The sequence below is a fragment of the Paenibacillus rhizoryzae genome (assembly GCF_059686995.1).
Map to the genome: position 1 here is coordinate 57,672 of NZ_JCAALT010000001.1, position 115,343 is coordinate 173,014.

Annotated in this window: 92 protein-coding genes (1 of these 92 only partly in view); 69 read left to right on the forward strand and 23 right to left on the reverse strand. The window is 50.4% G+C overall.

Annotation, left to right across the window (positions count from 1 at the left end; translation table 11 throughout):
* The first annotated feature begins 163 nt into the window (after positions 1–163).
* The 3 genes from AC6ESO_RS00250 (at position 164) to AC6ESO_RS00260 (ending at position 3,655) form a co-directional block, all read left to right on the forward strand.
* On the forward strand, positions 164–2,098 hold the full coding sequence (locus AC6ESO_RS00250; RefSeq protein WP_497089675.1) for a methyl-accepting chemotaxis protein: 1,935 nt from the start codon (positions 164–166) through the stop codon (positions 2,096–2,098).
* Between the two features lie 80 nt (positions 2,099–2,178).
* Entirely contained in the window at positions 2,179–2,493 is a 315-nt protein-coding gene (locus AC6ESO_RS00255; protein WP_497089676.1) for a hypothetical protein, read from the forward strand.
* Between the two features lie 175 nt (positions 2,494–2,668).
* Positions 2,669–3,655 (forward strand): cell wall hydrolase, encoded by a 987-nt coding sequence (locus AC6ESO_RS00260; RefSeq protein ID WP_497089677.1) that lies wholly within the window; start codon positions 2,669–2,671, stop codon positions 3,653–3,655.
* 61 nt (positions 3,656–3,716) lie between these two features.
* Here AC6ESO_RS00260 and AC6ESO_RS00265 read toward each other — a convergent pair whose 3' ends face one another.
* The 3 genes from AC6ESO_RS00265 to AC6ESO_RS00275 are packed head-to-tail and all read right to left on the reverse strand — an operon-like array spanning position 3,717 to position 7,506.
* Complete coding sequence (locus AC6ESO_RS00265; protein ID WP_497089678.1) at positions 3,717–4,871, reverse strand: Ger(x)C family spore germination protein; 1,155 nt, start codon at positions 4,869–4,871, stop codon at positions 3,717–3,719.
* The gene (locus AC6ESO_RS00270) at positions 4,868–5,962 is read right to left on the reverse strand and encodes a GerAB/ArcD/ProY family transporter (RefSeq protein ID WP_497089679.1); all 1,095 of its coding nucleotides are present in this window, start codon (positions 5,960–5,962) and stop codon (positions 4,868–4,870) included. The genes AC6ESO_RS00265 and AC6ESO_RS00270 overlap by 4 nt, the downstream gene beginning before the upstream one ends.
* Positions 5,959–7,506 carry a spore germination protein gene (locus AC6ESO_RS00275; RefSeq protein WP_497089680.1) on the reverse strand — a complete coding sequence of 516 codons (1,548 nt, stop codon included), beginning with the start codon at positions 7,504–7,506 and terminating at the stop codon, positions 5,959–5,961. The genes AC6ESO_RS00270 and AC6ESO_RS00275 overlap by 4 nt, the downstream gene beginning before the upstream one ends.
* A 215-nt stretch (positions 7,507–7,721) precedes the next feature.
* On the opposite strand from AC6ESO_RS00275, the gene AC6ESO_RS00280 reads away from it, so the two are divergent.
* A complete protein-coding gene (locus AC6ESO_RS00280; protein ID WP_494816850.1) occupies positions 7,722–7,973 on the forward strand; it encodes a YolD-like family protein in 252 nt (83 codons plus the stop codon).
* 67 nt (positions 7,974–8,040) lie between these two features.
* On the opposite strand, the gene AC6ESO_RS00285 is transcribed toward AC6ESO_RS00280, so the two are convergent.
* Positions 8,041–8,475 carry a hypothetical protein gene (locus AC6ESO_RS00285; protein WP_497089681.1) on the reverse strand — a complete coding sequence of 145 codons (435 nt, stop codon included), beginning with the start codon at positions 8,473–8,475 and terminating at the stop codon, positions 8,041–8,043.
* Between the two features lie 244 nt (positions 8,476–8,719).
* Here AC6ESO_RS00285 and AC6ESO_RS00290 point away from each other — a divergent pair, with 244 nt between their 5' ends.
* From AC6ESO_RS00290 to AC6ESO_RS00310, 5 genes are all read left to right on the forward strand, one after another.
* The gene (locus AC6ESO_RS00290; RefSeq protein ID WP_497089682.1) at positions 8,720–9,658 is read left to right on the forward strand and encodes a phytanoyl-CoA dioxygenase family protein; all 939 of its coding nucleotides are present in this window, start codon (positions 8,720–8,722) and stop codon (positions 9,656–9,658) included.
* Positions 9,659–10,057: 399 nt separating this feature from the next.
* Positions 10,058–12,691, forward strand: coding sequence for an SLC13 family permease (locus AC6ESO_RS00295; protein WP_497089683.1), 2,634 nt, complete (start codon positions 10,058–10,060; stop codon positions 12,689–12,691).
* Between the two features lie 310 nt (positions 12,692–13,001).
* A complete protein-coding gene (gene allB / locus AC6ESO_RS00300; protein ID WP_497089684.1) occupies positions 13,002–14,408 on the forward strand; it encodes an allantoinase AllB in 1,407 nt (468 codons plus the stop codon).
* Entirely contained in the window at positions 14,344–15,678 is a 1,335-nt protein-coding gene (locus AC6ESO_RS00305) for a Zn-dependent hydrolase (RefSeq protein ID WP_497089685.1), read from the forward strand. The genes allB and AC6ESO_RS00305 overlap by 65 nt, the downstream gene beginning before the upstream one ends.
* The gene (locus AC6ESO_RS00310; protein ID WP_497089686.1) at positions 15,665–16,909 is read left to right on the forward strand and encodes a pyridoxal-phosphate-dependent aminotransferase family protein; all 1,245 of its coding nucleotides are present in this window, start codon (positions 15,665–15,667) and stop codon (positions 16,907–16,909) included. The genes AC6ESO_RS00305 and AC6ESO_RS00310 overlap by 14 nt, the downstream gene beginning before the upstream one ends.
* Before the next feature lie 116 nt (positions 16,910–17,025).
* On the opposite strand, the gene AC6ESO_RS00315 is transcribed toward AC6ESO_RS00310, so the two are convergent.
* Together AC6ESO_RS00315 and AC6ESO_RS00320 are read right to left on the reverse strand one after the other, a co-directional pair.
* Positions 17,026–17,412 (reverse strand): VOC family protein, encoded by a 387-nt coding sequence (locus AC6ESO_RS00315; protein WP_497089687.1) that lies wholly within the window; start codon positions 17,410–17,412, stop codon positions 17,026–17,028.
* 29 nt (positions 17,413–17,441) lie between these two features.
* Complete coding sequence (locus AC6ESO_RS00320; RefSeq protein WP_497089688.1) at positions 17,442–17,633, reverse strand: hypothetical protein; 192 nt, start codon at positions 17,631–17,633, stop codon at positions 17,442–17,444.
* 411 nt (positions 17,634–18,044) lie between these two features.
* Here AC6ESO_RS00320 and AC6ESO_RS00325 point away from each other — a divergent pair, with 411 nt between their 5' ends.
* The 17 genes from AC6ESO_RS00325 (at position 18,045) to AC6ESO_RS00405 (ending at position 47,138) form a co-directional block, all read left to right on the forward strand.
* Entirely contained in the window at positions 18,045–18,611 is a 567-nt protein-coding gene (locus tag AC6ESO_RS00325; RefSeq protein WP_497089689.1) for a DUF1697 domain-containing protein, read from the forward strand.
* A gap of 51 nt (positions 18,612–18,662) precedes the next feature.
* Positions 18,663–20,273 (forward strand): gamma-glutamyltransferase family protein, encoded by a 1,611-nt coding sequence (locus AC6ESO_RS00330; protein ID WP_497089690.1) that lies wholly within the window; start codon positions 18,663–18,665, stop codon positions 20,271–20,273.
* A gap of 54 nt (positions 20,274–20,327) precedes the next feature.
* Positions 20,328–21,197, forward strand: coding sequence for a phosphotransferase (locus tag AC6ESO_RS00335; protein WP_497089691.1), 870 nt, complete (start codon positions 20,328–20,330; stop codon positions 21,195–21,197).
* Positions 21,198–21,258: 61 nt separating this feature from the next.
* Positions 21,259–21,651 (forward strand): VOC family protein, encoded by a 393-nt coding sequence (locus AC6ESO_RS00340; protein WP_497089692.1) that lies wholly within the window; start codon positions 21,259–21,261, stop codon positions 21,649–21,651.
* 309 nt (positions 21,652–21,960) lie between these two features.
* A complete protein-coding gene (locus AC6ESO_RS00345) occupies positions 21,961–23,574 on the forward strand; it encodes a response regulator transcription factor (protein WP_497089693.1) in 1,614 nt (537 codons plus the stop codon).
* Positions 23,571–25,304, forward strand: a complete 1,734-nt coding sequence (locus tag AC6ESO_RS00350) for a sensor histidine kinase (RefSeq protein WP_497089694.1) — start codon at positions 23,571–23,573, stop codon at positions 25,302–25,304. Before AC6ESO_RS00345 ends, AC6ESO_RS00350 begins: the two co-directional genes overlap by 4 nt.
* Before the next feature lie 168 nt (positions 25,305–25,472).
* The gene (locus AC6ESO_RS00355; protein ID WP_497089695.1) at positions 25,473–26,423 is read left to right on the forward strand and encodes an ABC transporter permease; all 951 of its coding nucleotides are present in this window, start codon (positions 25,473–25,475) and stop codon (positions 26,421–26,423) included.
* A 9-nt stretch (positions 26,424–26,432) separates the two neighbouring features.
* A complete protein-coding gene (locus AC6ESO_RS00360; RefSeq protein ID WP_497089696.1) occupies positions 26,433–27,335 on the forward strand; it encodes a carbohydrate ABC transporter permease in 903 nt (300 codons plus the stop codon).
* Between the two features lie 287 nt (positions 27,336–27,622).
* Complete coding sequence (locus AC6ESO_RS00365) at positions 27,623–29,623, forward strand: type 2 periplasmic-binding domain-containing protein (RefSeq protein ID WP_497089697.1); 2,001 nt, start codon at positions 27,623–27,625, stop codon at positions 29,621–29,623.
* 149 nt (positions 29,624–29,772) lie between these two features.
* Entirely contained in the window at positions 29,773–34,614 is a 4,842-nt protein-coding gene (locus tag AC6ESO_RS00370; RefSeq protein ID WP_497089698.1) for a CBM35 domain-containing protein, read from the forward strand.
* Between the two features lie 244 nt (positions 34,615–34,858).
* Positions 34,859–37,831, forward strand: a complete 2,973-nt coding sequence (locus AC6ESO_RS00375; protein WP_497089699.1) for a chitobiase/beta-hexosaminidase C-terminal domain-containing protein — start codon at positions 34,859–34,861, stop codon at positions 37,829–37,831.
* A 185-nt stretch (positions 37,832–38,016) separates the two neighbouring features.
* On the forward strand, positions 38,017–39,660 hold the full coding sequence (locus tag AC6ESO_RS00380) for a glycoside hydrolase family 140 protein (protein WP_497089700.1): 1,644 nt from the start codon (positions 38,017–38,019) through the stop codon (positions 39,658–39,660).
* 4 nt (positions 39,661–39,664) lie between these two features.
* Positions 39,665–42,118 carry a glucosidase family protein gene (locus tag AC6ESO_RS00385; protein ID WP_497089701.1) on the forward strand — a complete coding sequence of 818 codons (2,454 nt, stop codon included), beginning with the start codon at positions 39,665–39,667 and terminating at the stop codon, positions 42,116–42,118.
* 334 nt (positions 42,119–42,452) lie between these two features.
* On the forward strand, positions 42,453–43,757 hold the full coding sequence (locus AC6ESO_RS00390) for a glycoside hydrolase family 140 protein (protein ID WP_497089702.1): 1,305 nt from the start codon (positions 42,453–42,455) through the stop codon (positions 43,755–43,757).
* Positions 43,758–43,799: 42 nt separating this feature from the next.
* Positions 43,800–45,920 (forward strand): hypothetical protein, encoded by a 2,121-nt coding sequence (locus AC6ESO_RS00395; protein WP_497089703.1) that lies wholly within the window; start codon positions 43,800–43,802, stop codon positions 45,918–45,920.
* A gap of 151 nt (positions 45,921–46,071) precedes the next feature.
* Positions 46,072–46,668 carry a TetR/AcrR family transcriptional regulator gene (locus AC6ESO_RS00400; RefSeq protein WP_497089704.1) on the forward strand — a complete coding sequence of 199 codons (597 nt, stop codon included), beginning with the start codon at positions 46,072–46,074 and terminating at the stop codon, positions 46,666–46,668.
* 20 nt (positions 46,669–46,688) lie between these two features.
* A complete protein-coding gene (locus AC6ESO_RS00405; protein WP_497089705.1) occupies positions 46,689–47,138 on the forward strand; it encodes a DoxX family protein in 450 nt (149 codons plus the stop codon).
* A gap of 1 nt (position 47,139) precedes the next feature.
* Here AC6ESO_RS00405 and AC6ESO_RS00410 read toward each other — a convergent pair whose 3' ends face one another.
* The gene (locus AC6ESO_RS00410) at positions 47,140–47,793 is read right to left on the reverse strand and encodes a cupin domain-containing protein (RefSeq protein ID WP_497089706.1); all 654 of its coding nucleotides are present in this window, start codon (positions 47,791–47,793) and stop codon (positions 47,140–47,142) included.
* A gap of 198 nt (positions 47,794–47,991) precedes the next feature.
* On the opposite strand from AC6ESO_RS00410, the gene AC6ESO_RS00415 reads away from it, so the two are divergent.
* On the forward strand, positions 47,992–49,080 hold the full coding sequence (locus AC6ESO_RS00415) for an AbrB family transcriptional regulator (RefSeq protein ID WP_497089707.1): 1,089 nt from the start codon (positions 47,992–47,994) through the stop codon (positions 49,078–49,080).
* A 33-nt stretch (positions 49,081–49,113) separates the two neighbouring features.
* Here the strand turns inward: AC6ESO_RS00415 and AC6ESO_RS00420 are convergent, their stop codons facing one another.
* Together AC6ESO_RS00420 and AC6ESO_RS00425 are read right to left on the reverse strand one after the other, a co-directional pair.
* A complete protein-coding gene (locus AC6ESO_RS00420) occupies positions 49,114–50,307 on the reverse strand; it encodes an oxalate decarboxylase family bicupin (RefSeq protein ID WP_497089708.1) in 1,194 nt (397 codons plus the stop codon).
* A gap of 151 nt (positions 50,308–50,458) precedes the next feature.
* A complete protein-coding gene (locus AC6ESO_RS00425) occupies positions 50,459–51,445 on the reverse strand; it encodes a LacI family DNA-binding transcriptional regulator (protein WP_497089709.1) in 987 nt (328 codons plus the stop codon).
* Between the two features lie 269 nt (positions 51,446–51,714).
* On the opposite strand from AC6ESO_RS00425, the gene AC6ESO_RS00430 reads away from it, so the two are divergent.
* From AC6ESO_RS00430 to AC6ESO_RS00455, 6 genes are all read left to right on the forward strand, one after another.
* Entirely contained in the window at positions 51,715–54,165 is a 2,451-nt protein-coding gene (locus AC6ESO_RS00430) for a GH116 family glycosyl-hydrolase (RefSeq protein WP_497089710.1), read from the forward strand.
* Positions 54,166–54,318: 153 nt separating this feature from the next.
* Positions 54,319–55,584 carry a DUF5050 domain-containing protein gene (locus AC6ESO_RS00435; RefSeq protein WP_497089711.1) on the forward strand — a complete coding sequence of 422 codons (1,266 nt, stop codon included), beginning with the start codon at positions 54,319–54,321 and terminating at the stop codon, positions 55,582–55,584.
* Between the two features lie 80 nt (positions 55,585–55,664).
* Positions 55,665–56,081, forward strand: coding sequence for a DUF4037 domain-containing protein (locus tag AC6ESO_RS00440; protein ID WP_497090462.1), 417 nt, complete (start codon positions 55,665–55,667; stop codon positions 56,079–56,081).
* Positions 56,082–56,250: 169 nt separating this feature from the next.
* Positions 56,251–56,925: an NAD-dependent epimerase/dehydratase family protein gene (locus AC6ESO_RS00445; protein WP_497090463.1), complete on the forward strand. Its 675-nt coding sequence runs from the start codon at positions 56,251–56,253 to the stop codon at positions 56,923–56,925.
* A 16-nt stretch (positions 56,926–56,941) separates the two neighbouring features.
* The gene (locus AC6ESO_RS00450) at positions 56,942–57,703 is read left to right on the forward strand and encodes a hypothetical protein (protein WP_497089712.1); all 762 of its coding nucleotides are present in this window, start codon (positions 56,942–56,944) and stop codon (positions 57,701–57,703) included.
* A gap of 246 nt (positions 57,704–57,949) precedes the next feature.
* A complete protein-coding gene (locus AC6ESO_RS00455; protein ID WP_497089713.1) occupies positions 57,950–60,514 on the forward strand; it encodes a glycoside hydrolase family 2 protein in 2,565 nt (854 codons plus the stop codon).
* Here the strand turns inward: AC6ESO_RS00455 and AC6ESO_RS00460 are convergent.
* From AC6ESO_RS00460 to AC6ESO_RS00470, 3 genes are read right to left on the reverse strand one after another with little or no spacing between them, the layout of a single operon-like run.
* Positions 60,511–61,629 carry a Ger(x)C family spore germination protein gene (locus AC6ESO_RS00460; RefSeq protein WP_497089714.1) on the reverse strand — a complete coding sequence of 373 codons (1,119 nt, stop codon included), beginning with the start codon at positions 61,627–61,629 and terminating at the stop codon, positions 60,511–60,513. The genes AC6ESO_RS00455 and AC6ESO_RS00460 overlap by 4 nt on opposite strands.
* Positions 61,622–62,716, reverse strand: coding sequence for a GerAB/ArcD/ProY family transporter (locus tag AC6ESO_RS00465; protein ID WP_497089715.1), 1,095 nt, complete (start codon positions 62,714–62,716; stop codon positions 61,622–61,624). Before AC6ESO_RS00465 ends, AC6ESO_RS00460 begins: the two co-directional genes overlap by 8 nt.
* A gap of 9 nt (positions 62,717–62,725) precedes the next feature.
* Complete coding sequence (locus AC6ESO_RS00470) at positions 62,726–64,138, reverse strand: spore germination protein (protein WP_497089716.1); 1,413 nt, start codon at positions 64,136–64,138, stop codon at positions 62,726–62,728.
* A gap of 179 nt (positions 64,139–64,317) precedes the next feature.
* Between AC6ESO_RS00470 and AC6ESO_RS00475 the strand changes: the two genes are divergently transcribed.
* A complete protein-coding gene (locus AC6ESO_RS00475) occupies positions 64,318–65,103 on the forward strand; it encodes a phospholipase D-like domain-containing protein (protein ID WP_497089717.1) in 786 nt (261 codons plus the stop codon).
* A 165-nt stretch (positions 65,104–65,268) separates the two neighbouring features.
* Positions 65,269–68,415: a diguanylate cyclase domain-containing protein gene (locus tag AC6ESO_RS00480; protein WP_497089718.1), complete on the forward strand. Its 3,147-nt coding sequence runs from the start codon at positions 65,269–65,271 to the stop codon at positions 68,413–68,415.
* A gap of 346 nt (positions 68,416–68,761) precedes the next feature.
* Here the strand turns inward: AC6ESO_RS00480 and AC6ESO_RS00485 are convergent, their stop codons facing one another.
* Together AC6ESO_RS00485 and AC6ESO_RS00490 are read right to left on the reverse strand one after the other, a co-directional pair.
* Positions 68,762–69,430 carry a putative endonuclease domain-containing protein gene (locus tag AC6ESO_RS00485; protein ID WP_497089719.1) on the reverse strand — a complete coding sequence of 223 codons (669 nt, stop codon included), beginning with the start codon at positions 69,428–69,430 and terminating at the stop codon, positions 68,762–68,764.
* A 425-nt stretch (positions 69,431–69,855) separates the two neighbouring features.
* Positions 69,856–70,665 carry a helix-turn-helix domain-containing protein gene (locus AC6ESO_RS00490; RefSeq protein WP_497089720.1) on the reverse strand — a complete coding sequence of 270 codons (810 nt, stop codon included), beginning with the start codon at positions 70,663–70,665 and terminating at the stop codon, positions 69,856–69,858.
* A 146-nt stretch (positions 70,666–70,811) separates the two neighbouring features.
* Between AC6ESO_RS00490 and AC6ESO_RS00495 the strand changes: the two genes are divergently transcribed.
* The 3 genes from AC6ESO_RS00495 (at position 70,812) to AC6ESO_RS00505 (ending at position 73,428) form a co-directional block, all read left to right on the forward strand.
* Entirely contained in the window at positions 70,812–71,621 is an 810-nt protein-coding gene (locus AC6ESO_RS00495) for a phytanoyl-CoA dioxygenase family protein (protein ID WP_494816882.1), read from the forward strand.
* A gap of 151 nt (positions 71,622–71,772) precedes the next feature.
* Positions 71,773–72,519 carry a phytanoyl-CoA dioxygenase family protein gene (locus AC6ESO_RS00500; RefSeq protein ID WP_210654958.1) on the forward strand — a complete coding sequence of 249 codons (747 nt, stop codon included), beginning with the start codon at positions 71,773–71,775 and terminating at the stop codon, positions 72,517–72,519.
* A gap of 60 nt (positions 72,520–72,579) precedes the next feature.
* Positions 72,580–73,428, forward strand: coding sequence for a helix-turn-helix domain-containing protein (locus AC6ESO_RS00505; RefSeq protein WP_497089721.1), 849 nt, complete (start codon positions 72,580–72,582; stop codon positions 73,426–73,428).
* Positions 73,429–73,638: 210 nt separating this feature from the next.
* Here the strand turns inward: AC6ESO_RS00505 and AC6ESO_RS00510 are convergent, their stop codons facing one another.
* Positions 73,639–74,436, reverse strand: coding sequence for a class I SAM-dependent methyltransferase (locus AC6ESO_RS00510; RefSeq protein WP_497089722.1), 798 nt, complete (start codon positions 74,434–74,436; stop codon positions 73,639–73,641).
* A gap of 456 nt (positions 74,437–74,892) precedes the next feature.
* Here AC6ESO_RS00510 and AC6ESO_RS00515 point away from each other — a divergent pair, with 456 nt between their 5' ends.
* Together AC6ESO_RS00515 and AC6ESO_RS00520 are read left to right on the forward strand one after the other, a co-directional pair.
* The gene (locus tag AC6ESO_RS00515; protein ID WP_497089723.1) at positions 74,893–76,029 is read left to right on the forward strand and encodes a metallophosphoesterase; all 1,137 of its coding nucleotides are present in this window, start codon (positions 74,893–74,895) and stop codon (positions 76,027–76,029) included.
* Between the two features lie 65 nt (positions 76,030–76,094).
* Complete coding sequence (locus tag AC6ESO_RS00520; protein WP_497089724.1) at positions 76,095–78,401, forward strand: alpha/beta hydrolase; 2,307 nt, start codon at positions 76,095–76,097, stop codon at positions 78,399–78,401.
* Between the two features lie 55 nt (positions 78,402–78,456).
* Here the strand turns inward: AC6ESO_RS00520 and AC6ESO_RS00525 are convergent, their stop codons facing one another.
* Together AC6ESO_RS00525 and AC6ESO_RS00530 are read right to left on the reverse strand one after the other, a co-directional pair.
* Positions 78,457–81,135 carry a DUF5722 domain-containing protein gene (locus tag AC6ESO_RS00525; RefSeq protein WP_497089725.1) on the reverse strand — a complete coding sequence of 893 codons (2,679 nt, stop codon included), beginning with the start codon at positions 81,133–81,135 and terminating at the stop codon, positions 78,457–78,459.
* A gap of 276 nt (positions 81,136–81,411) precedes the next feature.
* A complete protein-coding gene (locus tag AC6ESO_RS00530) occupies positions 81,412–82,431 on the reverse strand; it encodes a LacI family DNA-binding transcriptional regulator (protein WP_497089726.1) in 1,020 nt (339 codons plus the stop codon).
* A gap of 118 nt (positions 82,432–82,549) precedes the next feature.
* Between AC6ESO_RS00530 and AC6ESO_RS00535 the strand changes: the two genes are divergently transcribed.
* The 9 genes from AC6ESO_RS00535 (at position 82,550) to AC6ESO_RS00575 (ending at position 92,476) form a co-directional block, all read left to right on the forward strand.
* Positions 82,550–84,355, forward strand: coding sequence for an L-fucose isomerase (locus tag AC6ESO_RS00535; RefSeq protein ID WP_497089727.1), 1,806 nt, complete (start codon positions 82,550–82,552; stop codon positions 84,353–84,355).
* A 27-nt stretch (positions 84,356–84,382) separates the two neighbouring features.
* A complete protein-coding gene (locus AC6ESO_RS00540) occupies positions 84,383–84,811 on the forward strand; it encodes an RbsD/FucU family protein (RefSeq protein ID WP_210654934.1) in 429 nt (142 codons plus the stop codon).
* Positions 84,812–84,917: 106 nt separating this feature from the next.
* The gene (locus AC6ESO_RS00545; RefSeq protein WP_497089728.1) at positions 84,918–86,054 is read left to right on the forward strand and encodes a GerAB/ArcD/ProY family transporter; all 1,137 of its coding nucleotides are present in this window, start codon (positions 84,918–84,920) and stop codon (positions 86,052–86,054) included.
* Positions 86,005–87,429 carry a spore germination protein gene (locus AC6ESO_RS00550; protein WP_497089729.1) on the forward strand — a complete coding sequence of 475 codons (1,425 nt, stop codon included), beginning with the start codon at positions 86,005–86,007 and terminating at the stop codon, positions 87,427–87,429. The genes AC6ESO_RS00545 and AC6ESO_RS00550 overlap by 50 nt, the downstream gene beginning before the upstream one ends.
* A complete protein-coding gene (locus tag AC6ESO_RS00555) occupies positions 87,426–88,568 on the forward strand; it encodes a Ger(x)C family spore germination protein (protein ID WP_497089730.1) in 1,143 nt (380 codons plus the stop codon). The genes AC6ESO_RS00550 and AC6ESO_RS00555 overlap by 4 nt, the downstream gene beginning before the upstream one ends.
* A gap of 165 nt (positions 88,569–88,733) precedes the next feature.
* Positions 88,734–90,923 carry an alpha-galactosidase gene (locus tag AC6ESO_RS00560; RefSeq protein ID WP_497089731.1) on the forward strand — a complete coding sequence of 730 codons (2,190 nt, stop codon included), beginning with the start codon at positions 88,734–88,736 and terminating at the stop codon, positions 90,921–90,923.
* A 135-nt stretch (positions 90,924–91,058) separates the two neighbouring features.
* The gene (locus tag AC6ESO_RS00565) at positions 91,059–91,448 is read left to right on the forward strand and encodes a phage holin family protein (protein ID WP_497089732.1); all 390 of its coding nucleotides are present in this window, start codon (positions 91,059–91,061) and stop codon (positions 91,446–91,448) included.
* A gap of 142 nt (positions 91,449–91,590) precedes the next feature.
* Positions 91,591–91,968 carry a YhjD family protein gene (locus AC6ESO_RS00570; protein ID WP_494816894.1) on the forward strand — a complete coding sequence of 126 codons (378 nt, stop codon included), beginning with the start codon at positions 91,591–91,593 and terminating at the stop codon, positions 91,966–91,968.
* A gap of 124 nt (positions 91,969–92,092) precedes the next feature.
* The gene (locus AC6ESO_RS00575; protein ID WP_497089733.1) at positions 92,093–92,476 is read left to right on the forward strand and encodes a cupredoxin domain-containing protein; all 384 of its coding nucleotides are present in this window, start codon (positions 92,093–92,095) and stop codon (positions 92,474–92,476) included.
* A 49-nt stretch (positions 92,477–92,525) separates the two neighbouring features.
* Here AC6ESO_RS00575 and AC6ESO_RS00580 read toward each other — a convergent pair whose 3' ends face one another.
* Entirely contained in the window at positions 92,526–92,786 is a 261-nt protein-coding gene (locus tag AC6ESO_RS00580; RefSeq protein ID WP_494816896.1) for a hypothetical protein, read from the reverse strand.
* Between the two features lie 108 nt (positions 92,787–92,894).
* On the opposite strand from AC6ESO_RS00580, the gene AC6ESO_RS00585 reads away from it, so the two are divergent.
* From AC6ESO_RS00585 to AC6ESO_RS00605, 5 genes are all read left to right on the forward strand, one after another.
* On the forward strand, positions 92,895–93,182 hold the full coding sequence (locus AC6ESO_RS00585) for a Dabb family protein (RefSeq protein WP_497089734.1): 288 nt from the start codon (positions 92,895–92,897) through the stop codon (positions 93,180–93,182).
* Between the two features lie 155 nt (positions 93,183–93,337).
* Positions 93,338–93,763, forward strand: coding sequence for a DUF86 domain-containing protein (locus AC6ESO_RS00590; protein ID WP_497089735.1), 426 nt, complete (start codon positions 93,338–93,340; stop codon positions 93,761–93,763).
* 91 nt (positions 93,764–93,854) lie between these two features.
* On the forward strand, positions 93,855–94,523 hold the full coding sequence (locus AC6ESO_RS00595; RefSeq protein WP_494816899.1) for an ArsR family transcriptional regulator: 669 nt from the start codon (positions 93,855–93,857) through the stop codon (positions 94,521–94,523).
* Between the two features lie 139 nt (positions 94,524–94,662).
* Positions 94,663–95,148: a hypothetical protein gene (locus tag AC6ESO_RS00600; protein WP_497089736.1), complete on the forward strand. Its 486-nt coding sequence runs from the start codon at positions 94,663–94,665 to the stop codon at positions 95,146–95,148.
* A gap of 70 nt (positions 95,149–95,218) precedes the next feature.
* Positions 95,219–95,635, forward strand: a complete 417-nt coding sequence (locus AC6ESO_RS00605) for a YtxH domain-containing protein (protein ID WP_497089737.1) — start codon at positions 95,219–95,221, stop codon at positions 95,633–95,635.
* Between the two features lie 80 nt (positions 95,636–95,715).
* Here AC6ESO_RS00605 and AC6ESO_RS00610 read toward each other — a convergent pair whose 3' ends face one another.
* Positions 95,716–96,621: an AraC family transcriptional regulator gene (locus tag AC6ESO_RS00610; protein WP_497089738.1), complete on the reverse strand. Its 906-nt coding sequence runs from the start codon at positions 96,619–96,621 to the stop codon at positions 95,716–95,718.
* Between the two features lie 175 nt (positions 96,622–96,796).
* Here AC6ESO_RS00610 and AC6ESO_RS00615 point away from each other — a divergent pair, with 175 nt between their 5' ends.
* The 6 genes from AC6ESO_RS00615 to AC6ESO_RS00640 all read left to right on the forward strand — a co-directional run bounded on the left by AC6ESO_RS00615 (position 96,797) and on the right by AC6ESO_RS00640 (position 101,401).
* Positions 96,797–98,095 (forward strand): alpha-glucosidase/alpha-galactosidase, encoded by a 1,299-nt coding sequence (locus AC6ESO_RS00615; protein WP_497089739.1) that lies wholly within the window; start codon positions 96,797–96,799, stop codon positions 98,093–98,095.
* A gap of 214 nt (positions 98,096–98,309) precedes the next feature.
* Positions 98,310–99,119 carry a glutamate racemase gene (racE, locus tag AC6ESO_RS00620; RefSeq protein ID WP_497089740.1) on the forward strand — a complete coding sequence of 270 codons (810 nt, stop codon included), beginning with the start codon at positions 98,310–98,312 and terminating at the stop codon, positions 99,117–99,119.
* A 131-nt stretch (positions 99,120–99,250) separates the two neighbouring features.
* Positions 99,251–100,474 (forward strand): M14 family zinc carboxypeptidase, encoded by a 1,224-nt coding sequence (locus tag AC6ESO_RS00625; RefSeq protein ID WP_497089741.1) that lies wholly within the window; start codon positions 99,251–99,253, stop codon positions 100,472–100,474.
* Positions 100,475–100,499: 25 nt separating this feature from the next.
* Entirely contained in the window at positions 100,500–100,739 is a 240-nt protein-coding gene (locus tag AC6ESO_RS00630; protein ID WP_494816906.1) for a hypothetical protein, read from the forward strand.
* A 109-nt stretch (positions 100,740–100,848) separates the two neighbouring features.
* Complete coding sequence (locus AC6ESO_RS00635) at positions 100,849–101,151, forward strand: iron-sulfur cluster assembly accessory protein (RefSeq protein ID WP_494816907.1); 303 nt, start codon at positions 100,849–100,851, stop codon at positions 101,149–101,151.
* 25 nt (positions 101,152–101,176) lie between these two features.
* Positions 101,177–101,401 (forward strand): DUF1450 domain-containing protein, encoded by a 225-nt coding sequence (locus tag AC6ESO_RS00640; protein WP_494816908.1) that lies wholly within the window; start codon positions 101,177–101,179, stop codon positions 101,399–101,401.
* A gap of 64 nt (positions 101,402–101,465) precedes the next feature.
* Here the strand turns inward: AC6ESO_RS00640 and AC6ESO_RS00645 are convergent, their stop codons facing one another.
* Both AC6ESO_RS00645 and AC6ESO_RS00650 read right to left on the reverse strand, forming a co-directional pair.
* Positions 101,466–103,478, reverse strand: a complete 2,013-nt coding sequence (locus AC6ESO_RS00645; protein WP_497089742.1) for an LTA synthase family protein — start codon at positions 103,476–103,478, stop codon at positions 101,466–101,468.
* A gap of 26 nt (positions 103,479–103,504) precedes the next feature.
* A complete protein-coding gene (locus tag AC6ESO_RS00650) occupies positions 103,505–104,668 on the reverse strand; it encodes a THUMP domain-containing protein (RefSeq protein ID WP_494816910.1) in 1,164 nt (387 codons plus the stop codon).
* 229 nt (positions 104,669–104,897) lie between these two features.
* Here AC6ESO_RS00650 and AC6ESO_RS00655 point away from each other — a divergent pair, with 229 nt between their 5' ends.
* Positions 104,898–105,524, forward strand: coding sequence for an O-methyltransferase (locus AC6ESO_RS00655; protein WP_497089743.1), 627 nt, complete (start codon positions 104,898–104,900; stop codon positions 105,522–105,524).
* Between the two features lie 586 nt (positions 105,525–106,110).
* On the opposite strand, the gene AC6ESO_RS00660 is transcribed toward AC6ESO_RS00655, so the two are convergent.
* On the reverse strand, positions 106,111–107,328 hold the full coding sequence (locus tag AC6ESO_RS00660; protein ID WP_497089744.1) for an MFS transporter: 1,218 nt from the start codon (positions 107,326–107,328) through the stop codon (positions 106,111–106,113).
* A 184-nt stretch (positions 107,329–107,512) separates the two neighbouring features.
* Between AC6ESO_RS00660 and hemE the strand changes: the two genes are divergently transcribed.
* The 3 genes from hemE to hemG are packed head-to-tail and all read left to right on the forward strand — an operon-like array spanning position 107,513 to position 111,019.
* Positions 107,513–108,589, forward strand: coding sequence for a uroporphyrinogen decarboxylase (gene hemE, locus AC6ESO_RS00665; protein ID WP_497089745.1), 1,077 nt, complete (start codon positions 107,513–107,515; stop codon positions 108,587–108,589).
* Positions 108,582–109,511, forward strand: coding sequence for a ferrochelatase (gene hemH / locus AC6ESO_RS00670; RefSeq protein WP_497089746.1), 930 nt, complete (start codon positions 108,582–108,584; stop codon positions 109,509–109,511). Before hemE ends, hemH begins: the two co-directional genes overlap by 8 nt.
* A 32-nt stretch (positions 109,512–109,543) precedes the next feature.
* Complete coding sequence (gene hemG / locus AC6ESO_RS00675) at positions 109,544–111,019, forward strand: protoporphyrinogen oxidase (protein ID WP_497089747.1); 1,476 nt, start codon at positions 109,544–109,546, stop codon at positions 111,017–111,019.
* 60 nt (positions 111,020–111,079) lie between these two features.
* Here the strand turns inward: hemG and AC6ESO_RS00680 are convergent, their stop codons facing one another.
* Positions 111,080–111,619 (reverse strand): phosphatidylglycerophosphatase A, encoded by a 540-nt coding sequence (locus AC6ESO_RS00680; protein ID WP_494816916.1) that lies wholly within the window; start codon positions 111,617–111,619, stop codon positions 111,080–111,082.
* A 132-nt stretch (positions 111,620–111,751) separates the two neighbouring features.
* On the opposite strand from AC6ESO_RS00680, the gene AC6ESO_RS00685 reads away from it, so the two are divergent.
* From AC6ESO_RS00685 to AC6ESO_RS00705, 5 genes are all read left to right on the forward strand, one after another.
* Positions 111,752–112,804 carry a GerMN domain-containing protein gene (locus AC6ESO_RS00685; protein ID WP_497089748.1) on the forward strand — a complete coding sequence of 351 codons (1,053 nt, stop codon included), beginning with the start codon at positions 111,752–111,754 and terminating at the stop codon, positions 112,802–112,804.
* A 527-nt stretch (positions 112,805–113,331) separates the two neighbouring features.
* Positions 113,332–113,661, forward strand: a complete 330-nt coding sequence (locus AC6ESO_RS00690) for a helix-turn-helix transcriptional regulator (protein ID WP_494816918.1) — start codon at positions 113,332–113,334, stop codon at positions 113,659–113,661.
* Between the two features lie 14 nt (positions 113,662–113,675).
* Positions 113,676–114,542: a pentapeptide repeat-containing protein gene (locus AC6ESO_RS00695; protein WP_497089749.1), complete on the forward strand. Its 867-nt coding sequence runs from the start codon at positions 113,676–113,678 to the stop codon at positions 114,540–114,542.
* A gap of 13 nt (positions 114,543–114,555) precedes the next feature.
* Positions 114,556–115,317, forward strand: a complete 762-nt coding sequence (locus tag AC6ESO_RS00700; protein WP_497089750.1) for an ABC transporter ATP-binding protein — start codon at positions 114,556–114,558, stop codon at positions 115,315–115,317.
* Positions 115,318–115,343 carry the beginning of an ABC transporter permease gene (locus tag AC6ESO_RS00705; protein WP_497089751.1) on the forward strand. Its footprint extends 742 nt past the window's final position, so 26 of the gene's 768 nt are visible here — the first part of the coding sequence; it begins with the start codon at positions 115,318–115,320; its stop codon lies beyond the right edge, outside the window.

The window sequence follows — 115,343 nt, forward strand, 5'->3', positions numbered from 1 at the left end:
CGTTTGGAAAATTAGGTAATATAGCGCTGGCACTGGATGCTTTTGGCAAGAAACTCTCGCGATTGTCTAACACATTTCATAGTAGTGTTCTAACAAATCTATGATTAGATAGAGTTGTTTTGAAATAATAACCAAACAACCCACTACTTATGAGGTGAATCAAATGCCAACCCGTCGTTTCAAAATGGCCAGTATTGCGAATACCCTTGCATTACTGGTAATGGTGATCAGTATTATTACATTCTCAATCCTAGGTACGGTCATTTATACGTATACCAAAGGCATGATCGTAAAGCAGCATGAAGAACTCATTCAATCCAAGACGAATGCAATCGTGGAGCAAATCGATGCTTTGTTTTATGAAAAAGGGATGCTAGTCCAACAAATGTCGACGAATCAAATATTTCGCAAATATTTGGAAACAACGCCTAACACCGCCACGGCGAAGACATCTCCATATGCGGCTGAAACCTTGCGTACAATGGCAGACATTAAAGACTCGGATCCGAGCTTACTCGATACATGGGTAGCAAGTAACGCTGCCAACAATGGCAAAGGGCTATGGTATGAGCACGACGATGTCGCCTCCAAGCCGGACTTTGATATTAAAGTACGACCTTATTATGAGCCGGCTTCCAAAGCAAACGGGGTGTACTTCTCAGATCCTTATGTGGATTCAGCATCCGGTAATCTTAATTTGGGTATCTTCTACCCGGTGAAGAATGAGGATCAGAAGCTGCTCGGATTTGTAGCGGCAGATATTGCGATGAAGGATTTGCCGTCGCTGATTCAGCGCTACTCTCTGGGAGAGACCGGGTATACGGTGCTGCTGTCCAAGACAGGCGACATACTCTATCACCCGGATCATACGAAAGTATTGAAGGAAAAGCTTACAGATGATAAAGGCGAATTCGGTCAAGTTGCTCGGAAAATGGTCGCCGGAGAATCCGGACTTGAGCTCATTGACGACGATAAAGGGGAGAAACGCTATGTTGCTTATGCGACAAGCAAGGTTACGGGGTGGTCGGTCGGACTTACGATTACGCAGAAAGAAGTATTGAAAGGCATTCAAACGTTCAATTACGTGATCATTACCGGTTTTGCGTTTAGCCTTATCTTCCTATCTCTTGTGACGTATTTGGCGCTTCGCTACATGCTCAGAAGTATTCCGCAGTTGTTGGCCAAGCTGAAGTTGATCGAGGATGGAGACTTAACCGTTCAATTCGATGCCAACTCAAGTAATGAGATCGGTCAAATCGCGCGAGGCATTCAAAGTATGGTGCAGCAAGTGTATGAAATGATTCGAACGATCGCGAACACCTCCCAAAGCTTAACCATGTCGGCTGCAGAGATTTCCATCACGACAGAAGAAGTCGCCAGAGGCAGCTCGACGCAAGCGGAATCGGCGCAAATTGCTTCGGAGCTGGTGAAGAACTTAACCGATGCCGTAAGTGCGGTATCGAATCGAGCTCAAGAAGCGATGGAATTGACGGAGAAAACGAACCAAGGCGCTGTAAAAGGCGGAGAGGCTGTCCGCAAAACGATCAACAGCATGGATCGCCTAACGGAGAAGATGGCTGACTTGGAGCGGGATTCCAATCAAATCAGTGCCATTATCCAAGTGATCAATGATATTGCGGAGCAAACGAATTTGCTTGCGCTCAATGCGGCCATCGAGGCTGCGCGCGCGGGAGAGCAAGGCAGAGGTTTTGCAGTTGTCGCAGATGAAGTACGCAAGCTGGCAGAACGAAGCGGAGATGCGACCAAGCAAATCGTAACGATCATCACCGGCATGCAGCGAAGTACGCAAGAGAGCGTTCATGCCGTATCCGAGACCGCGAACTTGTCCAGAGAAACCGGAAAAGAGCTCGAGTATATTGTGAACATGGCCGGTGAGGTTGCGCAGCAGTCTGAGGAAATCGCAAGAGACAGTCAGATGCAAGCCAAGCAAGCGATGGAGGTCATGAATGAAATCGAGTCCATTGCAGCGGTCAGCGAAGAGTCTGCGGCAGGTGCCGAACAGACGGCAAGCTTCTCCCAAACGTTAACGATGCTGGCCGAATCATTGAATAGTATGGTTAAGAAATTTCAAGTCTAATGCTTAACGCGAGCCCGGCCTTAGCAGGTCGGGTTTCTTTCTGATAAAATAAAACCATGACATGATACTGGAGGCCGATTATGAGTCAGCGTTACCGCATTACGAGATCGTTACAGCAAGCCAATGAGGATGCAGCCGCACAAACGATATCGCTGGAGGAGTGCAAGCAGTATTTTGCATCCAAACCTGAGTTCACCTATACGAATGTATTTACCGTTAAAGGAGCGACAACCATGTCCATCGAAGGCGATTTCTTCATGTGGAACTATGGTGATATCCAAATCCCGTTCCGCCATTATCAGGGAGATCTCTACGTTTCCGGTACGAATGAAGCAGTCATTCCTAAGATGGTGGAAGTGGCCAGCGACCTTGTGGCAGACATCGAAGAAGGGTGAATTTCATCCGCGGTGATTGGTTTGAACGGGCCCTTGGGTCGTTCATCATTCAGTGAAAGTTAAAGTTTTTATTAATTCTGTGAAAATGTTAATCTTTCAGGTGCAATTAGCTGTGTTATAATTTTGCCCAGAGCAACTTTGGCAGATTATACTACTGATGAGCTTGGAGGTATTCATGATCAGACCATTCAAGCCGCTAATCGTAACGATGGCTCTGGCATTACTTCTGATTGGAATTGGGCCAATGTCCATCGTTTCAGCAGCGGAAACTACGAATAAGACCCATATTGCGATTGAACTGAATGGCGAGACGGTGAAGCTGGCCGATCCTGCAATTATGGTAGACAACAGAACCTACATACCAGTGGCTCGTGCTGCACAGCTGCTTGGCGCGAAGACAAGCTGGAACAAAGTGAATGAAGAATTAACGATAAAGACGGCATTGGACGATACGATTGTGCTTGGCAATGAAGTTCCCGTCGTTTATTTCAACGGTGCGCGTTATCGGATGGAGGCACTTCCATTCTTGGCGGATGACAGACTCTATGTGCCGTTGCGTCAGCTCTCGGAACTGCTTCACACGGAATTGAAATGGAATGCCGACACCGACGTCATCGAACTGAAGACGGTTGAACCGGCAGAGATCACCGAGGAATTTGGGTTGGACGAAATCAGTCAGCAATTCGGCGTGACTAAGGAAGAACTCCTGAAGCGTAACGGTCTGTCAGGGGAGTCGAAGCTTGCCGATCACAAGAAGCTTAAAGTTGTTATTCCTTCGTTCTTCAACAAAGCGGCTAAACCTTTCACGGAAGCGGATCTCATCCTGCTTGCCAAGATCACGATGGTGGAAGCCGGTTATGAGTCGTATCAAGGTCAGCTCGCGTTAGCGAATGTGATCTTGAATCGTGTGAAGGATGCGAAGTTCCCGGATTCGATCCGCGATGTTATTTATTCCGGCAGACAATTTCCGCCGGCCCATAACGGGATGCTTGATAAGAGCCAGCCGCATGCAGGCGCGCTGCGGGCAGCCAAGGATGCATTAAACGGAAAGAACAACGTGAAGGATGCCGTTTACTTCTTCAATCCAGCCGTTTCCAAAGGACCCTTCTGGTCCAGTCTGGACGTCATTTCAACCATTGGCCATCATCGCTTTGCAAAATAATGCATGAAGCCCACGATAACTAATCGTGGGCTTTTCTAATTTTATAGGGACACAATCCGTATTACAGGGGACTGTATAAATCGACAACCCCTGTACTCATAATCGAAACATTTAGCTTAATATTCACATTCGCATCCTCGAATGCAGCTCCCCAGTCCTCCTGAACAGGCTTCCAGGCTTTATATTGATAAGCTCTGGCATATATGCCAAATCCAAAAGGATCTATCTGTTTATCCTGACATCTACGGATGATCTGCTTGAATTGCTGCTGAAGTTTAGCTGTAATCAATCGCTGTAATTTAGGTGTCGTTTCATTGGCGAATTCCGGATCATCGGTTTGCAGCGTCGAAACGACTACATTGAGCTGCATCGTTAAGTCAAATATAAACCTTCCATCTCGTACGTTCGTATCTAAGTCGTAGCTGCTTTTCAAGATCTCGAACGCTACTGCATTCTTGATGGCATGGTGGTCATCTTCACTCTCTTCTTGAACGCCATCCAATTCGAGAATGTAGGAGGGCGTCCCTTTGAATCGATGCTGCAAGAGCAGAAACAATGTTGTTTCTTGAAGCGAGAAATGCTCCTTGAACTGACCTTGCTTGTCCAGCAGTGCAGTTCCGGTTACAACAACGTTTTTCTTCTCTTTCCTTACCTGCGTTAACGAAGCTGTCATTCCTTTGTCTTTCATCTCTCGCCGCAGCTCCTGCAAGTTCCTTGAAACCGTAATGTTGCCGTTATTCGCTGTTTCGATGAGCTTCCTTACATGAAGGGAGAGGCGAGGCTTATCAGCTGGCTTATAGTTAAAGACGTTCTCGACCGGTCCGTCAACAACGACAATGATAGGCGTTTCGGTCTGCCTCGGCACGCGATAGAAAAGATCGAACATATTATACCAATCTTTCTGCTGTAACAGCCGTTTGCCGACTAGTATGGATTGAAGCTTCCCTCCAGTCGTAATCCCGGTTAGCATGGAGTCGAATTTGGCGCGTGCGAGCCTAATGGAATCTGCACGCACGTATGCGGATTCCGTTTTTTCTTTGGCTTCCCGATAGAAGACAGGGCTCTGTGAGTAAATGACGATTTGGTTGTTCTTATCTACATCGATGCCGAGCATGAGAGATATGGAGGCATCCTCCAGATTCATCTGATCGTAGCAGCCGGGAAGCAGCAGCGCAAACATGGCCAGGGTAAGGAGGACCTTCAGGATGCGGATCATTGTAGGCCTCCTTTACGAGTAAATACGCTTGTGTGTACCAATAAGAATAGAGGTAGAGCAAACGCGATGTACCAGCCTGCCTGCCCAAACCACTTAAGAAACGATCCAAACTCAGAGGAGGAAGGTCTGTAGAAGGTCGAAATCAGAAGCGTGCCAATAATGGCAAGTCTAACAAAGAGTTTATGATCTTGTTTCCCCAGCAGCTGACTGATTCCAAACGTGGATGCGTAGAGATAATAGGTCCACACACGAAAGATTAAAAACAAATAGGAAACTAAGACGATAATTTCAATCCGTTCCATGAAGCGAAATTCAATAATCTTTAACACTTTCAAGGTTGGGTATTTGTAAGAAGTAATATCGTCCGGAGAGAAGAATAGAAAGCAAATCAGGATGACGACCATATAAATCACAAGCGTGATTGTATTTCCTACGATAATTCCCATTGCCGCCTTCTCTTTGTGTTTAAGGAAAGGATACAGAATAAAGCTGATTTCAAACCCGAGGAAAGAGAGTCCTGTCGGATTTACTGCATGTAGGACAGGCGTCCAGCCTTCTTTGAGAATCGGCAATAAATACAGCCAGTGGGCTTCTTTCAAAGGGTATAGGATGACAAGCTGTATCCACATGAATGCCCAAAACGTGATTTCCGCATATCTGGCCAGAATGCGAACATTGTTGCGGGCAAGCTGGTAAGTAGGCAAGGCGAATAAGAGTACTAATAAGAAATTCGGCGTATTTGCTAACATCTCCATTTTGAAGAAGCCAACGGCGGAATAGAACGAAGCAAAGAAACCGAGCATGAAATAGGCAATGATGCAGCTGTTGAGGATGATGCCCAGCACTTTGCCAAAGTAACGAGGTATAAGATCGTAGATCGTATCCTCTTGATGTTTCTTCATCAGTTGGACAATAAAGAGGCTGGCAAGAACGGCAAGCGCCCATCCGATCAGGAGGGAAATCCAGCCGTCCGATCCGGCACACATGGCTAAATCCGCTGGCAGCGACAATAAGCCAAATCCTAACTGCGTCGCGTGGATCATTAAGATATATTGCATTACGGTAATCTCGTTCAACGCATACTTTCTCAACCTTTATCACCTCGGTCGGAAGCTTGCTTCTTACTCTGAATGCCTCTGGCACTGAGCGGACGCGTAGTCATTTTCCAAATCGGCAATCGGATGATCGTATCCTTCAAATCTCGGAACCTTAGCGGGGTAAACGGACTGAAGTAAGGGGTGCCAAGCGATTCAAGTGAAATCAAATGAATAAGCAGCACCAGCATACCCATGGCTACGCCAAGCAAGCCATACACAAACGCGACAAGCATCATCGGGAAGCGAATTAATCGGATAGCGGATGACATGTCATTATTAGGAATAATAAAAGAAGATAACGCCGTTAGCGAAACCACGATTACCATGATGTTGCTCACGACACCGGCTTGAACCGTTGCTTGTCCAATGACAATCGCTCCGACGATCCCTACGGTCTGACCAATCGGAGCGGGCAGTCTAATCCCGGCTTCCTTCAGCATTTCCAGTGTAATCTCCATGATCAAGGCTTCAAGCACCGGAGGAAACGGAACGCTTGCCCGGGATTGTCCAACCGACAATAGCAGCCGAAGCGGAATGACCTCGAAGTTGTACGAGATGACCGCGATATAGAACGAAGGCAGGAAGATCGTAATGAAGAAAGCCAGAAACCGGAGAATGCGAATAAATGTCGAGACCTGCCAGCGATTACTGTAGTCATCGATCGTTTGGAAGAACATCGTGAAATTAGCCGGACCGATAAGCACCTCCGGTGATTTATCGATTACGATGGCAAAGCGTCCTTGCAGGATTTGCGATGCTACGGAATCCGGCCGTTCCGTCGTTGCAAATTGAGGGAACGGAGAGAACGAGTTATCTTCAATAAACTCCTCCAGCTCACCTGAAGAGAGGATAGCGTCTACATCGATTCGATCAATTCGGTTGATAAGCTCTTGGAGCACTTCCGGATTAGCGACGTCCGCCAAATATAAAATGCTGATTGTGGTTAAACCGCGTTCGCCTACTTGTGTTTCTTTTATTTTCAATTCCCGATTCGGGATGTATCTGCGAATAAGCGCGATATTTTGACTTCCCGTTTCGACGAAGCCCTGATGGGCTCCCTTCAAAGAGGCTTCCATTTGAGGGTCTTCAATCGCCCGTTGCGGCCAACCATGCGTATCCAGAAGAGAAGCCGTACTGTTATTATCGACGAACAAGACACTTGTTCCTTGCAGAATGGCTTGCTCGATTTCATATAAATCCGTTGCGGTCTTGATCCCGCCGACGGTAATAATATGTTCGATCCGGGGATCGGCTACCGTTTCATGCATAAGCGGTCGAAGGATATCGTTATTGATGGCAATCTTGTCCGTCATATTATCAAGGTAAACCAGAGCTGCGCGTTCTTGCGTCGATTTAATTAGAAAGCGCCTTGTAATAAGCTCGGGGGATTGAGTGAGCAGCGCCTGTATATCGGATATATTGGTGTCCATATCGCTGCTAATCGGCTTCATAGCTTTCGGCTTTTTTGCTCGAGGCGCCGAACTGTGATGTCGGCTGGTTTGCCGTTTACCTCGCAATATGTTGCGGAACAATCCCATCGCAGAACACTCCCAATACGCTCAATATGGTTATTTTGCGACAGTTTGGAATATTTATGCACTTTCATTGCCGGCTTGTATTCTAGTGCTGCAAGTTTTTTATTTTTAGTAGAAATTATTTGGTATAATAGGATGTCCGGGGTCTCTTTAGTAGACGCTCGGCAGCATTTTATCAATAGACATGATGGTTTACATATAGATGGGGAGTGACTGTAGTGGCAAAAGCAAAGGTTCCAAAAAGGCCGACACGAGATGAGTTTGTGCTGGAGGAATTGGGGAATCAATTGGTCGAAGCGTATCAAGAGGAATCCGTGATCATGTTATCGGTGTGGGGAAGAGAAGAGACTGTCCAAGGTCAAATCGTGACGATGGATTCTCGGACAGGTCGGGTGCATGTAGAAACGGCCGAGGGGTTACAGAAGGTTCCGTTCATGGACATTATGCAAGTCAATTATCCGAGAAACTGATCCAGATGCGCAAAGTATAAAGCTGCCCGGCAGTACCTGCAGCTTTTTTGCGTTCAAATGGACAGCTTCAATAGCAGCTTTGATTCACTTTGATATCTTTATTGGTTACCGTCACTTCTGTATATCCGGTAAGATGCTCCGTGTACGAGCAAACAGAGCGTTCAAAGGACTCCCCGTTTGAATTGGTGAAATTCAGGTAGATGCCGCCTTCTCCGACGAAGCTAAGCGTTGGTTTGATTCGCTTGCTTGTTCCGCTACGGATGGGCTCTGCATGTAAGTTCGGCTGGACCTTGATGGTTTTCCCTGTTTCGTCACTGGTCAGCAAACCCGTTTCTACTGTGACGAGATCGTAGCTGGACTTGTTATCAATCTGAACGGAGAATGCCCGATTCTGTTTGACGATGTCTAAATTCAGGACATAATTGCCAACCAGAAGCAGACCTGTGAGCAGAGCGGCAAAGCTAATGGCAGTTACGAAAACAGTCTTGGTGATCCGTTTCATTGTGTTCCTCCTATTAAGCAGCATGAAACCCACTATTCATATAGACGATCAAGATGGCAAAATGTTATCAGCCTGCCAGGTAGGAATATTGTTGGCAGAACCTCCGATAATTGTTAGCAATCAGGCAGAGTATCCTACGATATTCCTATCAGCTAATGAAAATCCTCTCTCCCTCTAATCGCATAAAAGCGCTAACATAAGTACAAGCAAGTTCAATCATCTCACATACTAGGGAGTGTTTAGATTGCCCAAAGTACTTACAGAAGAGCAAGTGCAGCACTTTATAGACAAAGGCTGGGTCAAAGTCGAGCAAGCTTATCCACGGGAAGAGGCGCTTAAGGTGCAGGACTTTCTATGGGAGGAGCTGGCGAAACGCGGCGTGCATAGAGAAGATGAAAGCACTTGGACAGAACCGGTTGTTCGGCTTGGCGACTATGTGCATCCGATCCACAACGGCTTGAACTCGGATCGATTGACCGGCGCAATAGAGGATTTGATTGGCGAAGGTCGCTGGCAGCTTGGCCAAGAAAGAGAGAATGTCAGCTGGGGCGGCTATATTGTCAACTTCGGCCCAGAGGTGCCTGGCAACTGGCATTATGATGGCAGCCACTTCCGTCATTATTTGGACAGCTGGGAACAAGGCGTATTGCTCGTTTGCTTATTCTCTGAAGTTCGCAAAGGCGGCTCGGGGACACTGGTGGCCGAAGGCTCCCATAACATCGTGGCCAAGATGCTGGAGAAGCACCCGGAGGGGATCGGTCTTGGCGAGGCAATCCGCGAATGCAATAAACACCCTTGGCTGGCAGACTTGCTTGGCAAAAACAAACCAGCATCCGATGACATTTATGCGGCAGCACCTTCGGACGATCGTCAAGCGAAGAAGGAGCGTCTGCAGAAGTTCATGGATACAGCCTATGAAGATCCGGATGGCTACTCGCTTCGCGTAGTGGAGACAACCGGAGGCCCTGGCGACATGGTCATTTGTCATCCGTTCCTGTATCACGCACCATCCGACAATGAGATTGGCGTTCCGCGTTTCATGTGCAACCGCGTAGCGCCGACGCATGAACGTATGAACTTCAATCGCGAGAATCCGGACGATTATTCGGTAGTAGAACGCATGATACGCACAGCACTCGGCCTGAAAGACGGGGAACCGTGTACGTGGGCTAGAGCGGAATAATGGATGTTGGTGGGCCCACGATCGTCATCGTGGGCTTTTCTTTATTTCATTGTAGGATGGTGGCTATCATGATAAAGTGACGATAATGACAATCATTTTCATAGTTGGGGTGAAGAGATGACAGCTGCATATGATTATTCTTTAATAAAACCGTATTTACATATCTCGCCTGAAGGAGCCGATCATATTCTGGATGAAATGCCGGCTTTACCTTCATAAATAGCAATTATACAAGTGATTCTGCACGCCGCATCCGGCGTGCTTTTTTTGCATGCATCCTGCGACTGCCGCTGAGCTTTGAAAATGGCAAGCGGTAAAAAGAAGGGAACTAGGCGGTTTATGTCGTAAATCATAGAAGATTATCTGAAGTAATAGGTCAAAAGTTTGGGAAGAGGTACCATGAAACTAATTGAAATTGAAATGTTCAAGCAGCTGTCCAATATGGAGCTGGCAAAATTGCTTGGGAAGCTCGAGAGGCTTTCGCTGCAAGCCGGAGCCACCTTGTTTGAGCAAGGGGATCCCGGAGATACAATGTACATTATAGACAGCGGCACGATTGAGCTGTTTACTCGTTCGGATGGGATGAGGCATTCGCTGGCTTTTTTAAACGAAGGCGACACCTTGGGGGAGATGGCCCTGCTGACGGGAGAGGCTCGTTCAGCTACGGCGGTAACGACAACCAATGTCGTATTGATGCAGCTCGATCGAGAAACCTTCGATGGGCTCATCACGGAGCACCCGACGATTTCAGCTTATTTTATCAGACTTATCTCGCAGCGATTAATGAATACGAATGAACGATTGCGCGATTCGAAGGAGCTGCGGACGCAGTGGATTAGGCAAGAGTTGGAGCAGCTGCCGGAGCCGCTCGTTCAATTCCTGTTATGGTCCGCTCATATTGCCGTCATTCATAACGAATTGATAGAGCTTCGTTTCGGTTTCTCTCTGCAAGGGCAGATGATGCAATACCCGGTCATTACCAAATTCTTATCAATTGATGATACTGAGGGTACTGGGGAGCAGCAGTGGAGCAAGACCAAGCCGGAAGCTAGGTCTGCATTGATGGAAATGGCTACCGCTCAGTATAGCTACAAGGAGAAAAAACAATGGACCGAGGATGCACAAGCCTTCTATACAGAGCAGGAGCAGTGGCTTGCTCTTGCGGCTATGTACAAGGAGGAGGGGAGCTGGGACAAGGTTATACATACCGCAATTAGGCAGCAGTCGTTGTCGGTGCGGCAGGAGCAGGACATCTTCCAATTGTTCATGGAATGTCCGGTGGAGGTCTTAGCGCGCTATTATCCGGCATTTGAGCTGGCAGTTCGATTAAGTATGCGGCATGGTGCGGAAGAGGGCCTTCGGATTGTGGAGCATGCGGTCAGAGAAGGAATGGTGAATGACGATGCAGCGCACCTCATTTCCTTATATGAGTGGGGAGCCGAACTAAGCCGTCTGCTTCATAATAGGCATCAGGCATTGGAGTACTTGCAGCTGGCAGAAGCAGCCGCTCAGACATTATCCGGCCGCAGACCTCACGTCATCCAAGATGAGGAGAGGGAATATCAGCTCGCTCAGCAGCAGCTGACTAATCGCAAAAGCTTGTTCTTCGCGGAGCGAGCAAGCCGTCTTATTAATCCAAGTCAATGGGCAAAGTGGCTCGCGCTCGTACTTGCTCTTAGTATGATCGCGATCTTTTCCTTCATACCGCCGTTTGCCGGCCTAACTGATAAAGGCATGCTGTTCATCGGGATTGCCATCGCAGCGGTTATTCTATGGATCGTCAATATCATTCCGGACTATATAGTTGCGTTAGCCATGGCGATGTTATGGGTGCTCGGCGGTATTGTCAAGCCGGAAGTCGCCTTATCGGGGTTCGCTTCCCCTACGTGGCTTTATATGATCTTTATCATGTCGATCAGCGTCGTCATTACGAAATCAGGCATCCTTTACAGGCTGTCCTTACACGCGTTAAAAAGATTCCCGCCGCATTTTCGCGGTCAGCTCTGGGGGATCGTAGCGGGTGGCATTGTGCTGAATCCGCTCATTCCATCGTCTTCCGCTAAAGTATCGCTGGGCGTTCCGATTGCCCGGACGTTGTCGGAGTCGATGGGCTTTAAGGATCGCAGTCATGGTGCCGCCGGTTTGGGGCTTGCAGCCATGGCGTTCTATGGTTTCACGGCTCCGTTCGTGCTGACCGGCTCTTACACCAACGTCATGGCGTATAGTTTGGCGGGGGCTGCCGTTCCCGTTACATGGCTGGAATGGGCGCTTTACGCGCTGCCTGCTTTCGTCATTTTCGCTGCGGTTATGCTTGTTGCCTTATCGCTCATGTTTAAAGGCAATACCATCGCCGTCAAACAAGTTTCCGGCAAGGTGCTCGATGAGCAAATCCGGTTACTTGGGCCGCTCACGAATGAGGAACGAATATCGGTTTGCACCGTGGTCGGATGTATTGCGCTCATGATGCTGCAGCCTCTGCATGGCATTGACGGCACATGGATTATGTTGATCGGTTTCTCGGTATTGGTCATTAGCGGCGTTCTCGACAGACAGTCGCTGCTTAGCGGTATCGACTGGACGTTCCTGATTTTCCTGGGTATTGCCTTTAGTTTTGCGAATGTGGCCAATGAGCTGGGGATCGTGGAGTCGTTGACTGATTTTCTAGGTTCCAATATGTCAGTCTTTATCAGCTCGCCGGCGCTGTTTCTGACTGCGGTTATCGTGCTCTGTTTTGCCGTGACGCTGATTGTTAGAGACGATCCGGCGGTAATTCTGCTTGTAACGGCGCTGCTTCCATTATCCCAGCAAGCTGGCGTCCATCCGTGGATCCTGGTATTTGTCATCTTGCTTTCGACCGATCCATTCTTCTTCAGCTATCAATCTCCTACTTATTTGACCGCTTATTTCAGTTCTGAAGAGCGTTCGTTCAGCCACCGACAGGGGCAAAAAGTTGCTTTCGGCTATGCCATTGCCGTGCTGCTGGCTGTGGTCGTTTCCGTACCTTATTGGAAGTGGATGGGGCTGCTTCAATAGCTTCTCGTTCGTTTAGAAGAAGAGTCGCGCAAGTTGCGACTCTTCTTTTATTTGCGTTAGGTTAAATGACGTTAAATGATTGATGTAGTCGAGAATAAGCTCGTTCTAATGGATGTCTGGCATGCATAGGTTAATAGTTGTACGAATTGGGTCGTGACAGATCGCAGTAATGAGGATAATATGAATTTATTAGCGGATTTTGTGTGAGGTAATCTAACAATGAATATTCAGGTTTAGTGGGGCAGTAGACTATTGGCGTGAGTCAAGCGAGGTTTGCTGCCTTTTATGCATAGTTAGGGAGGTAGGCGAGATGCACGATATACAATGGGATCTCCTCATTAAAGGCGGCAGTGTCGTACTGCCGGATCGGACCCGGAACCTCGACATCGGAATCAAAGATGGGCAAATAACCGGATTGGCGCCGAATCTTCCATCCTCAGCCGCAAAGCTCGTACTCTCAGCAGTAGGCAAGCATATTTTCGCCGGCGTTGTTGATGCCCATGTGCATTTCAATGAGCCGGGACTTGGAGATTGGGAGGGCTTCGCTTCCGGGACTGCTGCGCTGGCTGCCGGCGGCTGTACCTCGTTCATCGATATGCCGCTTAATGGATTACCGCCAACCGTGAATTTACCTGCTCTGGAACTTAAGCTGGATGCGGCAGCCGGAGAGAACGGTTCATGCGTGGACTATGCGCTCTGGGGAGGGCTTGTCCCCGGTAACATCGGCGAGTTGGCGGCCCTCTCGGAAGCGGGAGTGGTTGGATATAAAGCCTTCATGTCTTACCCCGGTGATACGGGAGATGGCTGTTTCATGAATGTGGACAACGAGACGTTAACCGAAGGGATGAAGGTGATTGCCTCCCTGAACGGAATATTGGCGCTGCATGCGGAGGATGAAACGATTGTATCTGCGCTTGCTGCCGACAAGCAAGCGGAAGGTAAGGTAAGCATGCGCGATTACTTGGACTCCAGACCGCCGGAAGCGGAATGGGAAGCGGTGAAGCAGGCACTGGGTATGGCGGAGCGCACAGGCTGCAAGCTGCATTTTGTCCATATCAGCACGCCCGAGGCGATTGATCTCATTAGCGAGGCGAAACAGTCGGGGCTCGATGTTACGGCGGAAACCTGCCCGCATTATTTGGCTTTCACGGATGAAGATGTGATTCGAATTGGCGCCGGCGCGAAATGTTCGCCTCCGATACGATCCCATCGCGAGCGTGAAGCGCTTTGGAGACAGCTTGCCGGTGGCGCGATTGATATCCTCGCTTCCGATCACTCTCCTTGTCCGCCTGCGATGAAGGAAGTGAAGGATGGGAATTACTTTGGGGTATGGGGCGGTATCCTTGGCGCGCAGAGCTTGCTTGAGGTCATTGTGAGCGAAGGCGGGCTGAAACGGGGCATTCCGTTTCACGTGTTGTCTAGGGCAATGTCGGCCGCGCCGGCAGAGCGGTTCGGCTTTGGTGACCGGAAAGGGAAGATCGCGCTCGGATATGATGCCGACTTGGCCTTAGTCGATTTAAATTCTCCGTATGTGCTTACTAAGCAGCATTTGAAGTATCGTCATCCGCATAGCGCATACGTCGGCTTTCCGTTTGGCTGTCAAGTAGACATGACATTGCTGCGGGGAAATATTCTATATAACAGGAACGCAAATGCAGGTGACGGGGGCGACCGGCCAGGCGGCAAGCGACTATGGCCTCGAGTTTCAAGGACTTGAAAGTACGGAAGGGGAGTCCGTATTGAAGACACGCAACGGGACAAACGAGCTGCTGGCGGAGCTGGCGAAGATTGGCGCAGATCCGCGCGGAGGCGTCACTCGGCTGCTCTATGATTCAGCTTGGCGGCAAGCACAGCAAGCTGTCGCGCGTATGATGGCGGGGGCAGGACTCGCTGTCACCATAGATGAAGTCGGTAATGTATATGGCAGACTGGCGGGATCTGATGCCGAAGCGCCGCATGTGCTGACCGGTTCGCATATCGACACGGTGCCCTGTGGCGGTTATTATGACGGCGCACTTGGTATCGCGGCTGGCATTGCGGCTATTTCGCAGCTGCAATTCATGTATGGACAGCCCCGGCGAACCCTGGAGGTGGTTTCGTTCTGCGAGGAAGAAGGCAGCCGTTTCCCGCTGGCTTATTGGGGCTCGGGCAATGTTACCGGCAGCAAGAGCTTCGATGGAGCTTTGGAAGCGAAGGATTCCGAGGGCATCACTCTTCGTGAGGCGATGGCGGCTGCGGGATTCGAGCCGGCTGCATATCGGAAATGCAGACGGACAGACATTGGCTTATACATCGAACTGCATATTGAGCAAGGTGAAGTGCTGGAGCGGGCGCAATGCGATATCGGTGTTGTAAATGCCATCTGCGGACAGCGGCGCTACTTCGTAGAGCTTGAGGGCCGCAGCGGACATGCGGGCACGACGCCAATGGCGATCCGCGAGGATGCATTGGCAGCGGGAGCGGAAATGATCGTTTGGCTCCGCAAGGCAGCACTGGAGAAGGGGGATGGGCTGGTGGCTACGGTGGGAAAGCTTGACGCTTCACCGAATATCGCCAATGTCATACCCGGTAATGTTCGCTTCACCGTAGACATCCGGCATCGGGATGAAGCCGTGATTACCTCATTCTGCGAGCGGACTTTTCAAGCCTTCGACGAGATTGCGGCTCAACATCATGTCAAGATATCGCAGTCGAGCTGGCTGACCGAACGGCCCGCACCGATGCATGCAGCGATACAAGATCGAATTGCTCGCATTGCTGAATCGAAAGGATACTCGCATATGACGGTCAGCAGCGGAGCAGGCCATGATGCGGGATTGTTTGTGGAGCAATGTGCGTGCGCGATGATCTTTGTTCCCAGTCAAGGCGGCATCAGCCATTCACCGCTAGAATATACAGCGCCGGATGCCATTGCACGAGGCACCGACGTATTAACCGAATTGCTCTATCAACTTGCCTATGTGGAGGAGTCTCATGAAGCGATATAACGATTTGTCTCCCTCACCTCGTATTATACTGACTCCTGGACCCGTCGAGGTTGATCCGCGTGTATCCAGAGCGCTTTCTTATCCGATGCTCGGTCAATTCGATCCGGAATTTACGGCGCTTATGAACGAGACGATGCAAATGTTACGCGAGCTCTTCCGAACGTCCAATCGATGGGCATATCCGATAGACGGTACCTCACGCTCAGGACTGGAGGCAGTCCTAACCGGCCTCATCGAGCCGGGTGACCGGGTGCTCGTTCCGATCTTCGGCCGATTCGGTTATTTGCTCGCCGAAATCTCAGAGCGCTGCGGCGCGGAAGTCGTGACCATCGAGACGGAGTGGGGGACGGTGTTTGAGCCTGGCCAAGTGATCGATGCCATTGATCAACTGAAGCCGGCTCTTGTAGCCATTGTACATGGCGAAACGTCGACGGGTCGGATGCAGCCGCTTGAAGCGATTGGCCTAGCATGCCGAGAGCGGGATGTCCTGTTCATCGTAGATGCGGTAGCGACAATCGGCGGCGTTTCCGTTGAGACGGATGCATGGATGCTCGATGCCGTGATCGGCGGGACGCAAAAATGCTTATCTGTTCCATCTGGCATGGCGCCAATTACATACAACGATCGGGTTGAAGCGAAGCTTATGCGGCGCAAGCGGATTGAGAAGGGAATCCGGCCGGAAGGCTACATCGACGCGGACCCTTCTTCCTTCATCCGCAGCAACTATTTGGACCTGACGCAGCTGCAGGATTATTGGAGTCCGCAGCGACTGAACCATCATACTGAGGCGACAGCCATGCTGTATGGGCTGCGAGAAGGGCTGCGTTTAGCGCTGGAAGAAGGGCTGGAGCAGCGGTTTGCGCGTCACCGCCTGCATGAACACGCGTTAGTCGCGGGCCTCGAAGCGATGGGACTAACGCGATACGGCGAGGATAGCTGCAAAATGCCTGTCGTAACCTGCATCCGCATTCCCGCGGGTGTAGACGGAGAAGCGGTGCGCAGTCAGCTTCTAGCGGATTTCGGCATCGAAATCGCAAGCTCGTTCGGCCCGCTTAAAGGCCAAATTTGGCGGATCGGCACAATGGGATACAGCTGCCGTAAATCCAATATCTTGCTTGGCCTGGCTGCGCTCGAAGCGGTACTGCCCCTGCATGGCGCTGCGATTACGCAAGGTGTAGCAATTCGTGCTGCTCTGGATATTTATGCGGAAGAGGCCAATTCGAATAAGTAGCGAGCATAGAGAAAGACGTGCCACTTGGCACGTCTTTATTTTGTGGAAATGCTCTAACGAACCGTAGGTTGTGAGACGGTTCGTTAGCTTGGCGCGTCATGCAGAACACGGGTTGTTTATCTTTTATTTCCTGAGCCGAAGCCGATTACATAGCCATCCGGATCTTGTACCGAGAAATCCTTCCAAGCACCCCAATCATGTTCGGTTAATTGAGGCTCCGATGCGATAATAGCTCCTTTTGCTTGAAACTCAGCATATAGAGCATCCAGCTCGGTGTGGGTATGTACATAGGCGTAAGTATTCCATGTTCCCTTGTTAGGTCTAACGTCTGCGGGATCGGATGCCTGAATCAATTTGAACCCTAAGCCAAAATTGTCGCGAATGGCCCAGTGCTCATTCACTTCGCACCCCAAGGCTTCTTCATAATACTTCATAGACTGTTCCAAATTGGATACCAACAGGACCGTAAGTGAGTTCTCAACTCTCGGTTTGATCGCTTCCACGATGAATCACTCCTTAGAATAAGTTAAGTTCAGACTAGCTCTATTAATTTCCTATCGATTTCTTCTATATAGCCGATGTCGGTTGAACCGTCCCATAATACGATCGATTCCGCCTCATCATTTTCAATAAACGCAACGATGCCATCCAGCTCACCATAATATAATGCGCCATATTCGATTCTTCTCGGACCGTGATAGCTAGGCTGGAGATCAAATTTCATGAGCCCAAGGTGCTTCTAACGATAACTGAGAGAGTACCTCCTCTCGAATGGCCGAAAATGCCAACAATACATTTCCTTTTGCATCTGTAACGATCGGCATCAGCTTGTTCCTCCTCTTCCGTTTCAAAAAAAACGCGCAAGACACATGGCCCCGCGCGTTTATCCCGCAGGGTAAGCAGCGCGAGATGCGCTGGCCCGGCCCTGATAAGAGGCATGAACTAGCGCTGTTTGTGATAACGATGAAGTTGGCTGGGCTGAGGAATTCTCATCAACCTTCATCTCCAGTGGAAGTTTTATTATGGAAGATTATACCTATAACAAGCAATCTCGGCAATCGTTTCTTTCGCCCAAGACGCGCTGATATGGTAGACTATTGAAAAATAGATTTTACAGAAAGTGGTGGTTGAGTGGATGGCTATTCATATTGCTTTGCTGCGCGGGATCAATGTCGGCGGGAAAAACAAGATTAAGATGGCAGAGCTGCGGGAAGCGCTGACAACACTGGGGTTGTCCCAGGTTCAAACGTATATTCAGAGCGGCAATATTTTGTTTGAGTCGGATGAGGATGAGCTGACATTGCGAGAGCAAATCGAAGCTTTGATTGCGAGCGAATTTGGTTTGTCCATTCGCGTCATTATTCGCACTGCGGATGAGCTCGCAGCCATTGCGGCTAATCGACCTTTCTCGGATGAAGAAGTTGCGGCAGCCGAAGCTTCTTTTGAAGGGGAATGCCTCTATATCGCGATGATGCTCGATGCGCCGCAGGCGGCTAAAATAGGGAAGCTGGAGAGCTATGATTTTAAAGAAGATCGCTATGTTATCGCAGGTCGGGATGTATATTTACTATTTCGTCAAAGCGTGCGAGATTCCAAGCTTTCCATCCAAGTGGACAAGCTGAACGCTCCGGTAACGGTTCGAAATTGGAATACACTTACGAAGCTTATTGCGATGTCGCAGGAAATGGGTAATGCCATCTAAGAGGCGGCATTAAGCGCGCTCACCATTTACAAGTCAAGGGGGAAGTCGATCATGTTCAATCTATCTGAGTATCCGTATCCATCCCGAAGGACGGCAGTTGTTGCGAAGAAAGGGATGGTTGCTACTTCGCAGCCGCTCGCTTCGCAAGCGGGACTTCGTGTATTGCAGCAGGGCGGGAATGCCATTGATGCGGCGATTGCAGCCGCTGCATGCCTTACGGTCGTAGAGCCGACAGGCAATGGCATTGGGAGCGATGCGTTCGCGGTTGTTTGGTATAAAGGTCAAATGTATGGATTGAACGCGAGCGGAGGAGCGCCAGAGCTATTGACGCCGGAAGCGGTTCGTCAACGCGGATTTGAAACGGAAATGCCGGCAAGCGGATGGCTGCCGGTGACCGTTCCGGGCGCTCCGGCGGCGTGGGCAGGTTTATCTGCTCGCTTCGGCGAATTGCCCTTTGCACGGCTGCTCGAATCCGCCATTGATTACGCAGATGGCGGTTACCCGGTTTCACCGGAGCTCGCGCTCAAGTGGCAGCGTGCTCACGAGGTGTATGCGCAGCGAAGCGGGAATGATCCGGCATTCGCAGAGTGGTTTCGCGTCTTCGCTCCGGATGGATGGGCGCCAAGGGCCGGCGAAATGTGGCGTTCACCGGATCATGCCCGGACACTTCGGCTGATTGCGGAATCCAGCAGCGAATCGTTCTACCGAGGCGAATTGGCAGAGATCATTGATCGGTATGCCAGAGAGAGCGGGGGACTGCTTCGCAGCACGGATCTTGCGCCGTTCCAGCCGGAGTGGGTGGATCCGATCTCTGTCCCGTATCGCGGATACGATGTATGGGAGCTGCCGCCGAATGGGCAAGGATTGGTCGCCTTAATGGCTTTGAATATGTTGAATGGGCTGGATCTCTCCGATTATGAGAGCACGAGCAGATATCATACGCAGATCGAAGCGCTGAAGCTGGCTTTTGCAGATGGGAAGCATTATATTACGGATCCAATCCGGATGAAAGCAAGTGTAGCAGAGCTGCTATCGCCTTCCTATGCCGCTCTTCGCAGAAGCTTGATTGGGGAGTCGGCATTGATGCCTGAACCAGGGCAGCTGCCTAAAGGCGGGACGGTTTATTTGGCTACCGCCGATGGAGAAGGGAATATGGTTTCTTTTATCCAAAGCAACTACATGGGATTTGGTTCAGGTATCGTGGTTCCGGGCACGGGGATCAGCTTGCAGAACAGAGGGGCATCCTTCTCACTTGATCCTGCGCATGCGAATGTGCTGGAGCCGGGCAAACGGCCTTATCATACGATTATTCCGGGTTTTCTTACGCAGAACGGTGAGCCGATTGGTCCATTCGGTGTCATGGGTGGTTTTATGCAGCCCCAGGGGCATTTGCAGGTGATCTCTAATTTATTGGATCATAGCCAGAACCCGCAAGCCGCGCTCGATGCGCCAAGGTGGCAATGGATGGAAGGCAAACAGATTGCCGTTGAAGGGGAGTTCCCGACTGAGGTTGTCGAGGAGCTTAAACGCAAAGGACATGAGATTCAGATTGTTCAAGACCGCAAAGCTTTCGGATGTGGACAGATCATTTGGCGAGATAAGAATGGCGTCCTGATCGGTGGAACCGAACCGAGAACAGACGGTTGCATTGCTTCTTGGTAGCATTAGTCGTCGTGGTGGTTGAAATTCTATAAATGAATGGAGTGCGCAATCAAGGTGGAAGCAGAACAGGCTGCTAGTCCGGAAATCCGTGAAATCATTCAAGAGCTTGCAGTCCAGCGCATCATCGATCCGGATTCGAAGCTTATGCATCAGATGAATGGCACGACAGAAGGCCGCGTGTATATCTTGATGGTGAACGAGATGGCGCGATATGTGCTGAAGCTGGAAGATGGGGCGTATTTGTCAGTAGTGGCGCAATTTCTGATAGATTATGCGGATAGTCCGCTGATGCCTAAGGTGCATTTCGTAGCTCCGGATTACTCTTATATCGTATATGCATATGTTCCAGGTACAACAGGTAATGAGCGTGGTTCGAAGCAAAATTGGATGCCTCAATTGACGGTTGAGCTTTTGAATCATTACCGCACAGTGGAGCAATCGGATCCATCGTTAGGGTGGGAGGATCATACGCTTGATGGTTTAGATTTTGCAAAAAATGAGATCGGCAGCTTGCTTCCGGATGCCGACTACGAACTCGTCATTTCGATTGCGGGGAAGCTGCTCGTGTGCAGGGAAGGACGTCCGCGTTATTGGCTTCACGGTGACTGCGGCGTACACAACTTCGTGTTCCATGATCGGCAGCTGGCAGGTGTCATCGATCCGACGCCAATGGCTGGGCCGCTGCTCTATGATTTCATCTTCGCATTCGTTTCGTCGCCGGATGACTTGACGATGGAAACGCTGCTGCCTGCATTTGAACGGCTTGCCCATGAGCCTATCGAGAATGAGGAGCTGATTTGGGAAGTAGTGGTTGGACTTTATTACCGGCTTGGCGTCTGCTTACTGCACCATCCTCAGGATCTACCGGCGTATTTGGAGGCATGGAGCTATTGGAGAGCACGTGTACGACATGGGATTGATTGAACATAGGTGCATTAAAAGATTCATTGAGGGAGCATTTGGATGTCAATAGGGAGGCTAACCAATGTCGCATGTCCAGTCACAAGCCACAGCAGCATCAATCGCTCCATGGATATCAGTTCGCAGCGCAGCGGAAGCTTTAGCTTTCTATAAAGCGGCTTTCGGCGCGGTTGAGCTGTACAGGTTGGAAGAGGGAGAGGGGAAGCCGGTTCTTGCGGAACTGTCGGTTCAAGGAGCGGGCTTCTGGATTCAAGAGGACCCGGAATCGAGTCCGATGCCGGGTGTGCCCGGTTCCGTCCGAATGATTCTAACGGTGACCGATCCGGACTCGTTGTTTGAGCAAGCGATCACGGCCGGTGCGGAGGTTGTCGTGCCTGTCAATGATGGCCACGGCTGGCGAATCGGTCGGATGATCGATCCGTTCGGCCATCATTGGGAGATTGGAAAGCGGCTATAGTTTAGCGGCGGTCGTATAGATTGAGAAAACGCCTGGGGGAGAATCCAGGCGTTTTTCTCATGCTATTGTACATAGCCTATAGTGAATGCTAGATCCAATTGCTGAGAGGCTGTTAGGGATCTACTTTGCTGGATTTTTGCCGCAAGGAAGCCGAATCTAAGGCGCAACAAAGTGAAGCGACCCATCATTAATATCTCCTAGAGATGCCTCACCCCACACTTCAGCATACTAAAAACATCTTGCTATTAAAACGCTTTCACTATATTTTTAGGGTAACAGAATCAGAAAAAGGGCTTGAGGGGGACTAGCATGTATAGGATGTTCATCGTGGATGACAACAAGTACGAGCGTAATGGTCTTAAAAATCATATTGATTGGGCATCGCTTGGCATTGAAGTGGTGGCAACTTTCCCGAATGGCGCGGAAGCGCTGGAACGAATTGATGAGCTCAAGCCGCATCTCATCGTAACCGATATCGCGATGCCGATTATGAACGGCGTCCAGTTATCCGAGGAAATCTATCAGCGATACCCCGATATAAAAGTCATCTTCATCAGCTGCCACAGCGATTTCGAATTCGCTAAGTCAGCCGTCGACTTAGGCATTTACGGCTATGTTCTCAAACCCATTATCGCCGACGAGCTCGTAACGGCGGTCAAGAAACTCGTCCATGATATCGATATTAAGCATTCGCAATCGATGGAGAAGGAGCGTATGCTGCAGCAGTTGGAGATGATGCTGCCACTCGTGCAGGAGCAGTTTTTCAAAGAACTGCTGCTCGGCAATTTTCACAATGAAGCGGATATTATTAAACGAATGGCGTTCCTGAAGGTGGCTGTCCGGCCGCATGACCGCATCCACGTATTGTCGATCCAGCTTCATGAAGCGGAAGAGAAGGCTGTCGATCATGGCGTGGCTGATGCGTATTTCGTCTCCTATTCCGTGAAGAGAAGCATCACCTCCTTAAGTACTGGCAATCGATATATTTATCCGATTCAATTCTCCCCACTGGACTATGCCGCCATTATCTTCGAAGCAGATGAAGAAGACAACATCATGAATACAGCCGTAGCGATCAGTATGGAGATCAGCAGAAGAGTGGAACTCACGGCCATCACCGGGATCAGTAAAGTGTCCGATGAAATTGCGGATATTTCGGCGCTGTATAAGCAGGCTCAGAAAGCCGTTCATACCCGGTTCTACAGCGGCAGCAACCCCATTATCACCTTTGAAGAAATCGAAGATCGCACGGACGTTCCGTTTGAAGAACTGCCCAACCTCGAAGCGGTCTATCAGGATTTGAAAACACTCATGATCTACAGCACCTCTGTGGATGTAAGGGAGTTCGTCGACAAATATTTGGGCGACCGTGTATCCCGGCGGGATGCCAACTATGTGAAGAGCTTTGCTTTCATGGTCGTCAATATTACGCGAATCATTCTGCAGGAAGCCAATCAGTCCTTCCGTGATCTGGCCGAGGATGATATGCAGGTATGGAAACAATTCAGCCAGCCGGATACGCCGATGAATGTGAGCGAGAAGATCTACCAATGGCTGATGACGATTATCGATCGCTTGTCCGAGAAGAACACGAGTAAGAATACGAAGGTCGTCGACACGATCAAACAGATCATCAAATCGAAGTATCACGAGCAGATCACGATCGAGGATATCTCGAAGTCGGTCTACTTGAGCGGCAGATATGCCAATGCGCTGTTCAAGAAGGAAGTCGGCAAAACGATCTTCGACTACGTCATCGAGGTGCGAATCGAAGCGGCGAAGAAGCTCCTCAAGGATAAAGATAGCAGAGTGGCATCCGTTGCCGAAGAGGTCGGCTATATGAATACGTCGTATTTCTGCCTTGCCTTCAAGAAGAACGTCGGCATGACGCCTGCTGAATACAAGAGCAAGGTTGTCTTATGATCGGGAAGCTGTCGTATCGCCACAAAATCGCCGCGATTATTTTCGTGTTCGCTCTTCTGCCCATGATTATTCTCGGTTCCTTGATGATTCAGAAAGTGTGGAGCGCCAAGGTCCAGGAGATTATTAACAAGAACGACATTCAGCTGACCAGCAGCGTGAACGGCATTAATAGCCTGTTGTCCTCAAATATGGATAAGCTGATGGCGATCAATAATAACTTTTATATTTTCAATTACTTGGATACCAAGACCGATCAGAATCTCGTTGGGGTTATGAATTTCAGCGACTATCTGCAGAGCGTCATCAATGCGATGAAGTCCGATAACCGGGACGTGAATTTCCAAATCTATGCCATTGAAGATACGAATTACGACGGGGATTACTTGCGAAGCATTCAGAATTTGGCGAACGTAAAGGAAACGGACGGCGTAAGTCTGAAGGATGAAATTTTGAACTATGACGACAGCCAGATTTTATGGAAATATCGGACGATTAAAGCCCAATTCAGCGATGTGGAATCCAGTTATCTGTTCGGCTACAAGAAAATCATGTCGCTGGGTAAGCCGCTGGCCATTATTGAGCTGCAAATTCCAATTCAGCAGATCACGGACTTCTTCAAGTATGAAATTCCGGCAGGCAGCTATATCTTTTACGAAATTGATGGTAAGAAAGAATGGGTGATTGGCGATGGGCAAACAACGATTCCGGAGAGGGAGTCGGCCAACGACGATTATTATAGGATTAATAAAGAGCTGAATCCGGGGATCGGCGAAATTTCCATGTTCGTTCCAAAAAGCTTGGTGTTTCAGGGATTAAAGGGTTATTTGATCACGGTGCTCGTTATTTTCATTTTCCTCATCGGCATTCTTTTCGTTACGGTCGAGATGGTTTCTTATTTCCTGACGAAGAAGCTGGAAGCGCTCTTTAGGAAAATGAACACCAATGTCGAAAGCTTAATCAGCAGCGACAGCTTCGTGCCCTTCGAGGAAACCGAGGACGAGTTCGGGAAGATGGGACGTATTTTCTACGAGCTGACGCTGCGGATCAAGGAGTATTATCGTAAAATCACCGACTATGAGCTGGATAAAACCGTGCTGGAGACGCAGTTGCTGCAAGAGCGGTTCAATCCTCATTTTCTGTACAATACGCTCTCTACTTTCCGCTGGATCTATAACGATCCGAAGGTTCATGAGGTTGTAGATTCGATGGTGAAGTATTACCGCATTGCCCTGAACAAAGGAAGCAGTATCATCACGATTGAGCAGGAAACGGAAATGATCCGCGAATATTTAAGACTGCAGATGTTTGCCTATGGCACCGATTTCGAATATGACATTCAAATCGAAGGTGAAACCGGTCAGCAGCTGGTATTGAAGAATCTTCTCCAGCCGATCGTGGAGAATGCGTTTCTGCATGGCATTAGCGGGAGAGAATCAGGGGGACAAATCACGATTCGGGTCAGCACGCATAACGAAACAATCCGATTCGAAATTGCCGATAACGGACTCGGCATGGGTCCCGAGAAGATCAAGCGCATACTCGAAGGCGCGGAAGAAGGCAAATACAGCGGCTATGGGATGAAGAATGTCCGCAATCGCATGGAAACGTATTATGGGACAGGCTACGGCCTGGCAATTGAAAGCGAGCCAGGGCAAGGCACGAAGGTAATTCTAACGACACCGTCCAATTACAACGCCGATCGGATGGAAGCGAAATCCATATCGGCGTAACCAACCATGACCTTATTCCGATCGCTATATCGGGATGAGGTCATTTTTGTAGGATCAGGAGGTCCTTATTCTGTTATTTGTAATCCGTATATTTACTATTTCCAGAAATGAAAGCGTTCTATAATTCAATCATACAAGAGAACAGCTAGTGATGAGAGAGGAGGGAACATGTTGAAAACGATTGCCGCCCAAGTGCCGATGAAGAAAACGATACGTGCCAGAATGCTTCGAAACATCCAGGCGAATATGTTTGGTTACCTGCTAATGCTGCCTTCCATCGTGTTAACTTTCATCTTTTCCTACATGCCGATGCCGGGATTATTGTCAGCCTTCCAAGACTACAATATGTTCGCCGGATTATGGAAAAGCGATTGGGTTGGATTGGTTCATTTCAAGGAAATCTTCCAAATTCCGCTGTTATGGGGCTCCATTATTAATACGCTGAAGCTCAGCGTGCTCACTATTATCGTCGGATTCCCGGCGCCGATCTTACTGGCGCTCATGATAAATGAGTTGAAGAACGGCTTGTACAAGCGAAGTGTTCAAACGTTGACTTATCTGCCTCACTTCTTATCTTGGATCGCTGTTGTAGGTCTTTGCTACTCCTTCTTCGATTCCTATGGACCGCTGAACGATCTGCGAGTTGCGGTGCTCGGACCGGACGCGGAGCGGGAAATGTACTTGTCTAAGCAAGGATTGTTCCTCCCCTTGCTGCTGCTGCTGAGCGTGTGGAAGGAAGTCGGCTGGGGAACGATCGTATATTTAGCCACGATAACCTCCATCGACCCGCATCTCTATGAGGCCGCTAAGATGGATGGCGCCAACCGGTTTAAGCAGCATCTGCATATTACAATGCCGGGGCTGAAGCAAACGACGATCCTGCTGCTGCTGTTTACACTCGGGACGCTGTTCGCCAGCAACTTCGAGCTCGTCTATGGGATGCAGAATGCTTTCATTAATTTCGATGTTATCGCAACGGTGATCTTCTCCTCAGGTATTCAACAAGGCAGCTACTCCTTAGCTACTGCGGTCGGATTCGCACAAGGGCTGGTCGCATTGCTGCTTATCATCATTGCAAACAAGATATCCAAGAAAATATCAGGGGTATCGATATGGTAGGAGGCCCAGATGAGTCACGAATCGAACGCATACAAACTATTTAAATACGGGAACATCAGCCTCCTGTTTATCCTAGTCGTAGCGATGATCTTCCCTTATGTGAATGTGCTTGCAATAGCCTTCAACGATCCGATGGATTCGCAGTTCGGAGGGATCACGTTCTGGCCGCGGGTGTTCACGGTTGATAATTTCAAAGTATTGCTTCAGAACAAAGACGTGATTACGGCAACGGGCATATCGGTTTTGCGGGTGATCATCGGAACGCTTATTGCGCTGGTCGTCCAATATATGTGTGCTTACGCCTTTACGATCAAGGACTTCAAAGGCAAGGCGGTAGTCCTGATGTTCTTGATGATCCCGATGTATTTCAACGGTGGACTGATTCCGCAATACCTTCTTTTCTCCAAAATGCACATGCTGAACAGCTTTCTGGTTTATGTACTTCCGGTATCCTTCAGCTTATACAATATGGTCATTATCCGGTCGTATCTGTACAGCATTCCGGGAAGTCTTGCAGAATCAGCGCGAATTGACGGAGCCAATGAGTTCATCATTATGTTCCGTGTCTATGTCCCGTTATCCATGCCGATTATAGCGGTTCTCGCCTTATGGAGCGCGGTGGGACATTGGAATGATTGGACGACAACGCTGTATTTTATAACCGACAAGCATTTGTATACGCTTCAATATATATTGATGCAAATCTTGAGGGAAGGCGAAAGAGTGACGAAGCTAATGGAGGAAGCCATTCGAATGGGGACGATGGGTGCAACGAGTACGCCGCGCCAAATGACGCCAGCCGCGATTCGGGCAGCGAATATTATCATTACGACCATTCCGATTGTCGTGATCTACCCCTTCCTGCAGAAGTATTTCGTGCAAGGCATTACGCTCGGAGCCGTGAAAGAGTAGCGAGTTCGATCAGGTCATCTATTAAAGGTGGTGAGGCCTACAGCTGTCTGTGATAGAGTAGTAGTGGATAAACGAGCGTTTAAGATTAAGGGGATCATACGTTTGCAAGACCATGTAAAAAGAACATATCAAAGAGGGAAAGCGGGCTAATCTGTCGCCAAACCTACTAGCCGGCCGATCTCATGAATATGTTCTCGTGATTGTAGCACTTCTATTATCGCATATCTGTATCAGCTCATTCCATACCTAATTTTATAAAAGGCTACATAAATAAGGGAGGATTATGTGTGAAGAAGCACCTATCAACAGGCGTACGCCTATCGCTGACGGCAGCACTGTCTGTAGCTATGCTGGCCGGCTGCTCGAATAATAATAACGAACCTGCTAAGAATGATGCAAGCGCTGCCACGAATACGGAAGCTGCTGCAGACAATACAACGAATGCAGCGAACACGACTGAAAATGCGGCTCCGGCTGAGCAATTCTACTATGACATGTACGACAAAGTAACGGACAGCTCGGACTTCCCGGATTGGAAAGGGAAACAGCTGAAATTGAAATTGTGGTATTCGCACGGTACAGGCGAGCCTACTCATAATTCAGCAGAGCAAGACGTCGTAACACCTGAGGCGAAACGCGTTACCGGCGTTGAAATCGACCAAGAAAACTCCTTCGATAACGGCGGTCAGGATTTGAACGTGAAGATGGGCATGCTGAACGCGGCCAACGATTGGCCGGATGTGGTCATGAGTTCGGATACATCCGCATTGGCGGAGCTCGTTAAGGCTGGAAAGGTATACGATTTGACCGAAGTCATCTCCAAGTACGCACCGAACTTAGCGAAGAGAACGCCTTTCGACAAGCTTCCAAAAGTGCTGGAGAATATTACGATCAAAAATTTGGATGGCAAAACCTATGGCTTCCCGCTGGAGCTTGGTGACCCGGACAACACATTAAAGGTCCTTGATCCATCGTTCGTCAGTCCAAACTCCCAGCAAGCGCCGGATGGAATGGGCTCGATCTGGGTACGCGATGACCTCTTGAAGAAGCTTTACCCGACAGCCAAAACGCAGGACGAAATCGATGCGCTATACGTGAAGAACGGCGGGAAGTTCTCCAAAGAAGAACTGTACGATGTGCCGCTCAAAACAAAGGATGACTTCTACAAGTTCCTGTATGACATGCAGGCGCTGATAAAGAAAGAAGACATTAAAGAAAACGGTAAGCCGGTTGAAACCACCTATGCATTTGGCGGCGGCGACAACTGGAGCACCCTGACCATGCTTCAAACTTACCTTAACCGTATTCCTGCAAATAACAACTACTTCACGTACTATGATAAGAAAACGAAAGAAATCGAGTTCATGTTCCAACAAGAATGGTTTAAACAAACGCTGTTGGAGTTCAACAAGCTGGTGCGCGATAAAGTAATGGATCCGAAATCGCTGCTTGAGAACCAAGCGACACATACGGAGAAAATGAATAACGGTCAATATGCGGTTGCTTATCTGTGGGATACTCCGGATGAGAGCGTATTGAAAGCGGCCGGCAAGAAGTACAGATACAGAAAAGTGTTCCTGGATTCGCCGGCCAATACCGATCAGTTCATCTCCCCTACAGGACCTAGCGGCAATAACCAAACGATCTTGATCTTCAAAGATAAAGTAGCGGAAGAAGATTTGCCGCAAATCATCCATTACCTCGATTACATGGTCTCTGAAGTCGGCGAGAAAATGTACACTTGGGGTCCAAGAAGTGCAGAACTGTTCGATGAGAAAGACGGCAAACGCGTATTCAAGGATAAAGATCTTGAAGATGCAATGGTGTACAACAAAGACAACGGCGCCAACAATAAATACAACCTGCACAACAACAGACTGGGCTCCTCGTCTAAACAATGGCCGCCATACCCAACGTACATGTGGGGTGGTTCCACTGTAACACCTAGCTATGCATACGAAAGAGTGCTGTCCCCAGCCGATGGCCTCAGTTTCTTTAACCCAGGAAACTTGCCTAATAATTCAACTTCAACGATTACAACAACGATTAAAGTAGATCCGGCCATTTGGAATTTCTTCGGCCCGGTACCAAGCGCAGATAAATTCTGGAAAGGCAGAGATGCATTCGAGAAAGCGCTGACGAAAACAATGGCTGCGAAAGACGATGCCCAATTCGAGGAATTGTGGAAAACGTTCAGCGGCATTGCAACGAAGAACGGTGCAAATGATCAAACCCTGAAAGAAATCAATGATTACTTCTTGAAAGGTAACGAGGGTATGTTGCCGTAACAAATCGCTTTCTAAGAATGACGCTCCCTGGTTTTATATGAATGTTCATGTTCATGTAGAGCCAGGGATATCTTTTGTCTTTTTTCGTGCAAAGTGCCTTGAAATCGTTTGTCGGTGAAAGCGATTACAACTATTTAGGAGGTTTGTGCATGTCCGCATTGCAAGGAAATAGGAAGAAGCTGTTACGAACTGTTGGCGCAGCGCTGTTGGCAATGACGATTATCATCCCCTATATCGCACCTATAGAGAAGGCTCAAGCAGCAGAGCTTGGTTATTATGTCGGCGGTGACAACGCTTCGGACAGTAATCCCGGAACGGCTGCGGAACCTTTCGCAACGATTCAGAAAGCAGCCAGTGTTGCCGCGGCCGGCGATACGGTATTGATCCGCAGCGGGGTTTATCGGGAGACCGTTACACCTTCCAATTCCGGTACGGAAGGGAATCCGATCGTGTATCAGCCGGATGGAGATGCGGTTGTAACGATTAGCGGTGCAGATGTTGCCGATGGAGACTGGTCGGTCTATCAAGGCAATATCTATCAGAAGACAATTTCGCTGCCGGCGAACGGCTATAACGATCATATGACGAATAACGATACGCTGATGGCGAACCAAGTATTCGTTGATGGCAAAATGATGATCGAAGCACGCTGGCCGAATTTACCGAATTCGGATGATCTCATGAACCGTGCGGATTGGCGAGAAGCGAAGCAAGGTACTTGGGCTTCAGTTGGCTCGGGTATGACAGTCGATGATGCGGCTATACCGAATATCGAAGGTGGCTGGGTTGGCGGTCAAATGTGGATGACAGGGTGGTTCATTCCGTCGACTGCACAGATTACAGCTCAGAGCGGCACGAAATTGACGCTTTCGAAGAACACGGTCGAAGCGTTCCGTACTTATTACTATCTCACTGGAAAACTAGGCGCGCTGGACAGTGCGAAGGAATGGTTCTATGACGGAACGAAGCTCTACCTGTGGGCTCCGGACGGTAATAGCCCGACGAACGTAGAGGTAAAGATACGCAACTATGCCTTTGATTTGAACAACAAATCCAATATCACGATCAATAACATCCATGTAGAGGCAGCCTCATTGGTGACGAATGTCAGCAGCTCGAACATCACAATCGACGGGCTGAAAGCAAAATATATCAATCACAGCGTAACGCTGCCTGGTCCGGATCTGACTTATTCGCACTCGGACGAAACCGGCATTAGACTGATTGGTCCTGGAAGCAGCATCAAGAACAGTGTAATTGAGTACAGCTCCGGAGCGGGTATCGTACTCGGTGCCGGTAACTCGGCGAACAACAACTTGGTACATGACATTGCTTATGACGGAACTTATGCGAGCGGTATCGTGCCGAAGCCTTTCACGGGCAATCAAACGATTACGCACAATACCATCTACAGAACAGGACGTTCCAGCATCGACTTGTACAATAATCCGAATGTGGAGATCGGCTATAACGACTTGTACGACTACGGCTTAGCCAATATGGACTTAGGAGCCGTGTATTCATCCAGATCCTCCGATTTGACAGGAACACGCATTCACCACAATTGGATTCACGATAACAAAGCGCCTTATAACATTCCGGATACCGGTATCCAAACAGGTGTCTACCTAGACCAAGGATCAGGACCGGCACAAGTCGATCACAATGTTCTCTGGAATAATATGATTGATTACTATAACCAGCATGAATTTGGTGACGGCAAGCCAATCAAGATTTTCAATACCTATAACAATACATTCGGTTCAATGGCTACAGCGTCTTACACCACTTACACAAGCCCGGCGATCGATGTGAATCAAAATAACATTCACCGCGATGCGATTCTATCCGTTGATAATGCGATCAATACGATCAGACAAAAAACAGATCCTAAATTCGTCAATGATGGCCATGGCGGGCTGAAATACCGCCTGAAAGCAGAATCGCCAGCAGTGGATCATGGCGGAGTTGTTGCCGGAGTAACGGATGGTTTCGTAGGTACTGCACCCGATATCGGAGCTTACGAGCTAGGCGGCGACGAGTGGGTACCGGGTTTTACGGCCGACGGTTATGTACCGGCTTATTACGCTACAGAGCAACCGCTCGAACCAACGCCTCAGCCTCCGACGCCTCCTCCCGTGCTCGGTATGGTCACGATTGACGATGCAGAGACAGGGACGGCTGAATTGAAATACGAGTTTGTCGGCGCTTGGAATTCAAGCGCAAATGACAAGGCCTATATGGAAACCGATCATTTCAACAACAAAGCAGACGATTATTACCAAGTGAAATTTACAGGAACGCATATCCGCGTGTACGGAGAGAAAAACAACGGTTTCGGTATTGCTGCCGTTTCCATTGACGGCGGACCGGAAACCATGGTCGACTCGTATAGTGCGACACGGTCGGTTAACACATTGCTGTTCTCCAGCGAGACGCTTCCGCTTGGCAGCCATACGTTGAAAGTCCGATTAACCGGAGAGAAGAATGCAAGTTCCGGCGGAAACTGGGTCACAGCCGATCGTGTAGTCGTAACTACAGGAACGGTGACGGTGGATGATAATGAGACAGGCACAGGTCTTTACAAGTATGAGTACGTAGGCGGATGGAACTTGAGTCCGAACGACCAAGCTTATATGGAGACAGACCATTTCAGCGGAACGGCAAATGATTACTATCAAGTGAAATTTAACGGTACACAAATCCAAGTGTACGGGGAAAAGAACAGCTCCTTCAGTATTGCAGCCATGTCTGTTGACGGGGGCGAAGAAACGCTGGTAGACAGCTATAATGCTACAAGAATAGTAGATACGCTGCTATATACCAGTGCGGAGCTGCCGAAGGGCGAGCATACGCTGAAGGTGAGATTGACCGGGACGAAGAACGTGAATTCCGGTGGTAACTGGCATACAGCGGATAAGGTTGTCGTGATTTTGGGATCTGTTGATGCACAAACCACGACCGTTGACGATGATGACACCGGTACAGATGAGAATCAATACGAGTTTGTCGGCGCATGGAATGCAAGCGCGAATATCGAAGCTTATTTGCAAACCGACCACTTCAGCGGAACGGCAAACGATTATTATCAAGTGAGATTTACTGGCACACAAATTGAGATGTATGGCGAGAAGAACGATGCCTTTGGTATCATCGGTGCTTCTATTGACGGTGGTCCTGAAGTGCTCATCGATCTCTACAATCCGACACGTAAGGCCAATACGCTGCTTTACACAAGCCATACGCTGTCGAACGGAAGCCATACGCTTAAAGTCAGAATTACCGGGCTTAAGCATGCAGTATCGAAAGGCACCTACACAACGGCAGACCGTGTTGTGATTACAACCAGTGATACTGAGCCTGCGCAGACATTAACGTTCGACGATGCAGACACAGGTACGGACGAGAATCAGTATGAGTTTGTTGGTTCTTCATGGAATGCAAGCGCGAATGGCCAGGCTTATTTGGAAACCGATCATTTTAACGCGACAACAAACGACTACTATCAGTTTAAATTTACAGGTACGCAAGTGAAGGTATATGGGGAGAAGAACGATGCGTTCGGTATCATTGCGGTCTCCGTGGACGGCGGACTCGAAACGCTTGTTGACTTGTATAATGTTTCCCGTAATGCAAATACGCTGCTGTACACAAGTCCGGGCTTACCGCTTGAGCAGCATACGGTCAAAGTGAGAATTACAGGGCAGAAAAATGAAAGTTCAAAAGGTACTTATACGACTGCAGACCGGATGGTCATCACAACTAGCGGTGCAATTGACGAGCCGACGCCATCAACGGTTCCCGCACCGACAGATCCGACTGACCCAACTGATCCAACTGATCCGACGGATCCACCGGCACCGGTTGCGGAATCTGCTCCGGATCCAGGTGTGATCTATGAAGCAGAGGATGCTGCGCTAGAGGGCGGAACTGCTTTAGCCACCAACCATGACGACTTTACGGGCACAGGCTTCGTGGATAGTTTCAATGGTCAAGGAGCAGGGGTAACCTTCACCGTAAATACCTTCGCAACCGTGACGAAGGATGTAACGCTTCGTTACGCGAATGGGGATTCGGATATTCGCTCCCTCAGCATTTATCTCAATGGTGTCAAAATCAAACAAACGAGATTGATGGGTACCGGCGGTTGGGATAGTTGGGGTTACAGAACCGAGCAATTGGTCCTGTTAGCAGGTGAGAATAAGATCACCTACAAATACGATGCAGGCGATACCGGTGCCGTAAATGTCGATAACATCAGCATTCCGCTGGATGCGAATCAAGAACACGCACCTGGCATGAAGTATGAAGCTGAGCTTTCCGCATTTAGTGGAAATGTCAAAGAAAACACCGATCATGCCGGTTATTCCGGCACCGGATTCGTTGACAGCTTTAACGGTGATGGACCATCCCTTACCTTTACGGTTCATGCAGCTGCTGCAGGCAGCAAGGATGTGACGATCCGTTACGCAGACGGCGACGATGATCGAACGTTATCGGTCTACGTAAACGGCACGAAGCTGAAACAAGTTCATTTCTCCGGTACGGGCAATTGGGATACTTGGGGCAACAGAACGTTGAAGCTGGCACTTGCCGAAGGAGAGAATACGATCGCCATTAAGAAGGATGCTGGCGACACGGGACTTATCAACATCGACTATATCAGCATTGCGGGTGAGGAAGTTATTGAGCCGGAACCGACTATTCCTTTTGTAATCCTAAACGGAAGTTTAGCGGGTAAGAAAGGTTTTACAGCAGCAGCGATTATTAAACCGGTTGGACAGCATTCGGGTACTGAAGTTATCGTTTTTGAACTGACAAAGAAAAACGGGAAGAAAACGGTAAAGACCGTAACAAAAGATATAACGTCTGAGCAGCAAGTGTCAGTCGCTTTCAATGAAAACGGGCAGCACTACACGGTTAAGGTGTACGTGACAAGCGAAGACGGAACATTGCTTTCGGAAGCGTCTGTATTTGCTCAAAATGAATAACTCATTTAATTACTGAACTACATGCTTCACCGGGAGGGCTTTGGTTGTTTGAGCAAGACTATTGCCCTCCCGTCCTTATAGTTAATTCCGCCTCAAGGGGGTGAATAATGAACCATCTCATTGATGAGATTCCAGAAGAAGTAAGCGCTTCCGCAAGCTGCATTTGAGAAAGTACGTTGAGATGGTAGTTTTACAGTGAAAGGCCAAGTGAAGCCTAACATCATTCGAGGGGGATTATGTGCGTATGAACTTTTCAATGAAAAGCAGCAGCTTTCTTCGCAAAATGGTCTTATTGGCAATGACTGCAACACTCAGCATTCCTTTTATTTCTCTTCCACAGCATGCGGCTGCGGCAGGCGCTACCTATTACGTAGGAGGTACCGGCGCTTCAGACAGCAACCCGGGCTCCTCGTCCCAACCGTTCGCGACGATTCAGAAAGCGTCGACCGTCGCAACTGCCGGTGACACCGTTAAGATCCGCACCGGAATTTATCGCGAAACGATTACCCCGACGAATTCCGGTTCGGCCGGCAATCCGATTATTTACGAGCCGGATGGCGGAGCGGATGTAACGGTGAGCGGGGCCGATACAGCGGATGGCGGCTGGTCGGTGCACAGCGGCAGCATTTATAAGAAAACAATTACCATGACCAATGGCTACAATGCCAACATGACAAACAATACGACACTGCTAGCGAACCAAGTGTTCGTGAACGGTCAAATGATGATCGAAGCCCGCTGGCCGAACCTGCCGGATTCGAACGATCTGTTCAACCGCAACGATTTCCGTGATGGTACCCTCGGCACATGGTCAACGACAGGCTCACAGACCGTAAATGATTCGGGCATACCAAGCATCAGCGGCGGCTGGGTAGGCGGCACGATGTGGGTGAACGGCTGGTTTATCTCGCAAACCCGCACCATTACGGCGCAAACCGGTACGCAGCTGACCGTATCCGGCGGCATCATCGGCGGGGATGACAGACTGCGCAAGTACTATTACTTAACGGGACGTCTTGGTGCGCTTGACGTTGCGAAGGAATTTTTCTACGATGGCACCCAGCTCTATCTGTGGGCGCCGGGCGGAGGAAGTCCGACGAACGTGGAAGTGAAGAAACGGAACTTTGCGTTTGACCTCAGCGGCAAATCGTATATTACGATTCGGAATTTGAAATTGTTCGCGGCATCGATCACGAGCAATACAAGCAGCACGAACATTACGCTTGATGGACTGAATGCAAAGTACATCAATCACGGTGTAACCATAACAGATTCGGACGTCACGTATACGCATACAGGTCAAGTTGTGACTGGGGTAGGTACGGGAATTCGCTTGATGGGTGCGAACAGCGTTATCCAAAACAGTGAAATTGCCTACAGCTCCAGCGTAGGTGTTGCACTCGGATCGAACACGACAGCCTATAACAACAAGATCCACGATATTGACTACGAAGGTACTTATGCCAGTGCGGTTATGCCAGTGGATGGCACGAACGGTCAAACGATTACGAATAATACCATCTATCGCACCGGCCGCGCGAGCATCGATTTTATGAACAGCCAGAACGTGAACGTCGGCTACAACGATATGTATAACTTCGGCATGCTGAACATGGATATGGGGGCGATCTACTCTTCCAGAGACTATGTAACGGACGGCTTGCGAATCCACCATAACTGGATCCACGATTCATCGGCCCTTTCGACGGGCGAAGGCATCCAAGTCGGCATCTATTTCGACCAAGGCTCCGGGTTAGCGCAGATCGATCATAATGTCCTCTGGAACAACGTAGTTGCGGATATTTATATCCAGCATACTTCTGCTGCCGATGTTCAGAAGATAATCAACAACACATTAGCAACGTCAGGCTATGCGTCCTATGTGACCTATTCGAATGAAGCGACGGATAATATGAAAAATAATATTTTCCGTGATGATGTCATTAACTATAATCCGTCCACAACATCGATCTTCCAAACGACTAACCCGCTATTCGTAGGCAGCGGCACAGGCGGATTGCAGTATCGCATCACGACTTCTTCTCCGGCCAAAGACGCAGGTGCGGCCATCTCCGGTGTAACAGACGGTTATGTCGGCACTGCGCCAGACATCGGAGCGTATGAGTTTGGCGGCACGGATTGGGTTCCGGGGTATGTAGCTCCGGTCACAACACCGGGAACCACTACGGTGAACGATACTGTAACAGGCACGGGTCAAAATCAATTCGAATACGTCGGTTCATGGGGGTCAGGTCCGAGTACGGGAGCCTATCAGAACGATGAGCACTACTCTGGGAACACGAACGATTACTATCAGTTCGACTTTACCGGCACGAAGGTAGAGGTATACGCACAGAAGTATTCATCTTCCGGGATTGCCGCCGTTTCAATAGACGGTGGAGCGGAAACGAACATTGACCTTTACAACCCTACGCTGCTTCTTAACACGCTTATTTACACAAGCCCGACGCTGACGAGCGGGACACATACGGTGAAACTGCGTGTAACGGGCACGAAGAATGCAAGCTCATCGGCGTACTGGCTCGTTGCGGATCGAATCGTCGTAACGGCTGCAGCAACACCGGCAGCTACGCCGACGTTTGGCCTTGCAGCTGGAACGTATAACGGCACGCAATCGGTTACGATTTCCACGGCCACCTCCGGCGCAGATATTCGTTACACAACGAACGGCAGTACGCCGACAGCTTCTTCCACGCTGTATACCGGTCCGGTCAGCGTTTCATCGAGCATGGCGCTGAAGGCGATCGCGATTAAGTCAGGCATGTCGGATTCGTCCGTAGCAAGCGCTGCGTATACGATTACGACGACGGTTAATGATTTTGTGACAGGTACGGGACAGAATCAGTTCGAGTATGTCGGCTCATGGGGTTCAGGTGCGAGCACAGGCGCTTACTTGGATGATGAGCATTACTCCGGCAATACGAACGATTACTATCAAGTGGACTTCACCGGAACGAAGGTAGAACTATACGGTCAGAAATACAACTCTTCGGGTATAGCCGCGATTTCCATCGACGGCGGAGCAGAAACAATGGTAGATCTCTACAATGCGACGCTGCTCAAGAATACGCTGATCTACACCAGCCCGACGCTCTCGAGCGGCAGCCATACCGTTAAAGTTCGCGTTACAGGAACGAAGAACGCAAGCTCTTCCTTCACCTGGGTAGTAGCGGACCGAGTGCTTATTACGACGTAACTTTTCATTTTGAACAGTCAGCCGCCTTGTTGCGGCTGGCTGTTTTTTGTTGGTTATCATATTTCCTGATTGCAGCATAAGTCAGCCGTATATTCACTATTTCCTTGATAGCGCTTGCACTAGAATGGAGTTGGCGACAAGGTGTACTAGTAAATGCGAATACGACGTTGGAGGAGGTGACGGGCTTGAACCGCAAGGTGGACACGAAAGTATGGGAATGCGCAGAGCTGGTTTTCAAAGCAGCGGAAACCTATGAGAATCCATTCCTGGAAGTGGAACTGCAGGCTGCGTTCGTCGGACCAAACGGACAGACGCTGATGATTCCCGGCTTCTGGGATGGAGGCAGTCTGTGGAAGGTCCGTTTTGCTCCGGTCACTGCAGGGGAATGGCATTATACGACGATTTGCTCCGATCAGGCGGACGCCGGACTTCACGGCCACACGGGCATCGTTACGGCCTCTGTTTGGCAAGAAGAGGAGCTTCAGCATAATCCGAATCGAAGAGGGTTTGTACGCATTCATGGATCGGGCAGATGGTTCGAGTATGGCGATGGAACACCGTTCTATTGGATGGGGGATACTTTATGGTCTGCACATACTCTGCGCTGTGACTTGAAGAAAACGCTTCCGACCTATTTGGAAGACCGCAGAAAGAAAGGCTTTAATGTCATCCAGCTGGTTGCCGGCCATCCGACGGCAGATCAATTCGGCGAAGAAACAAGCAGCTACGTCAGATACGACCCGGAGTATTTTCTCAATGAGGGCGGAGCGCCTTATTTGGAGCGGTATTCGCTCATTAATCCGGCTTATTTCAGCCATTTGGATTTGCGTATTCGCCTCATGCTGAGCATGGGATTCGTGCCATGTCTGATGGCCATGTGGGGTCAGGATTTGCAAGGCATTAAGGTAGAAGGCGGCAAGCGGTATCTCCGTTATCTCATCGCTCGTTATGCAGCATTCAACGTCATGTGGTCGCCGGCAGGCGAATATCTGTTCACGGATGATGTGGAAGGCTGGCGCGAGCTGGGGCAGGAAATTCATCGCTGCGATCCGTACGGACATCCGACGTCGGTACATTCAATCGCTCCACATAGCGGCAGCCGTCATTACCATGCGGAGGATTGGTATGATTTTAACCTCATTCAAGTGGGGCATGTGCTCGGATTTAAGAATTTCATGGAAATGCTGCCCTATCTCGATTATCAGATGCAACCGCCAAAACCTTCGATTATGAGCGAATCCTGGTATGAGAATCACCCCAACTGCGTGCTGGATGACGGGATACGCATGAACGATAAACATATCCGTTTCGCCACCTATGTTCCGCTGCTGCAGGGCTGTATCGGGCAGACTTATGGCGCACATGGGATTTGGTCCCTGTACAACGGAGAGCAGAAGGAGAAATGGTCGGACACGATGAGACCGGGTTTATGGCGGGATGATGTCAACCTGCCTGGTTCCGGCCAGATGAAGCATGTGCGGGACCTTATGGAAACGGTCCATTGGTGGGAGCTTGAGCCCCATCCGGAGTGGGTGAGTACGGTGGCGGAAAGCAATGTATATTGCGCAGCCATTCTTAGGGAGCACTACATTATTTATTGTACAGGCGGTCAAGCTCCGGTGCCGGTTCTCGCGATGATTATGGGGGCGCAAAAAGACGGTGAATCCTACGCGGGACAATGGATGAATCCTCGTACGGGAGCGTGGCATGCTGTCCATGATGCGGACTTCCAGTATCACGGCTATGGCAGCGGGATGATGTGGAGAACATTCACGCCCGATCAAGAGGATTGGATTCTCAGCCTAAAACGAGTAAAAGAGGAGAACTGACGAAATGAAGACGACTTATATCGTAAACAGAGGCGTAATAGAAAGCGAGAAAGGGATTCCGGAATCGCCGAGATGGTTCTCGGACAGCCGGTTGAACTTTCAAATCGACGAGAATGCCATCACCCAAGTGAATTATCATAATCCGCTTGCCATCCGAGGATGCAACACGATATTTCTGCAGCGATTATGGGATGGGTTTAGACATTTCGTCGAGCTGGATGGGGTCACGCATAAGCTCCCCTATACGAATTCGAAGCTTTGGCCGTTTGGCGTCGAATCCGAGTGTGTGGTTAATGGAGTGAAGCTTGAGCACCGGGTTATGGCAGTGGAAGAGGCTATCGTATTTCAACTGACGACGCCCCAGGAGCTCCCGGCTTCTTTTCGCTACAAAATGGAGTTCTACAAGGACTTCACGTTAATTCCGGCAGATTCGCAGGATTTCCGTTTCAGCGCAGGCAGTACAAGTCGCGTGTGGCAGGAATGGTCCTATGATGAAGCGGCAAGTCTGCTGCGCGGCTCTTATGTGGAGATTCAGAAGGAGCGGGAAGCGGGCCATCCCGATGATATCAATATTAATAATCCGGATGTGAGCAAATTTGATCGAGAGGAGCCGGTTCCGCTCTTTATTAGCATGGGTGCGGATTTTCCGATCGGTTATTCGAAACGGCCGCTCAATTCGAAGTATATGCTCACTGGAAGCGAGCCTTTGGAACCGAATCGGACCTATAGCTTTATCATTACCTTTGAATGTGAGAAGGAAGCGCTGCTGAATAAAGCCTATGAGCTGTCAGCCGGTATCGAGGAAGCCGTGTCGAAGCAGTTCGCCCGTTATGAACGCGTCCGTGAGCGTTCGCCGATTCTTCGCAGCCCGTATGAAGCGTTAAATAACTTCATGAGTCTGATTCCCCTGTATCACGAATCCTGCAAAGTGACCGACGTTCCCGGTGCCATTAAAGCAAAAAACAAACAGTACTGGGTATGGGGCTGGGATGGAATTACGAGCAATTACGCCACGCTATATTGGGGCGATCAATCCTTTATCGGTGATATGCTTCGCTTCTACGAGGAAACGGCAGATGCGGAGTGGGGCGTTGCGCACAGCTACCGCCATGATATGACTTTGAACAGCGTCAGCGCGCTTCCGGCGCAGAGCATGTATATCTCGCTGCTTCAGCAGTATTATGCAACAACCGGTAATAAGCAAGAAGTGCTGGAACGGTATGATTTTGTAAAGCGGATCTTCAACCTCATTCTGACGCGGGAAGTGCAAGGAACCGGCTTCTGCGAAGGGGCTTCGCTGTTCCCGGATTTTCCGGCGTTCATGCACGAAACAGGGGTCAGCGACATTAGCAGCCTGAACAATACGATCTTCTATTGTGCGGCTCGTTCGATGGAATATCTGGCTGAGCTTGTAGGTGATCAGGAGACTAAAGAGCGTGCGAAAGCCGTATTTAGCGGCATCGAGAAGAACTTTCTACCTTTGTTCTACGACGAAGAGAAGCAGTTCGTTGTCAGCTCCATCGATTCGAAAACGCTGCAGAAGCGCAATTCCTTCAACTCCAATGCGGTCAAATGGGAGAGCCACTATTTGAGTGATTTGATGGACCCCATGAATGCGGGAGCCCTTGCATTCTTCGCGAACCATATCGTCTGCAAAGCGGGATTGCGTGAAATTCCGGTTTGGTCCGATGCCTTCGATATGGATGCGAACCAGTTGCACTGTTGGTGGCCGGTTACGGGTGAATATTTCATGCAGTTGATTAACGAAGGTAATCGTCCTGATCTCATCGAGCAATGGATTGGCTGGGTGAGCTATTGGACCGGGAAGCTGACTTGCCCGGAAGGAATTTCCTGTTATATCGATACGGCTGAGCCGGACGTGGACCGTTGGAATACGGAAAATGGTACTTGGCATGCCTATTCGATGAGAGGCTGGTACCAAGCGGCTATTCATGGCGTCGTCGGCGTATCCATGGAAGCGGGAGGCTTAACCTTCCATCCCTATGCCGGAGAAGAGCTGACATTGGAAGGGCTCTATTTCGGCGAACAACGTCTCGATATCGAAATGGCCGGTTCAGGACCGTACATTCAATCGATCGAAGTCGGTGGGCAGGTGCTGGAAGCGACTAACAAGCTGCCTATAGATATAACAGGAGGGAACGCAGGAGCGGTGGCGGCTGCGAAGGTTAAGGTTCGCCGCACTCAAACGAACCCATACCCCGTAGTCATTCAAAAAGCATTCGGTATCGAGCTGTCGGAGTATGCCTATGAGGACGGCATCATTCGTGCGCAGATCCAGGGTGCGGGAACGAGCCGATTGAAGCTGATCGCGCAGCGGGAACCCGTCGTCACCATCGGCGGCAAGAGCGTTAGCGTGCTGTATGATGCTGCAGCGGGCAAAGCGACTGTGGAAGTGGAGTTGAAACTTGGGCAACGCGAGGTGCTAGTTGTTCAATAGTGCGAGTGTGAGGTCGAAGCGGCTAATGAGTAGCTCCAGGAACAACACATCCGCAGACAAGTGGTGGATTGAGCTGAAGAGTAGCCCCAGGAGCAACACATCCGCAGAAAAGTGGCGGAATGAGGTGAAGAGTAGCCCCAGGAGCAACACAAGAAGCGTACCCAGAGGTCTACATGGTAGCGAAAGCAGTGAAATTCGCACAAGAAGCGCACCAAGAGGTCTACATGGCAGAGAAAGCAGCGATTATTGCTCAAGAAGCACACCTAGAGGTCTACATGGTAAAGAACATTCAACGGATAATGAACAGCTGTGAGGGTAGAGGAGATGTACGCCAATGGCAATCAAGGGGTATTTGCAAGTAGCAGCGAATCAGCGAAGCTTTCAAGACGGAGAGGGGAGTCCGTTTTTCTGGCTGGGGGATACGGCTTGGGCTTGTCCGGGCCGAGCTAGCTGGGAAGAGTGGGTGGACTATGTGAATACCCGGTCCGCGCAAGGTTTCAATGCCATTCAGCTCAATTCGCTGCCCCAGCATGATGCGTTTCAGCCGATTTTTCGAGAAGGACGGAGACCGTTTGCCCTGATAACAGAAGAGAGTGCAGATGGTCGGATCTTCAACTGGGATTATGATGCGATTCAGGAAGATTACTTCGATCATTTGAAGAGGATGATCGCGTACGCTAACGACAAAGGGATGGTTATCGCGCTCATCGTGCTTTGGTTCGAGCATGTTCCGAATTCTCGGCTCGACGTCATCTCTGTTCATCCCGGTATGACGGTGCAGCAGGCGATTCGCTACGGAACGTATTTGATAGAGAAGCTGGAAGCGTTGAATATCGTATGGGTCGTGAGTGGTGACGATGAATTTAAGGGTGAAGGCGTCGCAGCATTTTATAGCGAGGTCGGTCTTGCAATGAAGGAAGCCGAGCCGTATGGACGGCTGATCACGACCCATCCGGTGCATAAATCGGGCGATACGTATCATCATGCGAGCTGGCTTGATTTTAATATGGTGCAAAGCGGTCATAGCTTAAACCAAGAATACAACCTGCGTCTTATCCGCGAGGAATGGGATAAACAGCCGCCTAAGCCGGTACTTAATGCAGAGCCATGCTACGAGCATCATTCTCAAAGTGGACGTGAGAGGCGCTTTGACCGATACGGGGTTCGGCGCGCCGGCTGGCGTAGCGTGCTGGAGGGATCGTTAACAGGCATCACTTATGGTGCCTATTGGATTTGGAATTGGGCGAAGAGCGGAGAAGCGCCCCTTAACGGAACCCCTTCATCATATAGCTGGAGAGATGCAATAGCGCTTCCGGGCGCCTACGATTTGGTTCGTATGATGCGGCTGCTCACAACGTTACCATGGTTTGACCTCAAGCCAACATCAGAGAAATTGCACAGTACGCATCCGTTTACGGTATCGGTAGCAAGTACGGAAGATGGCAGCCTGCTGCTGGCCTATTTGCCGGAGAATTGCGAAATTCGTCTTGATGTGGGCGGATTGATGGGGGAGGGGAAGTCGGCAGCCTGGTGGAATCCGGAGAGCGGGGAACGTTTTGCGGCGGACGATCAGATCGAGAACAACGAATTCGTTGGCAGCTCACCTTTTGAGAAGGATGGACTGCTAATCATTAGTTAACGCGGAAGCAGCCAGTGCTGCGGGAGAGAAGGAGAAGATTATATGTACTCGGCACCGATCATGCTATTGCTGGATACCAGCATGACGATTGATCATCAACGCATTCGGCAGGCGGTTTCAGATATAAACGAGAAGGGCTTCGATACGGTTTGCGTGGAGTTCCGCAACAATATCTATGATGAATACGATCCGCAAGGCAAGGCTGCGATTCAAGTGGTTTCTGAGGCATGCACGAGGCTGGGGTTGCAATTTCTGATCATTATGCCGATGCTCGGGCCGAATATCGTCAAGGAGCATCCGGAAGCACGCCAATCTTGGGCGGTCGAGCATAACGGCCAAGTCATCGATAACCGGTTCTCCATAGCCATTAAGCGCGTGCATAATGTCGGATATGTGAATACCGATCCAAGAGTGCGAGGCGTCGCAAAAGCTTTTCGCATCGTCAGAGATGACAACCGGCGAATCATCGAAGCCGCCGATATTACGGACCGGATTACGTTTGCCATCGACATGAACATCGAGACGATACTCTCCGGCACTTGCGATCAGGATGGGGAAATTCTCGTGTATGCGCGGTATGATACCGACTATATGGATTTTGCATACAACGGGATGCACAGATCAGTAGATTCATTCTTGGAGCAATATGAGGGTTTGCCGCTCGACGGCTATGCCATCGATGAATTCGGAGCAGGCTGCAGATCGAGCGAGGATGTGTATGTTGTCGGGGGTCATTTTCTTGCCGCGTTTGAAGCCAAATACGGCTATGATTTGCTGGACCGACTCTACCTCCTGAAGAATGAAGCAGTCGATACTTGCGCGGGAAAAGTGCGATACGATTACTATCAACTAACAATCGACCTCACGTACGGTTTGCAGAAGTATGTGAAAGACCGCTACACGGAGCGTTTCGGCGAAAATTTGTTCGGGGGCTTCCACAGCACATGGTGGGGAGAAGGCAACTCAGGCGATCTATGGGCGGGGAATATCGACTATTTTAGGCTGACGGATAATCTAAGCGGCGGGTTTGTCGATGCGCAATTCGATGCCGAACGAACGATGGTATCCATGACGATGCTTGCCGAGTCGCTTGCCAAATATTCCTCGAGCGGCCATGCCTACAATATGTGCTGGGATCGAAATACAACCAAGGAGAAGCTGGATTATTACCAGCGGCTGCTGGCCGTCCGCAATGTGCGATGGGTCGGTCATGCATACGGTTATGTTGGTCCATTCGGCCCCGGATATCCCGATCACAGCACCTGGACGGATACGAAGGTTTGCCTGGAGAGACAGAAAACCTTCCAGCGGTTCATTGGCAAGGCAGTCAGCAGACCCAAGCATGCGATGATGTACATATGGGAATCGGTCGCTTTCTTCAACAACGAGTATATGCATTACCACAGGCTTAGTCTGAAGGCAGCTCTCGATAAAATGATGCAGGAACACTACGAAATCGATCTCATTCCGACGAGTGAAGCGGATTTGGAGCGGTATGATACCTTAATCGTGTTATGGCCGACCATGTTGCCGGAGGCTGCATGGCAATCGATTCAAGGGTATGCCGCAACAGGCAGAAGAGTGATCTTCATCGGTCCGCCGGCGCAGTGTACAGTGGAAGGTCGCGACATTCGCAGTGAGTTCGAACAGTTAACCGGCGCTCAAAGCGGGAATCCGTTCGCCGGCAAGCTCTATAACGGCGATTATGAATATGTAGAATGGGATATTTGGTTCGCCAAATCCAAAATCGACATGAAAGTTTTCCCGCTAACGCCGCTAGATGGCGAAACGACGCTGGTTCACGATGGTGACATCATAGGGGTCAACAAGCTGAATGTGGACTATTTCTCGTTTGAAATGCCGCTCACGCCGTATTTTGAAACGTTATTGGCTACATTTACACATGCGCGAGAGCTGGATCTCCCTCCGGATACGATCAGCAAAGTTTCTTATGATGGCGACAATGCGATCTTGTCATTGACCGGACGCTGGGGCGCGCGAGTCAACTGCAGCTTCACTTTTAGAGGCAATACGATTGCGATTACGGATGGCTTGCTGGTAGGCATTCGTTTAGAAGGGAATCGTGTTGTCGAGATTATCAGCGATGCGGATTGTACGATTGAAGTGGATGGCAGGAAGCGAGAATATGTGACGATCGGGTAGATGTTGTACCAAAGAGAGGCCGAGCATTGAAAAAAATGGCTTGGCCTTTTCTTCTACCCTATTTACAAACCGCTGGTCGGTTTTTATAATAAAGATAACAGTCAACAAATGGAAACGCACAAACCAATAAATCAACATGGAGGTGCCGATCGTGAAGCAAGAGGAACGCAGGGAGCAGACCATTCGCTTATTGCTGGAGGCAACGAAGTCCCTAGTGCAAGAGAAGGGCTGTTCATCGTTAACGTTGAAGGACATCATGGAGCGGTCGGAGCTTTCGAAGGGGGCCATCTTTCATTATGTGAAGAGCAAAGATGAATTGTTTGCCTGGGTGCTGCTGGAGCGGCTTGAAGAAACGAATAACCGGTTTATGAGCGAGGTGGGGAGGAAAGGCGGCGAGTTTGAAGGACCGATGGGGAGTATTGCAAGTAGTTTCAACAGCTTGGAAGAGACGGATGACGTCACAAACAAGGTGTTTGTATATTTGCTGGGCAAGGAGGAGGATCCTGCAGTTGCCGAGGCTCTGAATCTATTCTATGAGCGCTCCGTTCAGCTGTCTCGGAGCTGGATCGCCGCAGGTCAGGAGCATGGTGTAATCCCGCCTGCCATCGATGCGGATCGTACGGCGGAGCTGTTCGTCTTGCTATCGTTTGGGCTGCGAGTCCGTTCTTCATTTTCCATCGTGAGCGGTCATTTCACAGCCGCACAATTCGCTCAGTTTATTGCCGGCATGCTTAAACCTACTACCTAATACTAGGAGGAATGTTGATTATGGCACCTTTTATCGTATTGATAGGTTCATGGTTATTGTTTCGTTGCTTGGGATTGGCAGGCTTGTCTTACTTTGACGGCTGGCAGACGCCGATGCAAGCAGCGGTTGCCCTTATGCTGCTGCTGACCGCATCTGCTCACTGGGGGAGCAGACGGCCGGATCTGATCCGGATGGTCCCGTCAGTCTTCCCGAACCGAGAATGGATTGTGACCGCGACCGGATGGCTGGAGCTTGCAGGAGCGGCAGCTCTTCTCATCCCGCTGACAGCTCCTGCCGCATCGATATGCCTGGCGCTGCTCTTCGTGGCCATGTTCCCGGCGAATGTGCGCGCGGCACGGGAGAAGCTCACCGTCGGTGGTAAACCCGTGCCGGGACTTCCGCTAAGGACGCTTCTCCAGCTTATTTTTATCGCTGCCGTTCTGCTCGCTTCGCCAATTGTACAGCTCTAATCTAGTACTGATTCCATCCGTTTCCGATGACGGAGCGTTTCGGATAGGAATAGCCGGTTACAGGTACAGGAATACTAGGTGCCGCCGCTGCCACGCCTTGCACCATTTGTCCTGCTGTATTGCATGTATTTGGCGGGCCTATGAACACGGTTTGCGTAATCGGCGCGAGTGTTTCCTTCACCATTGCTTCATTGAGACAATAGGTATGAGCCAGAACATTCGCAGGAGTCAGTCTTAGCAAGTCGGATCCCCCGATGAACTGAGGAACCGGTGCGTCGAATATGGCTAATACATGGGTATTATCCATCGTTGCGACTTCGTAATGCCACCATCCCTGAGGAATATTGACCACCTGTCCCGGTTGGCTGATAGGGAAGTTAAGCAGCTCATTCGTAAAAGGGTTGATTAAAGAGACGACCATCGCGCCGGAGATCAGGTAAACGAGTTCAGCCGCATTCTGATGGTAGTGGGGCTCGACAACATTTCCTTTACTCATGAAGATGTCCAGCAGCGAAACATCAACGAGTGTATTTAACTGTTGGTTGGATAAGGTGTTAATGTAGTTACGGGCATCTTTTCTGAACGTGGTATTGTTATTGAGATTATACGTGAATTGGACCGACGGAGACGTGTAGTCCATGTATGAAACCGTCATAGCTCTCCCTGCTTTCTTAAATTAATAGGCATTTGGCATGGGATATGTTATGTCGGTCGCGGCAAGAACGTGTTTCCGCATGGAAAGATTGCAGCGTCTTGCAAGTGCTCGACACGCCTAAATAGGCGTGTTTTTTGCGTAAAAGGTGAACTCGTTGTATTGTAAAAAGATGTTATAGGAGCAGGAAGGTGTAAGAGAATGTGGAGCACGCTGCTGACGGCACTGATCGGAGGATTTGCATTTAAGCTGATGCATGCCCCGATTCCGTGGCTGCTCGGACCGATGATTGCGGTGTTGATTGGAGCTAATCTGCTAGGCAGAACCTACAAGTGGCCGATGCAAGCAAGAAATGCCGGCATGATCATCGTAGGTTATACGATTGGTCTGTCGATGACAGCAGCTGCACTGAGGGAGATGTCCTATCAGCTGCCGTCCATGATGCTGATGATCGTGTTATTATTACTATTTTGCACGGGAATGGCTTATCTCGTTTCGAAGCTATCGCATACGGATTTCAAAACGGCGCTGCTCGGCAGCGTGCCCGGCGGGTTAACGCAGGTCCTTGCGCTTGCGGAAGAGACCGAAGGGGTTAATCTGACGATCGTAACCGTCACACAGGTTATCCGGTTGATGATGATCATTATTTGTGTACCGCTGCTCATATTTAATCCGTTCTTCGGGGAGGCGCATCTTGAAGGAGCATCAGCAGTGTCGGAGTCAATCGCAAGCGCAGCTGCTGTTGCTGATTGGGGCGGCTTGTTTCCGAATATTCTCCTGTTCGCTCCGGTAAGCGTTGCTTGCGCTGTGCTTGGCAACAGAGTGAATTTCCCTACCGCTTATTTGCTCGGACCGGCTCTTGGAACGGCGATCCTTCAGCTAAGCGGGCTGCATGGTCCGTCGCTGCCATCGCTCCTAATTGATGCTGCTCAATTCATGATTGGTACCTATGTAGGGCTGCTCTTGAAACCGCAGCAGCTGCCGAATAAGCTGAGGACGATAGCTCTGGCAATTGGAAGCGGCCTGCTGCTCATACTAGGCGCTTCAGGATTCGGCTTCGTGCTGACGAAGCTGCATCCGATCTCATTGCCTACGGCACTTCTAAGCCTGGCACCGGGAGGCATGGATCAGATGGGCATCATCGCGCATGAAATTCAGGCGGATCTGTCGATGGTAGCGGGCTATCAGTTGTTCCGCACCTTCTTTATTTTCTTCGCAGTTCCGCCGCTGCTTCGGATGATGTTCAATTACAGCTCAAAGAAACGAAAGAAGCAGGAAGCGGAATCGTAGTCGTAGTCGGCTAGTTGTGCCTTACCCGCGACCTTATTTTGGGTAATAAGTAAAACCCGGGAATTTGACGACCGCCTGCTCTTCTTTACGCAGCGCATCGAGTACCGTAGGTCCGACATTCAGATTACGCGCTACGAGGTTCTTAGGCGTGAGCGCCATCCATTGATTTAATGAAATGTCTTCAAATCGATCGCTCTTGAAAATTTCCAGGAACCACAGGGACTGGCTGCCTGTGTTCTGAATATAGTGGCCATTGGCGAAAGGGACATAGCCAACATCGCCCGCTCTGTAATCGAACGTACGGGCTGCTCCGTTACCGGCAAATACCGTCATTCTTCCTTGACCGGTCAAATAATATTGCCACTCATCATTGTTGGGATGCCAGTGCAGCTCCCGCATGCCGCCGGGTTCAATTTCGACAAGCGCCGCAGCTACCGTACGTGATATCGGGAAGTTTGTGGAGTCCACGATTCTGACGTTTCCTCCGGAAGATTTGACCGGGGTTTGGGCGAGTAAGCTGTGCTTGAAGGTAAGAGGCACGGTGCCGTAAGGGGATTGGATGGCCTGATCCGCAATGGACCCGGGAATACTGTCCTGGAAGATATAAACCTGATGGTGCGGAATGTCGTCAAATGCACTTTGCGGAACGCCGAAGTTGGCGGACAACACATCTTTGGGCGTATGCGCAAACCAGTCGGAGATGGATAGTGTATTTAAATCAGAGAAGGCCCCGTCATCGAAGACGAGGAGAAATTCGCAGCCTTCCTCCAGCCCTTGAATGGAATGCGGCAACCCCGCCGGAAAATACCACAGGTCTCCCGGACCGACATCGGCAATAAAATTGCGCCCCTGCCAGTCCATAGACGTAATGCGCGCGCAGCCCCGTATCATGTAGGACCATTCCGCTTGCTGATGCCAATGCAGCTCGCGAACGCCTCCCGGTGTCAAACTCATATTCACGCCGGCGAGCGTTGTTGCAATGGGCAGATCCCGCACTGTAATTTCACGCGACCAGCCGCCTTGTTTGAGGACCATGTGGGTATCGGAGAACGACATTTTCAAATTCGGCACCAAGCCTGCATCCGTTGCAGGAGGCACAAGCATATCCGGATTCTCCATATCTCTCATAATATCGCGCGGTCCTAAATCAAGACCGCCTGCGCCATCGCTTCGGATCGGCTGCGGAATATGCAGCGTCTTCCTATCGTCTGGGGTAGGATTTGTCATGAATTCGATTCCTCCTATACATCTCTGGTACATCCCCAATATGTATGAGCGACAGCCTGGCAAGAAGACCATTTTCACCCCCATCCGTGACAGGATTCTCTATTATCCGTCCTACTGTGGGGGTATCATTTAGACATGTCTTTTCATTGGTCTATAGCGAATCCCTTTCAATGATCGTGTAAGCAACATTCGTACGCTGCGGGATGTCTCGGCCTTGAATGCTGGCGACTAAGTATTCAGCGGCTCTGCGTCCGATCTCATCAACGTGAAAATCAATCGTAGTCAGCGCAGGATCAACGTAGTGAAGAATATCGATGTTATCAAAGCCCATGATTCCTGCCTGCTCCGGTATCCGGATATGGTTCGCCTTCAGAAACCGCATCACGTCGAGGGCGTAGATATCGCTGCTGCAGAGAATCGCGGGCTTCTCGTCCGATTCCGTTATCAGCTGCAGCAAGCTTTCCATGTAATCATAATCCGTAATGACGGTATAACGGATATCAGGCAGCTCGGAGCAGGCTTCGAGAAACCCTTTATAACGCTGCTCCGGCACATAGATATTGCTCTTGCCCTTGTATCGCAGCGGTGGACTGACATACAGAATCCGGCGGTAGCCTTTGGCGGCGATATGGTGGACGGCTGTTTTCATGGCTTGTTTGTCATCGATCCAGACGAATGGCACCTTAGCAGATACCCGATTGGCGAAGGTGACGATCGGAACGCCGGATTGCTTCAAGAAAGTATCGAAGGCCGTGCCCATGTTAACCGGTGACAGCGCAATGCCATCGACCTTACGGTCCAGCAGATTGTTGATATATTCCATTTCCAGCTCTTTGTCCTTGTTGGTCAGCACGAGGTAGACGAAATAACCGTGCCTTCTGGCCTCCGCTTCGAAAGAGTGGAACAGCTGCGAGAAGATGCGGTTATACACGTCGAAGAGCACGATGCCGAGCGTCTTCGTTTCGCCTTTCACCAAGCTTTGGGCCAGAAAATGCGGTCGGTACCCGAGTTCACCGGCAACCTTCATAATCTTCTCGCGCGTAGCTCCATTGATGCCGGGACGGTTATTAAGCGCACGATCGACCGTACCCCGAGTTACTCCGCACAGCTCCGCAATTTGTTTACTTGTCACTTTCATCAGCTTCCGGCAGCCCCCGACTTTAGATTCATGGTTTTGCGATAATCGTAGTATAGAACGAGGGCTCAGGTCAATCCGTTCATGTGCACGATAAGGGAAAAACGAAATTGGATTGCAAAAATAATAGCGTTTACAAAAATATACATGACTGCTACAATAAAATCGTTCACGTGCACGGTGACCCCGTGCAGCTCAAATTAACAAGCAGTCTTAAACAGTACATCATTCATAGCAGAACCATAAACGAGCCTATAAGGAGCGATCGACAAATGGTTTATTCGAAAGAGCAATTATTCGATTCATCAGGGCAGCGTACATATTCGGAGGAAGCAAAGGAAGCGGCTTTTCTGCTAGGCGGAATCGGGACGGGGAATATCTCGATCGGCAGCCGCGGGGAGTTTAGAGATTGGGAAATCTTTAACCGCCCGGGTAAAGGCGATCTGCTGCCGAACACTTACTTCTCCATCTGGGCGAAGCAAGAAGGCGAAGCGCCGGTAGCGAAAGTGCTGGAGTCGAGATTACCGCTGCCCCACAGCCGCTCCCATGGCTACCATCCGATTACAGGCGCCGGATTGCCTCGTCTTGAGAAGTCGACAATGCGCGGCGAGTATCCGCTCGTTTGGGTGGATTTTGAAGATAAGGAGCTGCCTGTACAGGTTTCGCTTGAAGCGTTCACGCCGTTTATTCCGCTGAATACGAACGATTCCAGCATTCCAGGCGCATTTATGACGTACACAGTCACCAATACATCGAATAAAACGGTCGATGTCACGATCGCAGGCTCGCTCATGAATCCGATCGGCGGATTGAATTATGACTCGTTCGGTAACTTGGATTTACGCAATACCGGCGGAAACTTTAACGAGTTTCGTGAGGATGGCGGGATCTCCGGCTTGAACTTCACCTCGAACGCATTTGGCGAAGGGGAACTGAATTTCGGCAGCCTTTCACTGGTAACGACGAATCCGAAGGTAACTCATAAACGCGCGTGGTTTCGCGGCGGCTGGTACGATTTTCTGCAGGAGTTCTGGGATGATTTTGTCCAAGATGGCCAACTGAATGACCTTGGCTACGATACGCCTTCCGAGAAGAACCGGACGGATACGGGCTCCCTCGGCGTATGCGAGACGCTGGCTCCCGGCGAGACGAAGACGTTTGCGTTCGTGCTGGCATGGCATTTTCCAAACCGCGTCAACGGCTGGAATGATCATATCTGCGTGAAGGATGAGGACCGCCATATCACGCAGAACTATTACGCAGGTTTGTTCGACTGTGCTTGGTCTGCGGCCTCTTACCTGGTGAGTAATCAAGCGCGGTTGACGCAAGAAACGAAGCTGTTTCACGGTGCGCTGTTCTCGTCCACGCTCCCCTCGCATGTGCTTGATGCCATTTCGAGCAACATCACGGTACTGCGCAGCCCGACCTGCTTCCGGTTTATTGACGGGCGGTTCTTCGGCTATGAGGGCTGCTTCGATCATCAAGGGTGCTGCGACGGAAGCTGTACGCATGTATGGAACTACGCCCAAACGCTTGCGTTCCTCTTCCCTGAGCTGGAGCAGAGCATGCGCAGAACGGAGTTTCTGACGGAAGTCGAAGAAGATGGCAAAATGAATTTCCGCGCGTTTAAGATGTTCCAGTCGGAATGGACATGGCAAGGCACTTCTGCTCCTGCCGCTGCCGACGGCCAGATGGGCACCATCATGCGCGCCTACCGCGAGTGGAAGCTGACAGGCGATGATGATTTTCTGCGCGAGCTGTGGCCTTCGATCCAGAAGACGTTGAATTATGCGCCGCTGCACTGGGATACGGATGGCGACCTGGTGTTTGATGGCGTGCAGCATAATACGTATGATATTGAATTCTATGGACCGAACCCGCTTACGGGCGTATTCTTCTTAGGAGCACTTCGCGCGGGGGCTGAAATGGCTGCGTATTTAGGTGAAGAAGCGACGGCTAAGAAGTATGCGTCTGCATTCGAAACGAGCTCCAAGCAACTCGATGAGCTGACCTGGAACGGCGAGTACTATGTGCAGCGTCTCGAAGACGTGGATGCGCATAAGTATCAGCATGGGATCGGCTGTTTGTCGGATCAACTGCTTGGCCAGCAGCTTGCACATTTGTACGGACTTGGTTATTTGCTGCCGAAGGAACGTGTGCAAAGCGCGATTCATGCGGTGTTCAAGCATAACTTTAAAGAAGATTTCTACAACCATGTCAATTGCCAGCGGACATATACACTTAATGATGAGAAGGGCTTAGTGCTGTGCTCGTGGCCGGAAGGCGGCCGTCCGAAGCTGCCATTCGTGTATTCCGATGAGGTGTGGACCGGTATTGAGTACCACGTAGCGACGCATCTGATCTACGAAGGGTTCATTGAAGAGGGGCTAACGATTGTAAAAGCCGTGCGCGACCGCCAAGACGGATTCCGCCGCAGCCCTTGGAATGAAGTGGAGTGCGGCCATCACTATGCAAGGTCGATGTCCAGCTGGGGGCTCCTGATTGCACTAAGCGGCTTCGAATTCGATATGGCCCGCGGCCAGATGAAGTTCGCGCCTGTTATTAATGAAGCGGATTATACGGGCTTCTGGAGCACGGGCCGCGCGTGGGGAACGTACAGTCAGAAGCAGGTCGATGGCGAGTATGAGATCGACGTGAAAGTACTGTATGGCGAAGCTTCCGGCGTGAAGGTCTACGCAGGCGGCAAAGAGTTTACGCTGTAAGAAGTAAGTGAGAGGCTGTCCCAGAAGTGCTGTTTATGGCTTTTGGGACAGCTTTTGTTTTGCCTGTAATGTGCAACTATCTCCTCTGAGCTTCGTCTAGATAGGAAAGCGAGTCCGTTTCCAGCTAATGATTCCAATAGACGAGGTGTTCAAATGATGAAGAAATGGTTGATTGGCATGCTGGTATGCACATGCCTCATAAGCTCGGGGAGCAGCTTCGCACAAGCAGCCGAGGTGCAAGCGGAAGCTATCACAGTTGCGGTAAATGATCGCATGATTGAATTCGATACCAAGCCGATGAATGATCATGGAACCGTATTGGTCCCGCTTCGTTTTGTCGTGGATGAGCTGGGCGGCCAAATAACAGGATGGAGCAACAACGAAGTAATCGTCACCAAAGGAACCGCAACGATTCGCATGAAGATTGGCTCAAAGACGATCTTAATGAATGAGGAGCCGCTTATGCTTATGCTTCAGGCAGCGCCTAAGCTGATTAACGGGCGAACGCTCGTGCCGCTTCGGGTTCTCTCGGAGGTGTTTGGAGCAACGGTCCAATACGAGGACCATCACGTTCAGATCCACACTGCTGTATCGGAACCGATTCATGGCAACTCCATTGGCAATCTCAATAACGGCGGCTGGTATGTAAGCGACAAAGAATGGATCTATTACAACAATCAAGATGATAGCGGCAGGTTATATAAAACGAAGTACGATAGCTCGGAGAGTCAACTGGTCAGTGAGGACAAGTATGTTGGGGCTCTGAATCTGGTTGGAAAGCAATTGTACTATACAAGCGACAACAAGCTTTTCAAGTGTGATATCGATGGGGCGAACCGGACGCTTGTGCATGATTTTGGGCTGGGGGCAAACCTGGTATCCGTAGTTGGGGATTGGATTTACTATACGCAGGGCACTTATATGTACAAGCCGCTGTATCGCATGAAGCTGGACGGCACATCCAGAGAGCTGCTTGAGAAATACCAGGTATCCAGCATCGCGGTGACGAATGGAAAGATTTATTACACCATCGAAGCTCAGAAGTTATTCGTGATGGACATCGATGGACGCAATAAGAAAAAGTTGCTCGCGGGGGATTACATTACCTGGGTCGAAGTGAAGGGTCAGACTCTGTATTTCAATTTCAAAGGGAAGCTGTACACCATGCATACAGATGGATCGGCTTTAACGAAAATCTCGGATCTGGATGCGCGCAATATTAATATTCAAGGCGATCGGCTCTATTTCAGTAACAACAGTGAATATAGCAAGCAGCTATATCGGCTGAATCTACTGGATCACACCACACAGAAGCTGAGCGATGATAAGGTTTATTATGTGCATATTTTGGATAAGAAGCTGTTCTTCTATAACCCTGATATCCGGGTCGTTGAAGAGATTGAGATCGAAGGGGAATAATAAGCAGGCGGATATGCAGGAAACGGAGGTGATGAGCCTTCTGCAGTCCCATCTATAGGGGAGAAGCGGCCGCTTGCCGAATCTTATGGGATCCGAATGGACGAATGGAGCAGCTTAAGCTCTTATGTAAGCCATATCCGGATGCGCTTCAGAAGGCGGTTGCGGATACCTTCATGTGGGAGGCGGTGTTCTCGATTGCCAACGCGCATAAAGGTGTGAAGCGCGGTGACGTATCCTATGTTGCGGGTCACCTGTTTCGCGCAGTGAGCTGCATGACGCAGGTGTTGTTTGCGCTCAATCGGACGTATATGCTGAATGAGAAAGGTGCGGTTGCAGCCTGTGCGAGCTTCCCGATTAGTCCGGCGGACTTTGCTGAGCGAATTGAACGGAGCTACGCGCAGTTATCGACGGAACGGAATGTCTTGGCATCCGCCGTGAAGGATATGGATGCGCTGGTCCAGGAAACGGAACGATTGCAGGCAGAACAATTACGTTAACTTGTAGCGGATTAAAAGGCTGGGCAGGGGGATACCTGCCCAGCCTTTTTGATTTTCATAAGTAAATCTGCGAATCGGCACGATCAGCCTTGAAATCTACTGTTCAGCGATCGTTTAATTTGCTATCGTTGGTAGATACTAGATGAAGCTACGAGAGGGGGATTTCATGATGAACGTACTATTATTCGGCGCCACGGGCATGGTTGGGCAAAGCGCTCTTCGCGAATGTCTCGTAGATCCGCAAGTGACTGCGGTTACCTCAGTCGGACGGAATGTGACGGGACAGAAGCATGCCAAATTGACTGAGATCAAACAGGCTAATTTGATGGATCTATCTGCCATCGAGAATCAATTAACAGGCTTTGACGCGTGTTTCTTCTGTCTTGGCATATCGTCCGCAGGGATGAGCGAGGAGCGTTATACCGCGATTACCTATGATCTGACGCTCAGTGTGGCGAAGACATTGGCACGGTTGAATCCGCAGATGACGTTCATCTATGTGACGGGCAGAGGTACGGACAGCACGGAGAAAGGTCGCAGCATGTGGGCGCGAGTAAAGGGGAAAACGGAGAACGATCTGCTGAAGCTGCCTTTTAAAGCCGCTTACATGTTCAGGCCCGGCGGGATTATTCCACGGCATGGAGTGAGGTCTAAGACCAAGCTTTATCAAGCCATTTACATCCTAATGAGACCGTTCTATCCGCTGCTGGAGAGAGGTTTCAAGAGCGCCATGACATCATCGGATAAAGTTGGGCGAGCCATGATTTTAATCACCAAACAAGGTTATTCGAAGCCGCTCATTGAAAGCGATGATATCAACCGAATAGCTTCACAACACACATGAACTGCGAGGAATTCCGATGTCGATGAAGCCAGCGCCGCTTCCGCAATCCATTCTATTTGAACTCATTCTGGCTGTAATCGTCGGTGGAACGGTCATTACCGCATTCTCGCCGCTTTATGGGAATGGCATCCTGAATGTCATCGTTCCGATCGTTATTTTATTGGTCTTGAAGGCAGATTTCTTTGAAAAGCTGAAGCTCTCCACGCTGCTGATCGGGCGAATATTGGTTGTCGTCACCTTCCTCGGTTTCTTCCCGGACAACTGGCTCGTTCCTACCATTGTGTGGCTGCTTCGCATCAATATCTTGGAAGCGGCGCTGACCGATTACAAGAATCGAAGCTATTACAACGTCATCTCGGGCATCGCTTTGATAGCATCGTCCTTCGTTCTGCAAGGGGAGTGGCTCGGAAAGTATTACGTCACCACAAACGAAGCGATGATCTATTGGGCGATCTCCTACACGTTATGGAATTGGAACTTCGTTATTTACACGTTCAAGCAGCAGATCGGGTTTTACCATATTGCTGTACTCATTTCCCCAATGCTGATCGTGCTCGGGGCGTGGAATCCGGGGTTATGGCTGATCATGCGGGCGAACAGCTTGACGGTTGCAGGAATTTTTCAAATTTCGTGCAAAAGCTACCTAGAGCAAAACCTCCGGAACGACTCGCTCACTGCCTTTATCGCAGCGGTTAAGCGAAAACCTGCGCAGCTTGCAGTGATGGTACTCAACGTGCTGCTTTGCGCGCTGACGCTGGTTCTTGCAGGGTTAGGCTAAAGATTGGTTTGATTATTCTTGAAGCTATATCTATTAAAGCGTGTCGGGAGAGTCCGTTGGACGTTTCTCGACTTTTTTTATGCAGCAAGTGTTATAAACGGTGAGTCGCGGTCCCAGAGCAGGAGGAGAAGTCATCGTTGACGAATGGAATAAGCAATATGCAGCCTTTTCCCTTTTAATAGTCAAGCAGCAGAAGGCGGGCATCCGTTCCACTTTGAACACGAACTCTTGAGAGGGGCTTGTTTTATGAGTAATCGCATCTTGCTTAGCGGCAAGGAATGGACAGTGACCGGCTATAATCGCAACCAGTGGAAGCTCGGTATGAGCATGGAGCTGGGATTTAGCATCAACCCCATGCTGCCGGCAATGCAGGCTGTAGTGCCGGGCGCAGTGCAAAGGGATTTAATCGCGGCGGGCTGGCTGCCTGATCCCAACGAAGGCTTGCGGAGCATGGAGCTGGAGTGGGTGAACCACCGGGATTGGGTTTATGAGCGACGGTTCGAAGTGCCGGAAGGTTGGGTGCAGGACCGCTGTGAATTGGTGTTCGAAGGACTGGATTACCGTGGATTCATTTATCTTAACGGCGAGGAAATTGCGGCCTTCGAAGGAATGTTCCTTCCGGTGACCATTGATGTTGCGGCTAAGCTGCGTGTAGGTGCTGGGAATGAGAATCGTCTTCAGCTTGTTTTTCTGCCGAGTCCTGAGCTGGATGGGCAGATTGGCTACTCGAATGAGATCAGCAAGGTGAAGTCGCGATTCAATTACGGCTGGGACTGGTGCCCGCGCATCGTGCCTGTTGGCATATGGAAGGATGTAAGCCTGCGCAGTTATACAGCGCTGAAGTTGATTGATTTCTATCCGAAGGCTGTTCCGGCTGAGGAGGGTGACGGCGGTGTGGTGCTGTATGGCTTGGCAGCGGAAATTTGGCGGCCGGGCAGCTACACGCTGGCTTGTGAATTACTCGATGAGCATGGCGACCTGGTACATCGAGAAGGGAGTACCTATGAAGTTCGGGGCGGTGGCGTACGTCGATTAGAACATGAAATGTCGATTGAAGCCGTTCGCCGCTGGTGGCCTAACGGCTATGGGGAGCAGCCAATCTATCAGGCGAGGGTTTCGGTTTATGATGCGGATGGACGAGTATGTGCTGCAGATGAGAAGACAGTTGCATTTCGCACGCTTCAGTTTGTTCAGAACGAGGATTCCCCTTCAGGTGCGCTGCCTTATACGCTGCTGGTGAACGGCGTGCGGGTATTCTTGAATGGAGTGAATTGGGTGCCGATTTCACCGTACTTCGGCGGTGTCACGAGCGAAGATTATTCGCATTACCTTGGTCGATTTAAGGCGATGAACGTGAATTTGCTTCGCGTATGGGGCGGCGCGATTACGGAGAAGGAAGACTTCTACGCATACTGTGACCGTCATGGGCTGCTCGTCTGGCAGGAGTTTCTGCAATCTTCCAGCGGGCTGAACAATTGTCCGCCGGATAATGCCGCATTTCTGAAGGAGCTGTCGCGGGTGTCGCGGGCTGCCGTGACCGAGAAGCGCTCGCATCCGAGTTTGATGGCATGGTGCGGCGGCAATGAGCTGATGTGGGAGAATTTCTCGCCGGTAGATGAGCGACATGGGAATATTGCGATGCTGAAGAAGCTGGTGGAGGAGCTGGACCCCGGTCGCCAGTTCTTCCCGTCAAGCGCGTCCGGCCCGAGATTCGGCGCAACCGAGGAGGAGTTCGGCAAAGGGCTTCATCACGATGTTCATGGACCGTGGCTGTACCTGGGAGAGGAGAACCACTATCGATTCTTCAATCACAATGACAGCTTGATCCAGACGGAGACAGGAACGCCCGGCACCTCAAGGGTGGAGCGGATTCTCGGGTTAGCTGATCGCATGTCCCCATGGCCGCCTACAAGGGATAATGCTTATTGGCTGCATCGCGGCGCATGGTGGATTCAATGGGAGCAGCTCTCCGATATGTTCGGCCCGTGGGACAAGGAGCGGGATGAGCTGGAGCAATACTGTCAGGCCAGCCGGTATTTGCAGCTGGAATCGCTGCGGTACATGGCGGAGGCGACACGTCGAAGAGAGCCTCGATCCTCGGGTTTTATGATCTGGATGGGCAACGAACCGTTCGCCAACAATGCCAACACCTCCATGCTTGAATATGACGGGATGCCAAAGCCGGTTTACTATGCAATGAAGAAAGTATTTGGCGGCTTGCATGTATCTGCGCGGTATGATCGCCTTTCTTACCGGGCAGGTGAGTCGTTTGGCAGCGGGATTTTCCTGCATGCGGATCGGGCGGATCAGCAGTTAGAGCCTTTTGCAGTCGATGCGCAGCTGGCGCAGGCAGACGGAGCGGTCATTCAAAGCCAGCGTTTCTTGGCGCAAGTCGGACGATTGAACGGTTATATTGGCAAGCTGGAATGGCAAGTTGAGGATCTGCCCGGTTCTGTGCTGATTTTGCGATTGGCTGTATGCGACGAGCATAGTCAGCAGATTGCAACGAATGAGTACCTTTTTACCGTAAATGCGGCTTGTCCGCTTGAACCGCTCAGGAGACTGCCTGCGGCAGAGGTTCGAGTTCGGCAAGGCGACCTTCCGGAACAGCTCACTTTGGCCAATTTGTCTGAGATGGCCGCAGTTGGCGTTTATTTGATTCAGCGGGATGCCAGTCAGCTTATCCATTTGGATCGCAATTATGTGACGCTGCTTCCCGGGGAGCAGCTCACAATTAGTTCGATGAATGGTCCGGTGACGCCGGAGCAGTTTTACGTTGAAGGAATGAATTTGAGTGATCTGCCAATTTAGGATTCAATCATCCCCGTATCTCTGACCTTGATTCGGACGTTAACTTTGACAGGCAGTTTAGGATAGACGGATTTCCAATCGAGACGTTTCCAAGATTCGTAGGACATGCTGTTTCGTACGGCGATGCCGAAACCTAAACTGTCTGTGCCAAGCGATTGCAGCCGGTTAACGATCGACTGTAATTCTTCACGCAGTGCTTTGGACATGTCCTGCTCCAGCTGCGTGAAGGGGGTATCTTTCTCCAGATGCTGTTTGCCGTCATATTCAAGAATAATGCCGCTGACCCGGACATTTAACGTGACCTCATTCGAGGAGCCGACCTTATGAACGGAGATCGATCGTTTCGTAATCAATTGAGAGAGCATAGCCCTTTCTTGTATGCCCGTAACGTTATTGGAGAATTTAAGAAGCAGCTCACCGTTCTTCATGTTCTTAAGCATCATTAAGAACTGGACAGCCTCGTCGGATCCCAGCTTACCCTTGTAACTGTCGTCCCTAAATAGTGCGATTCCGTCAATTTGCACGTAATCCTTCTCCTGCGCGATCAGCGGTAGAATGGGATCGATGCCGTCATCGTAATAATCGCGAACAAATGCGTACAGGTCGCCGGATGGCACTTCGTTTATTTTCCCTTCCTGCTCGACGAGAGCGCTAATATGATCGCTGATGGAGGGGATACTCGGGTATGGATGGGTTAGTAATTTAACCGCGCTCCCATTTGCAATGATGATACGGATCTTCTCGCCAACCGAATAGTCGCGGCGATAAGAATCTAAGTATTTCCATATTCCGGTTGATGCGATTTCATTGCCGAATATTAAATTCTGAAGCTGGCCGGAGACGAGTATTTGGCTTGTTTTGAGCGAAAGCTTACGGCGTGCTTCCTTCGTAGACTCCGATTCCGTCTGCAAATTAGTCACTTGTGTCTGCCCTCCGGGCCCAATACGGGGAATCGCAACGGCAACCGTGATTTTGGTTCCTTTCGAAGTGCCATCCTCTTGTTTCACAGCGTCGACAGCCGCGCTGTTTACCATTCCCAGGTCCTCAAGCTTCTGTTCTTTGATGCATCCTGTTAGCAAGAGGAGCGCAAGAAGCATAAATACTCGTTTATACATGTTTTCGCCGCCCCTTACAATGACCGATATAAATGAGAATAAGCAGCAATGCCGGCAGCAGGAACGCGACTCCGATTTCCGATATGCCCACGTAGTGAAGCCATAGTTCGGTTTTCTGCAAATTACCGCGATCCCACATGACGACGATCACAGCAAGGAGTGCCATTGCCAAATAAGGAATAAGTCGCTTCCTCGCCGTTGTCGCCATATTCTTGACCAATTCAAGTGCCGCCCAAACATACATGGTTGTAATAATAAGGGCTCGCAGCAGAAAGAGATTGAAGATGAAATCATCTACGCGCTGTATGAACGGGAAGCGGATAAACGATAACGTATTTAAAGACGGATAGGCGAGCTGTTTCAACTGTTCGAAGCTATAGAAGCTGAAGGTAAGGAACGCAATAAAACAATAAACCAGCGTCACAATGAGGTTTGAAATTTGAAAACCTTGCATTAATCGAGTCTTTTTGCCTGAATAGGGAAAAAGCAATAGGGACAATTCATAGCCTAGGAATGCAAAATAGATGTTGATCATACCTCGTAAGGTAAACGCGGCATCTTTGAACAAATAAGGTGTGAAGCGAGCAAAGTTGAAATGATTGATTAACGTTCCCGGCACCAGGATTAGCAGCCAAAACAGACAAACAAAAAAAATCACGGCAGCCGTAGCTATACCAATGATGTCTTTGCTCAACATCAATAGAACGAGAGCTCCGAGCAGGATGTATAAGTAGAGAGGGTTAATCGTCGGAAACGACGTGGAGCGCAAGATTAGTAAATATTGTTTGCTGATCAGGACCCCTAACACGGTCCATAGCAGGATAAGCAAACTGCAGAGAAGAACCACAATACCGGAAGGCAGTACGCGTCTTGCGATCTTGTAAATACTGGCACCTTTGCCGAAACGATAGACTAAAGCTATCAGCCATATATTGACGGATGCAATAACGCCGAATCCGAACAGGGCCAGCCACCCGTTATAGCCAAATTCTTCAGCGAGAAAACGCGGCATTTCGAACGAAATAATGCCGTACTGTAACGTAATGGCCAGGATGATGATTTGAGAAAACGTTAGTTTCGCATCCATAGGGAACTCCTAGCGTGTGGACGATTTGGGGTTTTTTCTGGCCTTGTCTATCCATTGCACCGGTGCGCGAACGATCATATCGAACCAATTGCCAGGTGACATGTACGCACCGGCACCACCGAACGCATTTTTCCCGGACAGCTGGATGACGAATAATGCAAGCCCGATAACGAGTCCGAAGTTGCCAAGCAAACCAGCCAGTACAATGATGCCAAACCTAAATAGCCGTATCGCAGAGCTCATGGAGTAGCTGGGAATGACAAAGGATGCTATTGCGGAAATCGATACCGAAATAATAAGAATATTGCTTGTTATCCCGGCTTGTACGGCAGCTTGGCCAATGACTATTCCTCCAACGGTGCCGATGGTTGTCCCAACCTTGGTTGGTAGACGGGCTCCTGCTTCACGGAGCAGCTCGATGGTAAACTCCATAATGATGGCTTCCATTAAAGGCGTAAACGGAACCTTGTTACGGGACTCCATCAAGTTATTTAGCAGCGAAGGCGGGATCATCTCGTAGTGATAGGTGACAACAGTAACATAGAACGCGGTAAAGCCTAGCGTAATAAACAAAGCGATGTATCGCAGAAGTCGTATAGCGGATGAGACAAGCCAAGACATGTAATAATCGTCCGTCGAGGAGAAAAATTCATAGAAAGTAGCAGGTGCGCTGAATGCAACCTGGCTTCCGTCCAGCAGGCCGACTAAATTGCCTTTTGCAAGCTTACTCACAGCTACGTCTGGTCGCACGGTAGTTAGAAACTGAGGGAAAACCGTGAAATTTCTAGGGTCCAAATACTGCGTGAGCGTGTTCGTATCGAGCACTATATCGGTTTGAATGCCGCGCAGTTTCCCGCACATCAGCTGGACATCCTCGGGGTCGGCCGCACCTTCGAGATAGAGGAGGGACATCGTCGAAGCAGACTTATCGCCGAGCTTGAAAGATAACGATTTTAACCGAGCGTCTTGAAGTCGTCTGCGGATGAGGGATAAATTTGTGCTTAGTGATTCCGTGAACGAATCCTGCGGTCCGCTAATGACGGTTTCTGTATCCGATGAGGTGATGGAGCGGGCATCCGGCGAATACGAGTCGTACAGATAAGCTTGCCCGCTGTAGTAAATAGCGACTTGTCCGCCAAGTATGCCTTGCGTTAATTGATCCAAAGAAGCGGATTGTACATATTGGGATTGTGTCAGCTGCTCCTCAATTTGTGCTTGGTGTTTGTCAATGGCTCCGAACGGCTCCAGCACATCTTTGCGCAGTTGTTCTTTTCCCGTCAGGTGGGCGAAATAAACCAGATCTATGGCGTGAAGGGGGAACTTCTGATGTACGAGGTCCGCACAATGTTCGAGCGCTTGAAGCGTCCGGCTAAGCAATTCAGGATCGGTTTTCTTCGCAGCATCCTTCACAAGAAATTCCACACTTTCTTCATATCCTATTATGGCCTCGCTTTAGTATGAAGAGCGGCTGGGATTTTTATGCAAATACTAGGAAGCGTCAGCTGTATAGGGGCCGAACAGCAGGAAGGGTCCCGTTGGCTGATCTATACCGCTTCGTGGTAAACTAGGATAAAACGGGCAAGTGAAGGAGCCTTCTCAGCATGAAAATCATGAAATACATCCTTTCCGTTATTATCCTGGCAGCTTGTGCTGCAGTGGGCGTTATCTATGCTTCTTCCTCGTCCTCCCAGCCCGCTACCGTGAAAGATATTGAAGCGGAATGGGCATTTACGCAGGCCGGAGGTCAGCCGGATCAACTGCTAATAGGTGTAATCAATGACGCGGAAACCTCGCTTGATATTGCGATCTACAGCCTAACGAAACCGGATATCGTCGATGCGATAAAGAAGGCGAAGAAGCGCGGGGTTGCCGTTCGCATCATAACCGACCGAACCCAGTCGGGCGGCAAAGCACAGAAAGAAGCGCTTAAGCTGCTCGGCAGCGCAGGCATTCCGATGAAGATCAACAAGCACAGCGGGCTGATGCATTTGAAAATGACGATCGCCGACGGGGCAATTGCAACGACGGGTTCATTCAATTATTCGAAATCCGCCAGCACCGATAACGATGAAGTGCTGATGGTGCTTCGCAACAGCGAGGTTGCCGAGTCCTTCTCAGCGCAATTTCAAGAGATGTGGGAGGACACAGGTGGCTTTGAAGCGATAACGCCTATCATAGCGGAGGATGCGCTTGAAGTTACGTCGCCGCTCGACGAAGCGGAGGACTCGGCCGGTGCTCAGGATGCCGAGTCTGCACCGGGTAAAACCGTTGTTTACCGAAGCTGCGCCGCCGTGAAGAAAGCCGGCAAAGCGCCGCTCCACAAAGGCGATCCCGGCTACAGTACGAAGCTTGATGGAGATAAGGACGGCATTGCATGCGAGAAATAGATGGAGCGAGCCCGCGCTTTGCGCGGGCTTTTTTTAGCGCCATTTTGAACGACAAAACTCGACATAAATTAAGGTGTGAATTAAAGGATTGCTTAAACAAATGTCGAATAAATGCTAAAAGAAGGATAATTATGTCTATGACTTACAGCAGGAGAGTGACTGCCTATGAGAACCTTTCTCCGCAACAGATTCAAGATCAATATGCTAAACAGCAGGCTCCGCATGTTAGGCGTCGTATTCGTACTCATAGTCGGTGTTTTCTGTACCGCGATCTTCTCCTACTTTGAGCTGGATCATCAAGAACGGGATATTCATAATCAGCTGGAACAAACGATCAGACTGCAGCAGCAGTACATTGATAAATGGATGTCCGACCGGATGTCGGAAATGAGTATGATCGCGAGTCTGCCTTCCGTGAAGAAGTGGGAGCGGAGTGAAATTGCATCCATACTGAACTTATCCCAAAGCAAACATAACGAATTTAAGGCCATGGGCTTGATCGATAAGGAAGGCTACAGCGTTTTATCCGAAAGCGATCTGAATGTGAAGGACCGTCCTTATTTTATCGCAGCACAGCAAGGCAAGGAGTCTATTTCGGATGTCATCGTATCGCGGAGAGATGGGAAACGGATCATCGTGTTTGCAGCTCCGGTACTGGACGCGAATCAACAATTCTTAGGCGTTGTTGCGGGAACGGTTGATTTGACGACCATCGAGCATTTGATGAAGCAATTCGCCTACGGAAAGAGTGGACAAACCTATCTCGTCGATGCGGAAGATAAGTTAATTACGGGAGCTGGCGCCGGTACAACCGAATTCGATTCGAAGCCTATTCGGACTGCCATCATGGAGAGAGCAAAGTTGAGCAGCAAGTCCAAGTCTGCTTATACGAATTATCGTGGCGTAACCGTCTACGGCGCGTATACGTATGCGAATAACGGCAGCTGGCTTGTCATCGGTGAAGCGGCCAAGGCAGACGTATTAGCCTCGCTTTATACGGAGCTCAAATATACGAGTCTATTTATTTTGCTTGCGATGGCGGCGGCGGTTTTCATTATGTTCCGCACAGCAAGGAAGATCACAGACCCGCTGAACCATCTGTTAACAGGCGTCAAACAGATCAAAGAAGGCGGCTACAATTACCGCATCGAACCGGAAGTGTTTAATAACGCTACCTTGGAATTTCAGCAGCTGTGTAGATTTTACAACTCCATGTCGGAGACGATTTTAGAACAGGTTGGGGCTCTAAGTGCGGAACGGAACTTTGTTTCTTCGATCATCGAGACGGCGGCATCTCTCGTTGTTGTCACCGATCCGGATGGTCGTATCATTCGGTTTAACCAATACTGTGAGCAAGTGACCGGTTATGTGTTCGAAGAGGTTCAGAGGCGTTCAATCATTGATTTTCTCGTACCGGTAGAAGAACAACCGGCCGTGCGGGTGCATTTCGATAACCTCATGAGCGCTAATGGGAAAACCCGTCATGAGAACCATTGGCGGACAGGGACAGGGGAGCTTCGGCTGATTGCTTGGTCGAATACGATTCTGAAAGGGCAGCAAGGCGAACTTGATTCGATTGTTAGCATCGGCATTGATGTGACGGAGCAGCGTTTGGTTGAACGGGCCATGATCGAGAACGAAGAGCGGATCAGATTGTTGGTCGGATCGATGGACGAAGTGGTATCTACCTTTGATTCGGAACTGAAGCTGACCGGTGTGTACGGCAGATCTATGGATTCGCTTATCCATGATCCGCATGCGTTCTATTCCGGCAAAACCATTCACGAGCTGCTCAGTGCGGACAACGCGAAGCTTCACGAAGAAGCCCAGCAGAAGGCGCTGCTTGAAAGAAACACCGTGTTGGATTGGGCGATCAGCTCGCCAACCGGCTCCACCTACCATCAAACCTCGTATTCACCGCTACGCGATAACGCGGGTCATGTGAAGGGAGTTGTTTCCGTCAGCCGAGACATTACGCAGTTAAAGCAAGCAGAGGAAGCATTCAAGGTCACGCAGGCCCGTTTGAATAATATTTTGGAAAGCATCACGGATGCGTTTATGGCGCTGAACAATGACTGGACCTTCTCTTATGTAAACAGTGAAGCTGAGCGGATACTCGGCAACAGTCGTGAGAGCATTATGGGCAGACTGTTATGGGATTGTTATCCGAATATCGTCGGTACTGCTATATTCAGCTCTTATCAAGAAGCGATGAAACAGCAAGTGCCGGTCTTTGCGGAGGAATATCTGCCGTTCTTGCAAGCCTGGTATGGCGTGCACATTTATCCGTCGAAGGATGGACTGTCCATCTACTTCCAGAATGTAACGCAGCGCAAGGAACTGGAGCAAGCGGCAAAAGAGAGCGAATCGCGACTGAGCACCATCATCGAAACGGTCCCGAACGCGATTGTCGTTGTAGATGCAACCGGACAAATTACGATGGCTAACCAAATGGCCGAGGATGTCTTCGGCTTAGGTAAGGAAGAGATTCTTAGTCGGACCTATTCGGATGACGCTTGGGTCTTGTACGATTTTAGCGGTCATCTTATGCCGAAGGAGGATTATCCGGTCGCACATGTGTTTCGAACGGGGCAAGTGGTGTCCAATTCCGAATTCGTGTATAAACGGGCGAATCAGTCCACCGTTATGGTTTCCTGTAATGCAGCGCCGGTTCTGGACAGTCGCGGGCAGATTACAAGTGTGCTCGTTTCACTCTCGGATATTACTAGCCGGATTGCAGTAGAGTCCAAGCTGCAGCTCGCTAACGACGAGCTGAAGAAGCTCTCTTCCTTGGATGGCTTGACCGGCGTGTACAACAGGAGATATTTCAATGAGCAGCTGCGCGCGGAGTGGGAGAAACATAGGGGCGATCATGCGCCATTGTCGCTAATTATGCTGGATATCGATTTCTTCAAAAGCTACAATGACACCTACGGTCATCAAGGCGGCGACACGTGCCTCAAGACGGTCGCTTCCGAAATTCGGGATTCGCTTCAGATACCGGATTCCTTCATCGCTCGTTATGGCGGCGAAGAGTTTGGCATCGTACTTCCGAATACTACTAGACAACAAGCAGCTGAGCTGGCCGAGTTCGTGAGGGTACGGATAGAGAATAACCGCATCCCTCACAGTAAGTCGACGGTGAGCAGTTACCTGACCATCAGTTTGGGAGCAGCAACTCTAATCCCTACGGTTGAAGAAGGCGAAGAGATGCTGGTTAGCTACGCAGACAAATGCCTCTATGAAGCGAAGAAGACTCGAAACTGCGCAGCCGTTTATGAACAAATGGAAGTGACTTTTTCTGAAGGATGATCAAACAAAAAAAGCCCAGGTTGAACTGTCCCATTTGTTAGATGATGTCTAATAAATGGAGTCCAGGTCAATTTGGGCTTTTTCTGATTTATCACTAAGGCTTTACACTCTGTGGAGGAAAAATACTGCATAATATGCAACAAATAGACGTGTTTTCGCCTTAAATCTTGAAAATGATGCTGGGATTGCAGCATTTACCACTACCTTAAGCTTTACAGGCAAACTTCCAGCAGAAATGTTGCATTATGTGCAACATTTGGTCCAAATAGGATGTGAGCAAGCTGAATTAGTGCCAAATATGCAACATTTTGCAATGAGTATGATACCTTGGCTTGAACCTAATAATTTACAACAATTGAAGAACCGCATTATCGGTTAACTCGTAGCTGGTGGTATAGCAATTGCGAGTTATTGGTTGCATCAGACCACGACGGGACAGATTTTGCAAAAGATTTCGAGCGCTGCGGAAGCTTATGTGAAAGTAAAGCATAACGTCCCTCGGCCGTACTGGTTTACTCAGCTGAAGTGCATAGCGAAGCACATCCTTCTCATCGGCCGGGAGCAACATAGGTGAATGAGGCCGAATCAGGTAGGGGCCGAGTACCAACTGTAGAAGCATTCGGCATACATCAGGGCGTTTGAGCACATCGTCGAAGGAGAAGTGAATCATTTTCCAACCTATTCCCGTGAGAAAGGTATCACGATTGAGCGAATAGCTGAAGCTCTCTCGATCCATATCTTTTACATGACTTTGATACCCATCGCATTCCAAGCCAAAACGCCCGTAAGGGGGGAGAAACGCAAAGTCGAGAAATTGTGATTTGCGGTTCCAATCATGAATTTCATATTCCGGATGCAAGTGCTCGAAGCTGCCAAAAAGGGGCCACCACACATTTTGCAGTAATAGTTTTTCCGCATACTGATGCCCTCTTAATAATCTCCCTTTGCGCTCGCCTGATCGCTTGGACAGATGGTGTTCCAGAAACAGTGCATGCTCTACTTCAAAATCCAACATGTACGCCTAACGCTCCTTTCTCCTCTATGAAAATAAAAAAAGAACGTCCCTTCGCCGCATGCGGCTAAAAGGACGTTCTTCGTCTAGGTTCAGTATAGCACATGGAAACAGAAGGGAGATAGTGATGGTTTTGTTCGGAGTTAAGAGGGGGTGTTGAGGTTCGCAGCAAATGTTGCTTATCTTGCATCATTTCAGACTGTTACTCGCTCAACTCGACTAAATATTGCGTGAAAAACAACATTTTCGATGAATATGACAATTTTAAGTAACATGAGTAGTGAAATCTTGCTTTTTGAGCAACAAACAAGTGATAAAAGGGGGGATTATGGTTAAATGCTGCATGTTACGCAACATTTTGTTATATAGATGCTATCCGCTGCTCCAGCGCCGACTCCTGCGATCACGCTACAAAGCGCACCCATAGCTCATAACTCGCGATGCTTATACGCACGTGGATTCATGCCATACCGTTTGCGGAATTGAACTGCAAAGTGATTATAGTTCTGAAAGCCGACATCGAGCGCGACTTCGGAGGCCTGCCGGTCGGTATGCTCGAGCAGGAGGGCGGCTTGGCGGATTCGCATGTCGTTGAGTGAATCAACAATGGATGACCCGGTGGATTCTTTATATAAGTGAGACAGTCTTGATGGCGATAGTCCGACTGCTTGGGCCAATTCATCGATTCGAATCGGATCCTGCATACGTGTAGAGAGCAAGTGCCGGATCTCTTCTATGCGGGGATCCACTTGCTTGGACAATCGCTGGGCGAGCAGCAGCAGGATTTCGCGCATCGCACTCTCGCATAATTCGTTCCAGTATAAGCTCCGCTCGATGGAATCGGAAATTAACCGATTGAACGCTTGATGGATGCGATTCCTTGCTACATTACTGTCGATCGCATGAATAAGCAGCCTCTCGTTCGGGAGCAGGCTAGTCTCCATAAACCGAGGTGTGAAGTGCGCCCATACGAAATTCCAGGTGCTCCCGATACGCGTGCCATATTGGTGAGGCACACCGGGCTGCATCAGCGTTACATCCCCTGTCTGGCAGAATCGCTCCACTCCATCGATCTGAAAATAACCTTCGCCTGCAATCGTATAGGTGATGAGCCAATCACCCATCCCTTCTGACCGTTTAATGGAGTAGTTGTCAGGCTGTTGGAAATGGTTGGCGATGACCCTGTTTCCGCCTTGTTCCTTGATATAGGAAGGTAATTCGGGTCCCTTTGTGCTCATGTCCGGCTCACTCCTCTGAAACTCATTATAGCAGGATAGTAGGAGTAATTAGCAACATTCTTACTTCTGCATTCGCATGAAATTAACTACAATAAAGATACAGTGATGTACTGTAAGCATCTACTTATTTACTAGGGGGAAGTGGAATGTCAGACGCTTTGCGAGTTCTCACGGCAGAACAAAAGCAGCAATTCGATAAGGAAGGGTATCTCATTGTGAAAGGGTTATTCGCGCCTTCAGATCTGTCTGAAATTGTAGAGACCTTTGATACGATGAGTCATGAGACGATTCCGGGCTATTTTGAACCTAATCTTGAGCAGGGTGTTACCGATCCGCTGCAGCGTTATCCGCGTGTCATGCATCCGCATCGGTATAACGACACGGCGATGAAATATATGCTCCATCAACCGGTTATGGAAGTGCTGGCCGATCTATACGGAGAAGAAGCGTATGCGGCGCAAAGTATGTTCTACTACAAGCCGCCCGGCTCCAGAGGCCAAGCGCTGCACCAAGATAATTTCTATTTACAGGTTGAACCCGGCAACTGCATTGCGGCATGGACAGCTGTCGATGACGCTTATGAAGAGAATGGCGGACTGCTCGTTGTTCCGAAGACGCATGCACATGAAATTTCATGTCCGGATGAGGCCGATACGACGGAATCCTTCACGACCCATTATGTGAAACCGCCTAAAGACGGCGTTGTCATGCCGGTCATTATGGAGAAGGGCGATGTGCTGTTCTTTAATGGGAATTTGATCCACGGCTCATATCGGAACAAAACGAAGGACCAATTCCGCCGTGCGTTTATTTGCCATTATGCGAACTCTTCCGCGAGCCGGATAAATGTACATTACAACCCGCTCTACAAAGCAGACGGAACAAAGGTCGAGCTGGAAGGAAATCCGGACGGCGGTCCATGCGGCGTCGAAATGGGAGAATTTACGTATCATTAATGAACTGATAATGCGAGCCACAGCACCGGATGGTGCTGCGGCTCGTATGGATTGCCGAAGATATGCATACTTTATCGGTGAAGATGCGAAGCAGATGGTTGCCGAAGCGAGCGATAATAGAAACAGATTAATATCGCTAGGAGGCATTCAAATGTCCAATATCGCAAACGGTCGATTGACGCAAGCAGAAGTGGATTTTTACAATACAAATGGATATACCCTGTACAAGAACCAATTGTTCAGCGCTGAGAAACAAGCTGAACTATCCGCAATCTTCGAGGAACAATGGGAGCTGGTCGGCCGTCGCCTGAACAGCGAGCTCGACACGCCGCATTTCCGCGACGAGCGTCTCTTGAAGTTTCTGCTAAGCGATGAAGTGCTTGATTTGGTGGAGCCGATCATTGGACCGAACATCGGTTTGTGGTCGAGTCACTTTATCTGCAAGGAGCCGCTCATTGGCAAACAGACACCTTGGCATGAAGATTCCGCGTATTGGAAAGGCCGTCTGAGCCGCTATGACAAAATCGCAACCGTATGGCTTGCCATTGACCGCAGCTGGAAAGAAAATGGTTGTATGCGCGTCATTCCGGGTACTCACAGCAACGGCTTCTCCGATTATGAAGACGTCGATACAGATGACAGCATCTTCAACACGCAAATCAAGAACATTGACGAATCCAAAGCCGTATACTTCGAGCTGGAGCCGGGACAATGCTCGATCCACGACTCGCGGATCATTCACGGCGCTACGCCGAACCCGAGCCCGTTCCGCCGCTGCGGATACACGATGCGTTACTTCTCTACCGAAGCACGCGTCATTCCGGAGAAAAACCCGAACTTCAAGATTTGGCTTGCTCGCGGTAAAGATATCGCAGGAAGTGACTTCGTTAACGTATAATACGGATAACGAAGAGAACCGCACGATTAACCATCAACTACAGGCGAAAGGCAGAGTGAGATGAGCGTCTATAAAGGCCCAGAACGATTATTAAACGACAGTTATATGACTTTGTCTGCTCCCTTCCGCCTCTTCAAGCATTCCATTGACGGATTGATTGATACGCATTGGCATGAGTTTTTTGAAATGGGCTTTGTTGTATCCGGCAGCGGTACGCATGTGCTGAACGGCGTGCCAACTCGGCTTACGAGGGGCTCGGCATTTCTGCTGACCCCGGCCGACTTTCATAGCTTAAAGTCCGATCCGGGAGAGACGCTCCAGCTGTACGACTTTATTTTCAAAGAGCAATTTATCCGAGAACCGCTCTTCGAGCTGCTTTTCGGTCCGAATACGGAGCATACGTACTGGTATGTTGGGGAAGAAATCGATACGATCGAACGGGAGTACGAGCGCATCTGGGATGAAACGCTGCACTGGCAAGCAGGCAGCGACCTGCTGATCCAAGGCAGTGTAGAGCGATTGCTCATCGACCTCTCGCGCAAATGCAAAGGAACCCAGCCGACGCAAGTCTCAACGCCTGACCCTATTCAGCCGGTTCAATCATCGGTACGTAAAGCGCTGATCTATATCCAGCATCATTTCCGAGAAGCCATCCCGCTTGAAGAAGTGGCATCCTATTGCGGACTGTCCGCTAATTATTTCAGCGAATGCTTCCGGAAAGGGACAGGCTCCACCTTCCAAAGCTACGTACAGGAGCTGAGGCTGCAATTTGCCAAGTCGCTGCTGAAGACGACACAGCTGCCTGTTACGGAAATTTGCTTTGCATCCGGCTTTAATACGCTTCCGCATTTTGAACGTGCCTTTAAGAAACGGTTCAGCTTGCCGCCAAGACTATTCCGGAAACAATAATAGAACCGCTCGGTATCACCCGGCCCGGCTCTCGCCCCCCAGCAGAGCTTGGTCGTTTTTTTGCATTCACGAACCGAGCACTCGCTCTGAGTGGCAATATTTTTAAACAAATCCAGCTAACACCTCCTCATCTGAAAATAAAGCCTGACGGCAATGCCGGCAGGCTTTAGATTATGATCACGTTGTCAGAGTTTTGGTTGGGACGCGATTTTACTTTCGGCAGATAAAGATTAGTTCATGGTGGTCTGCTGTAGCTGGTTCATCGCTGAAATCTCCAAAAATCTGTATGTCGCCGAAGCCAGCACGCTCAAGCATCAACACCAACTCGTTCTTCGTATAGTCATCCAACCTTTGCGTTTGAACTTCTTCCTTGATAAGGTTTCCTTCGTGCCACAGCCGAAGCCGCATCTGACGGGTGGCGACGTTCTCCAAGGGATCCGTTTCAAGTGACCGGGCAGCGATTTCAAGTTCCGTTCCGTCGGCCAAGCGCTGGCGCTCGCTGGATGCGGGCCATCCATCAGGTTCAGCCCGCCCGTACTCAGGCAACCTCGCTAGCCAAGCGGACGGCTCATTCCATCGCACTGCATAGTTGAATGCAAACGTGCCGCCTGGACGTAGATGCTCATGGCAGCGCTGCATGGCCTGCATAGTTAGACGATGCTCTCCACCGAGACCAATCACTCCGCAGGCAAATATCGTCCTGTAGCGTCGGGGAAGATCCAGCTCGTGCATAGCCTGCGCATAGAGCTGGGGTGAAAGGCCTTGCTTTGCTGCTCGCTCCCGGCAGACTGCAAGCATATCCTCCGAGTAGTCGCAGCCATCCACATCGAGACCAGCCTGCAAACAGAAGAGCAACAAGCGTCCACCGCCGCAGCCCAGATCAAGCGCCGGTTGTCCGGACGTCTCGATCAGTTTCTTGTAGTACGCCGCTTCCGGACCAACTTCCGTCCACAATTCGGCATGCGCCCGCGCGACAAGGCCATAGTGCCATATTTGGGGTCGTTGCATATTTGGATGACCTCCCTAATTATGGGTGATAATGATTAGCCATAATTGAACTGCCAGTAGTCGATAAATTGCTAAGGTTGCGAAATTCACCAAAAATATTTATTGCCTTCATTTATAATTACGGTTGATGTAGTCACATCGATCACCCGCTTTCATAGGAATGATTTTACCATAACATGATTTCCTAATTCTTCCAATGCATCATGTCAGGTTTTAAATGATTGTAGTCATTCTGTCGTGTCAGTTTCGGAAGAAGTTACAGTAGACGGGAAGAAGTAATCCCTTTTCAACGCAGACTGCAGCATTGCGATGCTGCAGTTTTTTTGCGATTTTATAGGGTTTGCCGACGATCGGGCAGAATCGCTATTTGCTATTGGAATCGGTATACTAATAAAGTGGGTTTAAGAGAGACAAAGAAATAAGAATTCGTGGAGAAGCTCCATGCGGGGAGGCACTATGGCAGTTAGATTGACAATCATTCTATCGATATTTCTAGGCTTGCAGGTTTACATCGGTTGGCATTTGCAGTTATTTCTTTCAGAACTGGGCGGCAATGTTCCTGCGGGGTTGTTTTGGCCGTTGTTTGGCATCGTAGCATTCTCTTATCTGCTAGCGAGGCTGCTTCGCAAAGCATTGCCCGGATTTATGGGGGAAGGCCTTAAATGGATCGGGTCTTATTGGATTGCTCTGATGCAATATAGTGTACTGCTTCTTCCCTTCGCCGATTTGGCTGCATGGGGCATTCGCGCTGGTTCGATCTCAAACAGAGATTCGATCCTAATAACCGGTATAGCGGTCATCGCGATTGTGTGCATCATCCTGGCCATTGGCTCATTCAATGCCTGGAGTCCGATTATTCGGCGGTACGAGGTTACGATTCCGAAGGCAGCAGGAGATGGGCAACCGCTACATATCGCAGTTGCTTCGGATCTTCATCTCGGGTCGACAGTACGCGGAAGGCATCTGCAGCGTCTGGTGGATCGAGTTAATGCGCTGAAGCCGGATCTCATGCTGCTGCCGGGCGATGTGCTGGACGATGCTGTAGAGCCATTCGTGAAGCATAAATATGGACGCAAATTGGCGGAAATCAAAGCGACATACGGCACGTTCGCGATACTGGGCAATCATGAGAATTACGGCGGCGGCGTCCCTATTTATGTCAAAGAAATGAAGGAAGTTGGCATTCCGGTGCTGCTTGACGAAACGCAGCTCATTGACGATCGCTTCTACCTCATCGGGCGTAAGGACAAATCCGATCATCACCGAAAACCTGCCGCGGAGCTGGTAGAGGGGCTGGATCGCGCGCTGCCGCTTATTCTTATGGATCATCAGCCAAGCTCAATCGGCGAGATTGCCCAAACAGGTGTTGATCTATCGGTGCACGGTCATACGCATCGGGGTCAGATGGCACCGAATCACCTGGTGACCAAACGGATTTTTGAGCTGGATTACGGATATTTGCTCAAAGGACAATTGCATGCATTTGTTTCTTCCGGATTCGGAACATGGGGACCGCCAATACGGATTGGTAGCCGGAGCGAGATTCTATCCATTCAGGTAACTTTCGCGAAACCCGGCAATGACAACAAATAGCTGTTGGTTAGGGCTCGAATGCGGCGTATAATCGAGATATAATCTATGAATCCGAGGAGCCATCTATGGAACTTGAACTCATAACGCCGATGCCGGCGCCACCTGCGAGAGAGAGTTTCTTGAAGAGACTTGCGAGTTGGCTGCTGGATCGAGCTAAACATACTTTTCAATACGACACAACGATTTGGCTGTACGCTTTAGCCGGCGTGTGGATGGTTTGCAGTACATTGCTTATTATTGCAGCACTCGGGATGCCGACAGGGATTGGTGTCCTCTTTGACTGCGTGCTTATAGTTCTGCTTGGTGTCATCGTGATGGGTGCAGCAGGTGTGATTGGTGCGTATTTGCTGACACTTTGTTATGTGCCCGTCCCGCGGCTCGCATTGGCCGTGTTCGCTATTGCCGGGACGGTTATGTATAAAATCTGTGATGAAACAGATATAGGGGATCCGTTATCTATTATATTGAGCATAAGCTTCGCATTGATCGGCGTATTAGGCGGACTGTTTATCGGCATGCTTGCAAGCCGCCGGATCGCGGTGCTCGTGAAAGTGACGTTGGTTATTGTCATTACGCTGGCCGGTTTGACCTTTGATAAATGGCCGATGAATGTACAGTCTGCTGCGCTTCCCGTGACTGCGCTGCCTACCGAGGGTTCGGATTTGCCGACTTATATGGGAGTAGAGCTTCTGACTGGCGACAATCCCGCCGATCCCGGACTTTACCGTGTTCGTAGTTTCACCTATGGCAGCGGGAATGATACGCATCGCGACGAATTCGGCTCGGGTGTAGAACTACCTTCACAATCTGTGGATGCTTCGCCATACATTAAACGTTGGAATTGGCTGCGTCAATTCTTCTGGGGATTCGATCAGCACGAGCTGCCTGTGAATGGCCGTGTTTGGATGCCTGAAGAGAAGGGGAATTATCCGCTTGTTCTCATCGTGCACGGGAATCATCTGATGGAGCAATTCTCGGACGGTGGCTATGAGTACCTCGGTGAAATGCTTGCAAGCAGAGGCTTCATCGCGGTTTCCGTCGATGAGAATTTCTTGAATTACTCCTTCTGGGGCAATATCCCGAACAATGATATGAAGGTTCGGGCATGGATGCTGCTGAAGCATTTGCAGCAAATCGCGGTGTTTAGCGAGCAGAAGGATAATCCGTTCTATCAGTCGGTTAACCTGCAGCAAGTGGCCTTGATTGGCCATTCCAGAGGCGGACAGGCCGTTGCTATGGCGGCGGACCGCAACAAATGGTTTAAGGATGACAAGACGCTGGCCAGCATGAACAACATTAACATTCAAGCCGTTGTAGGCGTGGCGCCGACAGATACGAACGTTGATAAAATGAAGGCCGAATTGAAAGATAAATATTATTTGTCGCTGCAAGGTGCAAGTGACGGCGATGTGGATACATTTAACGGTGAACGGCAGTATATCCGTACGACGTTTTCTCCGGATTCGGAGCGATTCAAGGCGACGCTCTATATTGGAGAGGCGAACCACAGCCGGTTTAACACGGACTGGGGCACGATGGACGATAGCTTGCCTGGCGGTCTACTGCTGCGCAGAAGCGGGATGATTCCGGCAGAAGATCAGCGTGAAATCGCCAAAGTGTATATCAGCGCTTTTCTGGAAGCCGCGCTTTATGGGAAGAAGGAATACGAGCCGCTGTTCAGCGATTATCGAACGGGATTAGAATGGCTTCCACAAGCCGCTTATATTAACCGTTACGAAGACAGCAGTTTCTTACCGCTCGCTCGAATTGACGAGGATTACGACAAGTCGAAGATGAGCGGGGGCGTAAAAGCGAAAGCCGAGAATCTGCAGTGGACAGAAGAAGGTGCGGAGGACCGAGACGGCAACAACAAAGGCTCCCGCGGCGTTGTGCTGCAGTGGAAAGAAGAAGATGGCAGCTTTACTTTGGAGCTGCCGGATACTGTCGGCGAGCAGGTAGGTGAGGCTGACGATGACAAGCAGCTCATATTCTCGATGACGAACCTTGAACAAGACTTGATGGATGATGATGTAGGAAGGAATGTCCCGCTTCCCGATATCGATGTGGAGCTGAAGAGCGAGGACGGCGCAACCGTTCGCCTGCCGCTAGATGAGTTCAAACCCGTTACACCACTGCCTTATACAATCTTTACAAGATTTCCGTGGCTGGAGAAAACGATCAAGAACGGCAAGTATAAAGTGCCGACTGAAGCGGTATTTCAGACGTACAATCTGCCATTCGAGCGGTTCGAGGAAGCGAATCCGGCGTTCGACCCTGCAGAATTGACGCAAGTTACCTTCTATTTCACGAGCGAGCAAGGCAAAGTGATGATGGATGATATCGGGATCAGCGACGAAGTGTCGGTTAATTAAGGAAAAGGTCACCCAGTATCCGTTGGGTGACCTTTTTGTCTATCTAACCCTAACGCTAAGAGCTAAATCCGATCTGATCCACCTGGTAATACGCATTCCAGATCGAAGTGGAATTGGCGCTGAACCAGATTTTGATTTTGTCGATGCTGCCTTTGTAGGCCCAGCCGCTAAGATCCATCGAATACTTGTTCCATGTATCCGGTGTCATCGTCGCTTTACCTTCAATGATGCTGCTGCCGCTGTAAATTCGGACGGTCACATTATATTGCGTGGCACCTGGGCAAGCCCCATACGAATCTAAAGCAAATTGGAACTTAGGCGTGCTCGTCACGTTGATAGGCGAAGAGAACACCTTCGTGATGCCCTTCTCTGCCCGTGCACCGCCTTCGCCATCGCCGGTTGTGGCGTTGTTGATGTTAATCTCGAATGCTTTGGTACCGCTGAACGGAGTACCCGGACTATTGGCGAAGCTGGATACGGTCGCTGCCGATTGCGAATATTCGGAGATGGCCCAGCCATCCGCGGAAGATTCGAAGGTGGACACATTGGCCGTCGGCGTGATGGAGCCCACAGACGAGAGCGTTCCAACTACCGGAGGCGTTCGATCGGCTAGTAGGGATGCATTATAACCTGGGATGACGGAAGCCCAGTCGCTAATCCCGATAATCGCTTTCGCAAAATCCGTCACCGCCGCGGAATCGCCCGTATCGATCTTCTGGAACACATTGTAGATGTACTTCTGATCCTTCGGCGCATATAGCACCGATTTCGCCGTGTCTCGCGTCCATAATCCGAGGTTTAAGCCGCCTTCTCCGCCATGGTCGATATGTCGATGCAGAATGAAGGAGTCGATGCCGCCAAGGAATTTCGCCTTGTAGTAGGAGTAGGCGTACGCGGCAGCCTGCGTTTTCTGATCCGCCAGCGAGTTGCTGAGGGAGTGGAACCCTTGCTCGGACAATATTATTCGCCGTTTATTCCCGCCATACAAATAGTTCGAAGCTCCGATGTAATTGGTCAGCACTTGCAGGTTCTTGAAATTAATTCGGACGGAATCTGAACTGTTCGTCACGCTCGTATCGTTCCAGATCGTCGGATCAAACAGATCCTCCGGATAAGGATGGTAGGCGATATTCCACGGGATGTTCCCCTCCGCAGTGATTCGCTTGTTGAATTCATCCATAATTCCTTTGCCTTTGTAGGTGCGCAGCGCATCGGATCCTACGCTTCCGTTCCAGAAATGATCCAAGGAGATATAGGTTCTTGCATTAGAGTAATACTTCTTCACAGCAGTCTCCGCAATGCGATACGCCCGTGCGTACTGCTCTACGAAGTCCTGCAGCAGCTTATTGCCCATGTCGTACCAATAGGCTTGCGAGTCTACTTCATTGCCGACAATATAGTTAACGGCTCTTCCGTACAGCTCATCACTTCTTGTGTATCTGCTTGCGAGGAACTCGACCCCTGCTTTCCAATACCTGACGCCATCGGCATTGGTCGTATTGATTGCCGCAACAGTGCCGCCGGCATAATCGGGATGAAGGAGCTTCGAGTTAATCGTGCCGGCTGCATTGTACATGATCAGAATAAGGCTCACGATGACATCGTCATCCGACAAGGTCTTGATGTCATGGTCAAGCCCATTAATGTAAGATTGCTTGAAATAATAAGTAGTGCCGTCCATCACGAATGGTATGGCTCCTGTTGCGCTATCCAGAAACAACTCGTTGAAGGACACATTTAATGCCGCGTGGCTGATGCCGAGCTTCTGCGCGTCATCGACCGTTTGGACCTGTAATCCTTTGATCGAGCTTGCCGTTGGAAAAGCGAACGTGTTGACGGAGGCCGTTTGCTGCGTGACGTAAGTGGGGCTTGCTATGAGTTTCTTGGTGGTGTGATCGATGACGACGAACTTGGAGTAGACTTTGTCACGGGAGGAGGCATAACGCGCGGTGGAAAGTGAGAAACTGGCAACCCCGCCGCTTGGCGTTACGGTTTGCGTGGCATCAGCGGTGTAGGCGGTATTGATATTGTATTGTTCATAGGTTTGAAGCTCGATCAGGTCAAGCTGGACCGAGGACGCGGTGGTGTAGGTACCGGCTGCTGTAATCTGCGTAGAACTGGCAGATACCGAACTGATAGAGCCCGGATAAGAGGCGGGGTAAGCAGAGAATCCGATATTATCGAGCTGATGTTTACCGTTCCAAGCGGAAGTGTAGGTGACAGAGCGGTAAGCTACTTCAATCTGCGTAATATTCGTCCGATAAGCCCAGCTGCTGAGGTCGACACTCAGCTCATTCCAGGAGTCACCGGCAATGGCTTGCGTGGAGACTAAGGTTTGGGTGCCGCTGGTAAACGTAATTCTCACCTCGAACTGCGTATGCGATGGGTTTATGCCATAGGTGTTGAAAGCGCCGTGAAAGTACGGTGTCGCGGAGACGTTGAGGGCAGGGGAAAAGTTCTTGTAAGTCGATCGCCACGTCGTTCCCGCTACGGATGAGGTTGTCAGCTCGCCCATGCGGTTTCCGCTGTATGGCGTTTGCGGACCATTCAGACTGCTCGTTACATTCGATAATCCGGTGACGTTGCTGCCCCATTGCCAGCCGTCCGTTCCGGACTCAAAGCTTCCGATATCCGTCTGCAGCACAGCGGCCTCGGCCGCTTTTGGAGCCGGAATGAACGGAATGAGCACCGCCAAGCAAGTCATCAAAATCATCCAACGCTTTACCTTCTTCATAATTAACCTCCTTAATAAGTATACTTACACATACTAATATATACTTTAAAGAAGGCGTTTTCAATGACGGATTCATTGTATGTATGAAAAAAATCATGGTTTTACAGCGTTATTTCAAAGTATACCTTGATGAAAATCGACACGTTTTCACAGCATCCGGCATTAGATGTTGACCCGCGCAATATGGACAAAACAAAAAGACGTGCGACAGACAAGCCGATCGTCATCAGTAAAACGAAACGATCGCTGCCCAATCACACGTCTCTTCTAGCAGCTCTAATTTTGTTTCTTCACCGAACGCCGCACAATGAGCTCCGCAGGCAGCATGACCCGCTTCCACGGAGGCGCGCTGTTGCGCTCTTGAATGCGCTCAATCAGCATTTGCATCCCTAAGTAACCGAATTGATAAGCTTGCTGGGCGGCCACGGTGATGAACGGATCCATCTCGGAATTCAAGCCGAAATCATCGAAACAGACAACCGAAATATCTTCCGGAATACGCAGTCCGCGTTCGCGAAGCAACCGGATGAGAACGACCGCAAGGACATTGTTTCCCGCCATAATTGCAGTAGGCATCGATTCCCCAACCATGGTGTCAATCCATTGTCCCATGGCCTCAACATCCAGATGCGGTCCGAAGGTCGTTTCATGAATATCCTGTTCGCGCAGCGTCAGATCGTTCAGCTTGATCGCTTCTTGAAAACCCTGCAAGCGGAGCCGGGCACTTGAGATCGAGGGAGAACCGTTCACGAGTGCGATACGGCGATGACCTTGCTCCACGAGATGTTCAACCAAAGAGCGAGCGCCATCCTTGCTGTCTCCTAGGACGATATCGCAAGCGATGCCGGGCACCTCGCGATCGAGGAGGACGAACGGAACGTTATGCTTCCGCAGCTGCTCCAAGTGGGGGAGCGAAGGATCGCCTGCCGGGGCAAGGAGCGCACCGTCCACCCGGGTGGTCAGAATGGTATTGATATATTCGCCTTCCTTATCCAGGCTCTCGTCGCTGTTGCCAAACAGCAGGCGATAGCCTTGTTTGCGTGCCGCATCCTCAGCGCCGCGCGCAAGCGTCGTATAGAAAGGATTCATAATGTCCGTTATGAGCAGAAACAAGATACGGGTTTGCTGTAATACAAGGCTGCGCGCCATCTGATTAGGCACATACCCCAGCTCATCCATCACTTTTTTCACCTTCAAACGGGTTTTCTCGCTGATTTTCCCAGTGTTATTGATAACCCTCGAAACGGTCATTGCCGACACATTCGCTTGTGCCGCAATATCATAGATTGTAACCATGCTATCCGTACTCCTTATCGACAAATCATGCACTTATAATATACAACAAACGGATTGACAGCAAGCGGTTTCATTGCTACTTTTATGTTATCGGTAACATCGTCTCAAAACATTGATTATGGAGGGATTAGCTGTGGCAGATATCAGCACTCGATTTGAATCCTCATTTCCCAAGATTGGGATCAGACCTGCAATTGATGGCAGACGCAAAGGAATCCGTGAATCGCTCGAGGAACAAACGATGGAGATGGCGAAGTCGGTAGCAAAGCTATTCTCGGAAAATCTGCGCTATCCAAACGGGGAACCGGTAGAATGCGTCATTGCAGATACATGCATCGGCGGCGTTGCGGAAGCGGCGGCATGCGGCACCAAATTTGCACGTGAGAACGTTGGGGTATCTATCACGGTAACGCCTTGCTGGTGTTACGGTACGGAAACGATCGATTTGGACCCATCGATTCCGAAAGCCGTATGGGGCTTCAATGGTACAGAACGTCCGGGCGCGGTATATCTTGCTGCGGTGTTGTCCGGTTACGCACAGAAGGGACTCCCTGCTTTCGGCATTTACGGGAATGAAGTGCAAGATACGGGCGATACGTCGATCCCATCGGATGTACATGATAAGTTGCTCGGATTTGCCCGTGCAGGACTTGTTGTCGCCTATATGAAAGGGAAAACTTACCTGTCCATGGGTTCGGTTTCAATGGGGATTGCAGGTTCTATCGTAAACGATGCTTTCTTCCAAGAATACCTCGGTATGCGTACCGACTATGTAGATATGACAGAGTTTGTTCGCCGCATGGAACAGGGCATCTACGATCCTGCCGAATACGAGCTAGCGCTCGAGTGGGTGAAGAAGAACTGTTTGGAAGGGCCGGACAACAATCCGGAATCCATCCGTACTACCCGCGAACAGAAGGATAAGGACTGGGAGACGGTTGTCAAAATGACGCAGATTGCCCGAGACCTGATGGTTGGCAATCCAAGACTCGACGAGCTTGGGTATGGCGAAGAAGCGCTTGGCCATAACGCCATCGTTTCAGGCTTCCAGGGGCAGCGGGCGTGGACCGACCATTTCCCGAACGGCGACTTCTTGGAGGCGATTCTCAATTCCTCCTTCGATTGGAACGGCATTCGTGCGCCTTACATAGTGGCCACAGAGAACGACAGCCTAAACGGCGCAGTGATGCTGTTCGGCTCCCTCTTGACGAATACGGCTCAAATCTTCGCCGATGTGCGTACGTTCTGGAGCCCGGATTCCGTTGAACGCGTGACGGGTCATCGCTTGGAAGGCCATGCCGAGAACGGCATTCTGCATCTGATCAATTCCGGGCCGGCAACGCTTGACGGGACAGGTCAGCAGGAGCGTGACGGCAAACCGGTAATGAAGCCGTTCTGGGAAATCAGCGAGGAGGAAGCGCAGCGCTGCTTAGATGCTACCTCATGGCGCCCGGCCTCCTTGGAATACTTCAGAGGCGGCGGCTACTCTTCGGATTACTTGACCCGTGGCGGTATGCCGATGACGATGTCCCGCATCAACCTCGTGAAGGGGATCGGACCCGTTCTGCAAATCGCAGAAGGCTATTCGGTCGACCTGCCGGAGCATGTCCATGATACGCTCGACAAACGGACAGATCCGACTTGGCCGACAACTTGGTTTGCGCCAACGCTGACCGGCAAAGGAGCGTTCCGCAGCGTGTACGACGTAATGGATAATTGGGGCGCGAACCACGGCTCCATCAGCTATGGCCATATCGGTGCGGATCTGATTACGCTGGCTTCCATGCTCCGTATTCCGGTCAATATGCACAATGTGCCTGAAGAGAACATTTTCCGTCCACGGGCTTGGTCTCTGTTTGGTACGGACAATCCGGAGAGCGCGGACTACCGGGCATGCAACAATTTCGGAGCACTATACAAATAAGAATAACTACCTCAAGGAGGATCATTCATGTTATACGGAATCCCGAATATCATCTCACCTGAACTGCTCAAGATCTTAATGGAAATGGGCCACGGCGACGAAATCGTCATCGGGGACGGGAATTACCCTGCAGCCAGCAATGCGCAGCGTCTGGTACGCTGCGATGGCCACAACGTGCCGGAGGTACTGAACGCCATTCTGCAATTGTTCCCGCTGGATCAATACGTCGAGAAGCCGGTGACGCTGATGCAGGTTGTGCCGGGCGACAAGGCGGAGACGCCGATCTGGGGCACCTTCGAAACGATCATCCGCGAGCGGACCGGGAAGAGCGAGACCTTCGAAATGATTGAACGCTTCGAGTTCTACGACCGTGCACGCAAAGCCTATGCCATTATTGCTACAAGTGAAAGTGCCTTATATGCGAATCTCATTCTCAAGAAAGGCGTTATCGCCTAGCTTGCCATAACTAACCGATCGCCCCGATGAACAAATCGGCGGCGGTCGGTTTTTTTGTACCTAACTTGGAAAAACTATGCCGAAATGGAAGGAGGGCCCGATCCATATGAAGGAGAAATCACTCGGCTTCTGGCCGGTATTCATGATGCTGACCTTATCGGTCGGGCTTTCATCTCATGTCATCCTGCTGCCGACGGTGCTTGAAAATTGCGGCAGAGATGCATGGATGTGCGGCATTATCGCCTTCATTGTTCTCGTACCGTGGGCAACGGTATTCATAACCGGGACGATGAAGCGGACGAAACAAATAAATGTGAGGCAGTGGCTGCGAACGCGCTTATCACCATTCGGAGCATGGGTACTTATATCGCCTGTTATTCTCTTCCTCCTGCATACTAGTTTTCAGTCGTTTATTCAAACCGCCTCGTGGACATCCTCCACGTATTTACCGGAAACGCCGAAGCTTGTCGTGATGGTTTGCTTTATGACGCTGATTGGTTTTGCGGTTTGGAACGGATTGCGAGCCATTGCTTACATGTCTTGCTTACTGCTGCCGGGAGTCGTTATTCTTGGTGATTTCGTCATGAGCGTTAATATGCCGAACAAGAATTACGCGCTGCTGCTGCCGATGATGGAGAACGGGTGGTTAGTTCCGCTGCAAGGAGCCGTTTACGCCGCCAGCTGTTTGATGGAACTGTTCGTGCTGTTGTTTCTTCAGCACTATTTCAGCGGCGCTATGAAGAATTGGCAGCTGCTCCTGCAGCTGGGCTTTATTATGCTGCTCATGCTTGGACCTGCTATAGGCGCCATAACCGAGTTTGGCCCCTTTGAGGCAGATAAGCTGCTTTATCCGGCATTCTCGCAGTGGCGACTTGTGTCCATTGGGAAGTATGTCGAGCACGTGGATTTCTTTGCCATTTATCAGTGGATATCCGGGGCATTCGTACGGATATCGCTAGGTATAGCACTTGTGATCGAGCTTATCCCGCTGCGTAAACCGAAGGCTCGGTTTATCTTCATCGTGACGGTCAGTTTGATCTATATCGTGCTCTGCAAAATCCTCTTAGCACATCTCAACGCTGCCCAGTCGATCGTTGAGCTTACCTTTATCCTGGATATCGGGATCATTGTATTCGTGACCACGTGGTTATGGTTGTTATCGTTCAAAGGCGTTCCGAAGGAGGGCGGACTTGATGAAAAGCCAAAACAACGAGCTGAAGCAGGAGCAGCCAATAACCTCTGAATGGCTCCTTGAGGCAATCAGCAAGTGCGGAGATGTGGAAATCCACCAATTACAGCGCGATCTGGGCGGTGCCGGGGAGTCCGAGCATTTTACAATGCTGTATGCCGGCGGAATGATTGATACCCATCTTTTGCAGAATCTGCTTGGATCCGATGAAAGCCGCTTGCAGATCGATCCGGAGAAGAGTCCGCTTGTCACAAGATTAGAACCGGGACCAGAGGGGAAGAAGCTGTTCGAAAGTCTGTTCTCCGGACATGTTATTATATGGAAGCTAGAGAGCGGGCAATTTTATGCCATCGATTGTGCGCATCAGCCAGGACGAAGCCCGGAAGAGTCCACGCTGGAATTGTCGATCAAGGGGCCTCGCGATGGCTTCGTCGAAGAGATCATCATCAATTTGGCGCTTATCCGAAAAAGGCTGCGTACACCGAAGATGCATGTAGAATGGTTCACGATCGGAACGGAGTCCCAGACGAAGATTTGTTTGCTTTCCATGCAGGGCATTACTTCGCAGAGCGTCATAGATGAGGCGAGATCGAGATTGAACGGGGTTCATATTGCCGCTTTACATGGAGCCGGAGAACTTGAAGACATTATCTCGGACCGATCCATTGCGTTGGTGCCGCTTATCGATTACGTCGGCAGGCCGGACTTCGTCGTACAGTCTTTGATGAACGGGCGCGTGGCTATTCTTGTGGATGGCAGTCCGGCAGCATTGATCGCTCCGGTTAATGTTTCCTTGTTGGTTAAATCTCCCGAGGATGCGTATCAGCCGTTCTACTTCGTCGCCTTTGAAAGGACATTGCGGTTAATCAGCTTCATAATGTCTGGCACACTCCCAGGCTTCTGGCTGGGGTTGCTCGCTTTCAATAATGATCAAATTCCGTTTGCGCTGCTTGCAACGGTAACGATGTCCAGAATTGGGCTGCCTCTCAGTCCGCAGATGGAGTTGATTATGATGATGCTGATGTTTGAAATTTTCCGCGAAGCCGGCGTACGACTGCCAAGGGCGGTCGGTCAGACGGTTACGGTTGTTGGAGGGCTTATTGTGGGTGACGCTGCCATACGAGCTGGTTTGACATCACCAACCATGCTGGTCATTACTGCTGTTACGGCCGTGTCTACGTTTACACTCGTGAACCAGTCCCTGAACGGATCGGCTACCGTCATTCGTTTTTATATTATTGTGGCCTCCGCGTGTCTGGGGCTGTTTGGTTTCTTTCTATCTCTGTTTTCGGTGCTGCTCTATTACTGCACGCTGGAGTCGTTTGGGATGCCGTTCATGAAGCCGCTTGCCCCTTTCCAGTTTAAGAAGCTGTTTACCGCGATCTGGCAGCTGCCTTGGAAATACCGCGCCAAGCGAAATCTATCATGACTAGGCTAAGCAAGGCGCTTTCGATGTGGCTGTCGACGCTGCTGCTGACGTGCATGCTGAGCGGTTGCGGAGATACGACCGATCTCAGCGCGCAAGCTTTTGTCACGGCAATGGGGGTTGATTATCAGGGGGGGCAGTATGTGGTATATGTGCATACGTTGGACTTCTCTTCGATTGCAAAGTCGGAGAGCCCCAAAACCATGAAGCCTTCCGTTTGGGTAGGGATTGGCCGCGGGAAGAGCGTTCATACAGCGACCAATCAAATTGCCATAGCGACACAAAGCACTTTAAATTTTGAGCAAGTGAAGGTCGTTATTGTTCGTGAACCAGCGATGGTGAAGATGGATGAAATCTTGGATGCCGTGAATCGCGTTCGCGTCACCAGATACACCTCCTGGATTTTTGGAACGCGGGGCAAGATAATGGATTTGCTGACCTCGAGTGCATTCTTTAATCTATCGCAGCGGTACAGCCTGATGTACAATCCTCTCACCCTGGAGAAACAGAGCAGTTCAGTGCCGCCGAATTCAATGCAGAAATTCGTTGCAGATTATAACGAGAAGGCGGTTACGGCACTGCTGCCCTGCATTGGTGTAACGCGAGATATTTGGCATGAGAATGCAAAACCGATAACCGTGCAGGAGCTGGAAGGCATGTTTGCGTTCAAAGGCAAGAACAAGCCGGTCTATTTGCCGCTGAAGCAAACGTTAGGTGTTCGTTGGGCGAGTAATCGTTTTAAACGAGCGGTTTATGCGGTGCAGAACAAAGAGGATGGCACCGATGTTGTTACAATCAGGCATATGAAAGTAAAGAAAAAAGTAAAGATGAACAATGGACGGCCGACATTCGAACTGCAAGTGAAAGCAAAAGGGGAACTGACTGAAATGGGCAACTCGCTGACACTTCCGCAGGTTGAAGGACAAATCCGAGAGATCATTCAAGCCGAGATTAAACAGGCTTACATGGCCGGAGTCAAGCAAGGCGTTGATGTATTTAATTTAGAAGAGACGTTGTATCGGCACCATCTTCGGCAGTGGAAGAAGGTAGCGTCAGCGGGGAGATGGCTTCCGGGTGAGAATGACCTCAAGGTGAACGTAACTTTCAAAATCATTCATGCAGGCGTTTTTGAGATGAAATAGGCAGAGGGTGAAGAATAGGATCCTACATTCATCCATATGACCGCTAAAAGCATCCATGTAGAACGAAATCAATTAGCCCTATACTGGTAGACGACTAAGGTTAAATAAGTCGTTTTAGACGGCCTCTAAGGAGAGTCGTTTATTCCATAATAGGGAGAGCTGCCCATGTCGATTATTGTTAATTCCGCTACGAATCTCTTTCACCTTCAAACCCGTTCCATGAGCTATGTTTTCCAATCTTTGCACGGATTTCCGACTCATTTGTATTGGGGTCGCAAGCTCAATAATCCGGATGCATCACGACTGCTGCAGCGTTTGGAACGTTGTTCGTTCAGTGCGAATCCAATTCCGGAAGACCGTACGATTTCACTCGATACGCTTCCGCAAGAATATCCAGGCTACGGTTCAAGCGATCTGCGGAACCCGGCCTACGCAGTGCAGCTGCCCAACGGTACAACCGTAACGGAGCTGCTGTATGTCTCGCATCGTATCGTAAACGGCAAACCGGTGCTGGAAGGGCTGCCTGCCGTCTACGCGGAATCCGATGAAGAAGCGCAAACATTAATCGTTACATTGGCGGACAAGCTTGCCGGCCTTACAGTAGAGCTTTCCTATACGCTGTTCGCTGCGTTTGATGCCGTCATTCGATCGGCTCGCATCGTGAATGACAGCCAATCCGTCATGCAGTTGACCAGAGCGCTTAGTGTTAGCGTCGATTTGCCGCATGAAGGATTCGAGCTGCTGCAGCTCTCCGGCACGTGGGCGCGTGAGCGTTATATTCATAAGCGCGCATTGACGCCTGGGGTTCAGGCGATCGAAAGCCGCCGCGGATCAAGCAGCCACGCCAACAATCCGTTCTTCGCGCTGCTTGGCGAAGGGGCAACGGAGGATCATGGCGATGTGTATGGCTTCAGTCTCGTATACAGCGGCAGTTTCACGGCCGGTGTCGAGGTGGATCAGTACCACACGGCGCGCGCATATATCGGCATGAATCCGTTTGATTTCTCGTGGCGGTTGGAGCCGGGTGAATCATTCCAGACGCCGGAGGCTGTTATGGTCTTTTCCTCGGCCGGTCTTGGTTCCATGTCCCATACGTACCACGAATTGTACCGTACGCGTCTGTGCCGCGGCGCATTCCGCGATGCGGTAAGACCCATCCTGGTCAACAACTGGGAAGCAACCTATTTCAACTTCAATGCTGACAAAATCGAATCGATCGCGAAAGCGGGCAGCGAGCTCGGACTTGAGCTGTTCGTGCTGGATGACGGCTGGTTTGGCAAACGCGACAGCGACAACAGCTCGCTTGGCGATTGGATCGTTGATCCGAAGAAGCTGCCGCAGGGCTTGGAGGATTTGGCTGAACGAGTACGCAGCCATGGCCTGCAATTTGGACTATGGTTTGAGCCGGAGATGGTATCGCCGGACAGCGATCTGTATCGCGCTCATCCGGACTGGTGTCTGCATGTGCCGGGACGTCGCCGTTCTGAGGGCAGAAAACAGCTTATTCTCGATCTTTCACGCGCAGATGTACAAGCTTATATTGTCGAGGCAATAGGCTCGATTCTGAAGAGCGCTCCGATTACGTATGTGAAATGGGATATGAACCGCAACATGTCGGAGATCGGCTCGGCATTGCTGCCGCCGGAGCGCCAGCGTGAAACCGCGCACCGTTACATGCTCGGACTATATAATGTATTAGAGCAAATTACGACTGCATTCCCGCATATTTTGTTCGAGAGCTGCTCCGGCGGCGGAGGTCGCTTCGATCCCGGAATGCTGTACTATATGCCGCAAACATGGACAAGCGACAACTCCGATGCGATCAGCAGGCTAAAGATTCAATACGGCACGAGTATCGTTTATCCGATCAGCTCGATGGGCGCCCATGTGTCGGCATCGCCGAACCATCAAGTAGGCCGTGTTACGCCGCTGAAGACGCGCGGGGATGTGGCGATGTCGGGCAATTTCGGCTATGAGCTTGATTTGACGGCATTTACGGAAGCGGAGAAGGAAGAAGTGAAGCGCCAAGTCGACCTCGTGAAGGAAGTGCGCGAGCTGGTGCAATACGGTACCTTCTACAGGCTGCTCAGCCCGTTTGAAGGCAATGAGACGGCGTGGATGTTTGTCTCGCCTGATCAGAAAGAAGTGCTCGTAGTCCATGTAGTGGAGCTTAATGAACCGAATGCGCCGCTTAGCAGACTGAAGCTGAAAGGATTGCGTGAGGACTACAGCTATGAATGGATCGGTACGGACGAAGTTGTTGGCGGCGATGAGCTGATGTATGCCGGTGTGGCCAAATCCACACCGCGCGGCGATTATTTCAGCACCGTATATCGATTCGCAGCACGAGATTAGTTAACCTTAGTTATCATGAAAAGCTAACCGAAAACCTATACAAAGGATATACGTTTCTAAGGCGATTTGACGGACAACCTCATACTCTCCTGCATATGATAGATTGTAAGCGCACTACGAAGGGAGAGTGAGGTTGTGCCGCACACCATCGTCTGTACCATAACAGCTTTGTTTGGATCACTTGTAACCTTCTCTTTCGGAATGTGGCCGGAATCCTTGACCCTCCTTCTCGTTGCGATGGGGACGGATTATATTACAGGGATAACGGCTGCTATTAAGGAGAAGAAACTAAACAGTTCCGTAGGATCATGGGGAATTGCCAGAAAAGGGATCATGCTCGTCGTGATTCTATTGGCGCACCGAATTGACATATTACTGGAGCTAAGCAGCATTGCAATGGGCGGAGCCATTTACTTCTATTTGGCGAACGAGCTGATTTCCATAACGGAAAATTTAGGCAGGATCGGCGTTCCCATGCCGGACCGCCTCCGTCAACTCATAGAAGTGCTTAAGAACAAAAAATAAGTATAGCTCGCTTGTTTTGAGGCCATCCTGTTTGGGATGGTCTTTTTCTTATCCTTACACCGCTTACACGGCTTGCAACTTCAAATCGCACTTGTTATAATGAGAACAAATGTTCTTATGCGCAGTGCTTGGAGGGGTCAATATGGCTGTAGATATGGTGGGTTCTTCACCGCCCGTTCAGATTGGCAAGGAGCTGGAATTAGTGAAACGCTACGTGCTGCTCGGTATCGTGAATCAAATTCTCGACCACGATATTCGAATCATTGGCGCCACACCTACGAAGCTGCCAAGGCTTTATGAATCGATGATTCGGGGGCTCCAAGATCGGGTGCTGCTGGAGCTGGCTGCCATGCGTAGACAATTTCGGGACAGCGGCATCGGCGTCGACAAGGAGAAACGGAGTACGGCAGGCCTCTGTGCAGCATACAGCTGCATGGGCTATCGACATTCGTTCTCGATGCCTTGGACCTTCGTTAAGGCGGAATCCGAGCGGCTGTTGAAGAACTACTTGACGAAGTGACGTTCATCATTTTGTCAAAAAGCCGAAAAAAGTTTATTTGCAGAAGCGGTTTAAGGTTGAGAAGAACGGACGATCTTATGTAATATAGGGAGTAGACATTTGATGAAAAGGGGAGCAAGAAGCAATGCATAAGTGGATTATGTTTATCGTTTTCGCAGCGGCTTCGGTTTTGGGCGTATACTTGCTGACTACTCAGCTTCCGGGTAAGCCGGTTGACGAGGCAGCGTCATTGCCGCCGGGCGTTACATTAATGAAAGTGGAAGCTTCCGCTGACTTCGTATTCGACAAGAAAGAATACAAAGTAAAGACAGGCGATAAAGTTAAGATCAAACTGATTAACAAAAGCGGACTTCATGGTCTGGCTATTCCTGATCTGGGTATCGACTTGCAAGGCGATAAGATGGAGCAAGAAGTTGTATTCGATAAACCGGGTAAATATGAGATGCACTGCGCCGTTATGTGCGGAACAGGCCATCAGGATATGAAATCCGTTCTAATCGTTGAATAACAAGCAAAAAGGAGCCCGCTAACGGCTCCTTTTTATCATTATCACTCCATTAGTCATACGAGCGGCGACGGCCTCTGCGGCTTCGCCCAACTGCATAGTCGCAGATGAAGCCGAGCAGCGCCCAGCTGGCAATCGTAAGCACATACATGAGGTACACGTTAACCTCATGTATGTCCACGATCATGTCTGTAATCCATGCAGGAACGCTGAACATGAAGAACACCAGATTGTGGGGATCATAGCCTGTGGAGTTATAAAGGCATAAAGCGACGCCGATAAGCGTTGCTGCAATCGTTACCGGATAGCGCATGCGTTGAATCTCCTTTACTGGAAGATTGCCGATAGTCGGCACCTTGGGTTATTATGTGACAAAAGGATGCTTTGCATCCCATTCCACTCTCGAAGGAGCGAACTTATTATGATAACGCATATCGTATTGTTCAAATTGAAGGACGGCAGCCCGGAAAGCGTTGCTCGTACCGTTCAAGTGCTCAAAAATATGGAAGGCAAAATCGATGAGCTGCTGTCCATTGAAGTAGGGACTGACGTTCTGCACTCGGAACGTTCGTATGACATCGCGCTTATTACGAAATTCGGATCCATGGACACGCTGGCGGCTTATCAGGTTCATCCGATACATAAAGAAGTGATTGCGCATATCACGGAGGTTCGCGAAGCAACCGTATCCGTGGACTTCGAGAGCTAAGAAAAGGGTAAAGGGCGATTTAAATCATGGGTGATGTATTTGAAATGATGACGTACCTGATCGTCGTGATCATCAGTGCGATTGTCATGACGGTTTGGCTGAAACGGAAAGCACGTAAGAACAAGAGGTAATTACGGAACAGGGGTTTTGCAGGTATGTATTATGTGAACCGCGAGCAGCTGGCTGTGCGGCTGTCAGTCATTCCGGAAGTAATAGCTGCGTTAACGCAGCTTAAGCAGAACTGGGACGGCAGCTTGCTTCAAGGGCTTGCACAGGAGCGCGCATTGCATTTAGCAATCGAAACCGTGACGGATATCGGAAGCTATCTGATTGACGGATTTATTATGCGAGATGCGAGCAGCTATGAAGATATTGTTACGATTATCGAAGGGGAGCGCGTGTATCCGGCAGAGCTGCAGGAAACTCTTCTTGAGCTCGTTCGGCTGCGCAAACCGCTCGTCCAGGATTATTTTGAATGGAACCGGGCTGAACTCCATCCCTTAACGACGCAGCTGCCTATGACGTTGTCCGCATTCAAATCCGCTGTGGAAGCGTATCTCATCCAAGAGCTGGGCAGTTAGCTGCCGGCGGCTGTTGTCGATTTACGAAACGGCGAAAATGCGTTACAATGACGACATTAGAACGTGCTGAAGTGCCGAAGGTGGTGAGGGAATGGAACAGGATGGAACTCCGATGAGTATGCAGAAGGAGCCGTTATTCAGGCTGGAAGGCTCGACAAGGCAAACCGTGCTTACGCTGCTCAAAACAAACGGACAGATGAATGCCGGTGAGCTTGCGAAACATCTGCAGATTACAGAAATGGCTGTACGCCGCCATCTAAGCACGCTTGAGCGGGATGGTCTTATTGCGCCGACTATTGTGCGTCAGGCAATGGGGCGACCGACTCATATGTTTCGTCTAACGGAGCAAGCCGAGCTGTTATTCCCGAAGAACTACCATGTTTTCGCACTGGACTTGCTGGAAGAGCTGGAGGACGATCCGGAGACGGCTATTATCGTTGACCGATTGTTCGAAGGCCGTAAACGCAAGCTGATCGAACGCTATGCCTATCGCATGGATGGGAAGTCGCTGGAGGAGAAAGTAACCGAGCTTGCTTCGATTCAGAACGAGGGCGGCTACATGGTTGCGCTCGAGAATGACGAGAACGGCCTTGTGATGCACGAATACAATTGTCCCATAGCGCAGGTCGCGAATCGCTATCAGCAAGCCTGCCAATGTGAGCTGTCATTATTCCAGCAGCTCCTTGGAACGGACGTGGAACGAACGGAATGTTTGGCTAAAGGCGGCGGCAAGTGCAGCTACCGAATAGCCGGTATTTAAGCATAAAGAGGTGTTAGGAGATGGTCCTAACGCCTCTTTTTTTTTCGTGTGTTGTGTCAAAACAAGCCCATGCTGGGTATTATGTCAGTAAGTAAATGGGCATTAGCCCGCTAGGCAGTACGTTAGGAGGTGTCCGCTCATGGATTCGATATGGCTTGAGGGAGTAGCAGTTGCAGCGTTCGTCGCGTTGGTAATTGGGATTTTGCTCTGGCTGCGATCCGCGGATCGTAAGCTGGGGAAGCTGATTCAAACGGCCGAAGCGATGGAGCATTATACGCAGCATGCGGCAGCTCAGGTGAGTGCGCTGATGGATCCGGTGACCGCAACCGTCAGAACTGTGCAGAAGCAGCTGGACGGCATGTCCAAATTAGCCGAAGCGACAAAACGAATTGGCGATGCGGCGAATCAATTGTCCTTCACCGTGAACCGGGTTTCCACAGACCTGAACGAAACGGTGGAACGGCATGCTGCAAGATCAGGCGAGAAAGTGAAGCATGGCATCACAGAAGCGCTTGATTGGGCTGAGGTAAGTTATGCGGTGTGGCAGTTTTGGCAAAACAAACGGAAAGATAGCCGCTCCTCTGCATGCTCAAGCTATGACCAAGGGCAGGATACTACTAACTAAATATACAGTTGCTATGCTGCTGCGCGTACGAAAGCAGCGCAAGCCGCTGTACCAAAGGAGTGTATTGAAGATGGCAAAAAGCAGTGGAAAAAGTTTCTTGTTTGGTGCAATTGCAGGTGGCGTAATTGGTTCCGTAACAGCTCTGTTGCTTGCACCTAAATCAGGTCGCGAGCTTCGTAAAGATATCGCAGACGGAACACAGGTTGTTTCCGAGCACACCGTTCGTATTGCCGGTCAAGTCGGCGACTCGACGACCCGTATCGCGAAACAAGTGGGCAGCGGCGTAACGGTAGCTGCAAGCAAAGCGAAAGAAACAGCAAGCTCGGTCATGGACAATGTTCGCAGCTGGCGCCATGCAGGCAAAGAAGAAGTGGCTGAAGTGCTGGATGATGCCGGAGACCTTGTGCAAGAAGCCGGAGATGCAGTACATGATAAGGTTGAAGAGCTGACGCAAGACCGCAAAGAAGAGCTTCAAACGATCAGCTAATTGATCGCAAGTGATGGTTGAATAATGAAGAAGGCTTCGCTGCATGAAATCATGCGGCGAAGCCTTCTTTTGTTGCAATACTATTTGAAGTTTCGAGCGTGCAGGCGGTACTCGGAAGGCGAATAGCCGAATGTTTTGCGGAACTGTTTGGAGAAATAGAGGGCATCGGTGTAGCCGACAGACGAAGCGACCTGGTCGATCGACAGGTGATACTGCCCATTCAGAAGCTCCTTCGCTCGCTCCATCCGTACCTTGAGCAGAAATTGCATCGGCGACACGCCGGTTACTTGCTTGAACATTTTGGATAAATGCGTCCGATGGTAGCCTAAGCTTCGCGACAAATCCTCGATTGAAATCTGCTGTGCATATTGATAGGACAACCAGCGAACCGCCTGTTTAATTTGTCTGTCGATGTCGGATACGATGGCGATGGAATTAAAGGCCAGATTGCCTGCATTAAGTAGCCCAAGCTCCTTCAGGAAAATGCGCAGCAGCCCGTTTGCTTCCAGGTCGGCAAGCTCCGGAAACGGAGTCGATTCAAGCGTGCCTCGGATTTTGCGGTAAAGCGCGGCAAGCGGACGAACATCATCCGTGTGCACGATGGGGCGTGCCGGGGAGAAGCCGAGAGTCAGCAGCAGGTGCTCGGAGATATGGCCTTTGAAGGCGACCCACATATAATGCCAGGGTTCTTTCTCATCGGCTCTATACGTGAACAGCTCATCCGGAAAAATAATAAAGGTGTCGCCTTTCACGCACGAATAACGGACGCCGTCAATCTCGAAGGTTCCGCGGCCCGACAGAACGGTGTGAATGAGATAGTAGTTATGGACAGCCGGTCCAATGAAATGGCCGCCAACCGGCTTGCCTTCCCCGCTGAAGAGCAGCGATAATTCGCCTTGAGCCGGCTGCGTATTATTGTAATCCGTAAATTTATAGTGATCCGAGGTGCGGTACAGACTATCTTGCTTGCTGCTTGTCTTCGGCATCGTGAAAGCCCCAATCCTTATCGTTTCAGTAGGATAATTGTAGTTCAAAAAACTACAAATGTACATATAAAACATGCTTTATTTCCTACTCAATCCGTTATTCCCTGCACTATAGTAGAGAAGAGAAGAATACATTAATCCGCTTACATGGCGGACCATTTTCAAGGAGGATACGATGCCGAAAATTACTTTTATTGGCGCAGGAAGCACTGTGTTTGCGAAAAACGTACTAGGCGATGTATTGCACACACCAGCACTTCAAGGATTCGAAATCGCATTGTTTGACATTAACCAAGAACGCTTGTCCGACTCCGAAACGATGCTGAACCATATCAAGAATACGTGCGGAAGCACTTCAACTATTAAAGCGTACACGGACCGCAAGGAAGCGCTTCGCGGTGCCAAATTCGTCGTTAATGCGATCCAAGTTGGCGGCTACGATCCTTGTACCATTACGGACTTCGAAATTCCGAAGAAATACGGCTTGCGCCAAACGATCGCGGACACTGTAGGGATTGGCGGTATTTTCCGTAACCTGCGTACGATTCCGGTCATGCTTGATTTTGCTAAGGATATGCAAGAAGTATGTCCGGACGCGTTGTTCCTCAACTACACGAACCCGATGGCGGTTCTGACGAACGTCATGAACACATACGGCGGCATCAACACAGTTGGCCTTTGCCATAGCGTTCAGGTTTGCGTCGATCACCTCTTCTCCAACCTCGGCATGGATATGACGGGTGTTAAATCCAAAATCGCCGGTATCAACCACATGGCTTGGCTGCTTGAAGTTTCCAAAGACGGCGTAGACCTGTATCCGGAAATTAAACGCCGTGCGCGGGAGAAACAAAACGAGAAGCACTGGGACATGGTGCGTTACGAAATGATGCTTAACTTCGGCTATTACATTACCGAATCGTCCGAGCACAACGCCGAGTACCACCCGTACTTCATCAAGCGCAATTATCCGGAGCTGATCGAACGCTTCAACATTCCGCTGGATGAGTACCCGCGCCGCTGCATCGAGCAAATCGGAAACTGGAAGAAGCTGAAGGATGAGCTTGTTCGCAATCCGGAGCTTCAGCATAAACGTACGCATGAGTATGCGTCGTACATCTTCGAAGCGATCGAAACGAACGTTCCGTTCAAAATCGGCGGTAACGTCATGAATACCGGCTTGATCACGAACTTGCCGAAAGAAGCTTGCGTAGAGGTTTCCTGCCTTGTTGACCGCAATGGCGTAACGCCGACATTCGTTGGCGATCTGCCGCCGCAATGCGCTGCGCTGAACCGCACGAACATCAATACGCAGCTGCTCACGATCGAAGCTGCGATTACAGGCAAACGCGAGCATATCTACCATGCGGCGATGCTTGATCCGCACACAAGTGCAGAGCTGTCGATGGATGACATCAAAGCAATGTGCGATGATCTGATCGAAGCGCATGGCGACTGGCTTCCATCGTACAAATAAGTCGAAATTAAAGACAAAGCCGCTCCGGCTGCATGAGCAGATTTAGATGCTCATGCAGTAAGAGCGGCTTTTTTCTTTATTTTCCAGCTACACCTTGGCATGGCGGCGTTTGTTGAACCTTGTCTGGTTTTGCGCTAAGATGTAGGTACCTTTTCTTCATCGTATTCATATTCTATTGAAGTCCTGCCAAAACGTTCAAGAAAGCGGTGTGTCTGTGCAACAACCGATCGCAATATTGGATTCTGGTGTAGGCGGTTTAACAGTCGTCAAAGAAGTCATGCGCCAGCTTCCCCGGGAAAAAATCATGTATTTCGGCGATACCGCCCGTACCCCGTACGGCCCGCGGCCCGCTGAAGAGGTGACTCGGTTTACTAGGCAAATCGTTGAGTATTTAATCCAATATCGTCCGAAAATGATCGTCATTGCCTGCAATACGGCAACGGCTGTCGCCCTAGAGGATATCCGCTCCCGTGTCGCTATTCCGGTAGTCGGTGTGATCCATCCCGGCGCCCGCGCTGCGAACGGCCGCACACAAACAGGGAAAGTCGGTGTCATCGGTACGGAAGGGACGATTCGCAGCAGCGCCTACGAATATGCGCTTAAGCAGCTATCTCCGAACATTGAAGTGATCAGCTTGGCTTGTCCGCGGTTTGTTCCTCTTGTCGAACAAGGTAATTTCCGCTCGAGAGAAACACAAGAAGTGGTGGAATCGTCACTGGCACCGCTGAAGAAACGCGATATCGATACGTTAATTTTAGGGTGTACCCACTATCCGTTCTTATCCGATACGATTGCTGCGGTAATGGGCAGTGATGTAACGCTGATCAGCTCCGCGGATGAAACCGCTCGCGAAATCAGTACGATCCTGCATGATCGCAATCGATTGACGCGCGACGGAGATATTCCCGTGCATCAATTCTTCTGCAGCGGAGATCCGCGCATGTTTAGGAAGATTGCCCAACAATGGTTAGGTGAGCAAATCGAGCTAACGCCCGTCGTGTGGCAGGTGCCCAATATCGTATAGATGTTCCGCCAACAAACCGGAGCCGTCTCCCTCAGTCAGATGACAGGGACGGCTCTTTCCTATGAATTGGCATGCCGGGCAGCGGAGCGGCATAGCATGTGACTAGACCTATTCAGAGGTGAGGTGATCACATGCTGCATCCTTATGTTGTTCAAACCGGCGATACGCTGCTGCGGATTGCCCGCAGTTTTAGAATAAATCCCGAAGCGCTGTTAGCTGCCAATCCGCGCATCCTTGCGAGCGAACGATTGAAGCCCGGGCTGCTGCTTGCCGTACCCGCACAGCCTACGGTCACTTATCGGGTAAACGCTGGCGATACGCTGCTGCGTATTGCAGCTCTTTTTGCTGTTTCCACCCATGCGTTGATAGCGGTGAACAGCCATATTGATCTTACGTTATTACAGCAGGGTCAGCTAATTAGCATTCCGGTTGGAGGCTCCTCGGACCGCATAGTGGATGGAAGCGCTGAGTATGGCGCTAGGGAGCTCATGAAGGACATTGAGCAGCTTCAGAACAGCTATCCATTTCTGCTGTCCAGACGAATTGGGCAAAGCGTCATGGGCAAGCCAATTACGGCGATTCGTCTTGGCGAAGGGCCGGCCAAAGTGCATATCAATGCAGGCATGCATGCAAATGAATGGATTACAACGCCGCTCTTAATGGCATTTGCAGAGGACTTGGCACAGGCTGCAGCTGCCGGGAATCGGATTTGCGGCGCTGATATTAGGTCGTTGCTGCGTCAGGTGACGTTGTGGCTCGTACCGCTCGTAAATCCGGATGGAGCGGAGCTTGTCCAAGAAGGCATGAGTGAGGAACATCCGTATTATCATGAGCTGCTGGACTGGAACAAGGGCTCAACTCGATTCACGAAGTGGAAAGCGAACATTCGCGGCGTAGATCTGAATGATCAATTTCCGGCCTTCTGGGAAGTCGAAGCGGAGCGGCGCGATGCGGCCGGGCCGGGCCCGCGGGACTATCCCGGCTCGCAGCCGTTATCAGAGCCGGAGGCACAAGCGCTCGCCGCCTTTACCGGGGAAGAGCAGTTTGACCTCGTCGTTGCGCTGCATACGCAGGGGCAAGAGATCTACTGGAACTACCGCGGCTATGAACCGCCTGCCGCGGAGCTGCTTGCTGCGAGGTTAGCCAAAGCAAGCGGGTATAAAGCCGTGAAGCTGACAGGCAGCGATGCCGGATATAAGGATTGGTTTATTCAGGATTACCGGAAGCCGGGCTTTACGGTAGAGGTTGGTTATGGGGTGAATCCGCTGCCGGTCTCGTCGTTTCACGATCTGTATGACGAGGTAAGGCCATTGCTCATTACTGCCATGGAGGCGGCCATTCCGGATATGTTATAATAGGCGGAAGAAGGAGGCGGTTCCCATGAGGAAGTTGCTTTCGCTCCGCCACTGGCGGACGGTGTTTGTCCGAATCTACCGCTTGCTCACGGCAAGGGAAGTTCGGCTGATGGACAAGCTGCTCTACGTAATTCCTGTGCTGATTTACTGGGTAATGCCTGACGTGCTCCCGTTTCTGCCTATCGACGATATCGCGGTTACGATGATTGCCGCCGAATGGTACACCCGATATATGGAACGCAAATACAGCAATCGATTGAGATAGCGGTTGAACAATGTTCCTTGTTTCTTTACAATAGGGGAGATGAAGGAAAAGAAGGAACGCCGGATTTACGGTAAACGGCTGCATCCATAAATAAGGAGATGAATCGACGATGAATTGCAAAATTACGCGCAACGCCGCGAAAGTGCTTCGTGAAGAAGTGGACAAGCCTGAGAACGAAGGTAAATTTCTGCGTATTTTCATTACGCATTCGCACGGTGATCATGCCCACTATGGCATGAAGATGGACGATGCAACGGACAATGACGAAATCATTGAGACAGATAAAGACATCAAGGTTGTTCTGGAGAAAGGGGTTGAACTCCTGGACGGTGTCAGAATCGACTATTTCTACGTGCCTCAGGAAGGCTTCATGATTTCCAACCCGACTAAAGGCAACCACGGCGACCATTAATTCGTAAACGGTTAGGGAGAGAAACATGGCAAACGATATTATCATTTGCGATAAATGCAAACATACGCGTACCAAGACCATGCTATCGAAGCTTGAGCAGATTGCACCTGGTACGGAAATCAAAGTTGCATGCAAATCGTACTGCGGTCCATGCTCGAGGTTTGCGTTCATTTTCATTAACGGCCGCTATATTACGGCTCCGACTGAGGATGAATGTATCGAGAAGGCACGCAAATATGTGAAGAAATAAGAAGAAGAACCCCTGGCAGGCTTCATCAAGTGAAGCTTGCCGGGGGTTCTTTGTTTCATGCAGGTTATGGATTCAGCATCGACTTGACTAGGTCATGCTCGATCACGAGATCTGATGCTTCAAGCTCAAGCCTAGCAGCCGCTGCCCCTGCAGTGCAGGCACTTGGATCCGTGAGCGCCTCACCGGTAGTGAAGGCGTAACACTTACTGTGCTGAGGTAATCCATCCTCGGCCGGCAGGTAGAGGACAGCTCCGTCCGTGAATGCGCCGTTTCGGAAAACGATCCGTTTCTGATGCTGCTGCATATCCGGCTGTGCAGTAATGAGCGGGGTTCCGATCATCGTTTTATCGGCGCTGGAGATCCCGAGAAGATGGAGAACTGTCGGTGTAATGTCCAGCTGCCCGCCAACTTGCTCATAAGTACCGGCCCTCTCGTCATGGGGCAAATGCACGACGAACGGTATCCCTTTTAGAATCCGGAATTGTTCGGTTTCGTTTAATGGATGACCGAGGAACGATTCGAAAGGCTCCCATTCCCGGATGGAATTATCGTGATCGCCATAGAACATGAAGATCGATTGATCCCACAAGCCGGCTGCTTTCAGCTCATCCACCAGGCTGCCAATTGCAGCGTCGACATAGTGAACAGCCTCCAGGTAGTCGCCGAAGATGGTATTCTTGAAGGGGCTAACATCCAATGTCTGCGCGGATTTCGGCAGCTGGTAGGGATGATGGCTGGATAGCGAAATAAGGAACGAGTAGAAAGGCTGCTTCTCGTTTTTCATCCGATCCACGGACTGTTTAAAGAAGGATTTGTCCCCCAACGACCAACCGATGGGTTCATCGATTCGATAGGCGTTTTTGCTGAAGAAGGTATCGTATCCTAAACGGTCGTACATCATATTACGGTTCCAGAAGCCTCCGTCATAGGCGTGAAAGACGTTGGCGGTATATCCGTGGTCTTTCAACGTTTGCGGCATACTATCGTAGTCATGCTGTGCATAACGGATGAAGACAGAGCCGGTAGGTAGCGGTTGAAGGGACACATTGGCGGCTAGGTCGGCATCCGATGTGCGCCCCTGCGCAGTTTGATGATAGAAGTTGCGGAAATAAATGGATGATCCCAGCAGTTTATTGATGTTCGGCGTTACCTCGACGCCGTTCAGCCGCTGGTTGATGACGAAGCTCTGAAAAGCCTCCAGCTGAAGCAGGATGACATTCTTGCCTTTGTATTTCCCGAATAAAGCGTCGGATTCGAGTGTTTTGCGCTGGTCTGCGCGGGTTTCGAACCATTGTTTCGCTTCGGCTGTCTGCTCGGCCGTAACGGTGTTGTTTTGGAACCAATGCTCATTCGCATAGCGATACAGATCATAACCATGGAAGCCGAGGACGCCGGTCACATTGTACAGGGATAGATTCCACCAGTTGCCCGTGAAGAGCTCCGCGGCCCAGGTCTGCTTCGCTTTATGAACGGGGACGTAGACAAGCATGAACCCGACTATAAACGCGAGAAGTCCTACGGTCAAACGACGAAAAGCGGTTCTGAGCCGATTCGGTTTGATGAAAGACAGCTGCGCGCTGTCGCTTCGGTTTCGACGCCTCTGCATCCGCATTCGGTAGAAGGTATAGATGGCAAGGGGAAGCAGCAGCAGCCAATCGGCGAAAAACCACAAATCTACGCCTTTGAGCAAAGAATCGATGCTCTCTCCGAGTGCACCGACTTGTCCGGCCTGCATCAATACGGGTATCGAAATAAGATCCTGAAAGTAGCGGAAGTAGATGAGATCAGAGTAGATGATAGCCGTCAGGATAATGTTTAGTGCAATTAGCGCGATCCTTCGTCCCTTTGGGGGTAACCATAAGGTCCAGAAGGACGTAAGCGCCAGTGTTCCGGCCGCAGTCATCAGATCATCGCGGTTCATAGCCATGTTCGGCACATGAACGAGTCGGTCGAACAAGATTAGCTTAAACAGCATGAGTCCGATGAAGAGCAGCGGCTCAAGCGCGATTAGGAGGGGAATAGCATAAAACGACGTCCGTTGCCGGCGCCGTTTTATGCTTCGAGAAGGTATATTCATCGAGTAGTTGTTTCCTTTCACAGCAGCTACGATTTGGCAGGACTGTCCGTTTTGTTGCGTGGAGGGAGCGGTCCAAAATACTGATAATACGTACATTCAATGCGGCCGTTGAATAGCTTGCGCTTCTTATCCGCCTTGCGGCCGATCGTATCCTCGAACGTGCGGGATTGCGTCAAAGCGAACATCGACCATGTCGGGATATAGAGAGAGCTGAGGCCAAGCTGCCTAATCGCTTTCTCTGCTTCGTCCTCGTCGCCGAGCCTTGTACCGTAAGGCGGGTTGGTGATGATGCAGCCATAGTCGCCTTCCGGCTTCACGCGGGAAACCGCCATCTGCTGCAGCTTGATCTCCTTCGCGAAGCCGGCTTTCTTCACGGCAGCCTCTGCGATTTCAAGTGCGCGCGGGTCGATATCCGAGCCTGTAATGTGAAGCGGGACGTTGTCCTTCACCGAGTCGAAAGCTTCCTCGCGTGCTTGCTCCCAGAGTTCTTCCGGGATAATGGACCAGCCTTCGCTGTTAAACGTACGACGTAGTCCAGGCGCGATGTTCCATCCGATCATTGCGGCTTCGATCGGAATAGTGCCGGAACCGCAGAACGGATCATACAGCGGGCGTTCAGGGCGCCATCTGCTGAGCAGCACCATTGCCGCTGCCATTGTTTCTTTGAGCGGTGCTTCAGTAACGAGTTTGCGGTATCCGCGCTTATGCAGACCGGGACCGGTAGTGTCCAGAGTCAGCATCGCCATGTCATTCAGCAGCCAGACTTCAATGACGTAGCGCTGTCCGTTGTCCTCGTGGAACCACTCGGTACCGTAAACCGATTTCATTTTCTCGACGATCGCTTTCTTTACGATACTTTGGCAGGCAGGCACGCTGGTCAGCTGCGACTTATGCGAGCGTCCTTCCACGGGAAATTCAGCGTCCTCGGGAATCCAATCCGGCCAATTGACCGCCTTGGTGCCTTCGAACAATTCTTCAAACGTTCTGGCAGGAAATTCCGCCATCTTAATCAATACGCGGTCAGAGGTGCGGAGCCATAGATTGGCGCGGCAAATATCTGCCAGACCACCCGTAAAAATAACGCGTCCGTTCTCCACCTTCTGATCCGTATAGCCAAGATCCATTAATTCGCGTGCGACGACCGCCTCCAGCCCCATAGGCGCTGTTGCAATCAGCTGCAGTTTGTCCATTTGTGTATCACTCCGCCTTCACGACTCCGGTTGTTTCCGGTCCAAGGTGAAACGGCTGACGTCGTCCATTAGGCGGCGCAGCGCGTTTCATTCCAGAGAAAGATAAGCATCGTATAAGGAGAAACTTATACTTTCTTATCTTTCATAAAAATCATACAATCAAGTATAGGTCATCCAAGGGATTAATTACAAACATTACATTCGTTATTATGGAGAGGGGCAGGAATCGATGTCGACGGAACAGTATGTAGAACAGCTGCTAGGTGAAGACGCGGATTTGGCTCGGGTACATCAGACGATTCAACAATTAGGGATGCCGGAGATTTCGATTGCGGCCGGTTACGGTCGTCTCCTTACGATGCTTGTTCGCATGTCCGGTGCGAAGAACGTGCTTGAAATCGGCGCACTTGGCGGCTACAGCGGGATTTGTCTTGCCAGAGGCTTAACGGACGGCGGGCGATTGACTTCCCTTGAGCTGCTGCAGAATTATGCGAATGTTGCGCGCGGGAGCTTAGAAGCAGCCGGTCTTGGCGATCGCGTGGAATACCGAGTAGGGGATGCCAAAGAAAGTTTGGCTGTACTCGAAGAAGAAGGCCGCAAGTTTGACTTCTTCTTCATTGACGCGGACAAAGAGAGCTATCCGCTCTACCTGGAGTGGGCGATCAAGCTCGCCAACCCCGGCGCGGTTATTACGGGAGACAACGCGCTGCTGCATGGCAGAACGATCGACCCGGAGAAGAACGGCCCATCCGTTCTCGCTATGCGCGAGTTCAATGCATCGATGGTCAGCGACGAGCGGCTCATCGGTACGCTGCTGCCGGCTTATGACGGCCTCGCTGTTGCGGTTGTGAAGTAGGAGCGAACGAAGTGGCTGAGCATCGAGGTGCTCAGCCACTTTTTTGTTTGATTTGGAATCGAGGGGGAGCTCCGTTATGCGAGGTGCTTCGTTCGGCTAGTGGCTAGAGCACGGGGCTAACAGAGTGCGCTAACAAATCGTACAGGGCTTATTGGTCCATAAATGGCTTGGATAATATTCTAACGAATCGTAGCGGTCTTATTTGGTGGTATTTGGGATGGTAGGGGTCAACTCGCACCAAATAAGGCTTTTACGATTCGTTAGAATCTCGAAACTCCGAAATCGCGATGAATAAGGCTTCTACGATTCTTTAGAGTTTCGCGGCTAGTGGGACGACGGTGCGAGATAAACGATTCGCGATTCAGAGTGCGAGTAGCGGAACATGCGAGATCAGGGATGAGGACGCGGAGTATGGGATGCGGGAATGCGAGCGCAGGTATGCGAATTGCCGCTTGGCTTAGGGGCACCGGGCAAGCGGCGCCTGGCACGCAAGCGTGCGAACGTTCAGCTCCCCGTGAGCTAATCACAACTTTCCCCAATAGCGAAAAGCTGGCACAGGGCTCCCCCTTGTGCCAGCTTTTTATTCCTATTTTGCGCCACCAGACGCCGACCGCTTCGACACTAGCGTCCGCCTAACCCATACGGCATTGATGACAAACAACGCCGATGAGATAAGAAACACGCCGCGTATCCCCGTCCAGCCCGAGATGATGCCGCCGACGATGGGGCCAATCATGTTGCCAAGTGACAGCATGCTGCTGTTAATGCTGAAGGCGCGGCTTTCCATCCCGTCCGGCGTAAACCGGCGGACGAGCGAATTGACCGACGGGATGAGGCCGCCCAAGAAGCAGCCTTGCAGCAATCGGAAGAGCAGCAGCTGCCATACCGAGCCGGCAAATGCCTGCGGGATGAACATCAGCGCCGCCCCAATCAGCGAGATGCCGAGGATGCGCTCTTGGCCAATTCGGTCGCTCAGCCTGCCGAGCAGCGGCGAGGCGACCATGTTGGAGAGACCGGCGGCGGAGCCGACGAATCCGGCCCAGAAGGCCAAATTGACGACTGTACCGTGCAAATCCTGCACATAGAGCGGCATGAGCGGCATCGGGCCGATGATCGCAAACTGCAGCAGGAAGGTAACCGCGAAGAGGGACATCAGCTGAGGCACACGTGAGAGCTGGCGAAAGCCGGCAATGACCGACATGTTTGGACGAGCCGCAGCCTCTTGCCGATTGAAACTCTCCCGAACTATGAAGTAGGCAAGCAAAGAAGCTAAGAACAGCAAGCTGCCGGTTAAATAGAAAATCGGCCGATACCCGACGGCATCTGCGAGCAGCCCGCCGATGAACGGCCCCAGAATGCTGCCCGCAATCCCGCCGGATTGCAGCGTCCCCATCGCGAACCCCATCCGCTCCTTCGGTGTCGAAACCGAGATGAGCGAGACGGCTGCGGGATTAAAGCCGGAGATCGTGCCATTGACCATCCGCAGCAGCAGCAAATGCCATGGTGATGTGGCGAAGCCCATAAGAATCATAACGATGGCCATGCCGAAGCCGGAGCGAAGCAGCATCATTTTGCGTCCATAGCGGTCCGATAGTTTTCCCCATAAGGGTTGAAAGAGGAATGCCGTCACGAAGTTACCCGCGAAAATCACGCCGGCCCAAGTCGCGATCTCATGTTTATTGGTTAATCCGATGCGTTCCGACTGCAAATAAAGCGACATAAATGGGATAATCATCGTCATTCCGCCCATGACGAGAAACTGACCGATCCAGAGGACGGCCAGATTTTTCTTCCACTGTTCCATTTCGATTCTCCAATCATAAGACTTCGAATTGTAAGACTGTAAACACCATATCGACAGTATAGCATAGCCGAAACCTAACATTGTCATATGTTTGTCAATGATAGCAGCGGGCGGGCGGTTGTTACACTTGGGCAAAAAGGGCATAATGGAAACGTAGGGAAAACGATAGAAATGGGGAACTTCAATGAGCTACAACGACATTTTCATCCGCGCGTGCCGAGGAGAACAGGTCGATCGCTTACCCGTCTGGTATATGCGACAAGCGGGACGTTACGATCCCGATTACCGTAAAATAAAAGAAAATTACTCGCTGCTGGAAATTTGCAAGAGACCGGAATTGGCCGCTGAGGTAACGCTCATGCCGATTAAGAAGCTCGGTGTGGACGCAGCGATTTTGTATTCCGATATTATGAATCCGGTCGCGTCGATCGGTATTGATTTTGACATTGTGGCTAACGTGGGCCCTGTCATTGCGAATCCGATCCGCTCGGCAGCAGACGTGGATAAGCTGAAGCCGATCGATGTGGAAGGCGACTTGTCTCATGTACTGGAGACAATTCGTATTTTGGATCGCGAGCTTGATGTGCCGCTTATTACGTTCGCAGGTGCGCCGTTTACGATTGCCAGTTACTTGATCGAAGGACGTCCATCGAAGTCGTACATCAGAACGAAGTCGCTTATGTACTCGGAACCGGCAGTATGGTTCAAGCTGATGGACAAGCTGGGCGATATGGTTATTGCTTATCTTCGTGCCCATATCGGCGCAGGCGGCAAGGCGTTCCAACTGTTCGACAGCTGGGTAGGCTCACTTGCTCCACATGATTTCAAAACGTTTGTGCTGCCGACGATTGAACGGATATTCAGCGAGCTGTCGGATCTGCCGCAGCCGAAAATCTACTTCCCGGGCGTAGCGTCCGGCGAGCTGCTTCCAACACTGACGAATGTCAAAGCCGATGTTATCGGTCTTGACTGGCGCGTGCCGATTAATGAAGGCCGCCGCAGACTTGGCGGTTCCTTCGCTGTGCAGGGCAATCTTGATCCGTACGTTCTCACTGCACCAATGGAAGTCATCAAGGAGCATGCGAAAGCAATCATTGATGAAGGCATTAAGCAGCCGGGCTTCGTGTTCAACCTGGGACATGGCTTGTTCCCGGAAGCGTCGCTCGACAAGCTGCGCGAGCTGACCGAGTTTGTGCATGACTACTCCGCTGAAGCGATAAAAGCGTTGAGCGGCAAGCAGGAGGAGCTTCGCCATGGCTAACGGTACAATCGGCGTACTCGTCATGTCCTACGGAACGCCGGAGAGCATGGACGGGATCGAAGAATATTACACGCATATTCGCAGAGGTCATGCGCCGACGCCGGAACAACTGGCTGAGCTGAGCAGTCGCTACGAAGCGATTGTCGGCGGCGTGTTCCCGCTGCGCGAGAATACAAACCGTCAAGTAGCCGGCCTGCAAGCCGCACTTGACGCTGCTGCGCCCGGCCGCTATAGCTGCTATCAAGGCTTGAAGCATGCGCGCCCATATATCGAAGATGGCGTTTCCGCTATGGCTGCGGATGGCATTCAACATGCGGTAGGCATTGTCCTGGCGCCGCACTACTCCACGATGAGCGTAGGCAGTTATATGAAACGTGCGCAAGAGAAGGCGGAAGAGCTGGGCATTCAATTCGCAACGGTGGAAAGCTATCATACGCATCCGAAGCTGATTGAAGCGCTCGTGAATCGGGTCAAAGCCGCACATGAAGCCCTTCAAGGTGTTCAGCCTATAAAAGTACTCTTCAGTGCACACAGCTTGCCGGTCAAAATCCGGGAGATGGATGATCCGTATGAGGAGCAGCTGCTGGAAACGTCCAAGCTTGTAGCGGATGGCGCGGGCGTTACGGATTGGCAGTTCACCTGGCAGAGCGCGGGACGTACCCGAGAACCATGGCTTGGCCCGGACATTCTCGAAACGATGAAGGAAACGGCTGCCGCGGGCTACAAAGGCATACTGGCTGCCCCGATTGGATTCGTATCCGAGCACTTGGAAGTGCTCTACGATGTTGATATTGAAGCGCAAGCCGAAGCCCGTGAACGCGGGATTAAGCTGCAGCGCATTGAGATGCTGGGCACAGATCCGCTCTATATGGAAACCTTGGCCGATTCCGTTCAGGACGCGGCAAGAGCGGTTTTCGCTTAGCGGATAGCGTTATTACAGAGGAGATGACTCGCATGCGGGGGAACGGTAGGCTCGATCGCTTCGTCGTTATCGGAGGCGGTATCAGCGGACTCAGCTCCGCTTTTTATTTGCTCAAGGAAGCGAAGCAGCGCGGCCGGGAAGCGGTCATTACGCTCGTGGATCCGTCGGAGAGAATCGGCGGCAAAATCAACACGCTTCGGCGCGACGGCTTCATAATTGAACGCGGTCCGGATTCCTTCCTGGCACGCAAGACGCCGATTATTGATTTGGCCTATGATCTTGGCATCGAGCATGAATTGACCGGCACGAACCCGGCTGCCAAGAAAACGTATATTCTTCATAATGGCAAGCTGCATTCCATGCCTCCGGGTCTCGTGCTTGGCGTACCGACGGAAATTGCACCTTTTGCGAAGACGAGCCTGCTGACATGGAAAGGCAAGCTTCGCGCCTTGATGGATTTCGTACTGCCTGCGAGCAAAGAAACAGGCGACGAATCAATCGGAGACTTCCTGTCTCGCCGATTGGGCAGCGAAGTGATGGAGCGGGTTGCAGAGCCGCTGCTTGCGGGCATTTATGCCGGCGAGCTGCGGAATTTAAGCCTCGCCGCGACATTCCCGCAGTTTCGAGATGCTGAGCGCAAGCATGGCAGCTTGATTCGAGGGATGCGCGCCAATAAGCGGAAGGCGGCTTTAGCGCCGCCAAGTGTGAGCAGAGTGCCGGCATCCGTCAAGAACAGCATGTTTCTGACGTTTAAGGGCGGACTTGCTACGATGCTGGATGCACTGGATTCGGCGCTGTCCACTGTGGATCGGCGAATGGGACGGAAGGCAGTCGCATTCCGCCAAAATGATCCCGATGAGCATGGCGAAGATTCAGCGCCGTACGAAGTGCTGCTGAGCGACGGTGAGATACTGGAGGCAGATGGCATCGTCATTACGGCACCTGCCTTTGATGCCGCAGATTTACTGGAGCCGCACATGAACGTTGATGCGCTTCGTGACATTCGTTACGTATCGGTAGCTAATGTCGTCATGGCCTTCGATAAAGCGTCGCTTGGCATGAATTTCGACGGTTCAGGATTTGTTGTACCGCGTTCGGAGGGCACGACCATTACAGCTTGTACATGGACATCGGCCAAATGGCTGCATTCCAGCCCTAGCAATAAAGTGCTGCTGCGCTGTTATGTTGGCCGCGCCGGCGATGAAGCGGTTGTCGATTTGCCGGATGAAGTATTGAAAGAAGCCGTTCGGAGCGATGTTCGCTTGGTGATGGGCATTACAGCCGAGCCGCTGTTCACAGAGATTACTCGTCTGCATCATTCCATGCCGCAATATCCGGTTGGTCATCTTCAGAAGACCGCACAGCTTCGTACAAAGCTGCGCGCGGAGATGCCCGGAGTATGGTTAACCGGCGCCGCATTCGATGGCGTTGGGCTGCCGGATTGCATCCGCCAAGGGAAAGAAGCCGCATCCGGCGTCTATAAGTCGCTGCTTGGGGAATTTAAATAAGAGAAAGGCCATGAGAACGTCTGCGACAGACGAACCCCATGGCCCTTTTTATTTTGTAAGTTAATCGATCGGAGGCCCAACTCTCCCTTCACGCTCCGCCTGCTTTCGGTGAGCAACCCGGCTGCTTGCGGCAGCTGCGATCGCTCCGACGATATCATCGAGGAACGTGTGACACTGCGCATCTTCTTTATCGTTCAAACGCTTTAGAATGCCTGGTTTTAATTTATCGACATAGCCGAAATTCGTGAATCCGATGCTGCCGTAAACGTTCACGATGGACAGGGCAAGAATTTCATCGCACCCGTAGAGCCCCTCGTCATTTTCTATCATTTCTTGAAGCGGCGACAGCAGCTTGCCTTCCTCTGCAAGCAGATCCAGCTGAATACCGGTCAAGATGGCGTTCTGCACCTCGCGCTTGGTCAGCACGGCTTCCACATACATTTCACATTCCTGCATCGTGAGCTCCGGATAATAATCCTTCTGCAGAAATAGAACCAGCTCTGCGATTTGCGGGATCTCGACACCGCGTTTGGTGAGCCATTCCCGCGTCGCTTCTGCGATTTTCGTACTGTTTAGGCGGTAATCACTGGACTTCGTCATCGCTACACCCCTTGTCTCAAAATGGTGGACAAAACTGGTCTAATTGATTTGGAGGGCTCGTATATATAGTACTACAAAAGCAGAACTTGTACCAAAGCAATCGAACTATTCAAATGGGGAGGAAAATGAACAATGACTTACAATCGACTGTTTCGCCGGGCTGCGCTCGCCGGAGTGCTTGCTTTGCCCATTTTGACGACCGGCTGCGGATTATTCTCACAGCCCGCCAGTGAATCGATCGATCCGCCGCAAAACAGCACTCAAAACGTCGACGCCGACATTAATCCCGGACAAACGGTAACCGAGGGCGATCAATCGCAAATGACGCTGTACCTGAAGGACCGCAATGGCCTGCTGGCACCTGTCACGGTTATGGCAACGCTCGGACAGGATGAGAAGCTCGGGCAGAAGGCGCTTGAGATGATGGTGGAAGGCGGCGCTTACGAAAGTGAAATCCCGGATGGCTTCCAAGCGGTGCTGCCGAAAGGGACAACTGTGAAGGGGCTCAACATCGTTCCGGATCAGAAGCTGGCCATTGTCGACTTCACGAAATCGTTTGTCGACTACAATGTATCGGACGAGCGTAAAATCGTTGAAGCCATTACATGGACGCTGACAAGCCTTGAAGGTGTGCAGAACGTCGAGATCGATCTTGAAGGGCAGAAGCTGAGCGAAATGCCGCAGGATGGATTGCCAATCGACGATCAATTGACGCGCGCAGTCGGCATTAACCTTGAAGCTGCCGATAACGTCGACTACAGCCAATCGACACCGGTTACGATCTACTTCTCCGCAGTTACGCCTGACAACGAACAGTACTATGTACCGGTAACAAGGCTCGTGACGCGCTCGAACAACAAAGCGAAAACAGCGATCGAGCAGCTAATCAGCGGGCCGCTCAATGATCTGCCGCTCAAAGCCGTTATGACGCCGGATGTGCTGGTTAAGAATGTCACGAAGAAGAACGATATCGTGACCGTCGAGCTTCAGGATGACAGCTACCAGCAAGGCCAGCAGGAGCCGGCCGAAATGCTGGAGGCAGTCGTGCTTGCGCTTACCGAGAACACAGGGCTAAGCAAGGTGCAAATCAAGCTCAATGGTAAAACGGACTTCGTGGATACGAAGAACCAGTCCTACAGCGCGCCGGTAAGCCGACCTGAACATGTGAACGCATTTAAATCGTAATGAAGCTTCGCAAATAGAAGACCTGCCGTGATGCGCCAATGGCGTGCGCGGCAGGTCTTTTGTTTTGGTGCGAGATTACGGCAGAGGGCTTCGTGCATGCGAATTAGGTGGACAGCGGCGCATGAAGCGCAACAGGAGGTCTACATGGAAACAAATTCGGCGAAATGAGCACAAGAAGCGCACCAGGGGATCTACATGAGAGCGAAGTTGGTGGACTGTGGCGCATGAAGCGCACCGGATGGTCTACATGGAAACGAATTCGGCGAAATGAGCACATGCAGCATACCTATGGACCCACATGAGCCACACATGCGCATCAATCGCAGAATTTGCGTTGGGAATCTGGTGGAAATCGCAACAAAGCACAACAGTACATCTAAAAGGGTGCGAAATCAGCAGCTACATCGGAGCAAAACCCTCAATGCCTAAACAGGTATACAACATTTACAAATTGGGTATTATAATAAAAATAGTACCTTGACAGTCATAGTAGTGTGCTGTATTATGTGTTTAGGAGAGGTGATCAAATGAGCGAGAACAAAATTACATCCGACCTCCTGCGGGGACATACCGATACGATGATTTTACGGCTCCTTTCCGAATCGGATCGATATGGGTACGAAATCGTCAAGCTAATTGCCGAGCGATCGAGCGGCGAATATGAGTTAAAGGAAGCGACGATGTACTCCAGTGTCCGGAGGCTTGAGACGGACGGCGATATCGAGTGGTATTGGGGCGATGAATCGCAGGGTGGAAGACGCAAGTATTTTCGAATTACCGCGAAGGGTAAGGACACTTATGTTCAGAACAAAAGCAACTGGGAGTACGCACAGCGTGTACTAGAAAACTTATTATAAGGAGAGTTGATCCTATGAATTCCAAATTAACCAACTATTTGAACGGCGTATTTACACCCTATGAAGGCGTAAGAAGTGTCTCTGAGCTAAAGGCTGACCTGCATTCCGATTTACAGGAACGGTACAACGAACTGAGAGCTGAGGGCAAAGACGAAGAAACGGCTTTTAAGCTGACCATCGAGAGTATCGGTGATATCGAGCAAACGATTCTGGAAGTTTCCAACCTCTCCCGCTCGTTGGAGCGGCAGGTGCTGACAAACTTTAGCGCGAGCAACCTGGCTCAGAGCGACTTTGCAGGCGTTACGGCACGTAAGGGACAATTTAATGCCAGCGCATTGCGCGGCTCCGACTTTGCAGGCGCAGATTTGACCGGCAGCACATTTAAGAGCAGCGACGTAAGCGAAGCTAATTTTGACGGCGCCAATTTGACGGACTGCAGCTTCAACACGCTTGACCTGAGAAATGCAAGCTTCAATAAGTCCATTCTGGTACGTACCAATTTCAGCAAGTCTGGTCTGGATGGCGTTACTTTCACTGGAGTAAGAATGACCGACGTAACCTTTTCGATGACCGATCTCAGAAAAACGGTTTTTGAACGCTGTTTGTTTGATGGGGTTGATTTCAAGTACGCCGATCTGACCGGAAAATCTTTCGAGGGACAGACGTTTGTAGGCGTTAAGTTTGACAAAGCGGCATTGACCGAAGCTTCGTTCAAGGGTGCTACATTGAATAATGTATCGTTCCAGCCTGGATTTACGCTAACGAATAAGTACTACCGCATGATCAAAACCATTAGCTTTGACGGCGCTACGATGGATAAATTGACTTATGCCTCGCTCAAAGGAATGGGAGCCGATTTGTCCAACGTTACAGTTCACTAAGGGAGGAATGAATATGCAAAGCAAAGCGATTCAGGTAAAGGGACTGCAGAAATCCTATAAGCAGCTTCAAGTCCTAAAAGGCGTTGATTTCGCGGTGGAGAAGGGCAGTATCTTCGCACTGCTCGGCTCCAACGGCGCGGGTAAAACCACGGTTGTCAAAATCCTCACCACGCTGCTTAAACAAGACAGCGGGACCGCCACCATAAACGGTTTCGATGTTGGATCCAAACCGGATCATGTACGACAAGCGATTAGTCTGACCGGACAATTCGCGGCCGTCGACGAAATTTTGACCGGACGGGAAAATCTGATCATGATCGCCAAGCTGCGCTACCTCCCAAATCCGCGTCAGATCGCGGATGATTTATTGAAACGCTTCGGCTTGACGGAGGCTGCCGACCGCAAAGTATCCACCTATTCGGGCGGCATGCGTCGAAGGCTCGACATCTCCTTGAGTTTGGTGGGGAAACCTCAAATTATTTTCCTCGACGAGCCGACCACCGGGCTTGACCCCGAGGCGCGCATCGAGGTATGGAAGGTTGTGAAGGATCTTGCAAACAGCGGAACCACGGTATTCCTCACCACGCAGTATCTTGATGAAGCAGAACAGCTTGCTGACCAAATCGCGATTTTGCATGAAGGTAAGATTATTGCTAACGGTACGCTATCGGAGCTCAAAAAGCTGTTCCCGTCGGCAAAGGTGGAATACGTGGAGAAACAGCCTTCATTAGAAGAGATATTCCTCGCCATAATTGGCAAGAAAGAGGGAGCATAAATGGAGACAGTAAAGAAACATTTTTT

Excerpts from the sequence above, each read along its gene's own strand:
- AC6ESO_RS00250 (WP_497089675.1), top strand. The coding sequence starts at position 164 with ATGCCAACCCGTCGTTTCAAAATGGCCAGTATTGCGAATACCCTTGCA.
- AC6ESO_RS00255 (WP_497089676.1), top strand. The coding sequence starts at position 2,179 with ATGAGTCAGCGTTACCGCATTACGAGATCGTTACAGCAAGCCAATGAG.
- AC6ESO_RS00260 (WP_497089677.1), top strand. The coding sequence starts at position 2,669 with ATGATCAGACCATTCAAGCCGCTAATCGTAACGATGGCTCTGGCATTA.
- AC6ESO_RS00265 (WP_497089678.1), bottom strand. The coding sequence starts at position 4,871 with ATGATCCGCATCCTGAAGGTCCTCCTTACCCTGGCCATGTTTGCGCTG.
- AC6ESO_RS00275 (WP_497089680.1), bottom strand. The coding sequence starts at position 7,506 with ATGGGATTGTTCCGCAACATATTGCGAGGTAAACGGCAAACCAGCCGA.
- AC6ESO_RS00285 (WP_497089681.1), bottom strand. The coding sequence starts at position 8,475 with ATGAAACGGATCACCAAGACTGTTTTCGTAACTGCCATTAGCTTTGCC.
- AC6ESO_RS00295 (WP_497089683.1), top strand. The coding sequence starts at position 10,058 with ATGAAACTAATTGAAATTGAAATGTTCAAGCAGCTGTCCAATATGGAG.
- allB (WP_497089684.1), top strand. The coding sequence starts at position 13,002 with ATGCACGATATACAATGGGATCTCCTCATTAAAGGCGGCAGTGTCGTA.
- AC6ESO_RS00305 (WP_497089685.1), top strand. The coding sequence starts at position 14,344 with ATGCAGGTGACGGGGGCGACCGGCCAGGCGGCAAGCGACTATGGCCTC.
- AC6ESO_RS00310 (WP_497089686.1), top strand. The coding sequence starts at position 15,665 with ATGAAGCGATATAACGATTTGTCTCCCTCACCTCGTATTATACTGACT.
- AC6ESO_RS00320 (WP_497089688.1), bottom strand. The coding sequence starts at position 17,633 with ATGAAATTTGATCTCCAGCCTAGCTATCACGGTCCGAGAAGAATCGAA.
- AC6ESO_RS00325 (WP_497089689.1), top strand. The coding sequence starts at position 18,045 with ATGGCTATTCATATTGCTTTGCTGCGCGGGATCAATGTCGGCGGGAAA.
- AC6ESO_RS00330 (WP_497089690.1), top strand. The coding sequence starts at position 18,663 with ATGTTCAATCTATCTGAGTATCCGTATCCATCCCGAAGGACGGCAGTT.
- AC6ESO_RS00340 (WP_497089692.1), top strand. The coding sequence starts at position 21,259 with ATGTCGCATGTCCAGTCACAAGCCACAGCAGCATCAATCGCTCCATGG.
- AC6ESO_RS00345 (WP_497089693.1), top strand. The coding sequence starts at position 21,961 with ATGTATAGGATGTTCATCGTGGATGACAACAAGTACGAGCGTAATGGT.
- AC6ESO_RS00350 (WP_497089694.1), top strand. The coding sequence starts at position 23,571 with ATGATCGGGAAGCTGTCGTATCGCCACAAAATCGCCGCGATTATTTTC.
- AC6ESO_RS00355 (WP_497089695.1), top strand. The coding sequence starts at position 25,473 with ATGTTGAAAACGATTGCCGCCCAAGTGCCGATGAAGAAAACGATACGT.
- AC6ESO_RS00360 (WP_497089696.1), top strand. The coding sequence starts at position 26,433 with ATGAGTCACGAATCGAACGCATACAAACTATTTAAATACGGGAACATC.
- AC6ESO_RS00370 (WP_497089698.1), top strand. The coding sequence starts at position 29,773 with ATGTCCGCATTGCAAGGAAATAGGAAGAAGCTGTTACGAACTGTTGGC.
- AC6ESO_RS00375 (WP_497089699.1), top strand. The coding sequence starts at position 34,859 with ATGAACTTTTCAATGAAAAGCAGCAGCTTTCTTCGCAAAATGGTCTTA.
- AC6ESO_RS00385 (WP_497089701.1), top strand. The coding sequence starts at position 39,665 with ATGAAGACGACTTATATCGTAAACAGAGGCGTAATAGAAAGCGAGAAA.
- AC6ESO_RS00390 (WP_497089702.1), top strand. The coding sequence starts at position 42,453 with ATGGCAATCAAGGGGTATTTGCAAGTAGCAGCGAATCAGCGAAGCTTT.
- AC6ESO_RS00395 (WP_497089703.1), top strand. The coding sequence starts at position 43,800 with ATGTACTCGGCACCGATCATGCTATTGCTGGATACCAGCATGACGATT.
- AC6ESO_RS00405 (WP_497089705.1), top strand. The coding sequence starts at position 46,689 with ATGGCACCTTTTATCGTATTGATAGGTTCATGGTTATTGTTTCGTTGC.
- AC6ESO_RS00410 (WP_497089706.1), bottom strand. The coding sequence starts at position 47,793 with ATGACGGTTTCATACATGGACTACACGTCTCCGTCGGTCCAATTCACG.
- AC6ESO_RS00415 (WP_497089707.1), top strand. The coding sequence starts at position 47,992 with ATGTGGAGCACGCTGCTGACGGCACTGATCGGAGGATTTGCATTTAAG.
- AC6ESO_RS00420 (WP_497089708.1), bottom strand. The coding sequence starts at position 50,307 with ATGACAAATCCTACCCCAGACGATAGGAAGACGCTGCATATTCCGCAG.
- AC6ESO_RS00425 (WP_497089709.1), bottom strand. The coding sequence starts at position 51,445 with ATGAAAGTGACAAGTAAACAAATTGCGGAGCTGTGCGGAGTAACTCGG.
- AC6ESO_RS00430 (WP_497089710.1), top strand. The coding sequence starts at position 51,715 with ATGGTTTATTCGAAAGAGCAATTATTCGATTCATCAGGGCAGCGTACA.
- AC6ESO_RS00435 (WP_497089711.1), top strand. The coding sequence starts at position 54,319 with ATGATGAAGAAATGGTTGATTGGCATGCTGGTATGCACATGCCTCATA.
- AC6ESO_RS00445 (WP_497090463.1), top strand. The coding sequence starts at position 56,251 with ATGAACGTACTATTATTCGGCGCCACGGGCATGGTTGGGCAAAGCGCT.
- AC6ESO_RS00450 (WP_497089712.1), top strand. The coding sequence starts at position 56,942 with ATGTCGATGAAGCCAGCGCCGCTTCCGCAATCCATTCTATTTGAACTC.
- AC6ESO_RS00455 (WP_497089713.1), top strand. The coding sequence starts at position 57,950 with ATGAGTAATCGCATCTTGCTTAGCGGCAAGGAATGGACAGTGACCGGC.
- AC6ESO_RS00460 (WP_497089714.1), bottom strand. The coding sequence starts at position 61,629 with ATGTATAAACGAGTATTTATGCTTCTTGCGCTCCTCTTGCTAACAGGA.
- AC6ESO_RS00465 (WP_497089715.1), bottom strand. The coding sequence starts at position 62,716 with ATGGATGCGAAACTAACGTTTTCTCAAATCATCATCCTGGCCATTACG.
- AC6ESO_RS00475 (WP_497089717.1), top strand. The coding sequence starts at position 64,318 with ATGAAAATCATGAAATACATCCTTTCCGTTATTATCCTGGCAGCTTGT.
- AC6ESO_RS00480 (WP_497089718.1), top strand. The coding sequence starts at position 65,269 with ATGAGAACCTTTCTCCGCAACAGATTCAAGATCAATATGCTAAACAGC.
- AC6ESO_RS00485 (WP_497089719.1), bottom strand. The coding sequence starts at position 69,430 with ATGTTGGATTTTGAAGTAGAGCATGCACTGTTTCTGGAACACCATCTG.
- AC6ESO_RS00490 (WP_497089720.1), bottom strand. The coding sequence starts at position 70,665 with ATGAGCACAAAGGGACCCGAATTACCTTCCTATATCAAGGAACAAGGC.
- AC6ESO_RS00495 (WP_494816882.1), top strand. The coding sequence starts at position 70,812 with ATGTCAGACGCTTTGCGAGTTCTCACGGCAGAACAAAAGCAGCAATTC.
- AC6ESO_RS00500 (WP_210654958.1), top strand. The coding sequence starts at position 71,773 with ATGTCCAATATCGCAAACGGTCGATTGACGCAAGCAGAAGTGGATTTT.
- AC6ESO_RS00505 (WP_497089721.1), top strand. The coding sequence starts at position 72,580 with ATGAGCGTCTATAAAGGCCCAGAACGATTATTAAACGACAGTTATATG.
- AC6ESO_RS00510 (WP_497089722.1), bottom strand. The coding sequence starts at position 74,436 with ATGCAACGACCCCAAATATGGCACTATGGCCTTGTCGCGCGGGCGCAT.
- AC6ESO_RS00515 (WP_497089723.1), top strand. The coding sequence starts at position 74,893 with ATGGCAGTTAGATTGACAATCATTCTATCGATATTTCTAGGCTTGCAG.
- AC6ESO_RS00520 (WP_497089724.1), top strand. The coding sequence starts at position 76,095 with ATGGAACTTGAACTCATAACGCCGATGCCGGCGCCACCTGCGAGAGAG.
- AC6ESO_RS00525 (WP_497089725.1), bottom strand. The coding sequence starts at position 81,135 with ATGAAGAAGGTAAAGCGTTGGATGATTTTGATGACTTGCTTGGCGGTG.
- AC6ESO_RS00530 (WP_497089726.1), bottom strand. The coding sequence starts at position 82,431 with ATGGTTACAATCTATGATATTGCGGCACAAGCGAATGTGTCGGCAATG.
- AC6ESO_RS00535 (WP_497089727.1), top strand. The coding sequence starts at position 82,550 with ATGGAGGGATTAGCTGTGGCAGATATCAGCACTCGATTTGAATCCTCA.
- AC6ESO_RS00540 (WP_210654934.1), top strand. The coding sequence starts at position 84,383 with ATGTTATACGGAATCCCGAATATCATCTCACCTGAACTGCTCAAGATC.
- AC6ESO_RS00545 (WP_497089728.1), top strand. The coding sequence starts at position 84,918 with ATGAAGGAGAAATCACTCGGCTTCTGGCCGGTATTCATGATGCTGACC.
- AC6ESO_RS00550 (WP_497089729.1), top strand. The coding sequence starts at position 86,005 with ATGAAAAGCCAAAACAACGAGCTGAAGCAGGAGCAGCCAATAACCTCT.
- AC6ESO_RS00555 (WP_497089730.1), top strand. The coding sequence starts at position 87,426 with ATGACTAGGCTAAGCAAGGCGCTTTCGATGTGGCTGTCGACGCTGCTG.
- AC6ESO_RS00560 (WP_497089731.1), top strand. The coding sequence starts at position 88,734 with ATGTCGATTATTGTTAATTCCGCTACGAATCTCTTTCACCTTCAAACC.
- AC6ESO_RS00570 (WP_494816894.1), top strand. The coding sequence starts at position 91,591 with ATGGCTGTAGATATGGTGGGTTCTTCACCGCCCGTTCAGATTGGCAAG.
- AC6ESO_RS00575 (WP_497089733.1), top strand. The coding sequence starts at position 92,093 with ATGCATAAGTGGATTATGTTTATCGTTTTCGCAGCGGCTTCGGTTTTG.
- AC6ESO_RS00580 (WP_494816896.1), bottom strand. The coding sequence starts at position 92,786 with ATGCGCTATCCGGTAACGATTGCAGCAACGCTTATCGGCGTCGCTTTA.
- AC6ESO_RS00585 (WP_497089734.1), top strand. The coding sequence starts at position 92,895 with ATGATAACGCATATCGTATTGTTCAAATTGAAGGACGGCAGCCCGGAA.
- AC6ESO_RS00590 (WP_497089735.1), top strand. The coding sequence starts at position 93,338 with ATGTATTATGTGAACCGCGAGCAGCTGGCTGTGCGGCTGTCAGTCATT.
- AC6ESO_RS00595 (WP_494816899.1), top strand. The coding sequence starts at position 93,855 with ATGGAACAGGATGGAACTCCGATGAGTATGCAGAAGGAGCCGTTATTC.
- AC6ESO_RS00600 (WP_497089736.1), top strand. The coding sequence starts at position 94,663 with ATGGATTCGATATGGCTTGAGGGAGTAGCAGTTGCAGCGTTCGTCGCG.
- AC6ESO_RS00605 (WP_497089737.1), top strand. The coding sequence starts at position 95,219 with ATGGCAAAAAGCAGTGGAAAAAGTTTCTTGTTTGGTGCAATTGCAGGT.
- AC6ESO_RS00610 (WP_497089738.1), bottom strand. The coding sequence starts at position 96,621 with ATGCCGAAGACAAGCAGCAAGCAAGATAGTCTGTACCGCACCTCGGAT.
- AC6ESO_RS00615 (WP_497089739.1), top strand. The coding sequence starts at position 96,797 with ATGCCGAAAATTACTTTTATTGGCGCAGGAAGCACTGTGTTTGCGAAA.
- AC6ESO_RS00625 (WP_497089741.1), top strand. The coding sequence starts at position 99,251 with ATGCTGCATCCTTATGTTGTTCAAACCGGCGATACGCTGCTGCGGATT.
- AC6ESO_RS00630 (WP_494816906.1), top strand. The coding sequence starts at position 100,500 with ATGAGGAAGTTGCTTTCGCTCCGCCACTGGCGGACGGTGTTTGTCCGA.
- AC6ESO_RS00635 (WP_494816907.1), top strand. The coding sequence starts at position 100,849 with ATGAATTGCAAAATTACGCGCAACGCCGCGAAAGTGCTTCGTGAAGAA.
- AC6ESO_RS00640 (WP_494816908.1), top strand. The coding sequence starts at position 101,177 with ATGGCAAACGATATTATCATTTGCGATAAATGCAAACATACGCGTACC.
- AC6ESO_RS00645 (WP_497089742.1), bottom strand. The coding sequence starts at position 103,478 with ATGAATATACCTTCTCGAAGCATAAAACGGCGCCGGCAACGGACGTCG.
- AC6ESO_RS00650 (WP_494816910.1), bottom strand. The coding sequence starts at position 104,668 with ATGGACAAACTGCAGCTGATTGCAACAGCGCCTATGGGGCTGGAGGCG.
- AC6ESO_RS00655 (WP_497089743.1), top strand. The coding sequence starts at position 104,898 with ATGTCGACGGAACAGTATGTAGAACAGCTGCTAGGTGAAGACGCGGAT.
- AC6ESO_RS00660 (WP_497089744.1), bottom strand. The coding sequence starts at position 107,328 with ATGGAACAGTGGAAGAAAAATCTGGCCGTCCTCTGGATCGGTCAGTTT.
- hemE (WP_497089745.1), top strand. The coding sequence starts at position 107,513 with ATGAGCTACAACGACATTTTCATCCGCGCGTGCCGAGGAGAACAGGTC.
- hemH (WP_497089746.1), top strand. The coding sequence starts at position 108,582 with ATGGCTAACGGTACAATCGGCGTACTCGTCATGTCCTACGGAACGCCG.
- hemG (WP_497089747.1), top strand. The coding sequence starts at position 109,544 with ATGCGGGGGAACGGTAGGCTCGATCGCTTCGTCGTTATCGGAGGCGGT.
- AC6ESO_RS00680 (WP_494816916.1), bottom strand. The coding sequence starts at position 111,619 with ATGACGAAGTCCAGTGATTACCGCCTAAACAGTACGAAAATCGCAGAA.
- AC6ESO_RS00685 (WP_497089748.1), top strand. The coding sequence starts at position 111,752 with ATGACTTACAATCGACTGTTTCGCCGGGCTGCGCTCGCCGGAGTGCTT.
- AC6ESO_RS00690 (WP_494816918.1), top strand. The coding sequence starts at position 113,332 with ATGAGCGAGAACAAAATTACATCCGACCTCCTGCGGGGACATACCGAT.
- AC6ESO_RS00695 (WP_497089749.1), top strand. The coding sequence starts at position 113,676 with ATGAATTCCAAATTAACCAACTATTTGAACGGCGTATTTACACCCTAT.
- AC6ESO_RS00700 (WP_497089750.1), top strand. The coding sequence starts at position 114,556 with ATGCAAAGCAAAGCGATTCAGGTAAAGGGACTGCAGAAATCCTATAAG.